The sequence below is a fragment of the Nostoc cycadae WK-1 genome, assembly GCF_002897135.1.
Lineage (GTDB): Bacteria > Cyanobacteriota > Cyanobacteriia > Cyanobacteriales > Nostocaceae > Nostoc_B.
This window is the reverse complement of the sequence record NZ_DF978443.1, coordinates 1-98582: the sequence shown is the minus strand read 5'-3', so window position 1 is coordinate 98582 and position 98582 is coordinate 1. Positions and strand designations below refer to the sequence as shown.

75 protein-coding genes and 1 tRNA gene are annotated in these 98582 nt (G+C 40.2%); 47 read left to right on the top strand and 29 right to left on the bottom strand.

What is annotated here, in order from left to right:
- The 7 genes from NCWK1_RS25630 to NCWK1_RS25600 form a co-directional block, all read left to right on the top strand.
- Nucleotides 1-2217: two-partner secretion domain-containing protein (locus tag NCWK1_RS25630; RefSeq protein WP_281259168.1), on the top strand; the 2217-nt coding region annotated here is incomplete at its 5' end.
- A 269-nt stretch (nucleotides 2218-2486) separates the two neighbouring features.
- A complete protein-coding gene (locus tag NCWK1_RS25625) occupies nucleotides 2487-4859 on the top strand; it encodes a type IV pilin-like G/H family protein (RefSeq protein WP_103126646.1) in 2373 nt (790 codons plus the stop codon).
- 107 nt (nucleotides 4860-4966) lie between these two features.
- Nucleotides 4967-5203 carry a hypothetical protein gene (locus NCWK1_RS25620; RefSeq protein WP_245894991.1) on the top strand — a complete coding sequence of 79 codons (237 nt, stop codon included), beginning with the start codon at nucleotides 4967-4969 and terminating at the stop codon, nucleotides 5201-5203.
- Nucleotides 5204-5290: 87 nt separating this feature from the next.
- Nucleotides 5291-7858 carry a CHAT domain-containing protein gene (locus NCWK1_RS25615; protein ID WP_103126645.1) on the top strand — a complete coding sequence of 856 codons (2568 nt, stop codon included), beginning with the start codon at nucleotides 5291-5293 and terminating at the stop codon, nucleotides 7856-7858.
- Between the two features lie 190 nt (nucleotides 7859-8048).
- On the top strand, nucleotides 8049-8966 hold the full coding sequence (locus NCWK1_RS25610) for a DUF928 domain-containing protein (RefSeq protein WP_103126644.1): 918 nt from the start codon (nucleotides 8049-8051) through the stop codon (nucleotides 8964-8966).
- A gap of 124 nt (nucleotides 8967-9090) precedes the next feature.
- Nucleotides 9091-11913 carry a CHASE2 domain-containing protein gene (locus NCWK1_RS25605; protein WP_103126643.1) on the top strand — a complete coding sequence of 941 codons (2823 nt, stop codon included), beginning with the start codon at nucleotides 9091-9093 and terminating at the stop codon, nucleotides 11911-11913.
- Nucleotides 11910-13211 carry a hybrid sensor histidine kinase/response regulator gene (locus tag NCWK1_RS25600; RefSeq protein ID WP_103126642.1) on the top strand — a complete coding sequence of 434 codons (1302 nt, stop codon included), beginning with the start codon at nucleotides 11910-11912 and terminating at the stop codon, nucleotides 13209-13211. Before NCWK1_RS25605 ends, NCWK1_RS25600 begins: the two co-directional genes overlap by 4 nt.
- Before the next feature lie 438 nt (nucleotides 13212-13649).
- On the opposite strand, the gene NCWK1_RS25595 is transcribed toward NCWK1_RS25600, so the two are convergent.
- A tRNA-Thr gene (locus NCWK1_RS25595) sits at nucleotides 13650-13721 on the bottom strand.
- A gap of 557 nt (nucleotides 13722-14278) precedes the next feature.
- On the opposite strand from NCWK1_RS25595, the gene argF reads away from it, so the two are divergent.
- The 7 genes from argF (at nucleotide 14279) to NCWK1_RS25565 (ending at nucleotide 22766) form a co-directional block, all read left to right on the top strand.
- Nucleotides 14279-15199, top strand: a complete 921-nt coding sequence (gene argF, locus NCWK1_RS25590; protein WP_103126650.1) for an ornithine carbamoyltransferase — start codon at nucleotides 14279-14281, stop codon at nucleotides 15197-15199.
- A 144-nt stretch (nucleotides 15200-15343) separates the two neighbouring features.
- Nucleotides 15344-15949 carry a transcriptional repressor LexA gene (gene lexA, locus NCWK1_RS25585; protein WP_096577892.1) on the top strand — a complete coding sequence of 202 codons (606 nt, stop codon included), beginning with the start codon at nucleotides 15344-15346 and terminating at the stop codon, nucleotides 15947-15949.
- A 98-nt stretch (nucleotides 15950-16047) separates the two neighbouring features.
- The gene (locus NCWK1_RS25580; protein ID WP_103126641.1) at nucleotides 16048-17523 is read left to right on the top strand and encodes a DNA phosphorothioation system restriction enzyme; all 1476 of its coding nucleotides are present in this window, start codon (nucleotides 16048-16050) and stop codon (nucleotides 17521-17523) included.
- A gap of 361 nt (nucleotides 17524-17884) precedes the next feature.
- Complete coding sequence (locus NCWK1_RS29770) at nucleotides 17885-18058, top strand: hypothetical protein (RefSeq protein ID WP_187308249.1); 174 nt, start codon at nucleotides 17885-17887, stop codon at nucleotides 18056-18058.
- Nucleotides 18055-20127 carry an AAA family ATPase gene (locus tag NCWK1_RS25575; RefSeq protein ID WP_096577888.1) on the top strand — a complete coding sequence of 691 codons (2073 nt, stop codon included), beginning with the start codon at nucleotides 18055-18057 and terminating at the stop codon, nucleotides 20125-20127. The genes NCWK1_RS29770 and NCWK1_RS25575 overlap by 4 nt, the downstream gene beginning before the upstream one ends.
- Nucleotides 20128-20573: 446 nt before the next feature.
- The gene (locus NCWK1_RS25570) at nucleotides 20574-21128 is read left to right on the top strand and encodes a GIY-YIG nuclease family protein (RefSeq protein ID WP_103126640.1); all 555 of its coding nucleotides are present in this window, start codon (nucleotides 20574-20576) and stop codon (nucleotides 21126-21128) included.
- Between the two features lie 3 nt (nucleotides 21129-21131).
- Nucleotides 21132-22766, top strand: a complete 1635-nt coding sequence (locus NCWK1_RS25565; RefSeq protein WP_096577884.1) for a DNA sulfur modification protein DndB — start codon at nucleotides 21132-21134, stop codon at nucleotides 22764-22766.
- Nucleotides 22767-22779: 13 nt separating this feature from the next.
- On the opposite strand, the gene NCWK1_RS25560 is transcribed toward NCWK1_RS25565, so the two are convergent.
- The gene (locus tag NCWK1_RS25560; RefSeq protein WP_187308248.1) at nucleotides 22780-22998 is read right to left on the bottom strand and encodes a DUF6887 family protein; all 219 of its coding nucleotides are present in this window, start codon (nucleotides 22996-22998) and stop codon (nucleotides 22780-22782) included.
- Nucleotides 22998-23171, bottom strand: coding sequence for a DUF6888 family protein (locus tag NCWK1_RS29765; protein ID WP_096577880.1), 174 nt, complete (start codon nucleotides 23169-23171; stop codon nucleotides 22998-23000). The genes NCWK1_RS25560 and NCWK1_RS29765 overlap by 1 nt, the downstream gene beginning before the upstream one ends.
- Before the next feature lie 100 nt (nucleotides 23172-23271).
- Between NCWK1_RS29765 and glyS the strand changes: the two genes are divergently transcribed.
- The 3 genes from glyS (at nucleotide 23272) to NCWK1_RS25545 (ending at nucleotide 27594) form a co-directional block, all read left to right on the top strand.
- A complete protein-coding gene (gene glyS, locus NCWK1_RS25555; RefSeq protein WP_103126639.1) occupies nucleotides 23272-25422 on the top strand; it encodes a glycine--tRNA ligase subunit beta in 2151 nt (716 codons plus the stop codon).
- Between the two features lie 83 nt (nucleotides 25423-25505).
- Complete coding sequence (gene murD, locus NCWK1_RS25550) at nucleotides 25506-26876, top strand: UDP-N-acetylmuramoyl-L-alanine--D-glutamate ligase (protein ID WP_103126638.1); 1371 nt, start codon at nucleotides 25506-25508, stop codon at nucleotides 26874-26876.
- 136 nt (nucleotides 26877-27012) lie between these two features.
- Nucleotides 27013-27594: a hypothetical protein gene (locus tag NCWK1_RS25545; protein WP_245894990.1), complete on the top strand. Its 582-nt coding sequence runs from the start codon at nucleotides 27013-27015 to the stop codon at nucleotides 27592-27594.
- Here the strand turns inward: NCWK1_RS25545 and NCWK1_RS25540 are convergent.
- The 5 genes from NCWK1_RS25540 to NCWK1_RS25520 form a co-directional block, all read right to left on the bottom strand.
- Complete coding sequence (locus tag NCWK1_RS25540) at nucleotides 27591-28625, bottom strand: L-histidine N(alpha)-methyltransferase (RefSeq protein ID WP_103126637.1); 1035 nt, start codon at nucleotides 28623-28625, stop codon at nucleotides 27591-27593. The genes NCWK1_RS25545 and NCWK1_RS25540 overlap by 4 nt on opposite strands.
- Nucleotides 28626-28988: 363 nt before the next feature.
- Nucleotides 28989-29762, bottom strand: a complete 774-nt coding sequence (pstB, locus tag NCWK1_RS25535; RefSeq protein WP_103126636.1) for a phosphate ABC transporter ATP-binding protein PstB — start codon at nucleotides 29760-29762, stop codon at nucleotides 28989-28991.
- Nucleotides 29756-30679 (bottom strand): phosphate ABC transporter permease PstA, encoded by a 924-nt coding sequence (gene pstA / locus NCWK1_RS25530; RefSeq protein WP_103126635.1) that lies wholly within the window; start codon nucleotides 30677-30679, stop codon nucleotides 29756-29758. Before pstA ends, pstB begins: the two co-directional genes overlap by 7 nt.
- Before the next feature lies 1 nt (nucleotide 30680).
- The gene (gene pstC, locus NCWK1_RS25525; protein WP_103126634.1) at nucleotides 30681-31595 is read right to left on the bottom strand and encodes a phosphate ABC transporter permease subunit PstC; all 915 of its coding nucleotides are present in this window, start codon (nucleotides 31593-31595) and stop codon (nucleotides 30681-30683) included.
- A gap of 94 nt (nucleotides 31596-31689) precedes the next feature.
- Nucleotides 31690-32700: a PstS family phosphate ABC transporter substrate-binding protein gene (locus tag NCWK1_RS25520; RefSeq protein WP_103126633.1), complete on the bottom strand. Its 1011-nt coding sequence runs from the start codon at nucleotides 32698-32700 to the stop codon at nucleotides 31690-31692.
- Nucleotides 32701-33739: 1039 nt separating this feature from the next.
- Between NCWK1_RS25520 and NCWK1_RS25515 the strand changes: the two genes are divergently transcribed.
- The 14 genes from NCWK1_RS25515 to NCWK1_RS25455 all read left to right on the top strand — a co-directional run bounded on the left by NCWK1_RS25515 (nucleotide 33740) and on the right by NCWK1_RS25455 (nucleotide 54817).
- Complete coding sequence (locus NCWK1_RS25515) at nucleotides 33740-34546, top strand: phosphate ABC transporter ATP-binding protein (RefSeq protein ID WP_096577863.1); 807 nt, start codon at nucleotides 33740-33742, stop codon at nucleotides 34544-34546.
- Nucleotides 34547-34818: 272 nt separating this feature from the next.
- Nucleotides 34819-35904 carry an NYN domain-containing protein gene (locus NCWK1_RS25510; protein WP_103126632.1) on the top strand — a complete coding sequence of 362 codons (1086 nt, stop codon included), beginning with the start codon at nucleotides 34819-34821 and terminating at the stop codon, nucleotides 35902-35904.
- A 140-nt stretch (nucleotides 35905-36044) separates the two neighbouring features.
- The gene (hppD, locus tag NCWK1_RS25505; protein WP_103126631.1) at nucleotides 36045-37067 is read left to right on the top strand and encodes a 4-hydroxyphenylpyruvate dioxygenase; all 1023 of its coding nucleotides are present in this window, start codon (nucleotides 36045-36047) and stop codon (nucleotides 37065-37067) included.
- A 507-nt stretch (nucleotides 37068-37574) separates the two neighbouring features.
- Complete coding sequence (gene ppsA / locus NCWK1_RS25500; protein ID WP_096577857.1) at nucleotides 37575-40091, top strand: phosphoenolpyruvate synthase; 2517 nt, start codon at nucleotides 37575-37577, stop codon at nucleotides 40089-40091.
- A gap of 298 nt (nucleotides 40092-40389) precedes the next feature.
- Entirely contained in the window at nucleotides 40390-41841 is a 1452-nt protein-coding gene (locus NCWK1_RS25495) for a dolichyl-phosphate-mannose--protein mannosyltransferase (RefSeq protein WP_103126630.1), read from the top strand.
- A gap of 397 nt (nucleotides 41842-42238) precedes the next feature.
- Nucleotides 42239-44536: a sensor histidine kinase gene (locus NCWK1_RS25490; RefSeq protein WP_103126629.1), complete on the top strand. Its 2298-nt coding sequence runs from the start codon at nucleotides 42239-42241 to the stop codon at nucleotides 44534-44536.
- The gene (locus NCWK1_RS25485) at nucleotides 44490-44936 is read left to right on the top strand and encodes a response regulator (protein WP_096577851.1); all 447 of its coding nucleotides are present in this window, start codon (nucleotides 44490-44492) and stop codon (nucleotides 44934-44936) included. The genes NCWK1_RS25490 and NCWK1_RS25485 overlap by 47 nt, the downstream gene beginning before the upstream one ends.
- A 146-nt stretch (nucleotides 44937-45082) precedes the next feature.
- Nucleotides 45083-46243 carry a hybrid sensor histidine kinase/response regulator gene (locus tag NCWK1_RS25480; protein ID WP_096577848.1) on the top strand — a complete coding sequence of 387 codons (1161 nt, stop codon included), beginning with the start codon at nucleotides 45083-45085 and terminating at the stop codon, nucleotides 46241-46243.
- A gap of 531 nt (nucleotides 46244-46774) precedes the next feature.
- Nucleotides 46775-46939 carry a hypothetical protein gene (locus tag NCWK1_RS29760; RefSeq protein ID WP_187308247.1) on the top strand — a complete coding sequence of 55 codons (165 nt, stop codon included), beginning with the start codon at nucleotides 46775-46777 and terminating at the stop codon, nucleotides 46937-46939.
- 204 nt (nucleotides 46940-47143) lie between these two features.
- Nucleotides 47144-48472, top strand: a complete 1329-nt coding sequence (locus NCWK1_RS25475) for a tetratricopeptide repeat protein (protein WP_103126628.1) — start codon at nucleotides 47144-47146, stop codon at nucleotides 48470-48472.
- Between the two features lie 141 nt (nucleotides 48473-48613).
- The gene (locus NCWK1_RS25470) at nucleotides 48614-49384 is read left to right on the top strand and encodes a peptidylprolyl isomerase (protein ID WP_096577844.1); all 771 of its coding nucleotides are present in this window, start codon (nucleotides 48614-48616) and stop codon (nucleotides 49382-49384) included.
- Nucleotides 49385-49885: 501 nt separating this feature from the next.
- Nucleotides 49886-50515 carry a helix-turn-helix domain-containing protein gene (locus NCWK1_RS25465; RefSeq protein ID WP_096577842.1) on the top strand — a complete coding sequence of 210 codons (630 nt, stop codon included), beginning with the start codon at nucleotides 49886-49888 and terminating at the stop codon, nucleotides 50513-50515.
- Nucleotides 50505-53222 carry a peptidase domain-containing ABC transporter gene (locus NCWK1_RS25460; protein WP_187308246.1) on the top strand — a complete coding sequence of 906 codons (2718 nt, stop codon included), beginning with the start codon at nucleotides 50505-50507 and terminating at the stop codon, nucleotides 53220-53222. The genes NCWK1_RS25465 and NCWK1_RS25460 overlap by 11 nt, the downstream gene beginning before the upstream one ends.
- A gap of 68 nt (nucleotides 53223-53290) precedes the next feature.
- Nucleotides 53291-54817 carry a beta-barrel domain-containing protein gene (locus NCWK1_RS25455; RefSeq protein ID WP_103126627.1) on the top strand — a complete coding sequence of 509 codons (1527 nt, stop codon included), beginning with the start codon at nucleotides 53291-53293 and terminating at the stop codon, nucleotides 54815-54817.
- Between the two features lie 2 nt (nucleotides 54818-54819).
- On the opposite strand, the gene trmB is transcribed toward NCWK1_RS25455, so the two are convergent.
- Nucleotides 54820-55458, bottom strand: a complete 639-nt coding sequence (gene trmB / locus NCWK1_RS25450) for a tRNA (guanosine(46)-N7)-methyltransferase TrmB (protein WP_103126626.1) — start codon at nucleotides 55456-55458, stop codon at nucleotides 54820-54822.
- Between the two features lie 415 nt (nucleotides 55459-55873).
- Here trmB and NCWK1_RS25445 point away from each other — a divergent pair, with 415 nt between their 5' ends.
- Entirely contained in the window at nucleotides 55874-56989 is a 1116-nt protein-coding gene (locus tag NCWK1_RS25445) for a metallophosphoesterase family protein (protein WP_096577836.1), read from the top strand.
- A 50-nt stretch (nucleotides 56990-57039) separates the two neighbouring features.
- On the opposite strand, the gene NCWK1_RS25440 is transcribed toward NCWK1_RS25445, so the two are convergent.
- Nucleotides 57040-58248: an FIST signal transduction protein gene (locus tag NCWK1_RS25440; RefSeq protein ID WP_096577834.1), complete on the bottom strand. Its 1209-nt coding sequence runs from the start codon at nucleotides 58246-58248 to the stop codon at nucleotides 57040-57042.
- 375 nt (nucleotides 58249-58623) lie between these two features.
- Between NCWK1_RS25440 and NCWK1_RS25435 the strand changes: the two genes are divergently transcribed.
- From NCWK1_RS25435 to guaA, 5 genes are all read left to right on the top strand, one after another.
- Complete coding sequence (locus NCWK1_RS25435; RefSeq protein WP_015115885.1) at nucleotides 58624-58863, top strand: Calvin cycle protein CP12; 240 nt, start codon at nucleotides 58624-58626, stop codon at nucleotides 58861-58863.
- A 427-nt stretch (nucleotides 58864-59290) separates the two neighbouring features.
- On the top strand, nucleotides 59291-59884 hold the full coding sequence (locus NCWK1_RS25430; RefSeq protein ID WP_096577832.1) for a DUF3177 family protein: 594 nt from the start codon (nucleotides 59291-59293) through the stop codon (nucleotides 59882-59884).
- Nucleotides 59885-59911: 27 nt separating this feature from the next.
- Nucleotides 59912-60211: a DUF7734 family protein gene (locus NCWK1_RS25425; RefSeq protein WP_096577830.1), complete on the top strand. Its 300-nt coding sequence runs from the start codon at nucleotides 59912-59914 to the stop codon at nucleotides 60209-60211.
- Between the two features lie 46 nt (nucleotides 60212-60257).
- Nucleotides 60258-61373, top strand: coding sequence for a cobalt-precorrin-5B (C(1))-methyltransferase CbiD (gene cbiD / locus NCWK1_RS25420; protein WP_103126625.1), 1116 nt, complete (start codon nucleotides 60258-60260; stop codon nucleotides 61371-61373).
- 306 nt (nucleotides 61374-61679) lie between these two features.
- On the top strand, nucleotides 61680-63302 hold the full coding sequence (gene guaA / locus NCWK1_RS25415; protein WP_103126624.1) for a glutamine-hydrolyzing GMP synthase: 1623 nt from the start codon (nucleotides 61680-61682) through the stop codon (nucleotides 63300-63302).
- A gap of 154 nt (nucleotides 63303-63456) precedes the next feature.
- Here guaA and NCWK1_RS25410 read toward each other — a convergent pair whose 3' ends face one another.
- On the bottom strand, nucleotides 63457-65289 hold the full coding sequence (locus tag NCWK1_RS25410) for an AAA family ATPase (RefSeq protein WP_103126623.1): 1833 nt from the start codon (nucleotides 65287-65289) through the stop codon (nucleotides 63457-63459).
- Between the two features lie 165 nt (nucleotides 65290-65454).
- Between NCWK1_RS25410 and NCWK1_RS25405 the strand changes: the two genes are divergently transcribed.
- The 3 genes from NCWK1_RS25405 (at nucleotide 65455) to NCWK1_RS25395 (ending at nucleotide 67541) form a co-directional block, all read left to right on the top strand.
- Nucleotides 65455-66621, top strand: coding sequence for a DUF58 domain-containing protein (locus tag NCWK1_RS25405; RefSeq protein WP_103126622.1), 1167 nt, complete (start codon nucleotides 65455-65457; stop codon nucleotides 66619-66621).
- 165 nt (nucleotides 66622-66786) lie between these two features.
- Complete coding sequence (locus NCWK1_RS25400; protein ID WP_096577818.1) at nucleotides 66787-67152, top strand: ferredoxin thioredoxin reductase catalytic beta subunit; 366 nt, start codon at nucleotides 66787-66789, stop codon at nucleotides 67150-67152.
- Nucleotides 67149-67541, top strand: a complete 393-nt coding sequence (locus tag NCWK1_RS25395) for a DUF309 domain-containing protein (protein ID WP_103126621.1) — start codon at nucleotides 67149-67151, stop codon at nucleotides 67539-67541. Before NCWK1_RS25400 ends, NCWK1_RS25395 begins: the two co-directional genes overlap by 4 nt.
- A 253-nt stretch (nucleotides 67542-67794) precedes the next feature.
- Here NCWK1_RS25395 and NCWK1_RS25390 read toward each other — a convergent pair whose 3' ends face one another.
- The 3 genes from NCWK1_RS25390 to NCWK1_RS25380 all read right to left on the bottom strand — a co-directional run bounded on the left by NCWK1_RS25390 (nucleotide 67795) and on the right by NCWK1_RS25380 (nucleotide 71546).
- Entirely contained in the window at nucleotides 67795-69156 is a 1362-nt protein-coding gene (locus tag NCWK1_RS25390) for an NAD(P)/FAD-dependent oxidoreductase (RefSeq protein ID WP_103126620.1), read from the bottom strand.
- A gap of 477 nt (nucleotides 69157-69633) precedes the next feature.
- Nucleotides 69634-70092 (bottom strand): GNAT family N-acetyltransferase, encoded by a 459-nt coding sequence (locus tag NCWK1_RS25385; RefSeq protein ID WP_245894989.1) that lies wholly within the window; start codon nucleotides 70090-70092, stop codon nucleotides 69634-69636.
- 176 nt (nucleotides 70093-70268) lie between these two features.
- Entirely contained in the window at nucleotides 70269-71546 is a 1278-nt protein-coding gene (locus tag NCWK1_RS25380; protein ID WP_103126618.1) for an ankyrin repeat domain-containing protein, read from the bottom strand.
- Nucleotides 71547-71765: 219 nt separating this feature from the next.
- Between NCWK1_RS25380 and NCWK1_RS25375 the strand changes: the two genes are divergently transcribed.
- Nucleotides 71766-72236 (top strand): DUF4079 domain-containing protein, encoded by a 471-nt coding sequence (locus NCWK1_RS25375; RefSeq protein WP_096577810.1) that lies wholly within the window; start codon nucleotides 71766-71768, stop codon nucleotides 72234-72236.
- Nucleotides 72237-72301: 65 nt separating this feature from the next.
- On the opposite strand, the gene NCWK1_RS25370 is transcribed toward NCWK1_RS25375, so the two are convergent.
- Nucleotides 72302-72982: a DUF1997 domain-containing protein gene (locus NCWK1_RS25370; RefSeq protein ID WP_103126617.1), complete on the bottom strand. Its 681-nt coding sequence runs from the start codon at nucleotides 72980-72982 to the stop codon at nucleotides 72302-72304.
- 174 nt (nucleotides 72983-73156) lie between these two features.
- Here NCWK1_RS25370 and NCWK1_RS25365 point away from each other — a divergent pair, with 174 nt between their 5' ends.
- Together NCWK1_RS25365 and NCWK1_RS25360 are read left to right on the top strand one after the other, a co-directional pair.
- Nucleotides 73157-73813 (top strand): NAD(P)H-binding protein, encoded by a 657-nt coding sequence (locus tag NCWK1_RS25365; RefSeq protein ID WP_096577806.1) that lies wholly within the window; start codon nucleotides 73157-73159, stop codon nucleotides 73811-73813.
- A gap of 128 nt (nucleotides 73814-73941) precedes the next feature.
- On the top strand, nucleotides 73942-74613 hold the full coding sequence (locus NCWK1_RS25360) for a glycoside hydrolase family 24 protein (protein WP_187308250.1): 672 nt from the start codon (nucleotides 73942-73944) through the stop codon (nucleotides 74611-74613).
- Between the two features lie 33 nt (nucleotides 74614-74646).
- Here the strand turns inward: NCWK1_RS25360 and menH are convergent, their stop codons facing one another.
- Nucleotides 74647-75468, bottom strand: a complete 822-nt coding sequence (menH, locus tag NCWK1_RS25355; RefSeq protein ID WP_103126615.1) for a 2-succinyl-6-hydroxy-2,4-cyclohexadiene-1-carboxylate synthase — start codon at nucleotides 75466-75468, stop codon at nucleotides 74647-74649.
- Between the two features lie 85 nt (nucleotides 75469-75553).
- Between menH and NCWK1_RS25350 the strand changes: the two genes are divergently transcribed.
- Entirely contained in the window at nucleotides 75554-76063 is a 510-nt protein-coding gene (locus NCWK1_RS25350; RefSeq protein WP_103126614.1) for a GNAT family N-acetyltransferase, read from the top strand.
- Nucleotides 76064-76080: 17 nt separating this feature from the next.
- Here the strand turns inward: NCWK1_RS25350 and NCWK1_RS25345 are convergent, their stop codons facing one another.
- The 7 genes from NCWK1_RS25345 to ndhL all read right to left on the bottom strand — a co-directional run bounded on the left by NCWK1_RS25345 (nucleotide 76081) and on the right by ndhL (nucleotide 81268).
- A complete protein-coding gene (locus tag NCWK1_RS25345; RefSeq protein WP_103126613.1) occupies nucleotides 76081-76533 on the bottom strand; it encodes a DUF3592 domain-containing protein in 453 nt (150 codons plus the stop codon).
- A gap of 224 nt (nucleotides 76534-76757) precedes the next feature.
- The gene (locus tag NCWK1_RS25340; RefSeq protein ID WP_103126612.1) at nucleotides 76758-77726 is read right to left on the bottom strand and encodes a glutathione S-transferase family protein; all 969 of its coding nucleotides are present in this window, start codon (nucleotides 77724-77726) and stop codon (nucleotides 76758-76760) included.
- A 442-nt stretch (nucleotides 77727-78168) separates the two neighbouring features.
- Nucleotides 78169-78615, bottom strand: coding sequence for a MarR family winged helix-turn-helix transcriptional regulator (locus tag NCWK1_RS25330; RefSeq protein WP_103126611.1), 447 nt, complete (start codon nucleotides 78613-78615; stop codon nucleotides 78169-78171).
- Nucleotides 78616-78725: 110 nt separating this feature from the next.
- Nucleotides 78726-79364: a heterocyst differentiation related protein gene (locus NCWK1_RS25325; RefSeq protein WP_096577790.1), complete on the bottom strand. Its 639-nt coding sequence runs from the start codon at nucleotides 79362-79364 to the stop codon at nucleotides 78726-78728.
- Between the two features lie 280 nt (nucleotides 79365-79644).
- Nucleotides 79645-80448, bottom strand: a complete 804-nt coding sequence (gene trpA, locus NCWK1_RS25320; protein WP_096577788.1) for a tryptophan synthase subunit alpha — start codon at nucleotides 80446-80448, stop codon at nucleotides 79645-79647.
- A gap of 268 nt (nucleotides 80449-80716) precedes the next feature.
- Nucleotides 80717-81031, bottom strand: coding sequence for a DUF3007 family protein (locus NCWK1_RS25315; RefSeq protein WP_103126610.1), 315 nt, complete (start codon nucleotides 81029-81031; stop codon nucleotides 80717-80719).
- Nucleotides 81032-81055: 24 nt separating this feature from the next.
- Nucleotides 81056-81268, bottom strand: a complete 213-nt coding sequence (ndhL, locus tag NCWK1_RS25310; protein WP_096577784.1) for an NAD(P)H-quinone oxidoreductase subunit L — start codon at nucleotides 81266-81268, stop codon at nucleotides 81056-81058.
- Between the two features lie 1134 nt (nucleotides 81269-82402).
- Between ndhL and NCWK1_RS25305 the strand changes: the two genes are divergently transcribed.
- Entirely contained in the window at nucleotides 82403-83725 is a 1323-nt protein-coding gene (locus NCWK1_RS25305) for a hypothetical protein (RefSeq protein WP_103126609.1), read from the top strand.
- 38 nt (nucleotides 83726-83763) lie between these two features.
- Here the strand turns inward: NCWK1_RS25305 and NCWK1_RS25300 are convergent, their stop codons facing one another.
- The 3 genes from NCWK1_RS25300 to NCWK1_RS25290 all read right to left on the bottom strand — a co-directional run bounded on the left by NCWK1_RS25300 (nucleotide 83764) and on the right by NCWK1_RS25290 (nucleotide 91704).
- Nucleotides 83764-84435 (bottom strand): cadmium resistance transporter, encoded by a 672-nt coding sequence (locus NCWK1_RS25300; protein WP_103126608.1) that lies wholly within the window; start codon nucleotides 84433-84435, stop codon nucleotides 83764-83766.
- Between the two features lie 191 nt (nucleotides 84436-84626).
- On the bottom strand, nucleotides 84627-90479 hold the full coding sequence (locus tag NCWK1_RS25295; protein WP_103126607.1) for a translocation/assembly module TamB domain-containing protein: 5853 nt from the start codon (nucleotides 90477-90479) through the stop codon (nucleotides 84627-84629).
- A 574-nt stretch (nucleotides 90480-91053) separates the two neighbouring features.
- A complete protein-coding gene (locus NCWK1_RS25290; RefSeq protein WP_096577776.1) occupies nucleotides 91054-91704 on the bottom strand; it encodes a hypothetical protein in 651 nt (216 codons plus the stop codon).
- 348 nt (nucleotides 91705-92052) lie between these two features.
- Here NCWK1_RS25290 and aqpZ point away from each other — a divergent pair, with 348 nt between their 5' ends.
- Both aqpZ and NCWK1_RS25280 read left to right on the top strand, forming a co-directional pair.
- Nucleotides 92053-92820: an aquaporin Z gene (gene aqpZ, locus NCWK1_RS25285; RefSeq protein ID WP_096577774.1), complete on the top strand. Its 768-nt coding sequence runs from the start codon at nucleotides 92053-92055 to the stop codon at nucleotides 92818-92820.
- A gap of 490 nt (nucleotides 92821-93310) precedes the next feature.
- A complete protein-coding gene (locus tag NCWK1_RS25280) occupies nucleotides 93311-93679 on the top strand; it encodes a 2TM domain-containing protein (protein WP_103126606.1) in 369 nt (122 codons plus the stop codon).
- Nucleotides 93680-93774: 95 nt separating this feature from the next.
- On the opposite strand, the gene NCWK1_RS25275 is transcribed toward NCWK1_RS25280, so the two are convergent.
- The 3 genes from NCWK1_RS25275 to NCWK1_RS25265 form a co-directional block, all read right to left on the bottom strand.
- Nucleotides 93775-95148, bottom strand: a complete 1374-nt coding sequence (locus NCWK1_RS25275) for a DUF2330 domain-containing protein (RefSeq protein ID WP_103126605.1) — start codon at nucleotides 95146-95148, stop codon at nucleotides 93775-93777.
- A gap of 13 nt (nucleotides 95149-95161) precedes the next feature.
- Nucleotides 95162-96040: an RnfABCDGE type electron transport complex subunit D gene (locus NCWK1_RS25270; protein ID WP_103126604.1), complete on the bottom strand. Its 879-nt coding sequence runs from the start codon at nucleotides 96038-96040 to the stop codon at nucleotides 95162-95164.
- A gap of 312 nt (nucleotides 96041-96352) precedes the next feature.
- On the bottom strand, nucleotides 96353-98582 hold a 2230-nt coding region (locus NCWK1_RS25265), incomplete at its 5' end, for an ATP-binding protein (RefSeq protein WP_146034045.1).

The following is a 98582-nucleotide window of genomic DNA, read 5'->3' as shown; positions in this document are numbered from 1 at the left end:
TCATCCCTCTATTATGCAACGCCTAATAGTGTTTCTTATATAAATGGTTCTATCAACACTAATAGCGGTGTTAATCTTTTCTTACTCAACCCGGCGGGGATTATATTTGGGGACAAAGCTCGCTTAAATGTGGGTGGTTCTTTTGTGGGAACAACTGCTCATAGCATCAAATTTGCTGATGGCAAAGAGTTTAGCACCAACATAACTCAATCCCCATTGTTAAGTATGAGTGTACCTGTAGGGTTACAACTTGGGGGCAATCCGGGAACTATTTCCGTGCAAGGAATGGGAAATAATAGTAAGTTAAACCCTACATCTCCTGTTACTGGATTAACTAGTACAAATGGCTTACAGGTTAAACCTGGAAAAACACTAGCTTTAATAGGTGGTGATCTCGTTCTCGATAGTAGCTTTCTTTCTGCACCGGGTGGACGAATAGAACTTGGAAGCATTATTCAAGGCAGTGCAAATATCCATCTCACACCACAAACATTAACATTTAGCTATCCAAGTAATAGTTCTAGCTTTGGTAATATCCAAATGAGTCAACGTACTGTTGCATCTGTACGCGGAACCAGCCCAGGTTCGATTCAACTTCAGGGTAAACAGATCAATCTTCGGGATGGTTCTTTGCTGGTAGTTCAAAATTTAGGCAGCAGTAAAGCAGGTGATATTACTGTTAATGCCACAGAATCGCTACAAGTGGTTGGGAGATCAGCAGATTTTCGCAGTTCCAGTGGCATAGTCAATGAAGCTCTAATATCAGGAACCGCAGGAAATATTGTGATTACAACTCCAACATTGACCATTGATCGCGGGGGAATTGTCATGAATCGTAGCTATAACTCGGCCCGTGGTGGTAACGTTACAATCAATGCCAATGCTGTGTCTGTGGGTGGAGTTGATCCGAAAGATACATCTACTGTTCCCATCTTTGGTGTGCTTGTTGCTGCTGCTTTTGGAACTAAACAAGGTGGAGATTTATCGATTTCTACTGATAGCCTTTCAATTTTGGGCGGTGCTAATGTTGGGACTAGGAGCTTTTCTAGCGGTCAGGGTGGCAATGTTAAAGTTACTGCTGATACTGTAAATGTCTCAAGTTTAGGTTCTCCTCCAGGATCGCTGTTTATCAGCTTGCTATCAGCGAATACTTTTGGCCCAGGAGATGCAGGAGACTTACATTTAGATACTCGGAATTTGTCAATACAAGATGGGGGTTTAGTCTCAGTTTCGAGTGTAAGTAGAGGGAATGCTGGCAATCTTACCATTAATGCCACTGAGTCAATAGATGTGAGTGGGATGAAAGACGCAGCAAATCCTAGTTATATTGGAGCGATCGCCCGTTTATTTGTAGTGAGAACTCCTACAACAATTAGTGACAATAGTACCTCTAAAGCAAATGCAGGTAGTGTCACCATTAATACTCCTCAATTAACCATTCGTGATGGGGCAAGAGTGTTTGTTGAAAATGAAGTTCAAGGTGACGCAGGTACCTTAAACGTTAAGGCTAATACGTTATATCTCAACAATGGTAGTAGTCTTTCTGCATCCACAAAAGTTGGTCAAGGGGGCAATATCAATCTCCAACTCCGCGATTATTTGCTTATGCGTAATGGTAGCTTCATTAATGCTGAAGCTGGTGCTACTGGCAATGGTGGTAACATTACCATTAATTCACCTATCATTCTCGGCTTAGAAAACAGCGATATCATTGCCAATGCTTTCCAAGGTAAAGGCGGAAATATTGACATTACAACTCAGGGGATTTTTGGTTTAGAATATCGTCCGCAACTAACCCCAGAAAATGATATTACTGCTAGTTCCCAATTTGGGGTGAATGGTACAGTTGAAGTGAATAATGTTGGTGTTGACCCCAATTCTGGTTTAGTGGAATTGCCTGCAAATGTCAGTGATCCATCTCAACAAATTGCTAGTGGATGTGCAAATACCAACGGTAGTAGTTTTGTCGCCACAGGAAGAGGTGGCATACCGCAAAATCCGACACAGGAAATTGGGAGCGATCGCACTTGGTCAGACATACGTGATATCTCTGCATTCCACACCACAAAGCAATTGCCAGCCCAAACACTTTCTTCCTCAAAAATTCTTGTCCAAGCAACATCCTGGAGACGCAACGCCCAAGGCAAAATCGAATTAATTGCTCCTCAAGTAGCCAATGTTCAAACATCTCTCACTTGTGCTGCACAAATAAAATAATAGCTACTCTACAAAGATGCTTCGCGTTAACAAAAGCAGTGTTTTGTGCTGACTATCTAGTGCAAGCAATACTCTCAATATATCAGGATAAAGTATTTTAAGTAATGTTAGGGATGTATTTTGTAGTTAAAAGACCCTATAACGGGTAATAATCCCAACTATTTAGATAGGAAATCTTGATTAATATATTATTTCATAGGTTTGAAACCAAACTATCTATTCACTTTGGTATTAATAATTATTGCTAACATAATCCACACAAAATATCAATGAAATTATCTTTACTTAGTTTATTGCCGAGTATTAGCCTAATTTGTTGTTTGACTGCAACATCTCATGTCAAAGCCAACACTGTCACTAACCAGCAATCTCAACAAATAGCTGGTCAAGAACTAGCTTTTAAGAAACAAGTTTTATCTAATTTAGGCTCAGTTGGTCGCGTACAACAAGCATATTTTTTAGAAAATGAAGTTTTCGCCACTCAAATTCAACAGTTAGGATTAGATGCAAATTTTGAAAATAGTATTCCCGGTTATGGATGGCAGATATTTACTGATAAAAAAGCTAATAAAGTTGTCATGACTGTATTAGCACCGCAGCAAAATAGCTCTCGAACTTATATTAATTTTGTTGCTTTAACCACAACGGATACAAATGACAAAATCACAATATCTACTCTGTGCGAAAGTGAGCAAAATAAGTTAGTTATTCCTAAACTACCAACTAAAATTTTAAAGAATCAAGGTATTGAATGTCCATCCGGCTTTAGAAACTTGGAATTGAGTGAGAATGAAAATAAAATCTCCGAGCAGTTAGAAAATGAAAAACAGCAGAGAGTATTGGTTAGTATTATAAACTCTCTACAACAGAAATATTATGAGCGCAATCAAGTGTTTACAGATGATATAGAGAAGCTTTTTGGATTTCCTCTAAGTAAAGTCGAATCATTTTCTGAGTTAAAATTAAAATTATTACCAATCAAAAATATCCAAAATGGAATTATTGTTATAGCTCCGTTTCCTAGTCAAAAACAAAAAAGTTATATTGGAATAGTTAAACCTAATAAATCTAGCACTATACAGCGCAAGTCAATCGTTTGTGAAATTTCCGAACAGGAAACTATAGATTTAGAAAATTTAAATAATCTAAATAACAATGATTTACTCATTTGTCCTCAAGATTCTCTCCAGATAAGTCTTATTCCAGAGGAAACTACATTTATAAATCAAGAAATTGAAAACCTGACAAAGTATCAGGCTGAAATTCTAGAAATTGATCAACCTCAAAAGACACAGGTTTTACAAGTTGCAGATAAACTAGCGAAAGAAGGTAAATATTTGCAATCCCTACAAAAGTATTATTTAGCATTAGGAGTTTTAGGAATTACTGAATATGATATTTTCGCAGTACTTAGTGCAGAACGTGGGTTTAATCCAATTGTAGATACATTTTTTCAGAAAATTAATCCTGTGCTAGAAGCCGCAAAACCTTCGTTATTAGAACAAAGACAGGAAATCAATTCGGAAATGTATAGTTTCTTTGACAAGTTTTCCGCCGTCAAGAACAGCACAGCACAAAAAATTCAGGAATTAGCAGCTTTACAGTTAGGCTTCAATGTTTTAACTATGCCTAACCAAGATTTAAAAATACCTGACAATAAAAATGAGGCATTCTCGGAAGTTGCGGAATTATTACAAGAGCAGTTCAATGATAAATCACCGCAATTTAATAATAAATTACCCAACAATTTACGCAGTTATGTGAATAAAAATAAAACTGCGATCGCCAGCATTCGTAACTTACTATTGAGTGAGGAAATACCTCGCTGGGGATTAGATTATAAATCGATTAAGGAGGGAGATTTTAATGCTCCTAGTCCGAGCTATTTAAGTATTGTCAATTTACATCGTTTGTTGGTAATTGACATTTTAGATAAGCAGCAGCAAGGGAAGACTCAAGAGATGCTGGAATCGTTAGAGGCATCTTGGAGACTCAGTACATCATTCCAGGATGAACCATCTTTAATTGGTCAACTTGTGAATATAATTATCAGGCGATCGCAAATCCGGGTGATGGAGAAAATCGATAATTTACCTGTAGTCTGGCAAAAGCGATTACTGGAAAAAGACTATACAAAAGCTATGATCCAGGCATTGAATACTGAAGCTTTTTTTCAACTACAAGGCTTAGATAAAATTATGCCATTAGATAACGATACACCGTTATCTCAGCTATATCGTAATTGGTATGGAGTGAATACATATAAGCTGAATCAAGAATTTTATGCTGAAATAGAACGAAAAAAAGATAATCTTTGTTCAGTGGACTTACAAGCTTTAGAAAAACGGTATTTTTTAGCTAATAGCTCCGTGAAACCAAGTTATGTCAATGAGCTTTTAAAAGCTCATCATCTGATGTTGGAGTCAGAAATGTTGCAAAAAGTCTTACAGATAAAAGCAGCTATTCACCACGATAAAGCCTTACCAAATTCCCTCTCTCAAATGTCATCAAATGTTTGTTTGGGTAATCAATGGGTCTATAAATCTTCATCTAATGGTAAATGGTTGATTTATCTTAATCAACAACCCATTTGGCAATCTCAAATTCAGCGATCGCCACTAACTTACACAGGAAAACTTTAAAACCCCTTACCCTCCCAGTTAACTCCCAAATCATTTCCTAGTCAGTTGAGTTAGAAACCAAAGCATTTTGGGAATACTAAAATATGGGTATAAAAGGCGACTAATTTATGAGTTTAATTGAATTGCCAGCCAATGTTACTGATTCATCGCAGCCGATAGCTAGTGGTTGTTCTAATACAAATGGTAGTAGTTTTGTCGCCACAGGACGCGGTGGTATACCGCAAAATCTCAGCCAAGATATGAGGAGTTACGCGATCACACTTGGTCTAATGCCCGTGACAGGACATCTCTGCATTTTTGCAAATCAGCAATGTGAATGCTCAAGCACCCCCATCTCCCTGTAATGCTGATTTGTCGATTTAATGTACTCCAGAAATTTCTAAGGCTGCAAATTTTCCTCTACCAACTTTGAACCCATTAGTCACTAACGTATGAATCTCCAAATTAAAAAACGTCGTTGGCTATATATCAGTCTGAGTCTTTTGAGTTTGTATTTGGCAGTTACTATTACACCTGCTCAAGCATCTATACAAGCACCAACAAATTCTCCTCCTAGCCTCAATGTCAATATATCCGCTACGGAATCTACAAATTGGCTAGAACAAGGACGACAGCTTTACCATTCAGGCAACTTTACAGAAGCGGTGAACGCGTGGCAGAAGGCAGTACAAAATTACCATAGCCAAGGCGATCGCCGGAACGAAGCTTTAAGTTTAAGTTACCTATCGTTGGCACAACAAGAACTCAACCAATGGGAAGTCGCCCAACAATCTATCGAACAAAGTGTAAAAATTTTGCAAACTTCTCAACCCTCTATAGATGCGATTATCTGGGCGCAAATACTGAATACTCAAGCAAATTTACAACTACGTACTGGCAAAGCGGAAACTGCCCTAGATATTTGGCGACAAGCTCAAAAATATTATGAGCAAGCAGGGGATAAAATGGGCAGCTTAGGCAGTCAAATCAATCAAGCACAAGCCTTACAAAGTTTGGGATTTTACCGTCGTTCAAAACAGCAATTGGAGGCGTTAGGGCAGAAGTTAGCCGCAATGCCAGATTCCGAAATCAAAGTTAGTGGGTTGCGATCTCTGGGTTTAGCTTTACACGCCATTGGCGATCGCAACAGTCAGCCAGTATTAGAACAAAGTTTAGCCACAGCCCAGCAAATTGCCGCTAAAACTCAATTAAGTTCTATTCTTGCCAGTCTGGGGAAAGTTGCTTCTGATTCGCAAGACCCAGAAGCCGCCCTAAATTACTTTGAAGATGCCGAAACCACAGCTACAAATCCTAATGAAGCTTTACAAGCGCGTTTAGCTCGATTCAAATTATTAGTAGATTACGGCAAACTGGAATATGCAATTCCCCTGGCACCACAATTACGACAACAGTTGTCAGAACTGCCGCCCAGTCATAGTTCCCTGGGTGCAGCAATTAATTTTGTTGCCACATTGAATCGCTTAAAAAACCCAGAGCAAGTTTTACCTAGTCAAGATTTGGCACAACTGATGGCGAACACTGTTCAGTCTGCCCAAAAAATTCAGGATAGTAGCGCCCAATCCTATGCGCTGTATGAGTGGGCGCAACTCTACAGTCGCCAAAAACAGTGGTCTCAGGCACAGGAACTAGCCGAGAAATCTCTGAATATTGCCCGTGAAATTCAAGCGGATGATTTGATTGCTCAATCAGCCTGGCAGGTTGGCAAGTTATATAAACAACAAGGCAACCACCCCCAAGCAATTACAGCTTATACCGAAGCAGTGAAGTCATTAAAGGCATTGCGTGGGGATATGGCTGCTGTCAACCCCGATGTCCAATTTTCCTTCCGGGAAAGTGTTGAGCCTGTCTATCGGGAACTAGTGAGTTTACTGCTAGATGACCAACCTAGCCAGACAGCATTAACTCAAGCACGCGAATTGATTGAATCACTACAAGTTGCTGAACTGGATAACTTTTTCCGGGAAGCTTGTTTGGATAAAGCCCAGCAAATTGACAAAGTTGACCCGACGGCAACAGTCGTTTATCCGATTATTTTAAGCGATCGCCTAGGCGTAATTTTCTCTCAAGCCGGAAAACCACTACGTTACTACGCCACTGCCAAATCTCAAGCAGAAATTGATCAAACTCTAGAGAAGTTCCTGGTTGCTCTCAACCCAGTTTCCGACTCAACCGTTCGGGAGCAATTATCCCGACAAATTTATGATTGGTTGATTCGTCCAGCAGAAGCAGATCAAGCCTTCAAAGACACTAAAACATTGGTATTTGTCTTAGATGGGCGATTGCGGAACATTCCTATGGCAGCCTTATACGACGGTAAGCAATATCTGATTGAAAAGTATGCTGTGGCGCTCTCACCAGGATTGCAACTGATGGCGGCTCGGTCATTCCAACAAAACCACATTGATGCGATTGTCGGTGGGATTAGTGAATCTCGTGCTGGTTTTAGTGCTTTACCAGCAGTGGAATCAGAAGTGAAGCAAATCGCCCAAAAAGTGCCATCTTCAGCCTTACTCAACCAGCAATTCACCAGTCAAGCCCTCGCCGATCAGATCAAATCTAATAAGGCTAATGTTGTCCATCTAGCAACCCACGGACAATTTAGTTCTCGTCTCGAAGATACTTTCTTACTTACGTGGGATGGACAAGTGAATGTGAAAGAATTGTCCGAACTCCTGAAAAATCGTAGTGGAAACTCATCAAAGGCGATCGAATTATTAGTACTAAGTGCCTGTGATACTGCTAGTGGAGATGATCGTGCTGCTCTGGGATTAGCAGGTTTAGCGGTGAAATCCGGCGCTCGTTCCACTATTGCCACACTTTGGCCAGTTAAAGATAAAGCCGCCCAAATGCTCATGACTCGTTTCTATGACCAACTACGGCAGCCCAAAATCACAAAAGCTGAAGCACTACGACAGGCACAAATTAACCTAATTCGCCAAACTGATTTCCGCGATCCGTTTTTTTGGTCTGCCTTTGTTTTGGTAGGGAACTGGTCTTGATTACGTAATATTACTGTGAAATTTCGGATGAAACAAAACACTTATTTTATGGATTTTTCATCCAAATTCGGATATAAATGCTAGTAACCTTCCCTAATTTAACTAGTGTTTAGAAGCTTTTCAGGAGTTATCTGTACAGTGGTTATCAATGTATTTTCTATCACTGCTTAATGAGATGAGGTCAAACATAATGAAACATCGACATCTAACTACATTGAGCATCATTGCTCTGATTGTTAGCAGTACATGTGCTAGTGCATCTGCCATAACATTTACTCCGCCGGTTAAAAATTCTGCACCCAAACAAGCAACTGGAGGTGCTTCTCGCGGCAGTATCTTTACCCCAAATAAAAGTAATAGTGCGCCTAGACAAGCAACCGGAGGCGCATCCCGTGGCAATCTCTTTACTCCCAAAAAAGATAACAGCGCGCCTCAACAGGCATCTGGGGGGGCTTCTCGTGGCAATCTTTTTACCCCTAAAAAAGATAACAGCGCGCCTCAACAGGCATCTGGAGGCGCTTCCCGTCTTGGTACTTACTACTTGAATCCTTCGACTGTAGCAGCAACTGGGCCGGCAGCGCTCATCGCCCTTCTACCAGAAAGCTTCTATGGCACAACGATTTCCGGACACCCTACAATTTTGGTCTACCTTCCTCCTTCTAATGCAGAAGAAGCCGTGTTTAGCCTCAAAAATGAAACTGGTAATACACAGTATCAAATGACCATTCCGGTTGCGGGGAAAGCTGGAGTAATAGCAGTCAAATTACCAGCGGATGCACCTGCTTTAGAGGTGGGGAAAAACTATCAATGGTTCTTGGCGCTGAAAGTGGATGGAACACTTAGCCCAAGTACACCTTACGTTGATGGTTGGATTGAGCGTATCCAGCCTACTGCTGAACTGGCAACAGCAATGCAGCAGGAAGATGCTCTGAAGCGAGCAACTGCTTTAGGTAAAAATGGTGTGTGGTATGACTGTGTAGCCACAATGGCTGGGCTGCATACTACCCAACCTAAAAATGTCACCGTGATTAAGCAATGGCAAGAACTTCTGTCCTCCGTTAGCTTAAAGGATATTGCAACAGTTCCCTTAGTAGCATCTACTAATTAGGGACTAGGGACTGGGGACTAATAACTAAGAAGACCCCAATCCCCATTACCTAATCTCAGACAAGTATTTTAGTGGAGTCATGGCTGACGAATGCGAATCAATGTTATAAGCCTCTGGCGAAATTATGTGGCGTAAATTCCAAGGTTTCATCCAACGCTCTCGCAGTGTTTTAATTATTACTCCCAGTGTCGCTCTCACAGTTATTGTTGGGCAGTCATTGGGACTTTTTAATTTGCCGGAGTGGAAACTTCGTGATGAATGGATGCGACAGCGTTCGTGCGAAGCACACGCCCTAATTGGGTGTTCGCAAAATATCATAGCTGACGAAATTGTTATTGTGACAATTGATGAACGCGATATCCAATCAGTTGGTAAATGGCCCATTCCAGATTTATCACTAGCACAATTACTAGAAAAGATCCGAGCGCAACAACCCCGCGCCATAGGCTTGGATATCTATCGAGATTTACCCGAAGGTAAAGGACATGAACAACTTGTCCACATCTTTCGTAACACTCCCAATTTAATTGGCGTAGAGAAAATTACTGGGGAGCGTGTTAATCCGCCACCTGAATTGCAAAAACTGGATCAAGTAGGATTAGCAGATTTGGTGTTAGATGGCGATCGCCATGTGCGTCGTGCCTTACTTACCTCGACTGATGCCAAACAAGAAGGAAAAGTTAAAGCGGGACTGGCAACTCTTGTCGCCCTCAAGTACCTGGAATTTGACAAAATCTCCTTAGAATCCGTTGACGAAAAGCAACAGAAGTTTCGTTTGAATAAGCAAATCTATCTACCACTCCAAAATCAAGAGGCGGGTTATTCTGATGCTGATGTTGGTGGCTATCAAATTTTGCTCAACTGGTATGGTTCAGAAGCGTCATTTCGCACAGTAGCTATGCGAGATGTGTTGGCAGGCAAAATTCCGGCAAAGATGATGCGCGATCGCATGGTATTTATTGGGTCAACGGCTGCTAGTACCAATGAATTTTTTAGCACACCTTTCAGTTCCTCTTTGATTTCTGCCCAAAAACCTACACCAGGGGTTGTTATTCATGCCAATATTGCCCATCAAATAGTCCAAGGCGCAAAAACTGGCAAAGCCAACCTGCACGGCGTTTCGGGAATTACAGCGTCATTGTGGATTATTGTGTGGTCTTTGATTGGCTCTGGAGGTAGTTGGTTTTTAGCGAGTGTGCGTACCCAGCGCCAGATTCCAGGAGGGAAAATTCTGTGGGCAACTGTAGGTATCAGTGGTGCATTGATGGGTGGTGGCTACGGGATGTTTCTGCACGGTATTCTAATTCCAGTAACTCCAGGGTTAGCAGCATTCATTAGTAGCGTCATTGCCACTACTAATGCCTATAAACAACAGAAATTAGAAGAAGCGAATCGACAACTAGAAATTGCCAACTCTCAACTCCTAGATTATTCCAAAACTCTCGAATTCAAAGTTGAAGAGCGAACTCATGAACTGCTGGAGGCCAAACAGGCTGCTGATGCTGCTAACGAGGCCAAGAGCGAGTTTCTCGCCAATATGAGTCATGAGTTACGCACTCCGTTAAATGGCATTCTGGGTTTTGCCCAAGTACTAGAACTATCGCCAAACTTGACTGAGAAAAATCGGGAAGGAGTCAGTATTATTTATCAATGCGGGTCGCACCTACTGACGCTGATCAATGACATTCTAGATCTCTCGAAAATTGAAGCTCGTAAATTAGAATTAGTCACAACTAATGTACATTTACCCACTTTTTTACATAGTGTAACTGAGATTTGCAGTATTCGAGCCGAACAAAAAGGAATTGGATTTAATATTTTAATGGACAATTCCCTAGCAGTTGTCATTCAAGTAGATGAAAAGCGGCTAAGGCAAGTTTTGATCAACTTACTGGGCAACGCTATCAAATTTACAGACACTGGTAGCGTCACATTTAAAGTAGATGTGATTGAGCAAGAGTCTTCTCAAGTGATCAATGAGACTCAAGAAATAAGTTATCAGAAGATTCGCTTCCAGATTGAAGATACAGGTATTGGGATGTCACCAGACCAATTAGAGAAAATCTTTTTGGCCTTTGAGCAAGTAGGTGAAGCTGGACGGAAATCTGAAGGTACAGGTTTGGGATTAGCCATCAGTCAAAGAATTGCCACATTAATGGGTAGCCAAATTCAAGTACAGAGTAGCTTGGGAGAAGGTAGTCTATTTTGGTTGGATTTAACACTACCAGTACCAGTGTCTCATGACTGGAATACGGGAACTATTGCCGCCAGCGATCAGAAAATCATGGGGATTCGGGGTCGTACGCCCAAAATTTTGATTGTCGATGATGATCGCAACCACCTTTCTCTGTTGAGTAGTCTGCTACAAAAAATTGGCTGTCGAACTTTAGAAGCAACCGACGGCAAACAAGGGCTACAAGTAGCAACTGAGTATCAGCCAGATATGATTGTGCTTGATTTAGCGATGCCAAACATGGATGGTTTTGAGCTAATGGTGCAATTACAAGAAAATCCCCACACTCGTTTGATTCCGATTATTGTTTCTAGTGCTAGAGTGTTCGAGGAAAATCAGCAACGAAGTTTAGAGGCTGGCGCAACAGCATTCTTACCCAAACCTTTGCAAGTTGATGAACTATTAAATGCAGTGCGATCGCTTCTCAATGTGGACTGGATCTATGCCCCATCTCAGCAGTTACCGGCCAAGAATGAGCCAATAGAGCAGAATAGTGAGTTGACTTTGCCATCTCAGGAGATTTTGCAACAACTATATCATCTAGCAATGATGGGAGATATTCCCGCGATCGAGGCAATGATCACAGAGTTAATTAAACAAGATAGTCAGTTCACTCCTTTTGCGACTACCTTGGGTAAACTTACTGCCAATTTCCAAACCACAAAAATCCGTAAGTTCCTGAAAAAATTTGTCACCACGGAGTCACATCAATGATCACTGAAGCTCTTTTGAAACCAATGCACATATTATTGGTGGACGATAATCCCAATAATTTGAAGGTGCTATCTGAAGCGATTAAGGGATGTGGTTGGAAAGCACTGATGGCGACGGATGGCGAGTCAGCGATTGAACAAACAGAATACGCTCATCCCGATTTAATTCTCCTTGATGTGATGATGCCAGGTCTTGATGGATTTGAAACTTGTCGCAGGCTGAAAGCTAATGATATCACTCAGAGTATTCCTGTCATTTTTATGACTGCCTTGTCTGATGCTACAGACAAAGTGAAAGGACTGGAAATTGGCGCAGTTGACTACATTACCAAACCTTTTCAACAAGAAGAAGTCATTGCTCGACTCAAGTTACATCTAAAAATATCCCATCTGACGCGCACATTGGAACAGCGGGTGCAAGAACGTACCGCGGAATTAACCCATTCTATACAACAGTTACAACAAACCCAATTGCAATTAATCCAGAGTGAGAAAATGTCTACTCTGGGACAGCTTGTTGCGGGTATAGGTCATGAAATTAATAACCCAATTGGTTTTATTAGTGGCAACTGCACTTATATTGAGCAATATGTAAATGATCTTTTTCGTTTGGTGAATCTGCAACAGCACAAGTTATCAGAGCCTGATCCCGAACTAGAAGAACTGATGGAAGAAATTGACTTAGAGTATCTAGTTGAGGATTTACCAAAACTTCTCTTATCAATGCACCAGGGAATTGATCGTCTCAAAGACATCAGCCTATCTTTGAGAACTTTTGCTCGTGCCGATATTTCATCTAAGATCAAGTTTCAAATTCATGAAGGACTGGATAGTACGATTATGCTATTAAAACATCGCCTTAAAGACCAAGGCGATCGCCCTAAAATCGAAGTTGTTACAAAATACAGTGAGTTACCCCCAATTACTTGCTATCCCGGACAACTGAATCAAGTGTTTATGAATATTATTGCTAATGCTATTGATGCCTTTGATGACCTGCATCAAAACGCCTCAAAACAGAAGATAGCCCCTTGTCAATACACGATCACGATTACTACATCGGTTGATGAGCAGCAACAAACAGTGACAATTTGTATCGAAGATAATGCTTTAGGTATGCCGCCGGAAGTGCAAGCTAGAATTTTTGAGCCATCTTTTACAACTAAACCTGTGGGTAAGGGAACTGGTCTAGGATTAGCGATTAGCTACCAAATCATTGTCGATAAACATAATGGACACATCCGCTGTTCGTCAATTTCTGGTCAGGGAACGAAGTTTGTGATTACTCTACCAATTTAGCTTTGCACTCTTGGCTAGGAATCAAAGCAACTATTGCTATCATATTTTTTTAGACTATTTAGTAGCCATTAAATCAACCCAAGCCACTAGCTTTTCGTGGTACTATTCAGGTCTGAATCCAGTTTTTTGAGTTGGTAATTAATCTCGACAATCTGCCTTAGTTCATCATCAAAATTGGTGTAGACAATGCGCTGTTCTTGAGGTTCAATAAATTTCCCTAAATCCCATAGTTGACGATGTGTTTGCGTGGGTCAACTCTGAATATTGATCAGGACTTACGCAGAGGTTACGGATAAATGAGAGTTTGAGAGGTGTTTTGCGTAAGTTCTATTGATGCTAAATGACTCAACTTGGATGTGTGCAATCAAGTTCAGTTGCGCTTTCATGAGATATTGAATAAGTATCAAGCTCAATGAAATGTAAATAAATTTAGGTTAAAGCCAGCAGCTGGATTTGAACCTGCGACCTTCCGATTACAAGTCGGATGCACTACCACTGTGCTATGCTGGCATTATTAAGCTCACCGATTTCTGATTATAGCATAAGCAAAATATTTGTCTAGAGGAAGCTGCGAAAAAAATTAGATTGGATCTTCGAGACTGGAAGGTTAGTCCCTAAACCTAAATAATTGCATCTTGCAACAGCAGTTTTATTTCAATTAAAGTCAGATAGGCAATTGTGAAAATGCGCTTCTTATCTGATTTTTGCGTTGCGGATATTGCCCACCCTACAGTTATTGAGAATCGAGACAAAAAAATCCTTGAGTTGCCGATAAAGTTGATAAATTAATATTCATAGCAAAAGCTAACTAAAAATCCTGGGCTGGACGCAAAAAGATTGAATACAGTGGCAAACTGTATTTTTTTTGACACGGCTAGGTAAAGAAACAGCAATGGATGAAGGAGGCAAGAGGCAGAAGGCAGGAGGCAGCAGGTTTTGTGCAGAAGGGGATTCTGAACCCTCCTGAACAATAGCTACTGAACTTTCGTTCAGTGGAGGTCTTAAACCCTGCCTCCTGCCTCCTAACTCCTGCCTTCAAAGATAATTGTTCTTTACAAATCAAAAATATGGCAGTGTTAATCGGACGAGATGTATTAAGTCTGGCGGACTTCAGTCCAACGGAACTTCAAGAAATTCTGGAATTGGCTGGTAAGCTTAAATCTCAACAGCTAAAGTTGCGGTGTAATAAGGTGTTGGGTTTGCTGTTTTCTAAAGCTTCCACTCGCACGCGTGTGAGTTTTACTGTGGCGATGTATCAACTAGGTGGACAGGTAATCGATTTGCATCCTAATGTTACCCAAGTGAGTCGCGGTGAACCAATTCAAGATACAGCACGGGTACTAGATCGATATTTAGATATTTTGGCTATTCGGACTTTTGCCCAGCAGGATTTAGAAATTTTCGCTAATTATGCCAAAATTCCCGTAATTAATGCGCTGACTGATGCGGAACATCCTTGTCAGATATTGGCTGATTTATTGACGATTCAAGAATGTTTTGGGAAGTTGGCTGGTTTAACTTTAACTTATGTGGGTGATGGAAATAATGTGGCGAATTCTTTGATGCTGGGTTGCGCTTTGACGGGGATGAATGTCAGGGTTGCTACTCCCCAAGGATTTGAACCAGATGCCAAAATTGTAGAACAAGCAAGGGCGATCGCGGGTGGTAAAACTGAAGTTATGCTGACTTATGACCCGGAATTAGCCTCTAAGGATGCTTCTGTACTTTACACTGATGTTTGGGCAAGTATGGGTCAAGAACAAGAAGCTGATGACCGAATGCCAATTTTTCAACCTTATCAAATTTCGGAACAACTGCTGAGTTTGGCTGATCAAGATGCAATTGTTTTACATTGTTTACCAGCCCATCGCGGCGAGGAAATTACTGAAGAAGTAATTGAAGGTTCACAGTCACGAGTTTGGGATCAGGCCGAAAATCGTCTCCACGCACAAAAAGCTTTGCTGGCTAGTATTTTGGGGGCGGAATGAACAGGAAAGCCTAAAAAGATCAAAGGCAAAAGAACCAAAATTTTTCTTTCTTTTGCCTTTTATTTTTTTATTTAACCTTGTTATCTGGATTTTTTTGTAGTACTAATGTTCTAGGGACATTTGTATTTACTTGCAACAATTATTATGGAAAGACTAACAGAAGCGCAACAAGAATTATATGAATGGTTGGCAGAATATATCCGAACGCACCAACATTCTCCTTCAATTCGACAAATGATGCAAGGGATGAATTTGAAGTCGCCAGCACCTATTCAAAGTCGCTTAGAACATTTAAGAAATAAAGGCTACATTGAATGGACTGAAGGTAAAGCCCGCACAATCCGGGTTTTGCATCCAGTCAAACAAGGTGTACCCATTTTAGGCAATATTGCGGCTGGTGGTTTAATTGAGCCTTACACGGAGGCTGTAGATTATTTAGATTTTGGCAACTTTGCTTTACCGCCACAAACCTATGCTTTGCGGGTGACAGGCGACAGTATGATAGAAGATTTAATTGCTGATGGCGATGTGGTATTTTTACGACCAGTCATAGAACCAGATCAGTTAAAAAATGGCACAATTGTTGCAGCAAGGGTGGATGGTTACGGTAATACATTAAAACGTTTTTACCGCAATGGCGATCGCGTCACTCTCCAACCTGCTAACCAAAAGTATAGCCCCATTGAAGTTTTAGCTATGCAGGTACAGGTTCAAGGTTCTCTTGTTGGCGTTTGGCGTGGATATAACTGAAGGTAAAAGTCAAAAGTCAAAAGGCAAAAGAAAAAATTTTTACTTTTAACTTTTGACTTTGTATTAGGGTTCATCACCAACTTTGTTTTTGATTTTTTATGTACCTAACGCAAAATTCGGTGCAGCAAATACCTGCTTTTCGGCTAAGAATACCTTTTGCTAGGGAAGATAAGGGTAAGTACCATCACCAAGCACTACCAGGATGTCCGAGGATACCGCCATCTCTGCAATTGCGCCAGTATCAGCATCAAGCTGTCACTAATTGGTTTGCTAACAACGGTAGAGGTACGCTAAAAATGGCAACTGGTAGTGGTAAAACTATCACTGCACTGGCGATCACTTGTGAATTGTACCAGCAAATTAACTTACAAGTGCTGTTGGTGGTGTGTCCCTATCGCCATCTTGTTACTCAATGGGCGCGAGAATGCGAAAAGTTTAATTTACAACCGATATTAGCCTTTGAGAATGTCCGCAGTTGGCAAAGTCAACTTTCTACTCAACTTTACAATTTGCGTTCTGGTTCTCAAGGCTTTATCACCATCATTACTACTAACTCCACATTAATTGGTGAAGGTTTCCAATCGCAACTCAAGTATTTACCGCCGAAAACGTTAATTATTGGTGATGAAGCCCATAATTTAGGCGCACCAAAATTAGAAGAAAGCTTACCTCGACGGGTTGGGTTGCGATTAGCTTTATCTGCTACGCCTGAAAGATATTTTGATGATAGCGGTACGCAATCTTTATTTGATTATTTCGGCCCGGTACTGCAACCAGAGTTTACATTGCGGGATGCGATCGCTCAAGGAGCTTTGGTACATTATTTGTATTATCCAATTTTGGTGGAATTAACGGAAACAGAAAGTATTGCCTATTTAAAGTTAACTAAAAAAATCGGACGTTCTCTACTATATCGAGAACGCAAAATAGGTAATAACCCAAACTTTGAAGACAATGAAGATTTAAAACCTTTATTAATGCAACGGGCGAGATTAATTGGTGCAGCAGCCAATAAATTATCCGCCTTACGGCAATTAATGGCAACACGCCGCGAAACCACTCATACACTGTTTTATTGTAGTGATGGTTCATTAGAAACAGGACGTTCATCTCTGCAACAACTCAAAGCCGTTGTGAAAATTCTGGGAGGAGATTTAGGGTATAAAGTTAGTACCTACACAGCCCAAACACAATTAGAAGAAAGAGAAGTTTTACGCCGTCAATTTGAAAGTGGAGAATTACAAGGGTTAGTCGCCATTCGCTGTTTAGATGAGGGCGTTGATATTCCGGCAATTAAAACAGCGGTGATTTTATCGAGTTCTGGAAATCCGCGCCAATTTATTCAGCGTCGAGGCAGAGTTTTACGCCCCCATCCTAGTAAGGAACGGGCGACTATTTACGATATGATTGTGCTGCCACCAAATTTGGATAGGGAAACCATAGAAGTTGAACGCAATCTATTAAGAAAAGAACTGCGCCGCTTTGTGGAATTTGCCGATTTAGCCGATAATGCTGGGGAAGCAAGAATGAAATTGTTAGATTTACAAAAACGCTATGGATTGTTAGATGTTTAGATACTAATCTGCGTCTGCGTAGCTTGTGGCAAGTCGCTTACGCGTCTACATCTGCGGTTAATTTTGTAAAATTTTGTTTGCTATCTGTAAATGTCTCAATTTATCATGGGATAGTTAATATTGATAATAATAGGATAAAAGCAAAATTTTTAAAGCGGCATACACTCTATTATAATCAATATTTAACCTAAAATCAGTATATCAGTATATTCCCCAAACTCAACCCCAATTTTGTCAAAAAATTTTAAAATTTCTCCGCTCATAATTCCCCCAAATTAAAGATGCGAATAAGAGTCGCATTGCGGATGTAAAATTGCAGAGACAGACAGCTAAAATAAAGCATAACTCATACGAAACAGAGATGTTGCCAGAGCAAAATATCGATGATGTGCAAGAGCCAATTACTAGCGCCTCGCCGGAAGTGCGGCAAATTATTGAGCGAATCTGGAATCTAGAAAAAAGCAGGCTGGATAAAAAAAGTAATAGCCCCATCAACGATGATATTTTGGCAATTGTCAAGGAAGCCGTACAATGAAGCTCACTTCCATTAAACTGTGTAACTTCCGATCTTTTTATGGCAGAACACCAGAGATAGTTTTGGCTGGGGGTGATATTCTCAACACCACAATTATTCATGGTAATAATGGAGCCGGAAAAACCAGTTTGCTGAATGCTTTTACCTGGGTATTATATGAGAAGTTTAGTGCTGCTTTTGCTTCAACAGAACAGTTGGTAAATAAAAGAGCGATCGCGGAAGCCAAAACTGGGCAATCGATAGAATGTTGGGTAGAAGTAAACTGGGAGCATGAGGGTAAACGCTACAATGCTAAACGTCAGTGTCGGATTTATAAAGACAAAACTGACTTCGACTTACTCAAAACAGAATTATTAATGCAAGTTGCTGGGGATGATGGTAGATGGTATTTTCCCCTCCAGAAACCAGAAGAAATCATCGGGCAGATTTTACCAGCAAGTTTACATCAATACTTCTTCTTTGATGGGGAACGCATTGAAGAAATAGTTCGTTCTGACAAAAAAGCGGAAATAGCTGAAGCTATCAAGATTTTCTTGGGGGTAGAGGTAATTAACCGTTCTATCAAACATCTCGGTGAAGCCAAAAAAAGTTTAGAGAATGAACTAAAAGCCATTGGTGACTCAGAAATTAAACAACTTTTAAAACAGCAAGAAAAGTTGGAACAAGAAGTTGCTCAGATTAACACTAGACAAACAGAGATTAAGCAAGAATTAGAACATCAACAAAGCCTTAAAAAAGAGACAGGTAATCGTTTACAGGAACTGAGCGCAGCTAAAGAACTGCAAGAAAGACGGCAAGAATTAGAAAACCAAAAAACATCTCATCAAGAAAGTCTCCGCCAAACTAGAGACACACTCAAAAAAATTATTTCAGCCCGCGGGTATACAATTCTATTATCAGAGACTACAACACAATTTCGGACAATTATCCATAACTTGAAAGCAAGCGGTGAATTAACATCTGGAATTTCGCGGGAATTTATTAACGAATTACTCCAAAGTAACCGTTGTATTTGTGGTGCTGAATTAAACGCAGGTAGTCATAACCATACAAATGTAAGTAATTGGTTAGAAAGAGCAGGTTCTTCAGTGGTGGAAGAAACTGCAATTCGCATGAGCGCACAAGTAGACGAAATCGACAAGCAAGCTGTAACATTTTGGGAAGAAGTAGACAGAGAACAAGCCAGAATTAATCAGTTGCGTCAAAATATTTCGCAAATTGAAACTGAATTAGATAGCATTCATGAACGGTTGCGTAAAGATGCGAACGAAGAAATTAGCAGTTTGCAAAAACGCCTAGATGAAATTGAAAGTAAAATTGATGAATTGAATCGAGAACAAGGTGCAAATCAACAGCGAATTTCCCATTTAAAAACTGAGATTGATGCTTTAAATAAACAAATAGCCAAGCAGAAACTGAATGAAGAAAAACAATTATTGGCACAAAGACGCATCAACGTCACTCAAGATGCAATTGAACGCTTAACTGAAGTTAAAAATCGGCAGGAAAAACAGTTTCGTTGGCAATTAGAAAAGCGATTACAAGAGATATTTACATTAATATCATTTGCACCATATTTACCTAAAATCAGCGATAAATATGAACTCACCTTAGTAGAAAATACAGCCAGAGTAGAATCACTTGTTGCTGCATCTACCGGGGAAAATCAAATTCTCAGTTTGTCTTTTATTGCCAGTATTATTGATAAAGTCCGCGAATGGAGCGAAAAGCGCAAAGTTTTAACTGTGCCGAATAGTAGCACGTTCCCAATAGTGATGGATTCTCCCTTTGGTAGTTTAGATGAAACTTATCGCCGCCGTATTGCTCAAACACTGCCTGAGTTAGCAAATCAGTTAATCATTTTAGTCACGAAAACTCAATGGCGGGGTGAAGTAGAACAAGAAATGACAAATAGAATTGGCAGAGAATATGTGCTGACTTATTATTCTTCTAAACCTGATTGTGAACAAGATTATATTGAGTTGGGTGACGAAAGATATGCTTTAGTGAAGCAAAGTCCGAATGAGTTTGAATATACTGAGGTGATGGTGGTTGAGCGTAATTGGTGATTTTTGTTAGAGCGTATTTTACAAGTCGTAAATAGGCACAAATCATGCTATTTATATTAGTTTACACAAGCCACCATACTTTTTAACCGATCTTTATTAACTGCTAAATTTTAATTTATTTATCATAAAAAATTTGAATATACAAATTTTAAAAATTCTTAATAATAAAATTACCTATCAAAATATTTAATTTCTCAAATAAAAATTTGAGTTTGTAACAATTGAATATATTTTGTACTAAATGGCCTTTTTTACTTGCAATAAAAGGTTTATTTATGTAATAACTAACTAGCAACGTATGCAAATGGATAACATATTGCATTCCGTCTCAATGATTGTATGATTTCTAAAATAATTTTTTTATTATTAATTATTGAGTAAAAATAGTAAAAAAAATCAGAAACTAACTTTTCTGAGCTAAATTTCTCATGATTTCTATTATATGTATGGAAGAAACAGTTCACGATAACTTCTTCAACAACTTTAAAGTAGTTACGGCTACTATATCCGCCGCAGATTATCTTCCTGAAGTACCAGGTATTTATGCCTTATACCATGCCTTTGATTTTTTAGAAAACAAATTATTTGAACATATAGATACTCGTATGAAAAGTACGGTATTTAAAACAAGATTTGCTGAAATAGATAATAGAAGCAAGTTTATTGTTGATATTTGTGGAGAGTCAGTTGGCTTGTCTCAAAAAATGGAATTATTTATCAAGGCTGTTTCTAAACCTCAAGAACGAAGATTATTAAAAAATCTTCTTATTTCATGTAGTCTTTTCCAGCGCCCAGATTACATTGGCACTGCAAGTAACTTAAGAGATAGATTCATTCAACATTTGGAGCGAGATGATGGGTTTTTCTCAAAGTACGCAAATTTAATATCCAATGATGAATTTTTATTTGTTTGTTTACCTTGCCCAAAAAATATTTCTAGAGAGTTGGAAAGTTTGTTGATTCAACTATGTCAGCCTAAGTTTAATACACAGAGGAGTTAGAAAATGGAATTAGATAATCAGTCTCCAGAGACTATTGAATATAAGGCAATCAGTGGTAAGTTTGGTGATGTTAGGTACTTTATAACAACTCTTGATCAAAGTGATGCAGTTGAAAACATTAGATTTGCTGATGAAATTCAAGGCAGTTGGAGCTTCTCTGAACGAGTTCAAAGAAAACTAGATGAAAATAGAGCGAATACAGAAATATTTTCTTACCTAGCACTGGGTGGAATTCGCTTTTTTAATTCAATTGTAGTTGTACTTTTGCCTAATTCAAATGACCAAAGAGAGTTTTGGGACTTCATTCCAGCTACTAGTCAAGGAAAAACTATTGAAAAATGGGTCAATTTAAAGCTATATAAGAATGTAGCTAGAATTGTAATTGATGGTCAACATAGACTTCTTTCATTAAGAAGATATTGGAATGTCCATACTGGAAAAGAGCCTTTAAGCTCTCAACAAATAAATGACAATTTTAGCTGTTTAGAAACCTTTGACATACCAGTTGTTTATTTAGTGTTTGGTAATCTTGGTAGAGTTGGTCATGCAGACCTAAGTGAGACTGTAAGGGATGAGATAATCAAAGCGACTCGCAATATTTTTACAGTTATAAACAAGACAGCAAAATCAATCGATAAACCAACTCAACTGTTGTTAGATGACAGCAAAATATCAGCATTGATTCCTAGAAAGCTTTTAGAGGAAGGAGTGCTTCAAGATAGATTCGTTAAATGGTCTGACACAACAAGAAGCTTGAATCAACAAGACCCTTATCTAACGACTCTAGATTTCTTGAGCCAATGTGCTGTTGAACTATTGAAAGATCATCAGAAGCAAGCTTTAAAGAAATCATTCAATTCACCAAATGAGCGTAATATGGCTCTGGAGACTTATTATGAGTCTCATCCTAAACTTAATGAAATAGGCACTAAAGCATTGCTGAAGTGGTTTTTTACTGAACTTCAGCCATTCAAGGATTGGGTATCACAGATTGACTACGTAGGTATAAACATTCCTCTTCAACCGGAGCAACCTCGATTAACTACAAACCAAAAAGCAAGTATAAAACAATTGCGAGGTTCCAACATTCTGTATACTCTTATAGGACAAAGAATTCTTTTTTTTGCTGTTTCAAGGTTCTTGCTTAAGATAAGAATAGAGTACCGTATTCCAGAAATTCTTGATGCCATATCGCTTAGTATAACTAAGATGTATGAAGATGGCTTTTTCAATAGAAATAAATCTCATTGGTCTAATATTTTAGTACAACCAAATGAAAAACTAGCCATGATCACTAAAAACTCTGGAGTTGAGAAATGCATAGAACTTCTCAAAATGATATTGCTTGATTCATCTGATGGCGTGAGAGAATTAATAAAACGTACTAAAGAAAATGTCAGTAATGAGGTTAATTGGAATGAAGTTTTAATTTCAAATTGGAGAAAAGAGTTTCATGTGATATTACCTGAAGTTCAATTAATTGATGAGCAGATAAAAGAATCTTCTGAATCAGATGATTCCTTTGCTGAAGTTCGAGATTTACTTGATTCTTATGAAGAGGACGAAGAAGAATCTGATGAAATTGAAGACGATGAAGATATTTTTAAAGAAACAGAGGAAGTAGAAAATCAAGCTTAAGCTGTGCAACTACCTAAAAATCTCGTTTCATATTTAGTTCTGCTAACTTTTGTCTAATCAAAATTTCAACTTCTTCAATTTCAGAATTTGATTTTGGAATGTCAAAAGTCTGTGGAGATGCTTCAGACGTAAAGCGGTCAACAAAGGCACGAAACGCTGCTTTATTGTCGGGGTTGGCAATGACGAAAGCTCTTAACTCAGTTTTAGTCATACTACTAAAGTCAGATTTCATCACAAGAACCTCCAAAGACCATTGCGATAGATTTCTATCTCTATATTATCGCCTGCCAAAATAAACACATTACCTGTTTGCTCATCGAGGCGGACAATAAAAATAGGCGTGAATGTATTAGTCAAAGATTGACATAGTATGACACACCTGATGCCTTGTTCAGCAGTTGGCATGAGACATTCTCACTTTAGAGCGTATAGATGCTAAAGTATGGCATACTTCAACATGATGGCAAGGTAAACTGGTGGAATTGACTGATGTGAACCTTGTCTTATGCCGGATTTTTTATTGGAAGTTGGTACAGAAGAACTACCTGCAAATTTTCTCAGTGATGCCATAGTACAATGGCGATCGCGCATTCCCCAAACTTTGACAGCCAATAGTCTCAACAGTGACGCTGTAGAAGTTTACGGTACTCCCCGACGCTTGGCGGTGCTTATCAAAGGTCTACCACAGCAACAGCCAGACCGAGAAGAAGAAATCAAAGGACCTCCCGCCCAAGCTGCGTTTAAAGATGGTCAAGCAACACCAGCAGCGGTAGGCTTTGCGAAAAAGCAAGGTGTGGAACTCGACGCGCTACAAATTCGCCCTACAGACAAAGGCGATTTTGTTTTTGTCAATAAAAAAACTCCTGGTCGCCCCGTAGCTGATATTTTGACCGAACTGGTTCCCCAATGGATTTTTAATTTAGAAGGTAAGCGGTTGATGCGCTGGGGTGACGGCGATGTGAAGTTTTCTCGCCCGGTGCGGTGGCTGGTGGCTTTGTTGGATGATGCAGTTTTGCCGATAGAATTAGTAAATGGTTCTGAGACAGTTAAGAGCGATCGCATTTCTCATGGTCATCGTGTATTACATCCCAAACCTATAACTATTAATCAAGCAACTGATTACGTTGATACTCTCCGTTCTGGCTATGTAGTAGTTGATGATCATGAACGCTCAACTACAATTCAAAAAGAAGTTCATGCAGCCGTTAATCATCTCAATGGTTACACAGAAATCTATCCTGACTTATTAAAAGAAGTAACTAATTTGGTAGAATGGCCTTCGCCAGTGGTTGGTAAATTCGACTCAGATTTTTTGAATTTACCCACAGAAGTAATTACGACTGTAATGGTGAGCCATCAAAGATATTTCCCTGTGTTTCAAACAGAAAATCACAAGGAATTACTACCCAATTTTATCACAGTTTCTAATGGCGACCCAGCAAAATCAGATATCATTGCTAAAGGTAATGAACGAGTCATCCGCGCCCGATTAGCAGATGGACAGTTTTTCTATAATGCCGATATAGCTAAACCTTTAGAAAGCTTTTTACCACAGTTAGAAAAGGTAACTTTCCAAGAAGATTTAGGTTCGCTGCGTGCTAAGGTAAATCGCATTGTTAATATTGCCGAGCAAATTGCTACACAACTTGGTCTCTCAGCAACAGACAGCCAAAATATTCAACGGGCAGCTTTATTATGTAAAGCAGATTTAGTCAGTCAAATGGTGTATGAATTCCCAGAATTGCAAGGCATTATGGGACAAAAATATGCTTTAGCTAGTGGCGAACCGGAAGCGGTGGCGACGGCAATTTTTGAACATTATTTACCACGGGGAGCCGATGATATTTTACCAACAACTTTAACAGGTCGAGTTGTTGGTTTGGCTGATAGATTAGATACCTTAGTTAGTATTTTTGGCTTGGGGTTAATTCCCACAGGTTCTTCTGACCCCTTTGCTTTGCGTCGGGCTGCTAATGCGATTGTAAATATTACTTGGGCTGCAAATTTAGGAATTAATTTAGATAATTTATTGCAGCAAACAGCAGCTAACTTTGCCCAAGAATATAGCAAAGAACCAGGGCAATTAGTCACAACCCTGCAAGAATTTTTCCTGCAAAGAATTAGGACATTACTGCAAGAAGAGAAAGAAATTGATTACGATTTGGTGAATGCTGTTTTGGGAGAAAACGACCCAGAATATACAGAAAGAGCATTGCAAGATTTATTAGATGTCCGCGATCGCGCCTTATATCTGCAACAAATCCGCAACGATGGTACTCTAGATAAAATCTACGAAACCGTCAATCGTTCTACCCGCCTCGCAGCCCAAGGTGATTTGGATACCAAACAGCTAGAACCAGCAGCTTTAATTCGTCCCGAACTGTTCCAAAAGTCATCAGAAAAAGCGTTTTATGATGCCATTGTGGAATTAGTTCCCCAAACTCAAACCGCCCAACAGTCACGTAATTATCAACTGTTAGTTGCAGCGTTAGAAAAAATTGCTCCTACCGTCAGCAATTTCTTTGATGGTGCGGATAGTGTGTTAGTGATGGATACAAATCCCGAAATTAAGTGCAATCGTTTAAATTTGCTGGGATTACTGCGAAATCACGCGCGGGTGTTAGCTGACTTTGGGGCGATCGTTAAAAATTTGTAGCATAGATCAACAAAAGGTGGTGTAAATGTTACCAATTAGCGCTAGTATAGGGAGTGCTTAACCAGGGGTCTCTGCTACAGTCTATGTCCAAAGCTCATGTAATTGGATTAGGTAAGTCCGGTGTTGCTGCGGCGAGATTGTTGAAACGGGAAGGCTGGGAGGTGGAGCTAGGCGAGCGAAACACCTCTGATACCTTCCTGCAACAACAACAAGAACTTGCTGCCGAACAAATTACCGTTAAACTAGGGTATTCCCTAGATTTAAACAGTCCTGATTTACCCCAATTAATTATTGTTAGTCCCGGTGTACCTTGGGATATTCCCGTGTTAGTCAAAGCACGAGAACTAGGCATTGAAACTATTGGCGAAATGGAATTGGCTTGGCGAAATTTAAAATCCCAGCCTTGGGTAGCAATCACGGGTACAAACGGCAAAACGACCACCACAGCCTTAATTGCCGCCATTTTTCAAGCAGCCGGATTTGATGCTCCTGCCTGCGGTAACATCGGCTATGCAGCTTGTGAAGTTGCCCTATCCCCCAAACTTCCCGATTGGGTAATTGGCGAAATTAGCAGCTATCAAATAGAATCTTCCTCATCTTTAGCACCCCACATCGGCGTATGGACAACATTTACACCCGACCACCTCGCCCGTCACAAAACTTTAGAAAATTACTACAACATCAAAGCCAAGCTTTTGCAGCACTCCCAATTGCAAGTATTTAACGGCGATGATGCTTATTTAAATAAACTAGGTCTGAGTTATTGGCCGGATGCTTATTGGACAAGTGTTAAAGGCAAAGATTTTTTAATTGGCGACAAAGGTTTTTACATTGAAGACGGCTGGGTGATTGAGAAATTAAACACCACCTCCACACCAACCAAAATTCTTCCAGCCTCTGCATTACGTATGGTAGGAGAACACAACCTACAAAATCTCCTCATCGCCGTAGCCGCAGCACGGTTAGCAGAAATTCAACCCGACGCAATTACCAAAGCCATTGAACACTTCCCTGGTGTTCCCCACCGCTTAGAACATATCTGCACTTGGGAAGGTATTGACTTTATCAACGACAGCAAAGCCACCAACTATGATGCAGCTGAAGTCGGGTTAGCCTCGGTGAAGAGTCCCACAATTTTGATTGCAGGGGGAGAAGCCAAACCTGGCGATGATACAGGTTGGTTAGCCAAAATCCAAGCCAAAGCCGCAGCCGTATTACTCATTGGCGCAGCCGCACCAGCCTTTGCCCAACGCTTACAAGAAATAGGGTACACCAATTACGAAATCATCGAAACAATGGCAAAAGCTGTACCTCGGTCAGCAGAATTAGCCAAACAGCACCAAGCACCTGTAGTATTGTTGTCTCCCGCTTGTGCAAGTTTCGACCAGTATCCTAACTTTGAGGTGCGTGGTGACGACTTCCGCCAGTTGTGTTTAGCTTGGGCGGGGCGTTGATAAATTATATAGTTTCTGGAAATGCTTAAAGTAAATATTAAGCAGGGGAGGCAAAAAGCGGTGTGGATGTTCCTCCCGCTTTATTGTCGTTGTGCTACGGCTTTAGCCTAACGCACCGTGTTATTACTAAAATAATATGAGTACAACCAGCAGCCTTTACGCAGAAATTTGGAGAAATAATCAATGGGAACCAATCCCTGAACCAAAGTGGTCAAAAGGCAAAAGAATACCAGTATGCTACATGAGTCTCGGTACACCTTATGAACTCTACGCTGCACTTGTCGGTTATCATCATCATTCTTTAAGTTATTATCACTGGCATACAGAGAAAATAGTTCCAGTTGCTGAACCGCGTGGTTTACCAGAAGACATGAATCCTATTTATAAGGACTATTTTGAAAATAATCGTCTCGGAATAGAACATCACTTTACTTGGTTCTTAGTTCAAGAAATTATTGACTATGATTGGGATAGAATATTTCCACCATGTAAAGGCTATGTAAATCATCAGTATGCCTATTTATTTTCTGCTTCGGCTCCTTTTCCTGATGATTTACCAGACGATGAGTCTGTTTATAAAATGAAAAAAGACAACACAACTGAAGTTTCATGGGTACAGAGTTATAGAGAATATGTCGGTTGTGTTGATTGGTTTATTCAAGAATTACTAAAGTTAGGTCATCCCGCAGAAATTAGAATTCTTTTCTGGCTCCATTAGTTATTCACAATCTTACAAATTGCCATAATATGTGATGAATATTTGTTAGTAGTATAATGAACAAGTTCTAGTCCTGCACCTTCTAGTTCTTGGATAAGTTTAGGCATTTCATATTTATGATGTCTCCAAATTGTAATTTCTTTACCCTTGGAGATTTCAATAGATTTATCTATTCCTTGAAAGCTAAAATCGATATTGTAATTATGTAGAAATTTGATATTAGCGACTACACTATCTGTTGCTAAGTCATACTTTCTAACCAATTGACAATCTTGAGATTTCAGCCCAATGCTATTTTTGATTGAGCGATATATTTCTTTTGCATGATACTTACAGCCGCCTCTGGCTATTCCATTCCATTGAGAGTTAGAACCAATTTCATTAGTAAATATAAGAAAATCATTTTCATCCATACTATTTCTAAAGTTCTTCAGCACCTGATTTCTATTGTGATGATTGCCCATTGTTACACCCAAGTGCAGAATGATTTTGGGGTTTCCTGAGAAATTTGCAGGGATACAGCTATTTTCAATATCCATTTGTTGGTTGATATAATCAATCTTGGGGAACCAAGTTGTAAAATTTTTTCTAGATACGGTCAGCAATCCTTCACTAATATCTAAGGCGATATATTTATTAATTTTATTCAATTGATTGAGTTTAGTCACAAAATCTTTAGCCGGATATGAATTTCCTGCACCCACATCAATAACATTAACTTGTTCACATTTTTGAATATTGCTATAAATATATGCAAAATTGTTCCTTAAAAGGTCAATTTCTACACTTGATTTGCGATACCATTTAGGGCTAACAAATTTTTGATAAAACTCATGCCAAATTTTCGCTCCTTGACCTTTATAAGCATATTTTAAAGGAATTTCCCATCTAGTTTCTAATGCGTGAATGATTTCTAAAACTTCTGCTTTTGAAAAAACAGAGTAGAACTCAGAACTTGGCTTTGCTACGCGAATATGAGAAGTTGAATTATTTGATAAAATTGGTGAATTGCTAAGAAACTTTTTAGCCATTTAGTCCTTGTTCTGAGATGTTTTGCAGTATGAGGTAGTAAATAATTGGTCACTACTGTGGCCAGTCTTGTATTTTCCCATACATTGCTCTCAAACAAGCTGTTAAATTTTATTCTGTGGTGGTCGTCTAAGAGGTTGTTTTAAAAGTCTGCTTGTTGGTAGCAAAACACTTTAGATCCCCCTAAATCCCCCTTAAAAAGGGGGACTTTGATATTAGTTCCCCCCTTTTTAAGGGTACTTAGGGCAGGAGTTGGAGGTTAGGTTTGAGAGAAAGTTGCACATACGTTACCTTAATTCCAAACACTCAAAGTGTGTAGACTACAAAGTCGGTATAACCAATGCCCACCTCTCACTATTCTTACATTACCCAAATCGCCCACTCACATAATCTGCGGTCTTTTTATCCACAGGATGATGAAAAATCACTTCTGTTTTGTTAAATTCAATCAATTCACCCAAATACATAAACGCCGTATAGTCAGAAACCCGCGCAGCCTGCTGCATACTGTGAGTGACAATTAATATTGTTACCGTTTCTTTTAACTTGCCAATCAACTCTTCAATACTGGCAGTGGCTATGGGGTCTAATGCAGATGTCGGCTCATCAAACAATACTATCTCTGGTTCAGTAGCTAATGCACGGGCAATACATAACCTCTGCTGTTGACCACCAGAAAGGTTATAGGCTAAATCATTTAACCGATCCTTGACTTCATCCCACAAAGCCGCGTTGCGTAAAGCTTTTTCTACTTTGTCATCAATCACACCACGTTTCGATTCACCCCGGACACGCAAACCATAAGCGACATTTTCGTAAATTGACTTAGGAAAAGGATTGGGTCTTTGAAATACCATACTAATTCGCATTCGTACTTCAATGGGGTCTACTTTATGACTAAGGAGGTTAATTCCATCTGGTTTAAGAGTGATTTCGCCTTTGTAGCGATTTCCCGGATATAAGTCGTGCATCCGGTTAAAGCATCGTAGCAAGGTAGTTTTACCACATCCAGAAGGGCCAATTAGGGCTGTTACTTGCTTGTCTGCAATGGGCAAATGAATGTCTTTGAGGGCGTGAACTTTACTACCGTAGTAAAAATTGAGGTAATCGACAGAGGCTTTGAGAGGAGTTTCTACCATTTGATTTTTTGGCGTAAACGATAGCGGATGTAAATAGCAACAGCATTCATGGCGAGGGTAATAGCAATTAGCACGATACCTGCGGCAGCGGCGTTCACCTGGAATTCGGCTTGGGGACGAGACACCCAATCAAACATTTGAATTGGTAGTACTGTGAAGGGAGCCAGTAACCAAGCAAATGAGACAAAAGGGAATTGTCCTGTGATGGGGGAGTCTGGTAAAAAAGCGATAAATGTGAGTGCGCCAATGGTAACGAGGGGTGCAGTTTCACCGATCGCTCTGGCTAAGGCGACAATAATTCCAGTTAAAATTGTGCCTGTAGAATATGGCAGGACATGATCCCAAATCATTTGCCATTTGGAAGCACCAGTGGCGTAGGCGGCTTCCCTAATACTATTGGGAATGGCGCGGAGGGCTTCGCGGGTAGTGACAATGACTACTGGTAAAATTAATAATGCCAAAGTTAACCCAGCAGTAATTACACTTTGACCCAAGTTTAAGCCATAGACAAACACACCCAAAGCCAAAAGTCCGTAAATGATGGAAGGAACTCCGGCTAGGTTGGTGACGTTAATCTCAATTAAGGCAGATATCCAATTTTTACGGGCGTATTCTTCTAAATAAATTCCCGATGCGATACCAATGGGAATTGCTGCTAATGCGGTGACTAGCATGACTAACATTGTCCCTACCCAAGCCGAGAGGATACCTGCTTGTTCGGCTTTACGACTGGGAAATGAGGTGACAAATTGCCAAGAAAGACGCGGCCATCCATCACTAAACAAGTCAAAGATTAATGCTAGTAAGGTGGCAATACCCACTAACATGGCCAACAAGCCAATGATGCTAAAAATATTTTGCGATCGCTTGTTGCGCGTGATAATTTTGCGAATGTAGGGAATAGTTTGACTAACCATCTTAATAAATTTCTCGATAGCGCTTGCTGAGGAAATAACCAATAATATTGAAGACCAAGGTCATCAGCATCAGCGTCAGTCCTACCGCAAAGATAGTTTCATACTCCAAACTGCCGTGGGGTAAGTCGCCCAGACTCACGCCTACAATATAAGCAGTCATTGTCGCCGCTGGTTCCAAGGGGTTAAAGGTGAGATTTGGTTGTCCCCCAGCCGCAATAGCCACCACCATTGTTTCACCCACAGCACGGGAAATTCCCAAAATATATGCAGCGGAAATCCCTGAAATTGCTGATGGCAAAACTACGCGTAATGCTGTCTGCAAGCGTGTCGCGCCTGTTGCATAAGACCCCTCCCGTAAATGTGTCGGAACAGCACGCATCGCATCTTCACTCAAGGAACTCACGTAGGGAATAATCATCATCCCGATGACTAAACCTGCACTCAGCATATTAAAACCGGATAAGTCTGGTAAAACAACTTGCAACAATGGCGTGACGAATAATAACGCAAAGTAACCGTAAACCACAGTTGGAATACCTGCAAGTAATTCCAAAACTGGCTTAACTACTTCCCGAACTATAGGAGGAGCAAATTCACTCAAGTAAATTGCAATAATTGTCCCCAAGGGAATAGCTACTAATAAGGCGACTGCTGTTGTCGTTAATGTCCCAGCCACTAAAGGCCAAATACCAAAATGCTTGTCATCAAATAAAGGTGTCCATTGAGTATCTGTCAAAAATTCCCATAACGATACTTGATGGAAGAATTTCACCGACTCGTAAAGCAAGATACCAACGATAGCTATTGTTGTTGCTACCGAAGACAATGCTGCGAGAAACAAGATAAATTCTATGATTCGTTCCCGCAAATTACGTAATAGCTTGGCAGAAAATCGAGTTTTTTTAGCAATAGTCATGCTCAGAATACCAGACTCAACTTTGATAGATCCCCGATTTCTTGAACAAATCGGGGATCTAATGAAAAACGATAAAATCAGGAAATAAGTTGAATTACTGAGCTTCTCGACGCAGCAGTTCGTCAATTTTTAGTCCCACAGCCTCTTTACCACCAAAAACCGTGCCAAATCTCTTTTTACCAAAATGGCTTTGGGCTGTGGTATAGGCAGAAGCTGGTAGCGCTACATATCTTGTTTCTTGGGCGAATTTTGCCCCATTGCGTAAATAGAACTGCACAAACTGTTTCACTTCTGGTTTATCCACAGACTTGGAACTGACATAGATAAACAAAGGACGAGATAAAGGAGAGTAACTACCATTTTTTACGGTAGTCGGTGATGGTAATACACCATTAACAGGTACTGCTTTTAACCTTTTTTGGTTTTCTGCATAGTAGGCGTAACCAAAATAGCCAATGGCGTTTTTATCGCGGGAAACACCTTGTACAAGCACGTTATCGTCTTCACTAGCTGTAAAGTCACCGCGACTAGATTTCGCTTTACCCACAATAGCTTCGGTAAAATAGTCAAAAGTTCCCGAATTAGCACCAGGGCCAAATAACTTTAAAGGTGCATTGGGAAAGCCCTTGCGGATTAAACTCCAACTATTAACTTTACCCTGTGCGCCTGGCTCCCACATTTTTTTGAGTTCGGCTACAGACAAATTCTTCGCCCAAGTATTTTGGGGATTAACTACTACTGTGATGGCATCATAAGCTACTGGTAGTTCCATATAGCGAATACCAGCAGCTTTACAAGCTTCAATTTCTTTTTGCAAAATCGGACGGGAAGCGCCGGAAATATCTGTCTCACCCCGACAGAATTTTTTAAAACCACCACCAGTACCAGAAACACCAACTGTCACCCGAACTCTACCGCCTTGAGATTTTTGAAATTCTTCTGCTACTGCTTCTGTGATGGGGAAAACAGTACTAGAACCATCAATTGCAATAGTTTTCACGCTTTGGGATTGAACAGCAGACATGGATAAACCCAAAGTAGTTGCTATCATCGAAATCCCGGCAGCTACTGTCCAGCTATTAAGCTTCAAGCTAATTTTACTCACAACAACGATCCTCTTTTGTTTGATACTTTGTGCTTCCAAAGGGCTAAAAAATTGATCAGGTTAATAACTGGTCAAAACTTTATCTATCACTGTAAAAAAAGTGACTTACCAAGGTAATAAAAAAATTAATTATTGGTTATAAAGTAGTTAAGCTTTGACGCATTTTTGATTATGATGATGCGGTTAAGCAGCACTAAATTCTTGAGTATTTTTCTAGAGATGTATTGTTAACCTGATCTCTGCTAAATCAATCATCAAGCAGAACTCAGGAGGAAAAATTCATAAATTAGAATAGTCTCTCTATCTAGATTTGAGACTTAATTTATGTATTTCACTTATTTAAAAGATGCTGTATTTTTCAGCAATTATGTGTTAATTTAAATTCTGGAAAATTAGTTATTAAGGTATTATTTAAATTTAGCCATAACTTAGAAGTTTATTTTTAACTACTTAAGTATTAAGCAAAAAGTAAGTATAATATTTTACGTAAACAATTAAATGATTAGAACAGAACAAAATTCACTTTGTAGATATAAAGCACATTAAAGTTGATTTTCTTTCTATCTTCTGGCGTAAGTATGTAGTATCTATATTCCAGTTTCAATTTTGTAGCGATCGCCACCAGGACACTTATAGACTAGCTTCTAAAAATAGATAATCTATTAAAAAAACAATGAAGCGCTATAACAAATTTATTCAAATTTTAAAAAACCATTTGCTTTTTAAAGAAGAATTTATAAAGTAGGTCTAAATATCGTTTTTTGCTGGCAATATCTAAAAATAAATCTCAAAAAATCAGAAATTTAGCAATAAAAAATCGGAAAGTTGTAGGATTTAGTGGTAACATATTTTACAGTAAATCTTCAGGAGAGTCAGGATTTTTTACCTGAATCTTATACAGATATCTAATATCAGTATATTTGCTGTATAACGAAATTGTAGAAATTAACTTCCAGTTTGATCACCAGTGTAGTAATACAAAGCCACGGATTTTCATGATTGCGTTTAGTCAACATCTATACACTTACGATTTTCTGGCATGAATAAGCTAATTCCAGCAATCAAAGTTAAAAATCTTAGCCTTTACTACAACACCCAAAAAATCCTGGAAGGGGTATCAATGGATATTTACCAGGACAAAGTAACAGCAATTATTGGCCCTAGTGGTTGTGGTAAGTCTACTTTTATTAAAAGCCTCAATCGGATGAACGAATTAGAAGCTGACGTTCAAGTTGAGGGGAAAGTAGAATTTTACAATCAAAATATTTATGAACGTCGAGTCAATTTAAATCGATTACGTCGCCAAGTCAGCATGGTGCTGCCTAAGCCAAATCTTTTTCCTATGAGTGTTTATGATAATGTTGCTTATGGTGTAAAAATTCTGGGATGGCGACCGAAGGTAGAATTAGATCAAATTGTCGAATCTGCTATCAAAGACGCTGATCTTTGGGATGAAGTCAAAAATAAACTGCATAAATCTGCTTTAGAGCTTTCTGGCGGACAACAACAACGACTCTGTATAGCCCGTGCTTTAGCAGTGAAACCAAAAATTATTCTCATGGATGAACCTTGTTTTGGGCTTGATCCGATAGCGGCGACAAAGGTGGAAGGTTTAATTCAGAGTTTGCGTTTGCGATCGGAATTAACAATGGTGATTATTAGCCATAATTTGCAGCAAGTCACGCGCATATCTGATTTCACAGCTTTTTTCAGTACCAATGAACATCGCATTGGTCAAATGGTAGAATTTGGACTGACAAAAAAAATTTTTACTAACGCCTTGGATGTCCGCACCCGTGAATATGTGTTAAGCCGCCTTGGTAGTAGTAAATATGAAAATCGATAAAAAGTAGGAAGTATGAAGTATGCAATCAGGCTGAGGAAAGAGTATTTTGTGTGTACTGTTTTTTCTAAAATCTAATATGAGTCCTATATTTATTATTTATCAAAATTGGTGATGTTCAGATCCCCGACTTCTCAAAGAAGTCGGGGATCTGAGAGAATTTATTTTCAGGAGTTTTACGGTTATCAAATAGTTTATTGCATAGATATAACATGGATATTTTCCTGGCTTGGATAATAACTTAATCATCTAAGCTAAATTACCTGTGGTAATTTATGAGCTATGCTAAAGCAACTGAGTTAAATGGCTCAGGTCGAATCACCGAAATTCAGTCATTTGAAGCCGAACAAACGCTTGTCTGTGCTGCTTCTGGTAGCAAAACTGAGGTAGCAGTTTTATTATTAGATGCGGAAAACTTACAAATCAACACTGAAACCGAAAAATTTTTAACCACAGTTTGTACTTGTCCAATTCAAATTAAAATAGCCTTTGCCAATTGGTGTAGCATGGGCAAACTAGATGTAGAGTTGCATGGACGTGGTTACGATTTAATTCATGTCCCCGTAGGTAAGGATAATGCTGACGGAAAAATGATCGCCTTTGGTTCATCTATTCACGAAAGATACCCAAAAGCTAGAGAAGTTTTGGTTTGTTCTTCTGATAAAGTGATGACTAATTTATGCAACCATCTACGGCAACATGGCTTAACAGTATATCAAGTAAGTCAACAAGGTGAAGATATTACAGTATTAAATAGTTATACAGGTCAGCTTGTGACACGAGGTAATAATGCTGTACCAGAAATTCCCGATATTTCTCAATTTATTCTACAAATTAAAGAGTTAGTTAAAGCAGAACAAAAACGCACTCATAGTTACTGGATTAACTTAGCTACAATCTCCCAAAATTATAAGGATAAGTATAAAGTAAATATTACTCAGGTAGCTGCTAAACACTTACCAGGGAAGAAAGCTAGGGAAATATTTGTAAATTACCCGGCAGAATTTGTACTTCATCAAATTGAGCCAAATGCTCCGGTATATATCACATTATTTGAAATTGATCCTACAAAAGATGCAGTTACAGAAAGTGCTGCTAATTCTCCATCAACAAGTATTAGTACTAAACTACAATTAGAACAGGTACTAAACAATATTGTTAGTAAATTAACTAGTAAATCTCCCGGAAGCCAAATTAACATTAACCTTGTAGGTGGTGAGTTTAAGCAGCAATATGGTAAATCTATTACCAAACAAATAAAAAGCTTGCAATTAAGTGGTAGTTTTATTAAATTTCTACAATCTTGTACTTCTTTTAAACTCAAGCAAACTCCCAAAGGATGGGAGATAGCAGTTAAATAACCTCCTATTCAAACTCTTGCTTATTCAGGTGTAATCATGTAGGATGCTTACATAATTATTGCTTAGGAAGGACTTGATAATCTAGCAAAACAGGCAGAATTTACACATAGATAAGCTCTCATGCTAGATTTTCGAGATTTATGGAAATTGCTCACGTTCACTTCTATGTAGAAAATGCTCCGGCTTGGCGGGATTGGTGCGTAGATTATCTGGGATTTACCGCAGTTAATAGTGGAATAAGTTCCAATCACACTTGTACGGAAATGGTACAAAGTGGCGCTATTTGTTTTTTGCTATCTTCACCATTATTGCCCACAAGTCCGGTTGCGGTATTTTTGCGTCAACATCCTCCTGGTGTTGCGGATATTGCTTTTGCTGTAACAGATGTAGCAGCTGCGATCGCTCAAGCAGCAGCACAAGGAGCTACAATCTTAGAACCCATCCAAGAATATCTCGGTTATAAGTGCGGGAAAATTGCGGCTTGGGGTGGAATGACTCATACGTTGATGGAAAAACCAGCGGGGGGAAAACGGGAAACACGCGATCGCCCTATGTTTACTGCCATCGATCATCTAGTATTAAATGTACCAGTTGGTGAGTTAGAGCGTGCTGTGGCTTGGTACAAAAATGTTTTAGATTTGCAACCGCAACAAGCATTTAAAATTAAAACCGATCGCTCTGGGTTATATAGTCAAGTGCTAGTTTCCCGCAATGGCAGTGTACAATTACCCATTAATGAACCAGCTTCTAGTAATTCGCAAATTCAAGAATTTTTAACTGTGAATCGCGGTGCGGGGATTCAACACATTGCTTTGCGAACATCCAACTTGATTAGTGTGATCGCGCAATTACGCAGCCGTGGTTTATCTTTACTGTCAGTTCCCCAAACTTACTACTCCCAGCTGAAAAAGCGGACAGAATTTCGCTTATCGCCCTTAGAATTAGAAGCGATCGCTCAACAAGAAATTTTAGTAGACTGGCAAGCTAATAGTCAAAACGCTTTATTACTGCAAATTTTTACTCAACCTATCTTTGCACAGCCGACATTTTTCTTTGAGTTTATTGAAAGGCGTTTCCAAGCACAAGGTTTTGGCGAAGGAAATTTTCGGGCTTTATTTGAAGCAATTGAAAGCGAACAAATAAAACGCGGAACTTTGCAATAAAGCAGCAATAATAAGTAATAGTAATTCACCAAAATCTTAATATTCAGCAACGGCGGAATCAGCTTCTTTAACTTCATAGCGAATGAAAATACTGCATCTACCCTGAACCTTTGTAGAGATATTGCATTGCAATATCTCTTTATTTTTCGTTACATTTTGCGTAATTATTTGAGAAAGTTGCTAACGGGACTTAAGCACCCAGGTTGTCTGTTGAGACTGGGTTTCAACATTTACACTCTTATACTTGATTTTTCGTTTTCATACGTAAGTGCTAATTAATTCATGCAGTATTTGTTGATGCTTGATGAACTATTTTAAGGAATGCTGCACATACTACCCAAAACTTGGATTTATTTGTTATCGTGATCCCAAAGGAATTATTAAGCATCCACAAGATTTGTCAGACGCTAATTAAGCGCCAAAATACCTGCTGGGTGCGAGATATCAAAGTTATTCACTAAAATTTAAAACTCATTAACTAGAGTATCTATTTGGGAGGTAACACTTATGGTTACAGTATCTCATCAAACATTGTCCTCACTTTCTCAAGAGCGATCGCTCATTCTTTGGTTTGATGAGGTAGGCATTAAAGATATACACCTAGTAGGTGGAAAAAATGCCTCCTTGGGAGAGATGATTCAACAATTAACCCCTAAAGGTGTGAATGTACCAATGGGTTTTGCAACTACCGCTTATGCTTATCGTTATTTCATCCAATCAGCGGGATTAGAAGCAAAGTTACGCCAACTTTTTGCTGATTTAAATGTTGAAGATGTGAACAATTTACGCGAACGGGGAGACAAAGCGCGATCGCTATTACTGCACACACCATTCCCTGAAGATTTGCGACAGGCGATTGCTAAAGCTTACGCGAGTTTATGTGAGCAATACTTAACAGAAACTGATGTTGCAGTTCGTTCTAGCGCCACCGCCGAAGACCTTCCCGATGCGAGTTTTGCTGGACAGCAAGAAACTTATTTAAATATTGTTGGTGTTGAAGAAGTAATCACAGCTTGTCATAAATGTTTTGCTTCTATATTTACTGACCGTGCTATTTCTTATCGTCATACTAAAGGATTTGATCATTTTAATGTGGCTTTATCAGTTGGTGTCCAAAAAATGGTGCGTTCTGATTTAGCAACATCTGGGGTGATGTTTTCTATTGATACCGAAACCGGGTTTAAAGATGCCGCTTTGATTACCGCCGCTTATGGTTTAGGTGAAAACGTTGTTCAAGGTGCAGTTAATCCCGATGAATATGTGGTATTTAAACCAACATTAAAAACAGGTTTTCGCCCAATTATAGATAAGAAATTGGGTAGTAAAGAAATCAAAATGATTTATGTGCCGGCAACGGAAATAGATATAATGGCTTGTGCTGCTGATAGCGCCCATACATTAACAGTGAGAGCCGATGATGATAATTGTAAGTTAACCAAAAATGTACCCGTTAGTGAAAGCGATCGCACTAAATTTGCCCTGAATGATGAAGAAATTTTACAACTAGGAAAATGGGCTTGCGTTATCGAAGACCATTACTCCCAAGTTCACGGTAATTACACCCCAATGGATATTGAGTGGGCAAAAGATGGCATTACTAATCAACTATTTATAGTCCAAGCGCGTCCTGAAACTGTGCAGTCGCAGAAAAACACCAATGTCTTGCGGAGTTATCGCTTAGTATCGGGGAAAGAAACCCCAACACCTTTAGTTACAGGACGAGCCATAGGCGAAGCCATCAGCCAAGGTAAAGTGAGTGTCATTGTTAATGTCCACGATATCGACAAATTCCAACCAGGGGATGTATTAGTAACCGAAAGAACCGACCCCGACTGGGAACCAATTATGAAACGTGCCAGTGCAATTATTACCAACGCTGGTGGACGTACCTGTCATGCAGCGATTATTGCACGAGAATTAGGTGTGCCGGCGATCGTTGGTTGCGGGAATGCAACACAAGTCCTCAAAAACAATCAAGAAGTCACAGTTTCTTGTGCTGAAGGCGAAGACGGTCAAGTTTATCCCGGCTTGTTACCTTTTGAAGTCAAAGAAGTTCCTCTAGAAAACTTACCCCGCACTCGCACGCAAATATTAATGAATGTGGGAAATCCTCAAGAGGCTTTTAGTTTATCTGCAATTCCCAACGATGGCGTAGGTTTAGCGCGGACAGAATTTATCATTGCAAATCAAATTCAAATTCATCCAATGGCGTTAATTCACTACGACCAATTGCAAGATGCAAAAGTCAAAGCCCAAATAACAGAAATTACCTCACTTTATGATGATAAACCACAGTATTTTGTTGATAAATTAGCCCAAGGTATAGGCAGAATTGCCGCCGCCTTTTACCCCAAACCTGTGATTGTGCGGATGTCAGATTTTAAGAGTAATGAATATGCCAATTTATTAGGTGGTAAACAATTTGAACCGCATGAAGAAAACCCCATGCTAGGTTGGCGTGGTGCAGCACGTTATTATGATGAAGGCTATAAAGCCGCTTTTGCCTTAGAATGTCAAGCAATCAAACGAGTTCGGGATGAAATGGGTTTAACAAATGTCATCCCGATGATTCCATTTTGCCGCACTCCCGAAGAAGGAAAGTTAGTATTAGCAGAGATGGCAAAAAATGGCTTGCAACAAGGTGTGAATAACTTGCAAGTTTATGTGATGTGCGAGTTACCCAGTAACGTAATTTTGGCAGAAGAATTTGCCAATGTTTTTGATGGTTTTTCCATCGGTTCCAATGATTTAACTCAGCTAACACTGGGATTAGATAGAGATTCGGCTTTAGTCGCCAGATTATTTGATGAACGCAGTCCCGCAGTTAAGCAAATGGTCAAAATGGCCATCGAAGCCGCCAAAAAACGCCACCGCAAAATCGGTATTTGTGGACAAGCACCCAGCGATTATCCAGAATTTGCCCAGTTTTTAGTAGAACAGGGCATTGATTCTATCAGTTTAAATCCTGATTCTGTATTAAAAACAATGCTGGAAATCGCAAAAGTGGAAAATCCTGAGTCTTAAGTAAAGCGATAAATTTCAAATTCTAGAGACTCAGAACCCCGACTTCTTAAAGAAGTCGGGGTTCTTCTTGTTCACGAGGATGTTTTTACCGATATTCTTGAAAAAGAGCCACTTAATCCTGGCGTACCGAAAAATCAGATTGTGTTGGGGTTCCGGTCTGAAGAACTGCGGCAAGATTGAGAATTTGCGATCGCCTAAAATTCACTATCATTAGGGTGGGCAATGCTCACCCTAAAAAATTTTTCCAAAGAAAGCAGAACAAAGGGGAAAATAACAAAAGACTATTGACCATTGACTAATGACTAAAAATTGGTTCCGCATTGGGTTAGTGAGTATCTTTTTACTCTCACTCGCTTTGAGATTTTGGGGACTAGATAGGTTTAACACCTTAGTCTTTGATGAAATTTACTACGCTAAATTTGGGAATAACTATCTCACCCATGTTTCTTTTTTCGATGGTCATCCACCGTTAGGAAAACTGATAATTGCCCTAGGTATCTGGCTAGGTAGTCATGTACCATTTTGGCATGAAAGCGTGAATGGACTCACAGGTTCGCTGCGATCGCCTTGGGATTATCGTTGGATTAATGCTTTTTTAGGCTCGTTTATCCCTTTACTAATTGCTGGGATTGCTTATCAATTAAGTTCTCGGCGCAGTTTTGCCTTAATTGCTGGCTTATTCACCGCTGTTGATGGCATATTTATCGTTGAATCTCGCTATGCGCTAATCAATATATATATAGTTTTATTTGGTTTGTTGGGGCATTGGTTATTTCTTTTAGCCTTAAATAACCAGAGACAAAAACGGAAATTATGTTTAATAATTGCGGGTATCGCCTTTGGTTGTTCTATTGCGACTAAATGGAATGGTTTATTTTTTCTAGCTGGTGTTTATGTTTTGTGGATATTTGCTTGGATATGGCAAATATTCGTCACAAAAATCAATCATAATGATGCAGAAATTAATCAAGAATCTTCATCCCCGCTGCAAAAGTTAACACAATTATATGTTTGGCAAGTTGTCTTATTTTTAGGAGTTCTCCCACTTACCGTTTATAGCCTGATTTGGATTCCCCATTTACAACTAGATACCAAATATGGATTTATCGCCGTCCACAAGCAAATCTTAGCTTTTCATGAACGGCTGGGTGGGAATAATGCTGAAGTACATCCCTACTGTGCTGCTTGGTATAAATGGCCGTTGTTAACTCGACCAATGGCATATTATTACCAAACAGCCCAAAAAGCGACTGATCCATTACCTGGTTTGGGGCCTGAATTACCTGCTGGTGCCGGGAAAATTATTTATGATGTTCATGCAATGGGTAACCCTTTTTTGTGGTGGTTTGGTGTGACTGCCATAATATTTTTAATAGGGATGCTCATTGCTTCAATGGTAATGTTTTGGCAGCAGCAAAAAAGGTTTACCTTACCAAAAAATCTCACTGTTGATACATGGATTGCCTTATATTTAGTGGTAAATTATGCCACTAACTTAGTCCCGTGGATGGGTGTATCGAGGTGCGCTTTTATTTACCACTACATGACTGCTGTGGTATTTGCATTTTTAGCGATCGCTTGGTTTGTCGATCAATGTCTGCGTAGCTATTATCGGCCATTACAGGCGATCGGTGTCACCATTTCTTTGATGATTTTGGTGGCTTTTGTGTATTGGTTGCCCATTTATTTAGGTTTACCTATCACATCCGCAGATTATAAACTACGGATGTGGTTTAACTCTTGGATTTAAAGCAATTTAGCCTTAAAATGACTGTCATAATCTAAGCTTTTTATCCTTAATATTGCTACATATATACAGTGTAAACAATCATATATTTTTTACATTTCTTATCTGTATTTATAGAGTCTGCCTGCTAGACTGAAAACGCAAGCAGGATAGATAAAAGATATACAACGCAACTGAGGTATTAAAAGTTAAGCATCGCCAAAAACAGAATTGATGAAGAAATTTCTCATAATCCATCATTCTGCGTTTTTAACAGTGAAAATTGATTAACTAGTTAATTTCTAGAATAAAAATTATACAAGCTTACATCTAGAAAGTGTCATAAAGCTATAAAGTCAATAGGTGTAGAACCTCTATAGACTCTATTTTTGATGCTCTCTAGGTATAGAGGAGAATCCTAATGGAATTAAACTTACAACTTCCGAGCATCAATGTTACTAGCTTAAAAGAAGCTCCGATTCATACATCTCGGCAAATTCAGCCGCACGGAGTATTGCTAGTTTTGTCAGAACCAGAATTAGAAATATTACAAATTAGTAATAATACTTGGACTGTTTTCGGGATAGAACCCGAACAGATGTTGCAAAAAAAACTAGAAGATTTACTCGACTCGTTTCAACTCGAAAGAATTAAAGCAGGGTTAGCAGAAGATAATCTGGAATTTATCAACCCAACAAAACTTTGGTTCAGAAAAAAAGGTGATGAATACGTTGTTTTCGACGCAGTTTTTCACCGCAATTCAGAAGGGAATTTAATCTTAGAACTAGAACCGACATTTTCTCAAGAAAATATCCCATTTTTAAGCTTTTACCATCTAGCAAAAGCTTCTATTAACCAGTTAGAAAAAACCTCAACACTGCGGGACTTTTGTCAGATAATTGTCCAAGAAGTACGGAAGGTAACTGGTTTTGATCGGGTAATGCTATACAAATTTGATCATGATGGACATGGTTCAGTTATTGCCGAAGAAAAGCTAGAAATCTTAGAACCATATTTAGGCTTACATTATCCTGAGTCAGATATTCCCAAACCCGCCAGAAAATTATTTGCCTCTAATTCTATTAGAATTATCCCAGATGCTCAGGCAGCACCAGTTCAACTGATTCCGGCAATCAATCCAGTTAGTCAGCGTTCATCAGATTTAACTAACTCAATTCTCCGCAGTCCGGCTGCTTGTCATCTTGAGTACTTGCACAATATGGGTGTGGGCGCTTCTTTAACTATCTCTTTAATTAAAGACAACAAACTTTGGGGATTGATTGCTTGTCATCACCAAACACCTAAATTTGTTTCTTACGAATTGCGGAAAGCCTGCGAATTTTTAGGCAGAGTGATATTTGCAGAAATTTCCGCCAGAGAAGAAACAGAAGATTACGACTATCGCATGAATTTGACACATATTCAATCATTGTTGGTTGAATATATGTCCCAAGAAGAAAACTTTATTGATGGTTTAGTCAAACATCAGCCGAATCTTTTAGATTTAACGAGCGCCCAAGGTGCGGCTGTTTGTTTTGGCGATCGCTGTACATTAATAGGTGAGACTCCCGCAGAAGAAGACCTGAATTTTTTGGTGCAGTGGTTAAAGAATAACGTCGATGAAGAAGTTTTCTATACAAATTCTTTGCCACAGGTTTATCCAGATGCGGAAAGATTTAAAAATGTTGCTAGTGGTTTGTTAGCGATTCCAATTTCTAAGCGCAATTATGTTTTGTGGTTCCGACCAGAAGTAATTCAAACTGTAAATTGGGGTGGTGATCCTAATAGAGCGTTTGAAGTTAGCCAGACAGATGGAGATGTGCGTCTGTGTCCGCGCAAATCTTTTGAACTATGGAAAGAAACAGTCCGCCTGACATCTTTACCTTGGCAATACGTCGAAATTAAAGCTGCGCTGGAATTGCGAAAAGCGATTGTCAATATTGTATTGCGCCAAGCCGATGAATTGGCTCAATTAGCGCAGGATTTAGAACGTTCTAACGCTGAATTGAAAAAGTTTGCCTACGTCGCTTCTCATGACTTGCAAGAACCACTCAATCAAGTGGCGAATTATGTGCAGTTATTGGAGATGCGTTACAACGAAGAACTAGACGAAGATGCCAAAGAGTTTATTAACTTTGCCGTTCAGGGAGTCAGCTTGATGCAGACATTAATAGATGATGTCCTAGCATACTCCAAAGTAGATACACAGGCGATCGCATTTCAACTAACTGAAGTCGAAACAGCCTTAGAACGCGCACTCGGTAACTTACGACAGCGCATTGCCGAAACCAGCACTATAATTACCCATGACCCCTTACCCACAGTCATGGCTGGTAGTACCCAGCTAATGCAGCTATTTCAGAACTTGATAGCTAACGCCATCAAATTCCGCAGTGACGAACCACCGCAAATTCATGTAGGAGCCGAGAGATTAGAAGATGAATGGTTGTTCTGGGTGCGCGATAATGGTATCGGCATTGACCCCAGATTTAGCGATCGCATTTTTGTCATCTTTCAACGCCTACATACACGAGACGAGTATGCTGGTACAGGCATGGGTCTAGCTATCTGTAAAAAGATTGCCGAATGCCATCGTGGTCGGATCTGGGTAGAATCACAACTTGGAGAGGGAGCCACCTTCTACTTTACAATTCCAGTTGGAGGGCGCGAGCGTGAGCGTAGAAATGGAAGAAAAGCTCAAAACAATCTTTTTGGTTGAAGATAATAAAGCCGATGTGCGCTTAATCCAAGAAGCATTGAAAAATAGCTCAGTGCCGCACCAAGTAGTGACGGTGAGAGATGGCGTAGATGCTATGGCATTCCTACGCCAAGAAGGAGAGTATGCCGATGCTCCCCGTCCTGACCTGATTCTGCTAGATTTGAACTTACCTAGAAAAGATGGTCGGGAAGTATTGGCAGAAATCAAAAACGACCCCCTACTCAAACGTATCCCCGTAGTTGTGCTGACAACCTCAAAAAATGAGGATGATATCTTTCACAGCTACGACCTCCATGTAAACTGCTACATCACCAAATCTCGTAACCTCAGCCAACTATTCCAAATCGTCAAAGGCATCGAAGACTTTTGGCTATCTACCGTTACCTTACCGTCAGAGTAAGTTAAAAGGCAAAAGTAAAAAGTAAAAAGTAAAAAAGAAAAAATCAGAACTAAAGCCAAGATTTCTTTTGCCTTTTGCCTTTTACCTTTTACCTTTTGCCTTTTACCTTTTGCCTTTTCACTTCCCAGGATCGAAACCAGAAAACTATGGCTGGAAGCTTAGTAAAAATCTTGTTAATTGAAGACAATCTGGCAGAAGCTAGGTTATTGCAAGAGTTTTTGCAGCAAGCCGATGCGAAAGAATTTGTGCTAGTTCATGTCAAGCGATTGCAAGAAGGACTCAATCAACTCAGAACCAACAATTACGACATCATTTTATTAGACCTCACTCTACCCGACAGTCAAGGATTATCATCTCTGCCAGTGCTGATTAGTTGTGCGCCGAGCTTGCCAATTGTCGTACTCACCAATACTAACGACGAAGAACTGGCAGTGGAAGCAGTTAGAGAAGGAGCGCAAGATTATTTAGTCAAGCGTCAAGTCAATGCTAATGGCTTGGTTCGCTCTATATGTTATGCGATCGAGCGTAAACAGCTATTAGAAACATTACGTCAAGTTAATCAGACATTACAAGTGCGGGTTGACGAGCGCACCGCCGAACTAGTGAAAGCTAACGAAATCAACCAGTTCCGATCAGAATTTGTTTCGATGCTTTCTCATGATATTCGTCAACCGCTAAATACCATTCTCTTAGCCGCTGGATTACTCCAAAATAACGAAGATAAATTAACTCAAGAGAAAAAGCGAAATCATTTACAGATGATTCGTACAGCTATCAAGAATATGGCACAAATGTTAGATGAAGTGTCGTTAATTGGCAGGGCTGATTCCGGTAAATTTCAATGTGACCTTGAGCCATTAGATTTAGAAATATTTTGCCGTCAACTAGTAGAAGAAGCACAATTATCTCTTAAAGATAAGAATTTAACTCTAGTTTTTGCAAGTTATGGAGGAGTTGGTGAAGCCGTCTTGGATGAAACATTACTGCGCCACATTTTAGGTAATTTACTAGGCAATGCGATTAAATATTCATTACCTAATGGCAAAATTCAATTTGAATTAATTGGCCAAGAAAATTCCGTGATGTTTCGCTTTCAAGATTGGGGGATTGGCATTCCTAAACAAGACCAAAAGCGGATGTTTCAGCCTTTTCAACGTGCAGAAAATGTCGGCAGAATTCCTGGTACTGGCTTAGGCTTGGCAATTGTCAAAAAGTGTGTAGATGCACATGGTGGCGAGATTATGGTGAATAGCGAAGTTGGCGTTGGTACTACATTTATCGTTACGTTACCTTTAATCAAGCTTTAAACTCTGAAAGGCTGTTTGCAATCGCATTACTCACTGACTTGTTGAATACTTGTTAGGCAGAGCTTGGCTAAGGAACTTAAATACAGTGGCTTTGGTAAACCAACATTATCAAGACTTGGTTGGGTTGCGCTACTGCTCTACCAACCTAAATTTCTGCTTTCTTTCAGCAGAAATTTCTAGTTAAATATTGATGAGAAAAAAGAGACATAATTAATTCTATTCTGCGACATCTGGTGTCAGATACTTTATTGCAATTCAAGTCAGATGGGCGATGTGCAGATTTTATCTAACCCCTATTTTTACGGTGTGGACATTGCTCAACTTACAATAATTGAGAATGCTACAAGACACATCCAATTTAAAAAATACCTCATCATTTCAATTTAAACCCACAGAAAGTGCGCTATTTTTGTCCCGATTCATACTTGCTATTCTCTTGCATTCAAAAATCAAAGAAAGCATGATGTTAATGGGAAGAGACAAATCACAGTTTGCTTCCCAAAAACAACTTGAATCTAGAGGTTTATCATCATGGCTGAAATTAAAATTACTCAACTAAACTCTGAAAAAACTGCTGATGAAATTGTTGACTTAAAGGCTAAATCTGCCAAAGATTCACCCGAATTTACAGCTTTCACAACTGTACGTGGTGGAGTTGCTTTTGCAGTTGCTAAATGGTCTTCTTTCTTAGCTTAAAATAGTTTTTTTAAAATAGTTCTGAAATACACAATATTTATTGCTGCTTTCAGAACTATTTTAAAATGGATTTCCACAGTGACATAGTTAATTATATAAACTAACGTCACTGTGATTTATCTCATATCTAGCTAATTCTCATCATCGCTTTATTTACTTAGGACTGTATTAACTGCTTAGGGATAAAAATCAGGAGATAATTTTATGGCAACTCTTAATAGTTCACCAATAGCTTGGTTAAATAGACAATATTTTGATCTTGGCCCTTTAAATGGTGGCAAACCACATCATTATGGGATTGAATTTAGTTATAATAGTTTAATAAATAACAAGACACTTCCCTATACTGTACAAGTAAATATTTCTCCTTTTTTTAGAGAATCTCTGGTAAAAGAAACTGGGATGTTTCAATACCATATTGATCATCCACTACAACTAGCAAAAGAATTACGTACCGAGCGTTGGGAAAAATTTTGTGAGTATTTAGCAAATTATCAAGAATTGCCAAATCTCACTAAACTACGCGTGATGAATTTGTTGAGAAGTTTGTGCTTTCATCGGGTAGTGAAAGAGTATATCCCAGAGATATCTAGTGCAGAAATTGCCAGTGATGTAGAACTGGCTACTCTCGCATGGTGTAGAGCGCTTTCGAGCTTGATTACTCACTTTGACGATCGCACCTTTGATTATATCCAAGAAATTGAAGCGATCGCCACTCATGCGCCATCAGGAAGTAAGGTAAAAATCAATGCTGGTTTACAAATGGTAGTTGAGTATGCCAAAACATTTGGAGATTTAGCCGCAGCTGAGTTTTGGCGTGAAGTAGTTACCAAGGACATTCAAGAATTAAAACCTTCACTCAACGATTTTGAATTTAATTTGTTGATGAGTATGTACTATCGTTCTGTTTCTTTCGTGCCATTTTTACGCAGAGATAAACAGAAGGTAGTTGAAGAAATGGATTTATGCGAATCTCACGCCAGAAGTTTAAATCCTGAAAATGAATTGCAACAAATTGTAGCGCGGGAAAATCTCAGTCTGTGCATGGAAAGCCGTTCTAAAGAGTCTATCTGGCTCAAAGATCTCGATCTTGCAGAAGAACGAGTACGCCTAATAGTTCAACTAGAGCCTTTAGAGCCTAGATATCACTTGGAGTTGGCAGAGGTGTTGAGCAAGCAAGGTAAACTGGAAGAAGCTGCCAAAGTTTATCGTTCAGCTACAAGGTTAGGCCCTCCAGGTACTCCAGTGGCTTGGTTTATGGCTGGTCAATGTCACGAAAAAATTGGTGAATTAGAATTAGCTAGTGATTGTTATCTGGCTTCTCTGCAAATCGAGCCAGAGGCTATCTCAGTTGTCAAACACCTATCTAATATAGCTCCTCGCTTGGGAAATCCCGGACTCGTAAATTGGAGTAATTTACGTTTAGCTGAACTCGAAGAACAGCAACAAAAATTACAGCCTAAAGCTGCACCTAAATTCCAAAGTGAATCCCTATCTGCATTAAAGCGATCAGCAGATAAAGTATTAGTTTAATATAACAATTAAGGTATAGCAATCCTAAATGATTTGTCAATAAATCTACTTTTTATTCCCTATCGAGATGAGTAGTTTATCAATCAAATAGGATTTCTATATCTCATTTTTTGTGTTCCACATCATTAATAATTACTGAAAATGACAAACCCGATTGTAATTACCAACCAAGATATTCTGCATCAACTGAAACTATCTTGTAAGCTGCCAGAAATCATTGAACAAATCACTGCCGATCATATTGTTAAAGCTGCTGCTGTGGAAAATGGGATTAAGGTAGAAACAGAAGAGTTGCAACAAGCAGCAGATAAAATCCGGTTAGCTAATAATCTTGATAGTGCGGCACAAACATGGCAATGGCTGGAAACAAACCATTTATCCCTCGATGATTTTGAACAAATTACACATAGCAGTCTCATTTTTGGCAAGTTAGCAGCACATCTCTTTGAAAATAAAGTTGAAGAATACTTTTTTGCACATCAACTAGACTACGCTGGTGTAATCATGTATGAAGTTATTTTAGAAGATGAGGATTTAGCATTAGAACTTTTTTACGCTATTAAAGAAGGTGAAATTAGCTTTTATGAAGTTGCTCACCAATACATCGAAAATATAGAATTACGTCGCGCTTGCGGATATCGTGGGTTAGTGCGTCGCCGAGATTTATTACCAGAACTATCTGCGGCTATTTTTACTGTTCAGCCACCCCAACTTCTCAAACCAATTTTTACATCAAGAGGAATTCACTTGATTTTGGTGGAGGAAATTATTCAGCCGGAGTTAGATGCTCAATTGCGTCAACAAATTGTGGCATATTTATTTGCGGAATGGCTGAAACAGCAAACTCAACAAGTTACACATCAGCTTCAGTTTGACTCAAATCAACAAATTAACTCTTTATACTCAGTTTAAAATTACTTATTATTAGTCACTATATAATCAAAAATATTAATTTTTGAACAAACTGCTTTAATTGATTATAAATAGTATATGTATGTTATAAAGCATATATATTTTGATGAAAATCTTGTGTTAAATACCATAGAGATATAAATTTGTAAATAATTAAGGGAAAAAACTGAGCTTTGCAAACTAAATATTTAAGCTGTTAAACTTGGGAATTAATTTCACAGATTTTCGGGACATAAATGTTTTAGTTTATGTCCCGAAAACTTTTTATCTAATAAGCGATCGCCTCATCGCCTAGACAACAGATATCACCTAGACTTCATCATTCAATGAGAATTGAAACGAAAAAAATATTTATTTGTTTTTACGGAAATTAATTTTTTGTATATGTATTTATAGCCCGGTGCAATTTAACCTGTACCGCTGATTGTCATTTACCTGATGTCTAATCTGTATTGGGTAAATAACAACAGACATATCAATTTATAGTGCATTTTTACCGTTATGTCGTACCAACAAGCACAACATGACATCCCAAGGGCGCAAGCACCTACAGGTAAGTATTTAACAAAGTTTCAGCGCAAACTGCTGCAAGAAAAGTTGCAAAAAGATTTATCTGATTCCTATCGTCAGCGAATTGAAATTATGTTGTTGGCGGATGAAGGAAAGTCACAAACAGAAATTTGTCAGATTTTGGGCTGTTGTGCTGCTACAGCACGCCATTGGATACACATTGCGCGAATGGGAATGGCGCATCAATGGCAAGATTTCCCAATTGGTCGCCCAAAAGCGGTGAATGAGCAATATTTAGAGCGATTGAAAGAACTTGTCAGTAATAGCCCCCGTGACTATGGCTATTCTTTTCGGCGATGGACAGCCAATTGGCTACAAAAACATTTAGCAAAAGAATTAGGTGTGGAAATTAGCGATCGCCATATTAAACGACTCCTGAAACAAATGGGGTTGTCTACATTACCAAAATCTCAAAATGCTGAAGTAAGCAATACTCAGCCAACGAATGAGTCCAAAATTTTGATTAAAGATTTGCGATCGGCAAGATTAACCGATGATAGCGATTTCTTGTCGATTAAATTTACAAAATTAGGCAGAAATGTAGATACTTATGGCGCATAATCTATCTGTTCAGTTGGTTACTCTAGAACAACTCAACGCAAGTTTGGGCTGTTCCCTCTCGCTAGAAGAATTTCAGTCCTGTCTGCAACAAGCAAAATCCCTTAATCCCAAAGTTGGTAAATTTTGGCAAGGCATAAATGTTGAACCGGGCATTTATATTGTAGTGACAGGCAAAGTCAGGTTACTAGATGAAGCCGATGAATTAATTGCCACGTTAGAAGCAGGAACTTCCTTTGGAGAATTTACCTTATTTCCAGAAGCTAACTTCAAACCATATTCAGCCAGGGCTTCAGTTAATTTACAACTATGCTTTATTCCCAGTGATGTATTACATTCATTAATGGCCAAATATCCCGAAATTCGAGGTCATCTTTGGACTAAAGCCTTATCCCGTTCGCCACAACAGACAGACTCAGATGATTTTCCCCTCACAACATCACATCATCAAATAGACATTGTTGCGCCACCTGTCGAACTTGCAGACAACAAAAAGATTAGCAAAGCTTACTTCCCCAACCCTACCCAGCGAGTCGGACATTTATGGCAAAAAGTCACTCGGCGCTATCCATTTTTTGCTCAACAAAGTGCTTCTGACTGTGGTGCAGCTTGTTTAGTCATGGTGTCTCGCTATTGGGGTAAACGCTTTAGTGTGAATCGCTTGCGAGATATTGCTAATGTAGACCGCAACGGTGCATCTTTGCGCGGTTTAGTGATGGCAGCGGAAAGCCTCGGCTTTAATACTAGACCTGTCAAAGCTAGTTTCAACCAGTTAGCCAAGCAAAAATTACCAGCGATCGCTCATTGGGAAGGCAAGCATTATATAGTTGTTTATGAAATCACCCCAAAAGATGTGATTATTGGCGACCCCGCCATTGGTCAAAAAACCCTCAGCCACAGCGAATTTAAAGGTAACTGGACTGGTTATGCTTTGCTGTTGCAACCAACAGCCGCCCTCAAAGATGCCAAAGAAACCTCTACACCTTTTTGGCAATTCTTGAGATTAATGCAACCCCACTCGTTGGTAATACTGGAGGTGTTAATTGCTTCAGTCTTTATCCAGATATTTGGACTGATTACCCCTTTATTTACCCAGTTAATTTTAGACCGAGTGGTTGTCCAGCGATCGGAACTCACATTAACAGCCGTGGGTTTAGGATTGTTGATGTTTAACTTGTTTCGCGTCGCCATGATAGGGTTACGCCAATATCTGTTAGATCACACAGCTAACAAAATCGACTTAGTTTTAATTGTGGGTTTTATTCGCCACACCTTCCGGCTACCTTTGAGTTTTTTCGAGTCGCGTTATGTGGGAGATATCATCTCGCGCATCCAAGAAAATCGCAAAATTCAAAGATTTCTATCCGGTGAAGCCTTATCTATCCTGTTAGATTTATTCACCGTCTTTATTTATGTAGGATTAATGCTGTGGTACAGCTGGCAAATGGCACTACTAGTATTAGTTATAGTCCCACCTTTTGCCTTATTAGCATTGATAGCTACACCTTTTCTCCAAAGGATTTCACGAGAAATATTTAATGCTGTTGCCAAAGAGAGCAGTTACTTAATTGAAGCCCTAACTGGTGTACGAACAGTCAAAGCTACAGCAGTTGAACAAAATGTGCGCTGGCATTGGGAAGAGTTATTAAATCAAGAAGTCAAAACCAACTTCGCCAGCCAAGTTATTAGTAACCGTCTGCAAATCATTAGTAACACAATTCAAGCTTTGGTAACTACTGCCTTGTTATGGTTTGGGGCGCATTTAGTCATCCAGAATCAGTTAACAATTGGTCAATTAGTAGCATTTAATTTGCTATTAGTCAATATTATTACCCCCTTTCAAAGATTGACAGTTTTGTGGAATCAATTACAAGAAGTAGTAATTGCTGTAGAAAGGATTAATGATGTTTTAGATGCAGAACCGGAAGAAGATTTACAATATCAGCTAAGGCAAAACTTGCCGCAAATTCAAGGTAGTATTCGCTTTGAAAATGTGACTTTTCGCTATCACCCAGACAGTGATGTAAATATTTTAGAAAATCTCAGTTTTGCAATCAAACCAGGACAAATGGTAGCTTTAGTGGGGCGTAGTGGTTCCGGGAAAACAACCATTTCTAAATTAGTTTTAGGGTTGTATCCCCCTACTGATGGCAAAATCTGGATTGATGGTCATGATATTACTAGTATTTCCTTACGTTCTCTACGTTCTTGTGTGGGAGTAGTTGACCAAGATACCTTTTTATTTGGTGGCACAATTCGAGAAAATATTAGTTTGGGTTATCCTGGAGCAACGTTAGCAGAATTGATAGAAGCTGCCAAGTTAGCTGGTGCTGATGAGTTTATTAAAAAGTTACCTTTGGGATATGAAACTCAAATAGGTGAAGGTGGCGGTTTGTTGTCTGGTGGACAGCGACAGCGAATTGCGATCGCTAGGGCTTTATTAAGTAATCCGCAGTTATTGATTTTAGATGAAGCTACTTCTCATTTAGATACTGAATCTGAAAGAATTATTCAACAAAATCTCACCAAAATTCTCAATGGAAGAACAACATTAGTCATAGCCCACCGACTTTCGACTGTGCGGAATGCAGATTTGATTTTAGTTCTAGATAGAGGGCTACTAATTGAAAGTGGAACCCATGAAGAATTAATGAATAAAAAAGGACATTATTTCTATCTTAATCAACAGCAATTCCAGCTTAATAATTAATTATCAATAGTCGTTTGATTGTCTTTACTCTTCATTTTTAGCCCCTACCTTCTGTTTTGATAAAAAATATGACAGATACATTTAATGGTAAACGACCAAATTCATCTTTAAAAGAAAAAGATACATTTGAACAAGCAATTATAAACAACTCTATACCAGCCAAAACTGATGATTGGTCTGATGTTACGCGAGAAACACTGGATAACTTACCCGAAGTGTGGACGAGAGGAATACTATATTTTTTAGTTGTGTTTGTCTCAATCATTTTACCTTGGACAATCTTTTCTCAGATTGATGAAACAGGTACAGCTAGAGGCAGAATTGAAACTCAAGATAAAACCATTAAGCTCGATGCGGCTGTGGCGGGTACGGTAGCTGAAATTCAAGTAAAAGAAGGAGATTCAGTCAAAGCTGGACAAACTTTATTAATATTAGACTCGGAATTGGTGAAATCTGAATTGCAACAAGCCCAGGATAAATTAGAAGGGCAGTTAAATCGATTGACGCAGTTAAATTCAGCGAAAAATCAACTATTTGTCTCTTCGGCAACCCAAGAGCAACAAAATCAATCGCAACAGTTAGAGAAGCAATCACAAATTGAGCAATTTCGCCAAAATCTGCAATTAATTACTAATAATTTTAATTTACATCAAGAAGAAGGAATCGCACAATTAAACCAAGCAAAACAAACTATTATACAACACGAAAAAGCGAAAAAATTAGCAGAAGTTAGCTTGGCGATCGCTCAACGAGAACTAGAGCGTTATCAAAAGGCTTTCCAAGATGGAATTGCGGCTGAAGTTAACGTTGTAGAAAAAGAAGATGCTCTACAAGAAAGAATAAAATTCCATGAACAAACAAAAGCAGATATTCAACAAGCAAAGTTACGTTTAGCAGAACAACAAAGCAGTTATGAACGGAATATTCGCCAAGCTAATGCAGATATTCAACAAGCCCAGTTACGCCTCAAAGAGCAAGAAACAAGTTATCAAACTTTAATTCGTTCTGGTAAACTAGCCATTTTAAGAATTGCTGAACAACAAAAAAATCTCGAAACTGAGATTACATCTTTGCAATCAGATATCGCTCAAACTAAAAGTCAAATAGAATCGCTCAAATTTCAATTGCAACAGCGAGAAATCAAAGCTACTACTAACGGTATTCTATTTCAACTACCAATACAAAAACCAGGAGCCGTTGTCCAATCTGGAACAATGGTGGCGGAGATAGCACCTGCAAATTCACCTTTTATTATTCGCGCCACAATGTCTACTACTGAAAGCGGTTCTTTACATACAGGATTACCAGTCAAGCTAAAGTTTGATGCCTATCCATTTCAAGATTATGGTGTGATATCAGGAGAGTTAATTAAGATTTCTCCGAATACTACAGAAATAGACACCCCTAATGGCAAAGTTGCGGCTTATAACTTAGATATTGCGCTCAAACAAAACTGTTTACCCTCTGCTGATAAATGTATACCCTTGCGCCCAGGTGATACAGCTACCGCCGAAGTCATCATCCGCCAACGGCGAATTATTGATTTTCTACTTGATCCATTTAAGCAGTTACAGCAAGGAGGGGTGAAGTTGTAAGATTACCCTTGTTTCACAAACAAAGCGCGATAAATTGGTTCGCCTTTGTTTTGAGTAAATATTTCTCGTTCTGTGGGGACTGCTAATGGATTGTCTGTTAACCATTCATCTGTACCAACTCGCGCAAAGGCTGAGTTTTCGGCAAAGCGATCGCACATTTCCACAGCAACAAATTTCATATCTGATTGCAGAAATACCACCCCACCCACTGCTAAATATTGGGCTAATTCTGCCACTAATTTTGGTTGCACGACACGGCGTTTAGCATGACGAGTTTTAAACCAGGGATCGGGAAATTGAATCGTCACCCGTTGTAACATGCCTGGAGTTAAGCCAGATAAAAGAGATTGTAAGGAGTTATTCGCATTACCATACAAATAATACAGGTTAGTTAAACCCAAGTCAGAACGCAACTGATTTGCCTCCACTACCAATGGTTCCCGAATTTCCAAACCTAGAAAATTCCAGTTAGGTTCTACCTGCGCCATTTGCAACACAAACCGCCCTTTAGCACAACCAATATCTAAATGCAGTGGTTGGTTTGGTTGTGCATAAATTTTTTCCCACTCAAGGGGATTGACTGGTGTGCGATATTTTTGGGCAAGTGGGTTAACGTGTTGGCGGACTCTAACTGCTGCCAAAGTGGAAACTCCTTGTAGTAACGACAGTAAACAGTGATTTGTAGAGAAAAAATTAGGTATATTATTATATAATAAATTTAATTTGACAGCTAAATAATTAATAAACTATTCAATTTTTAAAATATTAAACATTCTCTATTAATCAAAAAAAGATTAAAAAACATCAAATAATCAGTCAACTTTGAGCTATTTTTACGTTTAAATTAGATTTTATTTTTCTGGTAGCTAACAAAAATATAAAAATGTTCAATTATGCGTGAATAACTCAGATCCTCGACTTTTTTAAGAAGTCGGGGATCTTAGCTTCATATACAAATGTTAAGTAATGATTTCCCAGCAGAGTTGCCAAAGCAAAGGTTATACTTTGTGGAAAAGGCTTTTTTGAACCAGTATTTATAAAATTGTCTGCAAATCAATGGCTCTCAATTTTCGCTTTGCTGTAGTCAGCGACTTACACATTGCACTTCCCCATACAATCTGGGATCATCCCAGTCGGTTTCATTTGGTGGAAGTTAGTATTCCGGCTTTTGAAAGTGTCATCGAACATTTAACACAACTTGATTTAGATTTTCTGTTGCTTCCAGGGGACTTAACTCAACACGGTGAACCAGAGAACCATCTTTGGTTACAAAAACGCTTATCTGAGTTGCCGTTTCCGGTGTATGTTGTTCCGGGTAATCATGATGTTCCGGTCTTAATGGCAGATCAGCAATCCATTGGTTTTGCTGATTTCCCTCATTATTACGGCAAGTTTGGTTATGACAATCCTGAGCAAATTTACTACACTCATCAAGTGTTACCTGGAGTGCGGTTGATTGGTCTTAATTCCAACTTTTTTAATGAAGAAGGTCAGCAATTAGGTCGTTTGGATAATCAACAACTAATTTGGTTAGAAAATGTTCTAGCAACAGCGACTGAAGAATTAGTCTTGGTGATGGTGCATCACAATGTAGTTGAGCATATACCCCAGCAGTCGCGCCATCCAATGGGCAATCGCTATATGCTGCAAAATGCGCCGCAACTGCTAGAATTGCTCCGTCAGTATCAAGTCAAGTTAGTATTTACAGGTCATCTGCACGTTCAAGATATTGCCTGCTCTGATGGTGTTTACGATATCACTACTGGTTCTTTAGTCAGTTATCCTCATCCTTATCGAGTTTTTGAGTTTCGCCAAGATAACTACGGCAGAGAATGGTTGCAAATTTTATCTCATCGTGTAGAATCTGTACCTGATTTTCCTGACTTGCAACATTTATCAAAACAATGGATGGGCGATCGCTCTTTGCCTTTTTTAATGAAATTTCTCACTCACCCACCTTTAAACTTACCACCAGAACAAGCTCAAGAAATTGCTCCTAGTTTGCGTTACTTTTGGGCAAATATCGCTGATGGAGATGCTCTGTTTGACTACCCGCAATTTCCCCAAAAAGTGCGTCATTACATTCAAGCCTACAGTGCGATCGCTCGTTGTGGTACTCCTCACCTCATTGATAACAACAGCACCCTACTGTTGGAAAAGATGAGGGATTAGGGGTGTGAGAGAGCAAGGGTGTAGGGGAAGAATTTCTTACTCAGCACTTATCACTCATGCTGACGACAAATGCCAAACACAGAAGTGTAACCATGTAAAAAAGTATTACCGCCTACAGGGCCGATTTCGCCACCACAGAAAAAACCACCAATCGGTATATTTTGGAAGTAGCGCCTAAATAGTGAGGAATCAAAATTAGGTTTACCATAAAGTCCTTCACCTCGACCGATGCAAGAAAACATTAAAGCGGCGATCGCCGAGGATGAAGAAGCTTCTTGATTGTGATATTTCTCCAGCAGAAATTCCAAATCTTCTGCGGAAGCTTCAGCATCACGTAAATGAAATTGTAGACGTTGACCAGGGCGAACGCGATCGCCAATTGCGATCGCACCTCCGGCGGGATCTACCCCTAAAATACTGCGAATTAAAAAGTCGCCTTGTTGCAAAGACAGCTTAAATTCATCCATCGCTACGCCCACAAATAAAGAATGCTGGGCTAAAGTTCGTTCTTGATCGCTCAAACTATTAATTAAATCTCGCAGCACCACCAATGGCACTTGCTCATCTAGTTCTAAAATAATATTGCGTTCAGCCTTGGTAACTTGCATCGGCTGACCAATGGGGCGACAGCCCTGAGCCACAATCGTTTCTAGTACAATATTGCCAGTCAAAGCCAAGGCGACAGTTCCTTCACGATAGAGGCGATCGTTACAAAATAGAGCCTGTCGTCCACCCATACCACCACTGGCTTGTCCCCCCACAATCACAGAACCAGGATAAGCAAAATCTAAACCTTGCAAAAGTTCGTTGATTCCTGAAGAAAAAGAACTAGACAGCAAAATAAACTGCGGTGTGGCAGATGGTTGTACACCAATTAAATTCACCCAAGCATCTGGCGAACTATCTAAATCAGGTAACTCTTCCGCCAAAATATGAGAAACTTGGAGACTTACCCCAGGCAGATGTGCCAATGTCAAGCTTAACGCCGCTTCTGCTTCTATTTCTTGGGTTTGCCCATCAGTTGTAGTACCAATTACACCACCACCGCTACAACCGATCATGACGGGTACGGAAATTTTTTCTGCCAGCAAAGGTAAAAGCCGGGAATATTCACTAGCAAAAGCAGATGAAATAAATACCAGCCCTAAATCCGCCTGTGCTGTTAACAAAGACGTAGTTTTTTGCACCACCTCCGTAACAGCGGCTTCTAGAGAAGGACGGGTGGATAGGGCATTAGCCCACTGCATTTGATCTGCCATGAAATTTCATCTCTTCCTTTTTCGTAGTGCTTTTAGCCCAAGGTTTTGACGAGGCAAAGCTGTCTCACAGACTGCCTCACCGCACTGCTTCACCTCCTACATAGCTGCCTTCACAGACAGATATTCATCAATTCCCATTACATGCAATAAATATAGTTGATAGATGCACTTTCGCAGTACGGACTCTAGAAAATCTTAAAAGATAGACAAAGATACGATCTGGATATCCCAATTTGCCGTGATTATCAATCATCCAACTGCCACATCCACTAAGTAGATCAACTTATTAGGTAGAATGATGAGTGGTAGTACAGAAAATAGCAATTTTTGAATTTTTCTATACTAGTATTAACAACACACAACAAAACGACAGCTATGAGCGAAACCAAAGCAAAAGTTGACATTCAAGAACAAATTCAAGAAGAAGTAGAACAAGCTCGTGCAGTTTGTGATATTTCAGGTAGCAATTCTGCTGAGTGTGCTGCGGCTTGGGATGCAGTGGAAGAACTACAAGCTGAAGCTTCTCACCAGCGCCAAAGTAAGCCTAAAAATTCTTTAGAACAGTACTGCGATGACAACCCAGATGCTGCTGAGTGCAGAGTTTACGATGAATAGACATTGAGTGGGTAAACTTCTATTCATCCAACAGACAAGCAACCAACATCTGTTTACTGCGACCTTGTACTTTATCTGTTTGGGGTAAGTTTTGTAACTGAGCCTCAATATAAGTTGTCAGTTAGTACAAGCTACAAATGTAAAAGATATGCAAGTTGCTTGTTTTTTTACCTGTAAAGAGATGAATTTCGCCCCAAAGAAATATTCACACGCCAATAATTAAATTAATATTAATTTAGATATTTAGAAATTTGACTATCAGTCCAATATCAGGCTAACCATAACTACAGCCTCTGTCTTATGCCTCATTTTGTTGCTCAACGGAGTAATTTATTTTGCATGACTATTTAAAGTATTTGCAGAAGTATCCGTTATATTAAATATCTGTTCTTCATGCAAACTTTTTATTTATCGTCTGGCAACAACAATGGAAGACGTTTGGTTTCGCCCATATATTTGGGCTGATTATCGACTAGCAGTATTATTTACGTTGATTATTCCCCTGATTCTGCTAATTTGGGCATTTGTACAAAAGGCCGAAGGTATACAACGCCTGTTAATGATTTACTGGCGAGTTGCTAGTCTTTTGGCAATTACAATTTACTTGATGATAGCTGAGTATCCAGTCAGCTTTATTTCCGGGTTGATAGCACGGATTTTGATCCCCATTTCTCTGTGGTTTTGGGTGGATCTCAATGATGAAATTGAGTATCAACCAAGTGGCCCGTTGAAGCTGATTTTTACCTCTTGGCGTTGGGCTGTGACAGTTTATAGCCTGCTGGGTGCGATCGCTTTTCTCCCGTTTATCGGTTGTGCTTTTTCCGAAACAGCCATAAAAACGCCCTATTGTCGAGTCTGGTTTGAAGCCCCCTTACTCTTTAAAGACTATTTCCATCACAACAGCAAGCCTGGATTTCTCGGTTTTCTGGGCATCATCTTTTTAGTCATTTATGTGCTTTACTTAAGCTACTTTGTTCTCATTAAGCTGGGTAAACAAGGACGTTCAGCTACACCTCAGTAATTAAATTAAAGCCAAAGTTCCAATTTGATGAATAATTCCATTGGCAAGCGCCTAGAACAGTACACCACCAAACGCCCCCAAGAAGTTTTATTGATCACGGTGGAAATAGCCGATGAACAAGACAAAATTGCGGTTTTTAAAGGTTTTTCAAGTTCTTTGATGCGCCCCACAGCGTTTGATCCTGATGTCCCAGTGCTATTAGATGCAGCCACAATTCTAAGTATTGATCGCATCGCTAGTCCCTATAATCCTGAAGCACCCCGCTACATCGACAAAGGCATCTCTTGGGAAGCAATGCAAGCTTTATTAGTAGAAGTGGGAGTATAGAAGCAGGGGGGCAGAGGTGCAGGGGTGCAGGGGAGAGAAATAATAAATGACTCGTTCTGGATATACTTTACCTGTCTTTGCTTGTGCTGGGGCGATGGCGGCGTTACATTGGTTACGCCAAGGTCAGCCTTTGCCAAATGTGGCGGTTGATTTAATTACACCGCCGCAAATCGCTGAAATACCAATTGAACAAGTAGCTGGGCTATCAGAAAATATAGCGCTGGCAATTACACGGAGTGACCCTGGTGATAATCTTGACCTCACGCGCGATACACCAATTTGGGCAATGGTGGAATGGGGTGGAGAAACGGAGTCAGCAGTCACAATTAAAGGTGGGGAAGGAATTGGCAAAATTCTCAATGCAGATGAACAGTCGGCGATTTATAGTTATGCCCAAAGGTTATTGCAAGAGAACTTGCAGCGGATGCTCACACCGAGCGAGAAAATTACAGTCACAATTATTTTACCGTTCGGGCGATCGCTCGCTGTGCGGACTTCTAATGCTGCCTTTGGTGTAGTGGAAGGACTTTCGCTGTTAGGGACAACCGGGATTTCTCAACCTTTAAGTTCACCAGATCAGTTAGCGGCTTTTCGGACAGAATTACAACAAAAAGCCAGCCTTTTTAATAGTTTGGTATTTTGTATTGGTGAGAACGGCTTAGATTTAGCGCAAAAACTTGGGATTAATCCCGAACAATTGGTGAAAACGGCTAACTGGTTAGGGCCAATGTTAGTTGAAGCGGATGCTTTGGGCGTTAAAGAAATCTTATTGTTTGGTTATCACGGCAAGTTGCTAAAACTCGCGGGAGGGATTTTTCACACCCATCATCATTTAGCTGATGGACGGCGGGAAATTTTAGCAGCCCACTGTGCTTTGGCGGGGATACAGTCATCAGATATACAAGTAGTATTTAATAGTGCCACGGCGGAAGCAGCACTGAAATATTTAAGAGAATTAGATGTTTCTAGTGGTAGTGATTGGGTGAATTTAGTTTATGGTGCGATCGCCCAAGCCATAGATACGCGTTCTCAAGAATACATGGAAAGCCATAATAACCGAGGTACAGCCGTAGCAACTTGTGGCTCAATTCTCTTTGACCGCGATCGCAAAATTATTGTAAAGAGTAAAACTGCTTGTTTCTTAACCGGAAAATTATGTTAACTTATTATGAATAATCATTAATAATCTACATAAATAGCTTTTTCAGTAACCACTCTAGGGTAAGTTATTCCTTCTAATACTATGTCAGACTGATTAGCCAAGCAAACGTTTTCTAACCTGCGTTTGTAGGGGACTCCTTTACCATTTACCAGCCGCAGAAAGCAAATAGAGCAAAGTGCTGAGTATATAACCAGTTACTAGCTTTGTGCAATCAAGATTGTTCTCATCTATTTGACCAAGGCTATAGATGGTATTTTTGTCAGATTACTGTGCAACTATCTACTACTTCATTCAAACTCCCCCATCATGAATACAGCGGTGACTCTACTAACCGAACAAGCGCCTCAACCAGTAGAAGAGTTGAGGCGGCTTGATCGTCAAATGATTGTTATTCTCGATTTTGGCTCTCAGTATTCCGAACTAATTGCCCGACGCATCCGCGAAACTCAAGTATATTCTGAAGTTCTCTCTTATCGCACTACAGCGGAACAATTACAGCAACTCAACCCCAAAGGTATCATTCTCTCTGGTGGGCCGAGTTCAGTTTATAACGAAAAAGCTCCCCATTGTGACCCAGCAATTTGGCATCTAGGCATTCCCATTCTGGGCGTATGTTATGGGATGCAATTAATGGTCAACCAACTTGGTGGGGAAGTTGCCAAAGCTGATCGCGGTGAATACGGCAAAGCCTCATTATATATAGATGATCCCACCGATCTATTAACCAATGTGGAAGATGGCACAACCATGTGGATGAGTCACGGCGACTCCGTGGTCAAAATGCCACCGGGTTTTGAAGTCTTGGCACATACAGAAAATACCCCTTGTGCAGCCGTCGCCGACCACGAAAAGAAACTGTATGGTGTGCAGTTCCACCCCGAAGTTGTACATTCCATTGGTGGTTTAGCTCTAATTCGCAACTTTGTTTATCATATCTGCGAATGCGAACCTACCTGGACAACCGCCGCCTTTGTCGAAGAAGCAATCCGGGAAATTCGCGGTAAAGTTGGCGATAAACGCGTACTTTTGGCATTATCTGGGGGAGTTGATTCTTCTACCCTAGCCTTTTTATTGCATAAAGCGATCGGTGATCAGCTGACTTGTGTATTTATTGACCAAGGCTTCATGCGGAAATATGAGCCAGAACGGTTAGTGAAATTATTCCAAGAACAGTTTCATATCCCTGTAGAATATGTCAATGCCCGCGATCGCTTCTTAGATACCATCGCTGGTGTCACCGACCCCGAAGAAAAACGCCGCCGCATCGGTCACGAATTCATTAGCACATTTGAAGAAGCATCCAAGCACTTCGGCCCCTTTGATTATTTAGCCCAAGGCACACTTTATCCAGATGTCATCGAATCTGCCGATACCAACGTTGACCCCCAAACAGGTGAACGGGTAGCAGTCAAAATTAAAAGCCATCACAACGTCGGCGGTTTACCCAAAGATTTGCGATTTAAATTAGTTGAACCCCTGCGGAAACTCTTTAAAGATGAAGTCCGCAAAGTTGGTCGTTCTATTGGTTTACCAGAAGAAATCGTCCAACGCCAACCCTTCCCCGGCCCTGGTTTAGCAATTCGCATCATCGGTGAAGTCACCGCCGAAAGGTTGAATATTCTCCGCGATGCCGATTTAATTGTCCGCCAAGAAATCAATCAACGCGGACTATACAACGAAGTTTGGCAAGCCTTTGCTGTATTATTGCCAATTCGCAGCGTCGGCGTGATGGGTGACAAACGTACCTATGCTCATCCTGTAGTTTTGCGGATTATTACCAGTGAAGACGGTATGACCGCAGATTGGGCGCGTCTTCCTTATGAAATTTTGGAAGTAATTTCTAACCGAATTGTCAATGAAGTTAAAGGTGTGAATCGCGTAGTTTACGACATCACATCTAAGCCACCTGGAACCATCGAATGGGAGTAATTAGGTGGACGTGTTGATGAGTACAATTAATTTTAAATGAAAAATTGAGGTGGGAAATACCCACCTCAATTTTTCAAAATTATCGATAATTTAGAATATTCAAACCTCTATGACGATTCAGCGTGCCATTACTTAAAAGACAATTTCACGATACTCATATTGTTGTCTCAAGTGAAAGAAATTCCTGAATAATTGGTACTAATAATGCTTCAAACCGAAGAAAATCATTCCGTTCTTGCCGTTCTTGACATACCCATTCGCAGAACTGCGGCTTGAGAAAATTGCTAATAGTTTGTTCTTCACCATATTCTGTAGTTTTTATTCGTTTTGGATAAAATTCCTCTTTAAACAACTCAATTGGTAATAGATTTTCAATACCTTTTGTTACTTTGGTATTTTGAGTGTTCTGAGGTATACGACGAATTGAGAGAGAGCCAACATCTTCCGGCTCTTTCTTTGTATCACAGTCATAAAGAAACAATACTCGTCGAGGGAATCGGGTTTGATTATTTTCTAGAAATTTTCGTGCAGCATCTAAGTTAGTATGCCCACCACCTTTTACGCCTTCTTTTCCTGATTTTCCCACTTCATCAATTTCTAATTGCTCTAAAAGTTCTGTGTATCCTAACAATTCAAGGGCAGTTTGGATGTAGAGAACATCCGTTTGTCCTTCAGTCAATATTAGAGGCTTAGATGTCTTTAACACTTGTTGCTCAAGTGCATCCTCAAAGCTCCGGGTCTGGCAGTAATACTCAAATGATTTTAAAAACTCCTCAAACCTTTCAGTGCTAATTTTTCTACCTGTAGGCATTTCTAAAATCTGTATCCCATCAGTGCCAAACTCACGCTCCATACCGAGTAGAAAGAGTGGTGCGTGCGAGGTGATAATAAACTGTACCTTTGGAAAAAGCTTAACTAGCTTAGGAAGTACTTCGTACTGTAAATCTGTGTGTAGGTGAGCATCAATTTCATCAATTAGAACAATCCCATTAATTTCATGCAGATGAATACTTTTTTGAATATCTCCTCGATCTGCATAACGAATAATCGTGGCAAAGAGATTGAAGAGCAAAGCTTGCCCTGCTGAAAGGTGCATTAGAGATGGAACTAAAACGCCATTTCCAAGACGAATAGCCACCCGTCCATGTAGTGCATTCCGATAGTTGAGTACCATTTCAGCACTTTCATCTTCAAGAACTGAACGAAGTAGTAATTCAACGTTCTTTCTTCCAAATTTGAGCAACCACTTGTCTGAAAGGTTTGAGAGTGCTTGCCATTGCAATTGGGTATTACCTTCAGGAGTAATCTTTTCTGCAACAAAATGTCCATCTACAAGCGAGTCAAGTAGAACATCCATCAACCACTGACGATTATCCTCAGCAGCCCGTTCAATGATCAATGGTTTACCAAGTACCCCTGACATCCGCTGATTTTTGCCAAATAGAGGTTGATCGTCTATTGCTCTAAGATTTAACCAGTGAGGACGCTCGTGACGTGACGATGGAAAAAAGCAGACTGCTCCGCTCTGAAAAAAAGTTTCTATTTTCTTCTCGTCTCCTGTAACGACCTTATGAAACTGTTCATTCTCTGGCCATGATTGTACTGACTGAAAACGACCTTGCAACTTTGTGACGTAAATTTGTGGATCTATTTGACCAACTTTTTCTACATAACAGAACTGACTATTTGCATCAGAAAATTCTAGAAGACTGAGACTGCTTCCAGATAGGGATCGAGTATCTCCACCACTTGTTACCTTAAAAAACGGACTATGCCCAATTTGCTGCCCTACAACTACGTCCCTAAACGTTTTCTTTGCTAACTCTGCTAGTGCATCCAGAATATAGGCTAGGAAAATTGTCTTCCCTGTTCCATTCTTACCCACCAAAATTATAGGTTTTGGATTTCCTATAGTGTTCAAACTTAACGACACATCAAGCGAATTAATCGGGCCAACATTCTCAATAAAGCATTCACGGAGATACATTGTATGCACTTAATAACTTTAAGTAATTTTGTATCTGCAACTAAATACTTTTGTACTACTACTTAAGGAAATTTTCCGATTTCTGGCAAACGTTGGCGATTTTTCTACTACTTTCAACAGCTAATATACTGTGAACTTTCGGTGATGTTGGGTTAAAAAAGAAACATGAAAATCATCAAACCTATCACCAATTGGTTAGAAAATCGCGCAAGTACGCCGACATACGGCGGTTGGGTGCTTGCGGGAATTGCTATTTGTTTTTTTGGCGCGGCTGTGAATACGATGGCGGGTTGGCTGTATGCTATTAGCGGTGTGAGTGTGGCGCTGTTAGCAGTAGCGGCAGTTTTACCACCGCGATCACTTGTTGGTTTAACTATCACTCGCAGTTCGATTCAACCTGTCTCCGCCGGGGATGACCTGACTGTAGAATTAGAAATCCACAACCCTACAGCACAATCTGTCAGTTTGCTACAAGTCGAGGATATTTTGCCCTTTGTTTTGGGTAAGCCAATCAAACAAGCGATTGAAATTATTTCTAGTAAAAATAGTTACCGTTGGGTTTACTACCACCCTACTCAGCGTCGAGGTATTTATCGCTGGCACAATGTCGAATTAGGCACTGGCGCACCTTTAGGTTTATTTTGGTGTCGTCGTCAGCGAGATTGTGAGGCGATCGCCATTGTTTACCCGACTGTATTACCTTTAACCACTTGCCCGTTAGTAGATGAAATGGGGCAAGAAGAAAGCAAAAAAGGCGATTCGATCAATCGACCTTTGCAGACTGCAACATCGGGATTAGTGCGATCGCTCCGTCCCTACCGCATCGGCGACCCCACCAGACTGATTCATTGGCGAACTAGCGCCCGTTATGGGGAATTAAGAGTCCGAGAGTTAGAAGTTGTTACAGGTGGACAAGAGATAGTTATTGCCTTAGATAGTGCTGGTAAATGGCAAGAAGATGATTTTGAACAAGCAGTAATTGCCGCAGCGAGTTTGTACTTTTACACACAACGTATGGGGATGCCTGTTAAACTCTGGACAGCATCGACAAGTTTAGTTAAAGGCAATACCACTGTTTTAGAAACCTTAGCAGCTACCACATTTTCAGAAGATGCTAACACCACAGAAGTGCCAAACTATCCTTTAATTTGGTTAACTCAAAATTCTCTGACACTATCTTCTTTACCCCAAGGTAGTCGCTGGATTTTGTGGCAAAATAATAATTCCTCAGATCAAACATCAGTGCTAGTTAATCGTGATTGCCCTGGTGTTGTGGTGCAGAGCGAACAGGCATTGCAAACTCAGCTACAAAAACCTATACAAGCATTGTAAATGAGTATTCTATGTATTCAATATTTTAATGAATACTGATATATTCAGGTTTTTGTCAGACATCATCATTGAATCTGTTCAGGTTGGGGAGATATCCCCAGTAACAGCACCTTGAGGCTGAGGTACAATGCAAAGAAATATTTAAATTATGAGCGGCCGATCCACATGATCACATCAGAAGTTAACGCAAATTCCAGCGATAAAAGCCTAGAGGCAATGCGGCATTTTTCCGAACAATACGCCAAGCGTACTGGAACTTACTTCTGTAGTGAACCTTCGGTTACAGCAGTGGTAATTGAAGGGTTAGCCAAACATAAAGACGATTTAGGTGCGCCTTTGTGTCCCTGTCGCCACTACGAAGACAAAGAAGCTGAAGTCAAGGCTACATATTGGAACTGTCCTTGCGTGCCGATGAGAGAACGTAAAGAATGTCACTGTATGCTATTTCTAACACCAGATAATGAGTTTGCTGGTGAAAGCCAAGAAATATCTCTCGAAACTATTAAAGAAGTACGAGATAGTATGGCATGAGCGAAACTATGCCCCAAGAGTTTTGGCAAGGTGTAGAACAGTTCAATTCTGGGCAGTTTTACGCCTGTCATGACACCTTAGAGGCTTTGTGGATCGAAGCCAGCGAACCCGAAAAAACTCTTTATCAGGGTATTCTCCAAATTGCTGTAGCCTTGTATCATCTAAGAAATAATAATCTGCGCGGTGCGGTTATTTTACTCGGAGAGGGCAGCAACCGCCTACGCCGTTATCCAGATACTTATGGCGGTATTAATGTAGATGAGTTATTAAGCCAAAGTGCAGCATTATTGACGATATTACAGCAAACTAGCGTAAACAATATCTCCGCAGATGAATTGCTTCAAACTCAAGTTTTACCTATACCTATAATTGTACTATCTCAAGATTAGTCAAGTTTTATCAGGTGATTAGGAATGAGAAATTGGGGAATAGATTTTTCTACTCCCCAATTTTTTGATGAATTAATCAGGCTTGAAAGGTGTTCAACTATTCTAGGACTTACGCAAAATTAACGTAAATCCGTCATTACGAGCGATAGCGACGTAATCTCCCCTGACGTTGGGATTGCTTCCCTACACTCCGTTCCGGCCGCAATGACAATATCAGCGTTGCGTAAGTCCTATATTCTTTACTTTTGTGTTTTTAGACATTGAGTATTTCTCTGGGTGGTGTTGCTTTGTAATAGTTACTAGGTGCTTCGTTACCTACTTGTAGCGGCGATTTTTGTCCAGTAATCAATCTTGCGCCACGTTTGCGGGTGACATAATTCCATACCCACTGAATCATCACTACTAGTTTGTTATCAAACTCGATTAAGAAGTAGATATGAATCACAAGCCAAAATAGCCAAGCAAAGAATCCTTTGAGTTTGATAAAGCCTAAATCCACAACGGCTAGATTTTGTCCAATCATGGCTAAACTGCCGCGATCGCTATAGTTAAAAGCAGGTAAGGTATTACCTTTGAGTTTTTGCTGAATTAATTTGGCAACATATTCTCCCTCTTGCATAGCTACTGGTGCAACACCAGGTAGCGGTTTGCCATTTTGATGAGAGAAGTTGGCTAAGTCGCCGACTACATGAATATTGGGATAGCCTTTGATGCTTAAGTCGGGTTCAACAATTACTCTTCCGGCGTGATCGCACTCTGCACCAGTAGATTCGGCTAAAACTTGACCCATCGGTGAAGCTTTGACACCCGCTGCCCATAATACCGTTTTTGCAGCGATTTCTTTAACTTCATCCCCTTGCTTGAGGGTGACAACATCGTTTTCAATGTTGGTTACTAAAGTTTTTGTTTGAACAGTGACACCCAATTGTTGTAATGATGCTTCTGCTTGTTGGGATAACTCTGGTGCAAAGGGTGGCAGAATCCGATCTAGTCCTTCTAAAAGTAAAACTCTGGCTTCTGAGGTGTCGATGTTGCGGAAATCTTCTTTGAGGGTTTGATAGGCTAATTCGGCGATCGCACCTGCTAGTTCTACCCCTGTCGGGCCACCACCTACAATCACAAAAGTTAACCAAGCCCGACGTTTTTCTGGATCAGTTTCTTTTTCGGCTGCTTCAAAAGCTGAGAAAATCCGGCGACGCATTTCTATCGCATCTTCTACGGTTTTCAAACCTGGGGCAGAATCTTCCCAGTTATCTTTACCAAAATAGGAATGCTTGGCACCTGTAGCCACTATTAATGTATCGTATGGTATCGCTTGATCACCCAACAAAACTTGCTGTGCATTGGGATCAATATCATTAACTTCACCCAGCAACACTTTTGTATTTTTGCTCTTGCTGAGTACCGAACGCAAGGGTGAGGAAATATCAGCGGGTGATAGTGTACCTGTGGCAACTTGGTACAGCAATGGTTGGAACAAATGAAAATTCCGTTTGTCAATCAGCGTAACGTTGACTTTAGCCTTAGCAAGTGCCTTTGCCGCGTACAGTCCACCAAAGCCGCCACCAATGATCACAACTTGATGGGCTGGGTTATTCTCAAGGGAGTCTACCATAAGAAGAAATATTTCCTAGTGTTACGGGTGCTGTAACTATTCTTAACAAATATGTATCAAACTTGTCATATATTTTTCTGTTCATCTTGCACAAATGAAGAAAAGATAAAGGTGAGCAAGACTACAGTGACAAGGTTATACACATTACATTCATATATTGCCCTCTTAGCTTTAGTGTTTATCGTCCTTTGTTTAGATACATTGCAAAGGACATTATTTTATAGCAGGAGATAGGTGTACAGAAAAAAGGTTGGGGGCAGGCGCACAAGAGATATTGATAGCAACACGGCAAATATATATTGCGCCGTAACCCAACACCAAATTATGATTTGAAAAAATATTGTTACAGGTAAAATAATTGCAGCGTCAACTTTACCGTTTGAATAGAAATATTTTTGTAGTTGAAAATTTTGCGGTTTTCTTCATGGTATTTGTGGGGTTCCACTTTCACCCAACCTAAGCAAGAGGTGATCATAACTAAACCAGTTTTCTCACCATGAATATACTGTTCGGGTCTTGGGCATAGTCGGCAAACGGGCCTTGATACTCGAACCCATAGCATATGTACAAAGCTCGTGCTGGGGCGAACTCACCAAAAGAACCTGTTTCCAAATACAGACAATCATAACCACGCCGTTGGGCTTCTTTAATAATGTATTCCAGAATATTTGAGGCAACACCTTTGCGACGGTGAATCTTGACAGTACGCATTGATTTGACTTCACCACTTGTTGAAGAGAGTTCTTTCAATGCACCGCATCCAAGTAATTCTTCGCCTTCCCACGCTGAAAAGAAAGTTATATCAGGCGAACGCAATGCCTCTATATCAAGAGCATGAACGCTTTCAGGTGGGGTAATCTCATACATATTGTCGAGATGTTCTTGCAAGAGGTCAGAAATTTTTTTCCCTGTTAGATCATCTTCTCGAATTTGCATTCGACTCATCTCCTTGGATTTGTGGGAAATTTACTGCTTAATTCTGAATTATGATGAAGCTACAAATGTAGGTTGGCTACAGGAACGGAACCCAACATCATCCAAACTTTGTTGGGTTTCGCCATCGCTACAAATATTTCATTGTGTGATTCATGATAGGTTTTCACCAGACACAATTATTCCTGTGCGCCAGCTTGTTGCAAAATCTTGACTATATCTTGATATCCGTTAAATTCTGCCAGCATCAAAGCTGTATAACCACCACGATTTTTTAAATTGGGGTTTGCACCAGCTTGCAGTAATATCTGCACAGTCTCAGTATGACCTCCAGAGGCAGCCCACATTAATGCTGTTGCTCCGGCTATGTCTTGAAAATTGACATTTGCACCTTTGGCTAGTAACAGTTGAATAATTTCTGTCTGATTGCGTTTGGCAGCTTTGAGTAGAGCAGTCTGGCTGTCATTACCGAGAGTATTGGGATCAGCACCGTAGTCTAATAAGATTTTGACGGTTTGGGTATATCCCAAGGATATTGCAGTTATTAAAGGAATCTCCGCGGCTCCATAAAGATTTGCCCCAGAACGCAGCAGTGCTTCGAGAATTTCGCTGTGTCCTTGCAATACAGCGACTATCATGGGTGTGTCGCCTAAATTATTTCTGATTTGGGCATTTGCACCCCGACTGAGTAAAACTTGCACTACATCTAGGTGGCCTTCAACAACAGCAATATGTAATGCTGTTTCACCGTCTTTGTCTTGCAAATTAATTTGGGCATCTTTATCTAGTAAAGCAGAGGCGATCGCACTATTACCTGATGCCGCTGCGGCCGATAACGCTGTACCACCATCACTGTTTTTTAGATTTACATCTGCGCCTGCCGCTAACAATGCTTGTACAATATCCAAATTTCCCAAATCCGCCGCAATCATCAAGAGTGTCTCACCATCTTCATCTTGAAGATTTACATCTGCACCATTTTGTGCTAATAGCTGCACAACTGCTACGTGTCCTTGTTTGATTGCTAATTTTAAAGCAGTGTCATCATCTTTATCCGCAATATTTACCTTCACACCAGCAGCGAGTAATATCCGCACTATCTCTACATAACCTTTGAGTGCAGCTGCCATCAATGCAGTGCTGCCATCCTCGTTGATAGCATTAACATCAGCACCTCTCGATACTAAAAGCTGCACAATATCTACTTGTTGATTACTAGCAGCCAACATTAACGCCGTTAACTTATAGCGTTTTCTTGGCAAGTTGATATTTGCCCCTGCATCTAAAAGCGATCGCACAATTTCGGTGTAGCCTAAATTAGCAGCATACATTAATGCCGTCGTCCCATCGCGATCGCACCCATCCACCTTGACACCAGCAGCGAGAATTTCACTCAGCCGCTTGATATCACCATTTTTCGCAGCCTTCAGCAGCAAGACATCGTTGTTTTCAGTCATGAATTAAATCCTGCCTGGGCAGTTTTATCATCTATTCCCCAAATTTAGTTTGAAATTCTTTAAGTACTTTTGCAATAGGGGTGTCTGGATAAAGCGCTGAGTGCTGAGTAAACACACTCCAGTATGACTAATTAATTACAAATTACAAATTACGAACTACGAATTACCCTTGGACTTATGCTAATTTTTATTAAGATTTAAGAATTGGGCGAGAACACGATGACTCCGGAAATATCTCCCTCGGTAAAATACTGGCTTAACTTTTTCCACCCGCTAATGATGTGGGTACTTTTAGCGTTCTCACTTTATGCTGCTTATTTGGGATTGCAAGTACAGCGTACCAGAAACGCTCAAGGGGAAGAAAAGAAAGAACTGATTAAAGGTAAATTTAACGTCAAACACTACCAAATTGGGTCTATTCTCTTAGCTTTGATGGTAGCAGGCGCAGTTGGGGGGATGGCTGTTACCTATATTAATAACGGAAAGTTATTTGTAGGGCCGCACTTGCTTGCAGGGCTAGGCATGACTAGTTTAATCGCTTTTTCGGCTGCTCTATCTCCTTTTATGCAAAAAGGAGCCAATTGGGCAAGAGTAACTCACATTTTGTTGAATTTCGTGATTTTAGGTCTATTTACTTGGCAGGCTATCACTGGCGTACAAATTGTACAAAGAATTCTGAGTAATGCTTAGTTATTAGTCAAGAGTCATTAGTCAATTGTCAAAAATCTTTGGACTAATGACTCTTGACTTTTGACCTACCGCTTCTTTTTAGAATTATCAGGAAAAGGTATGCCTATAGACTGATGAAAATCTTCTTGAACTTTGCGAGTTAAGCGGCGAGAAACTTGGCGGACAATTTGATTAAGTAAGCGATCGCCTGTAGATTGAATGAGAGACTTGGGCAATCGTTGAATAAATCTGGGAAAGTGAAGATAAACTTTTAAATCTAAATCCCATTCCACTCGCGTTACTCCAGTGGAAATCTCAGCATCATCATTGGCATACTCTTTTAGTTGCATTGATGCTCGATAATCTACGTCATAACCTGGTGCTTGATAATCAGGAATGGGGATAGTCCGAATGCGATATATGCCTTCTTCCGGTGGTAAAAGTTCTAAACCAATTTTTGGCTCCACTTCATAACCAAACGAGCCAAAACGACCAATAGTCAAAGCATAGCCATTTTCTCCCAATGGCTTCACCTTCATTGGTTCAGCGCAACGTGTAAACCACGACGAATGAGCATTGAGATATTCAGCAACTTGATGTATTGGGGCATACATCGCCATATAATCGCTGTAGCAACCACAAAACTGTGTTTGTGCCGCTAAAGTAGCATCTGTAACTACATGATCAGTTTCTACTAAGTTGGATTCTACAGGTAAAACAGTTTCTTTTATATCCAAGGATTGATATTCGCCGTTTGTTGAAAGCATCAAAGCATTCCCCTCTGAGTTGGCGTTTGGCTATATTTATAATTCCCAGCTTACTTGGGTGATTTCGCAGGCAAGATCTTATTTTGGCTGAAATTTCAAGATTCTGTCATGAACTTTATGAAATCACTAAAATACGGATAAATCACATACTAGTTTTTTAGGATAGCGTTTGTTATGAAAGCATTTGTAGCAGGGGCCACAGGTGAGACAGGCCGCCGAATTGTCCAAGAGTTGGTAGCGCGTAACATTCCCGTACGTGCTTTGGTGAGGGATGTAGAAAAAGCTAGAGCGATTTTGCCCCCCGATGTGGAATTGCTTGCAGGTGATGTCTTGCAACCTGAAAACCTCGCTACAGCTTTAGGAGACAGTACTGTATTGCTGTGTGCGACAGGGGCAAAACCAAGTTTTGATCCGACTGGGCCATATAAAGTAGATTTTGAAGGTACTAAAAATTTAGTGGATGCAGCTAAAGCCAAAGGAATTGAGCATTTTGTGTTAGTTTCTTCGTTGTGTACATCACAGCTATTCCATCCTTTGAATCTGTTCTGGCTGATTTTAGTTTGGAAAAAACAAGCCGAGGAATATATTCAAAAAAGTGGTCTCACCTATACTATTGTGCGACCTGGTGGATTAAAAAATGAAGATAACTCTGATGCGATCGTCATGCAGAGTGCAGATACATTATTTGATGGTAGTATTCCTCGGCAAAAAGTTGCCCAAGTTTCTGTGGAAGCACTCTTTGAGCCAACTGCCCGCAATAAAATTGTTGAGATTGTTGCTAAACCAGAAGCTAGTACTAAAACCTTTGGAGAGTTATTTCAGCAATGCTGAGTCTAGAGTCTGTAGTTAATAGTCAAAGGAAATTACCATTGACTATTAACTATTGACCATTGACCATTGACTAAAAACAAAGGAGTCAAAATCTGAAACGTTTTGAACTTAAAGGCGTTGAAAAATTAATCGGCCCGATCGCAGCGCTGCTGGCTTTTGTATGCTTATTGCAGTGGTATCTCTTTGGAGATTTGCGATCGCCTTCCGATCCCGTCTTTAATGATAATCAACCACCCCTAGTCATGAAAGGCGGCGACCCTTATATTCGCGCCTTAATGCGAACTATTTCCGCCAGCGAAGCTAATGGGAACCGTCCTTACTCTCTGCTATATGGTGGACAACAAGTAACAGACCTCAGTCGCCACCCAGAAATCTGCGTCACCATTGTTACCGGGCCAAACACAGGTAATTGTTCCACTGCTGCGGGGAGATATCAAATTATCAACACTACTTGGCATAATATTGCACCGCGCTATCACCCCAATCCTATGAGGATGGTGTTTTGGACTGCTTATAGTTTTGAGCCTGAATTTCAAGATACGGTAGTTTATCGTTGGTTGAACGATACCCAAGTTTGGGGAATGGATATTCCTAAACTGCTGCGTCAAGGCAAAATTATTGAAGTGTTACGGCGTTTATCTCCAACTTGGACAAGTTTAGGATATGGAATAGAAACTAATTCTATCAGTAGTTCTTTACCTCAGATTTATCAAAAAATGTTAAAGGAAGAGTTAACCACAACCAATCAACCAGCATCTGCCATAACACCAAATCCAGCACTTACACCTCAGAAGAAGTAGAAGGTAAACACATTAATGTAATCATACGAATTTTCAAGTTTTCGGTGAAAAAGTGCAAAATTCTTGAACGTTCTGCACAAATTCGTTAGTACTTTCTAAGTGAATATTGTGAGCAGAATTACTAATTATTTTTACCTGAGCTAGTTTGTCTATTTTAGCTATATTTGTGTTAATAATTAAAAATTTCTCATCATTTTCACCTACTAGTAAAAGCAAAGGTACTGTATTATCTTTAAGTTTTTCCCATAAAGAAGGCTGACTTCCAGTTCCCATGAATCTTAGTGACGTAGCTAACTCAAGCGGTTGATTTTGTAACCGACTCTCTAACATACTGGCAAATTCTGGATGATTTTTGATAACACCAAAAATCGGCTGATTATACCAGTTTAATAAAAATTCTCTAAACTCATTTTTGGAAACATATCTTGTTAGTTTTTTCGCTATTTGTTCATCTTTTCTCACACGTTCTAATCGTTCTTGTTCTGTAGCCAAACCAGGGGAAGCTGATTCTAATATAACTTTGTAAAAACGTTCAGGAAAATGCAATGTGAGATATAAAGCTAATCTTCCACCCATTGAGTAACCCACTAAAAAGCATTTAGGGATATTCAACTCATCTAATAAATTAATTAAAGCTTGAGCAGTTTGTTCAATTGTATAGTATTTATCTTCACCTAAAACTTGAGTTTTACCATGTCCGGGAAGGTCAAGTGTGAGATAAGAAAATTCTGTACCTAGCAATTGTATAACTTCATCAAACTCATCTAAATTGCCAATAAACCCGTGCAAGAAAAGAATGAATTGTTTGTTTTTTGAGTTAATTAACTTATAATTAAATTTATAATTTTTTTGCATATTTTAGTGATTACAAACTAACTATTCAAAAACAAAATTATGATTATTTGGTAAATTCATAATAAGCTATGTTAGGTAAAAGGAAATGATTAACATCCGTTGCGAAACTTTGCCAGACTATCCAGCAATAGCTGAGGTAAATATATTAGCCTTTGGACAGGAAAATGAAGCTAAACTTGTAGATAAAATTCGCCATTCAGACTGCTATATTCCAGAACTTTCACTAGTTGCTGAAATTGAGGATATCGTAGTCGGCCACATTTTATTTAGCTATATTAACCTAGTCAATGAAGAAAACCTACAGGTAATCGGTTTAGCGCCTTTGGCAGTTCGTCCAAAGTTTCAAAGACAAGGTATTGGCAGCGCACTGGTACAAGCAGGGTTAAAAATAGCAGATGTAACAGGAGAAGCCATAGTAATTGTATTAGGTCATCCCCATTTCTATACTCGCTTTGGATTTCAGCCTTCTGTTTTTTATAAAATCGAGTCTCCCTTTCCAGTACCAGAGGATGTTTTCATGGTTAAACCACTGCAAAACTATCAGCAAAAGTATATGGGGAAGGTTGTTTATCCACCTGCTTTTGATGAAGTTTAAAGCGATCGCACACTGCCTTATTTTCTAGGCAAGAACGATATGACTAAAGGGATTCCACCAATTACTACAAAAAGTGAACCCATGCCAGTGTGCATAGCAGGTAAAAACCATAAATCCAACCAAGAGTTTATCTTGGCAGATTCTGGCTCTTGAGGATTGTAAAGAATTTCTACCTTTTGACCTTGAGTATATGCTGGTGGGTTACTACCACTATTGGCTTCAAATTCTATTGGCTTACCAGAATTTGAAGTAAAGCTTATTACTGGATAATAAGCAGTAGAAGAACGACCATTACTATCTCTAGATGTATGTCTCACTAAATCAATTACAGTTCCTGAAGCGGAGATGGACTTGCCAATCAAACTGCGAGTATGTACTCCTACTATGATACCAGTGACGACAAAAATACTACCAATACCTGCAAATATAGAACCAAATAAACGAAAAAAGCTTACATCTTCATTCTGCATATAATTTTTAACAATTAGGTAGATATTTGCCTTTGAGTACTAAAATTTTGGGCGTTGCTGATTGATGGGATGTTTTTTGTCTTACGCAAAGCCGCAAAGGCATAAAGAGCAAGAGTTTGAAAATTAGAATTTTATGATTTCATCCCGTATTTATGCAACGCCAAATTTTGGTACATGATAATTGATATTTTTGATTTAGCAAAGGCAATTTTAGAAAAGAATATCTAATTTTGGCGATCGCGGCGATTATAAGGTGAGTCAAAATTAATGATCGGGCCTAGTGGTACAATCCCATTAGGATTCAATTCTGGTAAACCTACATAATAAAGCTGTTTAATATGACTGATATTACACCATTGTTTGATACCAGGAAATTGATATAACTCTCGGCAATAATTCCACAAATTAGGATGCTCAACTAATCGCTTGATATTACACTTAAATAAACCATAATATACTAGGTCAAATCGGAATAGAGTAGTAAATAAGCACCAATCTGCTAAGGTAATTTCTTCACCGCAGAGATATGGTTGTTTACCTAAAACTTTTTCCCAATATTCTAGTGCGAGAAATAATTCTTTGAGTGCTTGTTCGTAAGCAGTTTGTGATGTTGCAAAACCAGTACGATATACACCATTATTTATCGGTTGGTAAATGGCATCTATAGTTTTATCAATTAAAGTTTGCAACGATTTGGGATAAAAATCTACCGTCTTCTCAGCAAAGAAATTAAACTCTGTATTTAATATGTAAATAATTTGGCGAGATTCATTATTGATAATAGTTTGTGTATGTTTATCCCACAACACTGGGACGGTAACTCGCCCGGTATAATTTGGGTTCGCTTTGGTGTAAACTTGCCAAAGATAATCCGCTTGGTTGACTTTATCTCGAATACATCCTGGTTTATCAGAAAACTTCCATCCTTGGTCACTAATTACAGGGTCAACAATAGAAAGACCAATAACTTTTTCTAGCCCTTTCAAAGCGCGTAATAAAACAGTGCGATGCGCCCAAGGACAACCTAAAGAAACATATAGATGATATCGGCCTGCTTCTGCCCTAAATCCACTGGCTCCATCTGCTGTAATCTGATGATGAAACTGTGTTGGCATTCGCTGAAACTCGCCGTTTTCGTTGCGTTCTGTCCAGACGGTTGTCCATTGACCGTTAACTAATCTACCTAATGCCATATTTTTGCCTATATTAATTAATCTGTTATGTCATCAAAAGCGTTGCTGCCATAATAAACACGCCGTAAGTATAGCTGCTATGAACACCACTTGCGCTCACAGCCACAAATAACGGCAGTAAGTGTCGTCTGTGGGATGGTTATCTAAAGCACAAGGAGCAAGTTGGCGATAGTTTAGCAGGCTTTTGACATCATTTTGCGCGATCGCCTGTGCCAATCATTCATCAAATTTTGTTACCCATAGTGGTGGCTTGACATTGTAACTGGCGTTTGGCTGAGGAATGAACTGCGGAAACTGGCGCAGAAAATTTTGTACAGCAGCAGATTTTACTGGTATATCCGATGCGCCATGAGAAATAAATACTGTTGGTAAATGAGTTATGAGTTAGCTTAATTATTTCTAATTAGTTTAATTCTAGTTAGAAATATTAGGGTGAACTAGCCTAAAAAGCCAAACACAAGCGACTGAGTAAAACTCGCAATAGTTCTAATTCAGACTTTTCTAACTGCTCAAAGCGTTCTTTGAGGTGAGCAATATGGAGAGGAAATATCACCTCAAACAAGGCTTCTCCTTCATGGGTGAGTTTGACAATAACGCTACGACGGTTGTCTGCGGGTACTTCTCGCAGTACTAAGTGTTTTTTCTCCAAGCGGTCTATCACTCCTGTCAGGGTTCCTTTGGTAATTAAAGTTTTCTCACCAATTTCTCCCATACACATACCAGATGTGTTACCCAGAGTTGCAATAACATCAAATTGTGCTGGTGTGAGGTCAAATTGTCGGATGTGAGCTTCTGAATAAGCGGAAAATGCTTGATAGGCTCGCACTAATTCACGCATAGTCGGAATAAACGGCTCTTGAGCAGCTGCTCTAGCTGAATAATCAGACATAGGGATATATAATTTAAATAGACTATTCTAGTTAGAACATTATGATAAAAATTAAGCATCAAGGCGAAGATTTCACCTTATGCTTGATCTAATTAACAAGTATTTTCTTGCTAGTGCATTTCGTCGTATTCTGGTGCTTCAACGCGTCTAGCTTCTTGACGGGAAGGCGGGAGAAACTCAGCCCGACGCACAGGAACCAAAGGTGCTGTAGAACCACCTTGATAAGGATGAATTACCTGCACCGTACGAGTCGGACGATTACGAGGGCCAAACAAAGCCAAGACACCAGCAACAACAATACCACCACCAACAGTCAGCGTCGCGCCTCCTACAGCCCAAACAATAGGTGATGTCCACCAAGCATTTTGAGATTGCAATGTTTCAGATGCTACAGTTTGTTTTTGCTGTGCTAATTGCAATTGTTGAGCGTTGAAACCATCGATTAGCCTTTGGTTCTGCACCCTTAGCTGTTCGTTATCGTTTTTTAAACGATCCATGTCAGCTTTTAACTGATTAAATTCTGCGCGTTGCTCAGGGTTGGGCGCAGTGGGTGGCTGAGTATTGGGATAAGGTTGTCCGTAGGCGGATGGATATTGCACGGGTGGCTGTAGCTGGGGTGCAACTACAGTGGGGATTTGGGGGGTAACAGCGAAGTTAGGTTGTAAGGGATTATTTGTTCCCTTGAGCAAAACAAGAGCCGCCAGCCCAGCCACAGCGACTCCACCGATAAATGCCATACTCTCACTCATCGCCTTTGCCCCTCAACTGCGACGTAATCATTTGTGACTGACACACTCTCACACTCATAATCTTTTACTTACTCAACTTCACCTAAACACTTCAAGTATAAGCGGCAGTATCAGCTAGTTTTTTTACAGCCTGCAATCTGCTGTTAATATTCAAGACCATAAACGTCAAATTGTCTACTAAACTAGGGTAAAAAAACTGCACTGTTATACATTCTTAATCTACTTTTTCTTAGGTGGCAAGAAAGTCATTAGTCATTGGTTAATAATTCTTCCTTACTCCCTATTCCTTAGTTCTGAGTGCAGATTTAAGACTTTGGCAAAATTGACCGATCGCCTGAAGCCCTTCTTCTGGTGTGCCTTCTGCCAAACGTTTGACAAAAGCACTACCAACAATTGCCGCATCTGCGCCCCAATCTCTTACCTGACGGGCTTGTTCAACTTGAGAAATGCCAAAACCTACCCCAATGGGTTTATCAGTAACATTACGAATTTGTTGGAGCAAATCTGATACTCGTACTTCTATTTGCGATCGCATCCCAGTCACACCAGTGACGCTAACTAAATAGATAAACCCTTGAGAAGCACGGGCGATCGCTTCAATTCTATCGCTAGAACTAGTAGGTGCTACCAATAAAGTTAAATCAATCCCCATCTCACCAGCCGGTTTAAGCAACCCAGCCGCTTCTTCTAAAGGTAAATCAGGTACTACCAACCCTGCGACACCAGCCGCTGCAATTTGCTGAAGAAACTTTTCAATACCGCGGTGCAGAATTGGGTTGTAGTAGGTAAACAAACTAATCGGCGCTTGCAAACTGGGAGTAATTCCTTGCAACATTTCTAGAACCCCTTCTAATTTCGTTCCCTTTTGTAAAGCGCGGGTAGCAGCCGCTTGAATGACTGGCCCATCGGCTAAAGGATCAGAATAGGGAACACCCAGTTCAATTATGTCAGCACCACTGCGATCGAGGATTTGCAAAGCAGAGGCGGTGGTGGCTAAATCTGGATCACCAGCAGTAATAAACGGAATCAGAGCGCACTCTTGATTCCGTTTTAAGATTTCAAAGCGATCGGAAATGGCGGTCATTAGTCAAAAATCAAAAGTCAAGGGTCAATAGTCAAAAGAATTCACAAGAAACTAGAAAACGGTTAATTCTTACAGAAGTTGATATCTCTTACTCCCAGAATTGAGAACAGAAAATATTTCTCTGTTCCCTGTTTCCCCTTCGGGGTTCGTCAGTCGCTCATGGGGGAAACCCCCTTGCCGTTAGCCTCTCCCTTTGGGAGAAGACCGCGCTGACTCACCTGTTCCCTTCTTCCATGACTATTGACTATTGACTCATAAAATGATCACTTTACATCTGAGATTGCTTTTCTTGTTCAATCTCAGCTTGAATTTTCGCTAGTTCTTCCGGCGTAAGTTCATCCAAACGCTTTTGGAAAAACGCTTGTTCATAGTCTTCCCGTTGCTGATGGTAGGTCATATTATTATTCACAGCGCGGTAAACATAAGTGCTTACCCAACCAATTAAGCCAATTACTACTAAGACAGCCTGGCTCCATATCCCAGCTTGTTGACTATCTACACCAACTAGCTGTAATCCCACATAAGCCAAGCCACCAGCAATAAAAATACCTAAACCAATTACAAGAGCGTCGATGCGTCGCATGAGAGTTATGACCTACCAATCTCGTTAGACTTCTATTTTGCGCGGTTGTGGTCGCAGATTGACAAACGGCGACAGAACCAATAAACCGGGAAAGAAGAAGAAAACCAAAAAGTACATAATAGTACGCTCAATAGAGGTAGCCACATACCACCGCTGCTTGAGGTAAAACAGTACAGCAACAGGAATGACTAATAAATAGGCTCCAGCCAAAATCAGATACAGCAGGGCGACGATCATAGGTTTTTTCTCTTTGTAGACAAGGCCATTCGGTGCATCTGTTTCTCATCATAGGCTGAATGCGTAGCTTGAGGAAAGTCTGATTAATCATACCGTCCAACAATTCCGCAGTTTTACCTGGACAAAACTCAGGATAGTGCTACAATAGCAAAGCCAGTATCTAATCAGTGTACTTGTCACACCCAGATTAAGATGCTTGTCGAAAGTGAAAGATTGCCAAAAAAATTCGGCGATCGCTCAAAATAGACAAATTTCTTAAATCTAGTTGCACAAAATACACATTAGTGGTGGAATAGATGAGGAGGTATTTGCTGCCTCTACAAAATAAGTGGCTCCTAAGTAAACTTGGGGGTGTGGCGGAATGGCAGACGCTACGGACTTAGAAAACTGAGCCTTGAGGAAGAAATTCTTCAAGTGGAAGCTCTCAAACTCAGGGAAACCTAAATCTGTTTCCAGACAAGGCAATCCTGAGCCAAGCCCAAAAATTTTAGATTTTAAATTTTAGATTTTAGATTGCACTTCAGTCCAAAATTCAAAATCCAAAATCCAAAATTAAAGGGAAGGTGCAGAGACTCGACGGGAGCTACCCTAACGTCAAGGCGAGGGTAAAGGGAGAGTCCAATTCTCAAAACCGGAAGGTAGTAGTGAAAGCTGCAAGAGAATGAAAATCCGTTGACCTTAAACGGTCGTGAGGGTTCAAGTCCCTCCACCCCCACTAAAAAATCAAGTTAAATAAAGCCTGCTTAGACATGTCTAAGCAGGCTTAACTGTATGTATATATACAATTTTAAAATCAATTGCAGGATGGCGATCGCACTTAATTTAAACGAGCTATAAAATTAACTCCCCTCTCCTACACCCAAAAGCCCTATCTCCAGTTCTGGTATTTCACCTTTTCTTCGTAAAATTTCCGTCTAAACCCTTGATTCGTCATCTCGCTGCTTCAGCCTTGTTTCCGTAATTCTCCTGAAAAATTTAGTTTTTTAAATTGAATCTTGAAGAAGATTTAAGTAAATTCATCAAAACTCATTCAAAAAATTACTTTATCTTTGAAAACTTGATTGCTACTGGTGGCTGACAAAGTTAATCTAATAAATAATAGATTCATACACTTCATTGGTCTTGAGAACTTCCATGACCACTCATAGCTTATTTACGGATTTAGAAGATCCAAATTTTATCAAACCCCATCTTCAGCCATTAAATATCCAACTTGGGCAAGAAAAAGTATATGGCTTCTTCATGGAAATTGTTAATCAAAAGCCCCCAGAAGAGGTCTTGCGAGAATTTAAAAGACTATTTTTCGATTTTCTCGAATCAGGCAGTTTAAATACTGTACCCATCATTCGTAAACTCCTGTTAGCTAATCATGAGCAGGAATTTCGCAATACTATCAAACGCTGTTGCTATATCATCGTCAATAACTGGGCATCTAAAAGAGAATATGAATATATTCAAGAATTAATTAACTTATTGGTTAATTATGATATATGCTACAAAAAAGGCAGTTATACCAGTTTACATATTTATAAAAGCTGGCTAGAAAATTTTGTTAAAAGTGACGACTATCAAGAATTAAAACTCTTTGCTAATAGACACGATCATAAGAGCAAAGTTCATTGGGCTAATCGTTATGCTGCTTATTTATTAGTTGCTCAATCTCTTGATGCTAATAACCCCAAAGAGCAACAAGAAGCAGCCCAGCAGCTTTCTCAGCAAATGAAAGACAACTTCAAGTTTGAATTAGCAATGTATATTGCTCGTTCTCAGTCTGCTGCTTCCAGTAATAGCCGTTATGTAAATCCTAGCATTTTGGGCGATAACGTTTTGCGTTTAATCAAAATGATTATCGTGAAAAAAGGTGCATTTAGTTATGAAAATCTAGCCCATATATTTATTAAACAAACTCAGGGTCAAACCTTTAAAGAATTTAAAGAAAGCATCCGTAAGTACTTGTTTTTTTCGGTTAAAAATATAGGTTTGGTCAAAACTATAAATCGCCAGCTAACAGAAAATTTATCTAACTGGAAAACAGAGTGTGATGAAGAAATTTTAGATAAAAATTTGTTTCTGAGAAGCTGTAATCGTCTGATTGATTGTTTGACTACAGAAAATGGTCGAGAGCCTTCACAGCTATTTACTTTATTACTATCTCAAGGTCATCCATTAACCTTGGTGATTATATTACTCAAAATTATATTAATTTGTCAAAATTCCCGCAGTCATTTAGAAATTAGAATTGCCCATTTAATTCGCTATTACGAAAAATTACCACAAAATGAATGTAAATGGGTAATTAATTTTCTGGAAATATTTAATATTACTTTTGCCATCTACGCTGAAAACATTGAATATAACTTGATTAAAGTGCCAAAAAATCGGCAGAATTCCCAGGGAAAATCAAAGATAGAAACTTATCATGTTTTTTCACAATTAAGGGAAAACATCTATAAATAAACCAGTGAAAGTGCTTTTGATTCAGCACTTTGCTGTATTTAGTGGGAAAACATAGCGATCGCCGGGAAAAGCTGATAAGATTCGCTTTTAATGAGAATTGAGCATCCCAAGTAGATTAATACTAAAGGAAAGACTTTGCGACCATAACGAGTCAGCATAGGAGCTAACAGAGGATTACGCGTTAAATTGTAAGATAGAAAACACCACATTCCCACAGTTAAATAGCAGACACAGAGAACTACGCCTAAGCTGGGGAGATTGCTACTAGCAAACAGTGGTACGTAAATTCCAATGTTATTCCCTCCATTTGCAATGGTGACAGCAGAAACACGGTACGTTTGGCGATCGCGTAGAGTCGCCCATAAGGATTTTTTTTGGCGCTTGGTTGTAGAAGCCGAAAAATCAACCGATACAGCTTGTACTGCTTCTTCCGCTTGTTCTCGCGTTAATAGATGATTAATCCCAATGGCTATAGGTAAAAAACCTAGCAAGCCAATCCAAGCTGTTGGTAAAATCAAACCGCCTAAAAAGCCAGGAAGACTAGCAAATATTAATACAGTAAACCCTAAAAATTCACCAAGAATAATATTTTGCGGACGAAAATGACGATTAACTTTACCAAAAAAAGCTGTCAAATATAAATTGTCGTCAAAAGTAGTGGCAAAAGCAGCAGAGATGCCAATAATTATTGTACTGGTTAGCCAATTCATGATTGTTGCGTAAGGTAATGTAAATCTCCAAAATCTGGAGAATTGATTGTGTTGTTTTAGCTAGGTACCTTAGCCGCGTATGTCATAAATATTAGGGCTAACAACTAAATAGAAGCAAATATTCTTTTTTGTTAAATCGATAAAAAAAGCTTATGAACTTGAGGAAATTAACAGATGATATGGCAATTCATCTAAAACCTTGTCTGGTACTCAATTACAGCGCGACTGTCATCTTCTAAATTAGTAGAAGCACGCACCCGCAGTTCATCGTTAATGCGGTAATTTATCCCCCATTGAAAGGGGTCATTGGCAGTTAAAATTTTAATGCTGGAAATAGAAAACTTTGTGGAAATATCAACACCAGCTTCTGCGGCTAATTCTAATGTAGAACTGCTTCTACCAGCTTCAGGATTGTCAGAAATCACAGTTGGAAATATGCGAAACTCACTTAAACCAAAAGCATTAGCAATTTGATTAAACGTCGTCTGAAAATTATTAAATACGGCTGAACCAGCAATATTAATTAAGCCTAATGTGCTATCTGCACGTCCTTGAGTATCGACAAATCCCCCGCCTAATAAAGCGACAATTTCGGTTTGGCTGCGTGAAGGACTGCTGGTGAGTTCGAGATTCTCGTTGAGTTTACTAGCAGGCCCTTGGACTCTCGCTTCAACTCGCACACTTTCTAAAGAACCCAATCCACCTACGCTACTTGTTCTAGAGAACTCGGAAGTTTGGACTGCATCCAGTACCTTAGCAAATAGCTGCACATCTAGGATAGGATCACGCGGTTGATCAGATCTAAATGTCGCTGTATTTTTATAGCCGCGAGCCAAGTTAAATTGGGTGGTAAATAAATTCACTCCACCCTTCTGGAGACGGATTGTACCATCGGGTATAGGAGAAGATAAAGCACCATTAACTGTCAGATTACCTGTAGCGAGAAAACTGAGAATCGGGGGACGGGTAATTTGGATATTGTTACCTAATGTTAATTGCAGATTATTTAATCTGGCTGTATTGGGATTATTTCTCGCCTCAGTTTTATCTTGCTTGTTGGCTTTGACAGCATCGCTAGTTGTAGATTGATTAGTATTGGTTGATTCTGCTAATAAAACCTGACCATCATACAGACGAATTTGACCACCAATCAGTGGATTTAAGGCTGAACCAATAATTTGTAAATTTCCACTAGCGCCGCCTTTATACAATCCTTTGAGATTTAAATTTAATTGCTCAAGATTAACCGTGAGGGGATTATTTGACGCTTCCCCATTATTAAATACAGGGAGTTCACCAGCAGCCACTACTTGACCTCGACTAAATCTGCCTTGCAGACTTTCTACTACAATGCGGTCAAAATTGAAATTAATCTTACCTGTCACCCGTCTGATTTTACCGGGTAAAGCTTGGGCTGCAAAAGTTGCATCTTTGACAGAGGCAATTCCTGTTAACTCTGGGCGCTGTCTAGTTCCACTTACTCTTAGGTCAATTTCCCCTTCACCTTTCTCAAAAGCTATCTGATCAGTCAGTAAATTTAACAGTGCTAATCCTTCATTTCTGACTTTCACATCTAAGCTAATTTCATTACTGGCGGGTGCAGTAGTGGCGAAGGGCAACTGATAGGGTATGCTGCCAGTAATGTTAACTGGTTCTGGGCCAGCCACGGAAACATTACTACCAAAGTTCAAACGGCCATTGATATAGCTAAAGCTGGCGGTAGCTGATTCTACAGGCTTTTGATTGAGGGTTCCGTTGGTGATTTCTAATTCGCCTTGGGCTTGGGGATTGGTGATACCGCCTGCTAAAGCTGCTGAGGCGTTGAGATTACCTGTGATATCAACTGGGAGTTTGACAAAGTTATTAATTAAAGCGATGGGAAAATTAGTAACGCGCAACTGGCCTGATTGGTCTTTACCGCCGATGTTTCCGGTAAAACCTAAGAGACCATTGTCTAACTCAACACGTAGCGGACGGAACTGCAACACACCATTTTCAAAGCTACCTTGGGCAATGATTTGTTTAGCATTGTAGAAGCGATCGCTTTCCCCTTCTTTCCCCCAAGTAAAATTCTGTCCGTTAATATCAAATTGTACTGATAGTCCGTTGGCTGTGGCGGTATCTAAAGCCACTTCCCCGTTGAATGTTCCTTGTAAGTCTGCTAGTTCTGGTAAGTAATTAGAGTCACGCCGTTGTTGTTGCTGTTGGGCTAATTCTGCGTCAATTTCGTACAAGCGTCGCAGTTGATCGAATAAAGGTTGATTGGGTAAACCCCGTGAATAAGTAGTTAAATCGGCGGCTGTACCATAAGCTGGTTCTGATATCCCCCGTTGAAAGTCTTGAATTTCAAATATCTGGGCTGCGGCTAAGACATCTTGGATTTTACCTTGGCTAACGTTGAGTTTGCCTTGGAGTTGTGGCCCTCTCGGAGTTTGACCAAAACTCCCGGCAAAAGCATAAATGCTGCTACCCTTGACAAATTTGCTACTGGTGAGAGTAGCTTTGCCATTGGCATAGTTGAATTGCGCGGTTAACTGGTCGCCTTGGATACGTCCGATTTTCGGTTGGGCGATCGCTAAATTACCATTGGCTAAGAATGTTTGGGGATTGACTTGCAAATCTCCACTAATTAGCCCTGCTACCTTCCCAGTTCCTAAACGTAGGGCTGGCGGTACAGAAACATTCAAAATTTGTAAAGGGAAATTCTGCACATTTAGGGCAATATTATTGCCTTGGAATTGACCTTTAGCTACAGCATCTTGCCACTGCACTAAAAAGGATTGGGGGCGATTATTCCCATCTAAATTTAGGGCAATGCGATCGCGATTGCCAATTAAATCTAAATTCAACCCACGCCCTTGGGCTGAATCAATACTACCTGTTAACAATGGCTCAAAAGCAATATTCTGCACTACTAAGTCACGTAAGGCAATTTTGCCGTTAACGTTGGGTAATGGTAACTTACCTGTAACTCTACCGTTAAAATCTACCTTGCCTTTCACAGCTACTTGATTCGGCAAATTAATCGGTAACTGTTGCAAATTATAGTCCTGGGCTTGGACATTCAAATTTAAAGCCGTAATTTCTGGTATCCCAGCTTTGTTAGCGTTGGCGGCGATGTCACCAGTCACATTTAAACCAGGGGCGGTGAGTTGATTAATCGCGAGTTTCTCACCATTCCACGCAATCGCCGCTGTTAATGGTCTTTCTAAACCCGGCAAGCCTTGGGATAACTGCACGTTACCAGAGGCATTCACATTCGCTAATGTGGCAGAACCCAACGCCCCAGCTACTTGTAATCTCCCGCCCAATTGCCCCCGCAATTGCTGATTTAACTTCGTTAACTGCACACCAGCGGCATCAACTACGGCTTGATAACGACCGTTATTTACTTGAATATTGGTGGCGGTAATTGTCCCCCCGGCAATATTCAACTTTCCTTGACCACTAGCTTGAATAGTTTGCGGTTGGAAGGATGCAACAGAACCAGCAACATTTAATTGACCTGTTAATGCACCTTGAAATTGTGGCGGGACGGCGACCAATTTTTGCAGCGGTACATTACTCGCTTGAATTTGCGTTTGATAACGACCGTTATTTACTTGGATATTTGCGGCGGTGATTGTGCCTCCGGCAATATTCAACTTTCCTTGACCACTAGCTTGGATGGTTTGCGGTTGAAAGGATGTCACCGAACCAGCAACATTGAGTTGACCTGTTAAATCTCCTTGAAATTGGGGCGGGACTTTGGTCAAACGTTGGATTGGCACGTTATTAGCTTGAATTCGCGCTTGATAACGACCGTTATTGACTTTGATATTTGTGGCGGTAATTGTCCCACCTGCAACAGTTAACTTGGCTTGACCATTAGCTTGAATACTTTGCGGTTTCAAGGATTCCACCGAACCCGCTACATTAAACTGACCAGCTAATCTACCGCGAAATTGTTGTGTATTGGATGTGAGTTGCTGTACATCCAGATTATTGGCGACCAACTGAGCTTGATAAATTCCCTTCGCCAGTTGAATGTTTGTGGCTGTAACTATACCATCTGCAACACTGAGGTTAGCTGTGCCAGTACCACGAATAGTTTTCAGGCTGAGGTTATCTCGATTGCCAGCGATTTGGAATGTTCCTCCCAAGCGCCCTTGCAAAGCCGGGGGAGCTTGTTTGAGAATACGTCCTAGCCGCACATTATTGGCGACTAATTGCGCCGCAAAGTTTTGGTTTTGGAGTTGGACACTAGCAATGGCGATCGCCCCACCCGCAATCTGCACGGCTGCGCCTTGAGTGCGAATAGAGGCGATTTGAAACGGCCCGCTAGTACCCGCTAAAATCAACCGCCCGTTAAATTCTGCCCCATCCAAGGAAATATTTTGCAGTTGATTTTTGTTAATAAAAGGTTCTAACTGTACGCCATCACCTGTAACATCTGCTTGCCAACGTTCATTAGCATATCTACCTACTGCCCGCACTACGCCACGACCAACTCTCAGGGCAACATTTTGGAAATAGACGGTGCGATCGCTGGTGATAATAACTTCGCCTCTACCGGGGTATGTGGCTTGGGGTACTTGCCACTGTACCGCCGTTCTAACATTAGTGGGAGTACCTGTAACTTTGGCTGTGGCGGCGACTTTACCGATTTGGAAAGTCGGACTAGCACTATAGATTTTGGCGATCGCATCTCCACCAATATTCTTAGCGGTAAAATTCAAATTCAGTTGGGGCGTTTTCCCTAGAGCGATTTTACCTCCCCCGATGATTTCTCCACCAACAGTAGTCTCACCTTGAATATCTCTCAAAGTTAACAAGGCTGCATTCGGCGAAAATTCAAACTTACTCGTAATACTTTTAAAATTAACTTTATCAATCCGGGCAGTGTTAATTGTGGCCACAGCACCAGAAAGAATTGGGTTGGTGGCTTTACCTGTGATTTGTAAATCTGCTTTGAGTTGCCCAGCAACAGGTACAGGTAGTTTCAGGTTGAGTGTTGTTTGGGCATTGGCAACACTCACTGTTTTAATGCGCCCTGTGAGTTGATAACCTGCTTTACTATCAATAATGCCGTTAGCAACTAAGGGAATTTTGCCGTAGTTAGTATTGAGATTATCAAGCCGTATTTCTGTACCTTTAAAGTAAATATCGCCTTCAGTACTGCTTAACAACTGAGGTACACGGGGAATTTGCAGTGTGACTTTTTGTAAATCTGCACTGCCATACAATAAAGGTGTTTGTTCTGGTGCGAGTTTAATTTGTAAATCCCCATTGACTCTACCTGCTTGTAAGTTCAGCGGTAACTTCACCAAATTAGTCACAGTAGCGGCGAGTAAATCTTTTCCTTGCAATTGAAGATCAGCAACTAAAGTTTTCGTCCGCGCCTGTCCTTGAATTGCTACATTCCCACCAGTTTCGGCCTGTCCCGCCACATCAAACTTCACCAGTTGGTTATTTTCCACCAGTTGGGCAGAACCGTTAAGTTGGGCAAATGTGACAGGTGATGTGACTCTGCCAACACTTTTGTGAGCGAGTAATATTACCTTGCCATTACGTAACCGCAAATTATCTAAATCAGTTTTAATTAATCCGCTTTTACCTGGTGGCGCAATGGTTGTGTTAACCCAACGTCCTTGCTCGTCTTGTTCAATGTAGACATCGGCATTAACTAAGGTGACATCCAGCTTGAGTTGACGAGTAAAAACTAATTGCCACGGATTAAAACCTACTTCTACAGTCTCTACGGCTGCTTTATCTGGGTCTGTAGGCGTTGCGGGAATTTCCGAAGCCCCAAACTGCACACCTGTCAGAGAAAAATTGGTAACTTTACCCAATTTCACCGGACGGTTAATGGTATTGGTAAGGCTTTGTTCTGCTAACGGCGCTAACTCTTTTTGGACAAAACTTTGTAACCGCCAAATGCCCAAAATAATTCCTACTAACAAGATTCCTAACAAGGGAATGCAACCACGACTTAAAATCAACAACCACATACGCACACGGGTGTGGGATTTGGATTGACGTTCTTGATGGCGAGAGTTAGTCATGTGGTTTCACTCTATACTTGCTGAACCTAGGGGGAACGTTACTGGCACTAACAGCATATTTTGTTCACTATGCCAAATCCCAGGAGCCAAACCAATTTTAGACCTGGAAATTTGCATGACCTTGGTCAACTCATGTTGTTCAGGGGAGTTGGGGGAATATTCAATTAAATTTTGTGCTATCTGGAAACTTTGATGAATAAATCAAGTTCAAGTGTGCGGGAATCTACATATAAAGGGAGTTGCAAAATGCCAGCCAATCAAAATTATCTGACCCACAACTAATGATTCTATCTCAAGCCTTAATTTTTCTAGGTAATATATAATTCATTGATTTAAGCAATTTTACGGTAATAAATTTAATTTTTTTACGGATAAACAGAAAAATCTCAAATAATACCTGATACTATTTATACTATATTTTTAGCAATTCATAAAGATGAAGTAAAGACTTGCAAAGTAATATCTAATAGACTAAGCCAAGTACATCTAGGGAAAACTTCGGTATCACAAGAAAGCTGACGCTGCTAAGGTCACTAACGCCAACAAGTCTAAACTCACCTGTAATCTTATACCTTCATAAAATACCTTCTGATTCCGCGAATTTTCGCAAGCGTGGCAGACATTGACGCTGATAAAAACTACTCAAAGTAGGGATAGGTAATTCAAATTCCTCTGATAGTTCTTTCCAGCTAACTTCTGGCGGTAAGCGTTTGAGAATCAAGACCTGACAAGTCACATCTGGGCGACCTTTAATGTGAATACTGCGTAATTCTCCATCTGCATCAGTCTTAGCCCATGTTTCCACATTTTCGAGAATTGGCGGGACTTGGGGTGTCGCCTGGAGGTTGTCGGTAAAATCAATAGTTTCTGTATTTCCACTTGACCAAGACTGGCGTACTTGTAGAGGAACCGTTAAGGCTTGTTCTCGATGATGGTTGAGGTAAAAGTCTTGGAGTCTGCGTTTGAGATAAGCATTTAACCAAGTGACCACAGTACCATAAGTAGGGTCATAGGTCTGACCAGTTAAACCATCACAAACATTACGACAGAAATATAACCAAGTTTGTTGCAGTGCATCTTGATAGTAAGGAGTACTTTCTCGCCAAAGTCTGCCTGAAGTTAAACGGATGATTTGCGTAAGCAGCTTTTGACGCTGCGGGCTTCTAGGAGGGTAGCCGCAGGCTTGAGTAACTAAGTTGCGTAACTCTTCATCAAGTTCCATAATGGCAATTTCAGCAACAAAAAAGCAAGAATATACTAAGTATTGCTTACAAAGGCACTCCAGATATTAACCTTGTATCTCGAAGATTTTGTCGCAGCAAAAAGTTGTCGCTTTCGCCCTTGAACAACAACAAGAACTTAGACAAAGTAAAGTATTCCCGCTAGATAATGGCACAGATCTTAACCTCTGAGTCACCTATTTGTTAAGAGTTGCTAGAGTTCCTATTGGGGTGGATAAAAGCTGGTAAATTTAACGATGTTGGTGTTAAATCTGTAGTTAAAAGATTTAAAGACATTTCTTAACGCTTAATTTTTAACACTTTTAATCATCTGCTTCAGCAGGGAGCTATATATGGTGTCGCTTTTAACACGCTGTCTTGCAGAATTCGTTGGGACATTTGTGCTAGTTCTTGGCGGCTGTGGAAGTGCTGTTTTTGCAGCAGCATTTCCAGACGCGAAAGCCAATGAATTAGGAATTGGCTTTGTAGGTGTGGCTCTGGCTTTTGGTTTAACGGTGCTAATTATGGCCTACGCAGTTGGTCATATCTCTGGTGCCCATTTTAACCCAGCTGTATCATTTGGTCTTTGGTCAGGAAAGCGTTTTCCTGGCTCTGAATTGCTTCCATACATTATTGCTCAGGTATTGGGAGCAATATTAGCCGCAGGTCTAGTTTATTTAATTGCCACGGGTAAACCAGGATTTATGCTTTCTGGTTCTAATCCCTTAGCGACAAATGGTTTTGGAGTACATTCTCCTGGAGGCTATTCGCTCACTGCTGGCTTTATTACAGAGGTTGTACTTACATTTATTTTTTTAATTGTGATCTTAGGTGCAACAGATGGTCGTGCGCCAAAGGGCTTTGCACCAATTGCTATTGGTTTGGCACTAACATTGATTCATTTGATCAGCATACCCATAACGAATACATCGGTTAATCCCGCTCGTAGTACTGGCCCGGCACTTTTTGCTGGTGTAGAAATGTTTAAGCAAGTATGGCTGTTTTGGGTAGCTCCAATTTTAGGTGCGATATTGGCAGGTCTATTCTATTCAAAGGCTTTGGGTGAATCAGGCGCACCAGTTGTAGGTGAGGCAGAACGCGAAGATTATTCGCGACGATAGTCAGGAAAAAGCAACCCAAGAAATAAATAATCTCTGCTATTACTTTTGAATAACATAAAGGACATTGCCTCCATATTCTGGAGGTATTTTTTTTGGTAGTGGTGCGACTGCCTTTTGTTGATATGCTATCTCAGCATTTAGTAATACAGGAAAAACGATGTGCTTCTAGTTTTGTCAGGCTAATTTTAAACTTCACGTTTGGGTATCTGCTATGAAACCTAGATCATTAGACTAGTCAACTACAAAGCGTTTTATGGGAATATGCCAGCTTTTGGTTTAGCATCTGCAATAAAACCTATTCTCATCAAAAATAGCACTGATACAGCTAGGGGAAGAAAAGAGTCATCAATTCTAGCAAAATAGCCTGAAAAGGTTCTGAAAGCACAAAATCTTACACCAATTTGCACAATGATGGCGAGAGATGGAACGCCAAAAAGAAATTCTTGGTAACTCTGTCATCATCCCTAATGGAATCTAGGAGCATAAATCTATGACTTCCTTTCGCCCAGAAGATGTGCAGCAGATTCTTCAGCGAGCAATGGCTGATAAACAACAAGAAAATTTTTCCGAACAGCAGTTACAAGAAATGGCCACAGAACTGGGTATTTCATTTGTCAGCCTGCAAACCGCACAACAACAATGGCAACAGGAGAAAGAAATTATGAAACGGCGGCAAGCATCTAACTCTCACCGCCTGCAAAAAATCAAGCCACATTTGATTAGCTTTCTTGTGGTTAATCTCTTTTTAATTGTGTTGAATTTGGTAGTTAGTCCTGGTTACTTCTGGGCAATTTACCCTCTACTAGGTTGGGGATTGGGTCTTGCTCTCCATGCTGCCAGTGTTTACCTACAACAATAGGACTTACGCAGTGCAACGATTAATTAATAGTTTTAGTCAGGGGTTTAGGGGTGTGAGGGTGTAGTGTTCAAAACCTTACACCCAGCTTTGCTCAACTACATTCCTAGCCAGGACATGAAATTTTCCCACCAAGAATAATTCAAATCACCCAGACTTAACTTCATTTTTTGGCGAATGTCTTGAATCTTCCAATTGGTGAGTTTTGCCAAAGTTTGGGCTTCTTGTTCAAACCGCTTGGGTAAAGACCGCTTGTATTCTCTACCAGCTTGACATTTGAGGTCGCCTGTAAAGGGATGCTGTAAAATGTATCTTCCTTGAAAAGATTCTTGGTTAGAGGTGGCTTGAAATATTGGGTCTTCTGGGAATTTGTCACGGGTGTAGCGGACGTGCAATCGGGTGATGAACACGCTACTACTGGGAAACGGACGACGGCGGAAGTTTGGCGGTGCTGTTACGTCATCATTGGCATTATTATCTAGCCAAAATACGCCTGCTTGCTTAAGTTCTTCTTGGTTCAACGGTTCGGCTGAACAAGGGTCACAACTACTCATATCCCAGGCGTATTCTAAGAAAGCTACTTTTCTGTCTTCTTTGAGATATGCCGTTTGGAACATGGACTTGTAGAAATCACTAAATTCATTTTTAACAAACACAGGAATATTGGCATCAGAGGGAACTTTCACGGTGCGGTAGTTAGTGATTTCTGCTTGCCCTTTGGGTGAGAGGACATACACAATCAAATCTTGGGCTGCGTTGGCATTAATCATACCCAAACGAATGGGCAGCATGAACTTGGGTGATTGGTATGAAATTTGTAGGGGACGCAGGAACTGATAGCCAGATTGCTCAAATTTATCGAGGTTGACTTTGGCAACAAAGAATTTCATGCCAGAGCGAATATATGGTTTAAGTAGCTGTTTCGCGCCTCTGGGAATTTTGTAACCGTTGCGATTGAGCCAAGTTTCTAGGCCGCCCGATTCTTTAGCACTCAAAATCACAATGTCGTATTCACCGACGTTAAAACGTGCTTCGATGGTTACGCCTAAATCATTCGCACTACCTCTGGCTGCTCCTGCTGCTCTGGCTGCTGGTGAGGGTAAGGCTTCGTTAAGTACTCGGTCGTATTCAACACAAGGATCAGAGTCGAAGTATTCTACTAAGCGTGGTGCGCTAAAAGCATCTAAACGCTCGACAATTTTGGGTGGAGCAATGCGTACTTGCTCTTTTTTTATGACTGTTGGCACAGGTACAACCATTGCAAAATCTTTGACTGCGCCTTGGAAGTCATTTGCCATCGTTAAAACAGTGCGATCGCCATCCCTCGCCAAAATTACTTGAGATGCTTGGTTATATAATTTACTATCGGCTTTGGCGACATAAAATCCACAAAATGCCCAGGCTGTCGGGGCAAAACACAGCACAGCTAATACTGTGATTAGTGACGAAATTATTAGTCGAAATCGCTTCATTTTATACCTCTTGTTAAAGTGCTGAGTCAAGAGTCATTTGTTCTTTGTCATTGGTCATTTGTTGTTCCTTCCCTTGTTTCATCTGCTCCAACCAAGAAAATCTGGGAGATGACCACAGCCAATCTAAAAGTATGGTCAACGGTGCAAGGGCAAACAATGACCAAAATACGGCGGTGGAGATGAAGAAATTATTTCGCAGAATAAAAGTTAAGCTGGCGATGCAGATAGCCCAAATCACACGCCCGATTTTGGCGTTGGGAATTGACCGCGGATCTGTCACCATAAATAAGGCAAACAGCAGTAAAGACCCACTCATTAACCGATGCCAATATACATCCCAAGTCCAACCTAGATAGAGGTTGCGGATGGCTTCTAGCAGTGAGTAGGAACCTAAAAAAGCTGCCGTGGTATCCCAACGACCAATGCGTTGCAGAATCAATCCACCAGTCCCGGCAAATAATATGCCATACCACCACTCTTCACCCCATTGTCCTGGTGATACCCAAGCATCGGAAGTAAGAGTCAAGACAGTGATGATGCCAAAATTGGCCGGGTTGAAGAAATGTTTATCGCCAACTTTCAAGAAAAATTTACTGGCGATCGCACTAACTGCTGCTAACATCATTGTTGTCCAATGGTCAGCCCGCAAGAGCAAACTCAGTCCTAGCGAAGTAATCAAAGCACTACGCAGATTTATTTGTTTTTCCTCTTGACCCTTGACCATTGACCATTGACTATTGACCATTGACAATATCCACTGCGTTGATAAACAAGATGCGATCGCCACAGCAATCATCTCTGGTCGCAGTGTCCAGTCTCTTGTGCCAATTCCCAAGGCCAGAAATGAACCCAGAAATAGAATTTGATAGTCCCGTATATCTTTCAGCAACATTACCCCTATATTCAGGGATTACCCGGAGATTTTTTCCCAATCTAGTCGAGTAAAAGCTCAAATACCATTGCTGTTACAGATTTTGTTACAAACAAGCAGCTGTAGAGACTGGGTGTATGGGCAATACGGTTCGGTTAAGCTCTAAGCGGTATTAAGTATAGAAAAAGTGAGTGTTTCTAATTTTGCTGATGGACAATATCTGTCAAACTGGTAATCAGACAGTAAACTTGCGGTTGGTCATCAGTATCAATAGTCTATTCAAACAGACCACCAGATGTAAAGGCAAGGAAAGCCTCGTGTAACGGCAAGCCGTTAAGTTCGTTTAGCCAAATCGGCAACTATTGCACGCAGTTGAACCAGATCACAGGGTTTAGCTATGTGCATTTGAAACCCAGCCTTGATCGCCCGTTGCTCTTCTGCTTTACTGGCATGGCCCGTCAGCGCGATCGCCGGAATTTGTCCTCCGGCTGCCGCACTGAGCGATCGCACCTGTTGAATCAGGAAGTAGCCATCTTCCCCAGGCAAGCCGAGATCAGAAATCAGCACATCATAGCGGTTAGGGCTTTCGCTGAGAGCAGAGAGGGCTGCTCTGGCAGTCGTTACGGCCAGCACCTCTGCCCCGTAAGTTTCTAGCATCAACTGCAAGGGTAAAAGCACATCGACCTGATCATCAACCACCAGGATATGCAAGCCTTCTAGAGAGGGGAGATTTTGCGAAGCGTCCAAAGATGTTTCTACCGTCGGTTCGACAATCGGCGGTGAGGTTAGGGGCGGGACGTATAAAGGCAACCGCACAGTCAGGGTAGCACCTTGTCCTTCGCCCGGACTTTCTGCCTGTACAGTGCCACCATGCAGCTCGATGAGATGCCGCGCGATCGCCAAGCCCAGTCCTAGCCCTTGATTGGTTTTGGTTGTACTGGAATCAGCCTGATAGAACCGCTCGAAAATACGTGGCAATAAATCTGCTGGAATACCAATTCCGGTGTCACTGACTTGAATTTGCGCCTGGTTGTCAACCTGTGACAGCGTGATGTCTACTCGTCCACCCGCAGGCGTAAACTTGATCGCATTCGAGAGCAGGTTCCCCAGCACTTGCTGTAATCGTTCGGCATCCCCCAGCACGGTGATCGAACTCAACGATGACACTAACTGAATATTTTTTGCCACCGCCGATAAGTTAACGCTATCGAGAGCATCTTGAACCAATAAGCTCAAGTCGATTGGGTGGCTATTCAATTGCAACTTGCCACCCGTAATCCGAGAGGCATCCAGAATATCTTCAATTAGGTAATTGAGTAGCCTACCGTTCTGCTCAACGGCTTCTAAGGCTTGATCGACTGTTGCCTCGTCGCAGTTGCGGTTGCGGAGCAGTTGCACCCAGGCCAGCAGCGAGGTGAGCGGATTTCGCAGTTCATGGGACAGATTTGAGAGAAATTGATCTTTGGCACGACTGGCCGCTTCAGCCTGCTGGCGTGCCGTGCGCTCGGTAACATCTGAGATCGCTAACAGAATCATGTCTGTGTTGTCTTCTCGGTGCAGTTTGCACGCATTGAGCAGCATATTTTTCTGCCCAATCTGCTCGAAATCATGATTGACCTCAAAATCCTGCACCGCAAGCCCACCCGCCAGAATACCATTCAACATTGATCGCAGTTCGGGAATATCCCACTGCCCATTGCCTAATTCAAACAGCAACATCTGGATGGTTTCAGCTTCAGAAACCTGAAATGTCTCGTAAAATGCTCTATTTGCGACATTCACCCGTAAATCAGCGTCCAGCACAACCAGAGGGATTTGCACCGTCTCAATGATGGTTTCTGCATAGTTGCGAGCGCTCTCTAGGCTGGCGTTGTAGCGTTTGAGGGCATCAATATCCTGTAGCACCATTGTCACACCGTCAATTTGGTTTTCACTGGTGCGATAGGGGCGAATGCGGATGGTATACCAGTATCCGGCTTCTGTTTGGATCTCCTGTTCTTTCGTATTGAGAGTTTCCAACACCTCCAAAATCATCGGTTCTAGCTGGGAAACGTCAAAATTGCCATGCAGGTCAGTGAAGGGTCGTCCGATATCGGTGGGGATGAAATTGAACAGTCGCTGGGCGGTTGGTGTAAAGCGGCGAATCCTTAAGTCATTCGTCAGCATCACAATCGGGATATTAATGCTGGCGATAAAGTTGTTGAGATCACTATTGTCTCGATTTTGTTGCAGATTCCGACTCCGCAGTTCTTCATTGGTCGTCGAGAGTTCTTCATTGGTAGCTTGAACTTCTTCCTTCGCCGTTTGCAGTTCTTCATTCGTGCTTTGCAGTTCCTCATTGCTCGATAGGATCTCTTCATTCGCTATGCGTAAGTTTTGGTTGAGTTGGTTTTGCTCCTGAATCACCGCTTGCAGATGCGCTTGGGCCGAAAGTTCGCGTTGGGTGGCAGCAGATAGCGCCTGACGAAGCGTTACAAGCTCACGCGCTAAGTCCGCTGGCTCCAAGTTTTCTACCGTTGCGGGACTGGTGAACGTGTTATACCAATTCACGAAAAATTTGATT

What these genes read in the sequence shown, in the direction of transcription:
- NCWK1_RS25625 (WP_103126646.1), top strand. Translation starts at nt 2,487, where the DNA reads ATGAAATTATCTTTACTTAGTTTATTGCCGAGTATTAGCCTAATTTGT.
- NCWK1_RS25620 (WP_245894991.1), top strand. Translation starts at nt 4,967, where the DNA reads ATGAGTTTAATTGAATTGCCAGCCAATGTTACTGATTCATCGCAGCCG.
- NCWK1_RS25615 (WP_103126645.1), top strand. Translation starts at nt 5,291, where the DNA reads ATGAATCTCCAAATTAAAAAACGTCGTTGGCTATATATCAGTCTGAGT.
- NCWK1_RS25610 (WP_103126644.1), top strand. Translation starts at nt 8,049, where the DNA reads ATGAAACATCGACATCTAACTACATTGAGCATCATTGCTCTGATTGTT.
- NCWK1_RS25605 (WP_103126643.1), top strand. Translation starts at nt 9,091, where the DNA reads ATGTGGCGTAAATTCCAAGGTTTCATCCAACGCTCTCGCAGTGTTTTA.
- NCWK1_RS25600 (WP_103126642.1), top strand. Translation starts at nt 11,910, where the DNA reads ATGATCACTGAAGCTCTTTTGAAACCAATGCACATATTATTGGTGGAC.
- argF (WP_103126650.1), top strand. Translation starts at nt 14,279, where the DNA reads ATGGCAGTGTTAATCGGACGAGATGTATTAAGTCTGGCGGACTTCAGT.
- lexA (WP_096577892.1), top strand. Translation starts at nt 15,344, where the DNA reads ATGGAAAGACTAACAGAAGCGCAACAAGAATTATATGAATGGTTGGCA.
- NCWK1_RS25580 (WP_103126641.1), top strand. Translation starts at nt 16,048, where the DNA reads ATGTACCTAACGCAAAATTCGGTGCAGCAAATACCTGCTTTTCGGCTA.
- NCWK1_RS29770 (WP_187308249.1), top strand. Translation starts at nt 17,885, where the DNA reads ATGTTGCCAGAGCAAAATATCGATGATGTGCAAGAGCCAATTACTAGC.
- NCWK1_RS25575 (WP_096577888.1), top strand. Translation starts at nt 18,055, where the DNA reads ATGAAGCTCACTTCCATTAAACTGTGTAACTTCCGATCTTTTTATGGC.
- NCWK1_RS25570 (WP_103126640.1), top strand. Translation starts at nt 20,574, where the DNA reads ATGGAAGAAACAGTTCACGATAACTTCTTCAACAACTTTAAAGTAGTT.
- NCWK1_RS25565 (WP_096577884.1), top strand. Translation starts at nt 21,132, where the DNA reads ATGGAATTAGATAATCAGTCTCCAGAGACTATTGAATATAAGGCAATC.
- NCWK1_RS25560 (WP_187308248.1), bottom strand. Translation starts at nt 22,998, where the DNA reads ATGAAATCTGACTTTAGTAGTATGACTAAAACTGAGTTAAGAGCTTTC.
- NCWK1_RS29765 (WP_096577880.1), bottom strand. Translation starts at nt 23,171, where the DNA reads ATGCCAACTGCTGAACAAGGCATCAGGTGTGTCATACTATGTCAATCT.
- glyS (WP_103126639.1), top strand. Translation starts at nt 23,272, where the DNA reads ATGCCGGATTTTTTATTGGAAGTTGGTACAGAAGAACTACCTGCAAAT.
- murD (WP_103126638.1), top strand. Translation starts at nt 25,506, where the DNA reads ATGTCCAAAGCTCATGTAATTGGATTAGGTAAGTCCGGTGTTGCTGCG.
- NCWK1_RS25545 (WP_245894990.1), top strand. Translation starts at nt 27,013, where the DNA reads ATGAGTACAACCAGCAGCCTTTACGCAGAAATTTGGAGAAATAATCAA.
- NCWK1_RS25540 (WP_103126637.1), bottom strand. Translation starts at nt 28,625, where the DNA reads ATGGCTAAAAAGTTTCTTAGCAATTCACCAATTTTATCAAATAATTCA.
- pstB (WP_103126636.1), bottom strand. Translation starts at nt 29,762, where the DNA reads ATGGTAGAAACTCCTCTCAAAGCCTCTGTCGATTACCTCAATTTTTAC.
- pstA (WP_103126635.1), bottom strand. Translation starts at nt 30,679, where the DNA reads ATGGTTAGTCAAACTATTCCCTACATTCGCAAAATTATCACGCGCAAC.
- pstC (WP_103126634.1), bottom strand. Translation starts at nt 31,595, where the DNA reads ATGACTATTGCTAAAAAAACTCGATTTTCTGCCAAGCTATTACGTAAT.
- NCWK1_RS25515 (WP_096577863.1), top strand. Translation starts at nt 33,740, where the DNA reads ATGAATAAGCTAATTCCAGCAATCAAAGTTAAAAATCTTAGCCTTTAC.
- NCWK1_RS25510 (WP_103126632.1), top strand. Translation starts at nt 34,819, where the DNA reads ATGAGCTATGCTAAAGCAACTGAGTTAAATGGCTCAGGTCGAATCACC.
- hppD (WP_103126631.1), top strand. Translation starts at nt 36,045, where the DNA reads ATGGAAATTGCTCACGTTCACTTCTATGTAGAAAATGCTCCGGCTTGG.
- ppsA (WP_096577857.1), top strand. Translation starts at nt 37,575, where the DNA reads ATGGTTACAGTATCTCATCAAACATTGTCCTCACTTTCTCAAGAGCGA.
- NCWK1_RS25495 (WP_103126630.1), top strand. Translation starts at nt 40,390, where the DNA reads ATGACTAAAAATTGGTTCCGCATTGGGTTAGTGAGTATCTTTTTACTC.
- NCWK1_RS25490 (WP_103126629.1), top strand. Translation starts at nt 42,239, where the DNA reads ATGGAATTAAACTTACAACTTCCGAGCATCAATGTTACTAGCTTAAAA.
- NCWK1_RS25480 (WP_096577848.1), top strand. Translation starts at nt 45,083, where the DNA reads ATGGCTGGAAGCTTAGTAAAAATCTTGTTAATTGAAGACAATCTGGCA.
- NCWK1_RS29760 (WP_187308247.1), top strand. Translation starts at nt 46,775, where the DNA reads ATGGCTGAAATTAAAATTACTCAACTAAACTCTGAAAAAACTGCTGAT.
- NCWK1_RS25475 (WP_103126628.1), top strand. Translation starts at nt 47,144, where the DNA reads ATGGCAACTCTTAATAGTTCACCAATAGCTTGGTTAAATAGACAATAT.
- NCWK1_RS25470 (WP_096577844.1), top strand. Translation starts at nt 48,614, where the DNA reads ATGACAAACCCGATTGTAATTACCAACCAAGATATTCTGCATCAACTG.
- NCWK1_RS25465 (WP_096577842.1), top strand. Translation starts at nt 49,886, where the DNA reads ATGTCGTACCAACAAGCACAACATGACATCCCAAGGGCGCAAGCACCT.
- NCWK1_RS25460 (WP_187308246.1), top strand. Translation starts at nt 50,505, where the DNA reads ATGGCGCATAATCTATCTGTTCAGTTGGTTACTCTAGAACAACTCAAC.
- NCWK1_RS25455 (WP_103126627.1), top strand. Translation starts at nt 53,291, where the DNA reads ATGACAGATACATTTAATGGTAAACGACCAAATTCATCTTTAAAAGAA.
- NCWK1_RS25445 (WP_096577836.1), top strand. Translation starts at nt 55,874, where the DNA reads ATGGCTCTCAATTTTCGCTTTGCTGTAGTCAGCGACTTACACATTGCA.
- NCWK1_RS25440 (WP_096577834.1), bottom strand. Translation starts at nt 58,248, where the DNA reads ATGGCAGATCAAATGCAGTGGGCTAATGCCCTATCCACCCGTCCTTCT.
- NCWK1_RS25435 (WP_015115885.1), top strand. Translation starts at nt 58,624, where the DNA reads ATGAGCGAAACCAAAGCAAAAGTTGACATTCAAGAACAAATTCAAGAA.
- NCWK1_RS25430 (WP_096577832.1), top strand. Translation starts at nt 59,291, where the DNA reads ATGGAAGACGTTTGGTTTCGCCCATATATTTGGGCTGATTATCGACTA.
- NCWK1_RS25425 (WP_096577830.1), top strand. Translation starts at nt 59,912, where the DNA reads ATGAATAATTCCATTGGCAAGCGCCTAGAACAGTACACCACCAAACGC.
- cbiD (WP_103126625.1), top strand. Translation starts at nt 60,258, where the DNA reads ATGACTCGTTCTGGATATACTTTACCTGTCTTTGCTTGTGCTGGGGCG.
- guaA (WP_103126624.1), top strand. Translation starts at nt 61,680, where the DNA reads ATGAATACAGCGGTGACTCTACTAACCGAACAAGCGCCTCAACCAGTA.
- NCWK1_RS25410 (WP_103126623.1), bottom strand. Translation starts at nt 65,289, where the DNA reads ATGTATCTCCGTGAATGCTTTATTGAGAATGTTGGCCCGATTAATTCG.
- NCWK1_RS25405 (WP_103126622.1), top strand. Translation starts at nt 65,455, where the DNA reads ATGAAAATCATCAAACCTATCACCAATTGGTTAGAAAATCGCGCAAGT.
- NCWK1_RS25400 (WP_096577818.1), top strand. Translation starts at nt 66,787, where the DNA reads ATGATCACATCAGAAGTTAACGCAAATTCCAGCGATAAAAGCCTAGAG.
- NCWK1_RS25395 (WP_103126621.1), top strand. Translation starts at nt 67,149, where the DNA reads ATGAGCGAAACTATGCCCCAAGAGTTTTGGCAAGGTGTAGAACAGTTC.
- NCWK1_RS25390 (WP_103126620.1), bottom strand. Translation starts at nt 69,156, where the DNA reads ATGGTAGACTCCCTTGAGAATAACCCAGCCCATCAAGTTGTGATCATT.
- NCWK1_RS25385 (WP_245894989.1), bottom strand. Translation starts at nt 70,092, where the DNA reads ATGCAAATTCGAGAAGATGATCTAACAGGGAAAAAAATTTCTGACCTC.
- NCWK1_RS25380 (WP_103126618.1), bottom strand. Translation starts at nt 71,546, where the DNA reads ATGACTGAAAACAACGATGTCTTGCTGCTGAAGGCTGCGAAAAATGGT.
- NCWK1_RS25375 (WP_096577810.1), top strand. Translation starts at nt 71,766, where the DNA reads ATGACTCCGGAAATATCTCCCTCGGTAAAATACTGGCTTAACTTTTTC.
- NCWK1_RS25370 (WP_103126617.1), bottom strand. Translation starts at nt 72,982, where the DNA reads ATGCTTTCAACAAACGGCGAATATCAATCCTTGGATATAAAAGAAACT.
- NCWK1_RS25365 (WP_096577806.1), top strand. Translation starts at nt 73,157, where the DNA reads ATGAAAGCATTTGTAGCAGGGGCCACAGGTGAGACAGGCCGCCGAATT.
- menH (WP_103126615.1), bottom strand. Translation starts at nt 75,468, where the DNA reads ATGCAAAAAAATTATAAATTTAATTATAAGTTAATTAACTCAAAAAAC.
- NCWK1_RS25350 (WP_103126614.1), top strand. Translation starts at nt 75,554, where the DNA reads ATGATTAACATCCGTTGCGAAACTTTGCCAGACTATCCAGCAATAGCT.
- NCWK1_RS25345 (WP_103126613.1), bottom strand. Translation starts at nt 76,533, where the DNA reads ATGCAGAATGAAGATGTAAGCTTTTTTCGTTTATTTGGTTCTATATTT.
- NCWK1_RS25340 (WP_103126612.1), bottom strand. Translation starts at nt 77,726, where the DNA reads ATGGCATTAGGTAGATTAGTTAACGGTCAATGGACAACCGTCTGGACA.
- NCWK1_RS25330 (WP_103126611.1), bottom strand. Translation starts at nt 78,615, where the DNA reads ATGTCTGATTATTCAGCTAGAGCAGCTGCTCAAGAGCCGTTTATTCCG.
- NCWK1_RS25325 (WP_096577790.1), bottom strand. Translation starts at nt 79,364, where the DNA reads ATGAGTGAGAGTATGGCATTTATCGGTGGAGTCGCTGTGGCTGGGCTG.
- trpA (WP_096577788.1), bottom strand. Translation starts at nt 80,448, where the DNA reads ATGACCGCCATTTCCGATCGCTTTGAAATCTTAAAACGGAATCAAGAG.
- NCWK1_RS25315 (WP_103126610.1), bottom strand. Translation starts at nt 81,031, where the DNA reads ATGCGACGCATCGACGCTCTTGTAATTGGTTTAGGTATTTTTATTGCT.
- ndhL (WP_096577784.1), bottom strand. Translation starts at nt 81,268, where the DNA reads ATGATCGTCGCCCTGCTGTATCTGATTTTGGCTGGAGCCTATTTATTA.
- NCWK1_RS25305 (WP_103126609.1), top strand. Translation starts at nt 82,403, where the DNA reads ATGACCACTCATAGCTTATTTACGGATTTAGAAGATCCAAATTTTATC.
- NCWK1_RS25300 (WP_103126608.1), bottom strand. Translation starts at nt 84,435, where the DNA reads ATGAATTGGCTAACCAGTACAATAATTATTGGCATCTCTGCTGCTTTT.
- NCWK1_RS25295 (WP_103126607.1), bottom strand. Translation starts at nt 90,479, where the DNA reads ATGACTAACTCTCGCCATCAAGAACGTCAATCCAAATCCCACACCCGT.
- aqpZ (WP_096577774.1), top strand. Translation starts at nt 92,053, where the DNA reads ATGGTGTCGCTTTTAACACGCTGTCTTGCAGAATTCGTTGGGACATTT.
- NCWK1_RS25280 (WP_103126606.1), top strand. Translation starts at nt 93,311, where the DNA reads ATGACTTCCTTTCGCCCAGAAGATGTGCAGCAGATTCTTCAGCGAGCA.
- NCWK1_RS25275 (WP_103126605.1), bottom strand. Translation starts at nt 95,148, where the DNA reads ATGAAGCGATTTCGACTAATAATTTCGTCACTAATCACAGTATTAGCT.
- NCWK1_RS25270 (WP_103126604.1), bottom strand. Translation starts at nt 96,040, where the DNA reads ATGTTGCTGAAAGATATACGGGACTATCAAATTCTATTTCTGGGTTCA.